Source organism: Castellaniella sp. (genome assembly GCF_049673105.1).
Lineage (GTDB): Bacteria > Pseudomonadota > Gammaproteobacteria > Burkholderiales > Burkholderiaceae_B > Castellaniella.
Genome location: NZ_JBATXG010000001.1, coordinates 1 through 96,349 on the forward strand (window position 1 = coordinate 1; position 96,349 = coordinate 96,349).

The window sequence follows — 96,349 nt, forward strand, 5'->3', positions numbered from 1 at the left end:
TTTCCTAACTGGAGATATGCATGGAAAGCATCGAACAGCGCGTCAAGAAGATCGTCGCTGAACAGCTCGGCGTCAACGAAGCCGAGATCAAAAACGAATCTTCCTTCCTTGACGACCTCGGTGCCGATTCGCTCGATATGGTCGAGCTCGTGATGGCGCTCGAAGACGAATTCGAAACGGAAATCCCTGACGAGGAAGCCGAGAAGATCACGACGGTGCAGCAGGCGGTCGATTACATCACCTCGCATAGCAAACAGTAATCTCATCTCGACCCGACGCGGGCGTGATTCGCCGCGTCCGGGCCACGGCAGTTCGTGACGGGTGATCATCGGGCAGGCAGGTCTGCATGTCCGACCTGATGATCTGCCATGAACTGCCTTTTTCATTTTCAGGAGCCATATGTGAAACGACGAGTCGTCATAACCGGATTGGGCATCGTGTCGCCTGTGGGAAATGATGTCGAGACCGCCTGGGACAACCTCATCCATGGCCGCTCCGGTATCGGGCGGGTGACGCGATTCGACGCCTCGGTGCTCAACAGCCAGATTGCGGGCGAGGTCAAAGATTTCCAGGTGACCGACTACATCGGCGTCAAAGAAGCCAAACAAATGGATGCCTTCATCCATTATGGAGTGGCTGCCGGTATCCAGGCCTGGCGCGATTCCGGCCTGGACATTGACACAGAAGACGCGGATCGTATCGGCACGATCATCGGATCGGGCATCGGCGGCTTGCCGCGCATCGAAGAAACCCAGATCGAATACCTGCAGCGCGGCGCCCGGCGAATTTCGCCGTTTTTTGTGCCTGCCTCGCTGATCAACCTGATTTCCGGCCAGCTGTCCATCATGCTGGGCCTGAAAGGCCCCAGCTACGCGGTGGTCTCGGCCTGCACCACCGGCCTGCATTCCATCGGCGATGCCGCCCGCTTGATCGAATACGGCGATGCCGACGTGATGGTCGCCGGCGGCGCTGAAAGCTCGGTCTCGCCATTGGGCATGGGCGGCTTTGCCGCCATGCGGGCGCTGTCCACGCGCAACGACGATCCCGCCACGGCCTCGCGCCCCTGGGATCGCGATCGCGACGGTTTCGTCCTGGGCGAAGGCGCCGGGGTGCTGGTGCTCGAAGAATACGAACACGCCAAACGCCGGGGCGCCCGCATCTATGGCGAATTCATGGGTTTCGGCATGAGTTCCGATGCCCATCACATCACCAGTCCCGACCAGGACGGTCCGCGTCGGGGCATCCTGCATGCTCTGCGCAACAGCGGCGTGAATGCGGACGAAATCAGCTATGTGAACGCGCATGGCACGTCCACTCCGCTGGGCGATAAAAATGAAACCGAAGCCCTGAAACTGGCTTTCGGGGATCATGCGCGCAAACTGGTCGTCAATTCCACCAAATCCATGACCGGCCATTTGCTGGGCGCGGCGGGCGGAATCGAGGCGGTCTTCACGACCCTGGCGGTATATCGCCAGATTTCTCCGCCGACCATCAATCTGTTCAACCAGGACCCGGAATGCGACCTGGACTATTGCGCCAATCAGGCCCGCGATCTGAAGATCGATGTGGCCCTGTCCAATTCCTTCGGTTTTGGCGGCACCAACGGTTCGATGATCGTGAGGCGGTTCTGATCGGGGATCGGGCATGAGCGAGCGCGAGGTAGACCTCGCGCTGGTCGAACGCGTACGGCGCGGCGACCGGCATGCCTTTGACCTGCTGGTCATCAAATACCAGCGCAAGATCATGCGCCTGCTGTCGCGCATGATCCATGATCCCGCCGAGGTCGAGGACGTCGCCCAGGAAGCCTTTATCAAGGCTTACCGGGCCTTGCCCCAGTTCCGGGGGGACAGCGCCTTTTATACCTGGCTGTATCGCATTGCCGTCAATACCGCCCGCAACTGGCAGTCGGCCAGTTTCCGCCGGCCATCGACCGTCTCTGTGACGGAAAACGACGAGGGTGAAACTTTTGACCAGATTGATGGCCTAACTGATCAAAGCACGCCCGAATCCGTGATGGCCAGCCGCCAGATCGCCCAGGCCGTCAACGAGGCGATCGATGCATTGCCCGAAGACTTGCGGACGGCCATTGTGTTGCGAGAGATCGAAGGGATGAGTTATGAAGACATCGCCAGTACCATGCAGTGCCCCATCGGCACGGTTCGGTCACGGATCTTCCGGGCGCGGGAAGCCATTGCCAGTCACTTGCGACCGGTCATGGAACAGGATGCGGGACGCCGCTGGTAAGGAACCCTCATGAATATCACACGCGAACCGGCTGCAGCAGATCACGACTGGGAAGCCTCCGTCTCCTCTTGGGTGGATGGCGAAGCCGATTTGCGAGCCGAAGAGCTCGACAGCCCCTATGGGCGGCAAGTCTGGGATACCTATCATCTGATCGGCGACGTCATGCGCAGTGCGGATCTGGCCATTCAGCCGTCCGAACGCTTTTACGCCAGGGTGTCGGCTGCCCTGGACGCCGAACCCGCTATCGTGGCGCCCGCGCCGCTGGTGCGGCACCACGCCTGGCGCCTGGGCCTGTCCGGTTTGGCGGTGGCGGCAGCGGTGGCCTCGGTGGTCTGGATGGTGCGGCCGTTCCTGGCGTCATCCGATGTCACCCCCGCCGCCACGCCGGTGCTGGCGCAGGCGTCCGAACTGGATGCGAGCGACCCCAGCCTGGCCGACTATATGGCGGCCCATCAGGACATGGCCGGCGCGGGGCCGGTGCGCCAGGCATCCTATGACGGCATGGGGCCACGCTGATGATGGCGCGGCAGGGGGCTGTGCGTTTTAGCCGGCAGGCCTGCGGTTTGCTGGCCGGCCTGATGCTGGGCGCGGCTGCTCAGGCGGCCCAGCCGACTGAGTCTGCAGGCCCCGCTGGCGACGTCCAGGCTTTTTTGCAGCAGATCCAGAAGGCCGCCCGGTCGCTGGATTACTCAGGCGTCTATGTCTACCAACAAGGCCATACCCTGCAGTCCTCGCGGCTGGTACATCTGGTGGACGGCACGGGCGAACGTGAACGCCAGGAAGTCCTGGACGGCGCACCGCGGGAATGCCTGCGTCAGGACAACGTCGAGCAATGCCTGCTGCCGGACCGCAAGCTGGTCGTCATCCGACCGGCGCGCAGCGATCATTTCCCCGGTCTGTTGCTGGGCAATGCTCAGGCCATCGCGGCCCACTACGAGTGGCACACGTCGCCTGGCACCTACCGGGTCGCCGGGCGGGAATGCTCGGTCTCGGAACTCAAAGCCCGCGACCGCCTGCGCTACAGCTACCGCATCTGCACGGATAAGGAAACGCACCTGCTGCTGAAATCCCAGACCCTGGATCCCGACGGGCATCTGGTAGACCAGACCGCGTTCAGCAGCATTCGGGTGGGGGCTGCGGTCCAGTCCTCGGCGCTGACCACGCATTGGGATACGCGCAGCTGGCAGCTGGTGACGGAATCCAGCGCTCCCACGGACCTGCAGTCCCAGGGCTGGCGCTTTACGCTGCCGCCAGGGTTTCAGTCGGTCGCCGAACTGTCGCGTCAGATCGGGCCGGCCCATGCGGTCAAGCAGTTGGTGGTGGCGGACGGTCTGGCGGCAATTTCGATTTTTATTGAAACCTTTGACCCGAAACGTGATCAAACCATCAGACAGGGCGACCTGCGGCAGGGAGCAGTCAGCATCCATCGGATGCGTCTGGCTTCCTACTGGTTGACTGCCGTTGGCGAGGCGCCGGCTCAGACGGTCCGCGATCTGGCCCGCGCCGTGCAATATGTCCCGCAGGCGGCCCGCTAACATATTCCTCCAAGGAGAATTCCATGGCTTTCAATTTGCCCGGCGCACCAGCCGCTAAACGGGCGTTTGCCGGCGCTGCAGCCAGTCTGTTGCTGATTTCCGCTGCGCCCATCAGCGCAGCCCAGGCGCAAGCCGCCGTGTCGACCGCAGCGGCCTTGCCTGATTTCACGCAGGTCGTCTCTGAAACCGAAGTATCGGTCGTCAACATTCGCACCACCGAAGCCGTGCCGGTGCGCCGCTCTGCGATGGGGCCGGGCGGCGATCCCTCGGACCTGTTCCGCTGGTTCTTCGGGCCGGATTTCATGCCGCCGGGCATGGGGCCGCAGGCGCAGCCGAAACGGCCCCACGCGCAGCCTGATCAGCCTGCCCCCAAAGAACGCACCGTACCGCGCGGGATCGGCTCCGGCTTCATCCTGTCCGGCGACGGCTACGTCCTGACGAACAATCACGTCGTGGATAATTCCAACGGCATTTTCGTCACCATGACCAATGGCAAGGAATACAAGGCCAAGGTCATCGGCACGGATGCCCGCACCGATATTGCCTTGCTGAAGATCGACGCCACCGGACTCAAGCCCCTGCCGATCGGGGATTCCGACAAGCTGAAGAAAGGCCAATGGGTGCTGGCGATCGGCTCGCCCTTCGGGCTGGATTCGACCGTGACGGCCGGGATCGTCAGCGCCATCAATCGGGATACCGGGGACTATCTGCCCTTCATCCAGACCGACGTGGCGGTGAACCCCGGCAATTCCGGGGGTCCGCTGATCAATCTGCAGGGTCAGGTGGTCGGGATCAATTCCCAGATCGTCTCGCGTAGCGGCGGCTTCATGGGCATTTCCCTGGCCATCCCCATCGACGAGGTCATGCGGGTGGTGGATCAACTGAAGGCGCATGGCAAGGTCACGCGAGGACGCATCGGTGTGCAGATCACCGAAGTCCAGGATGATGTCGCCAAGGCGCTGGGGCTGGATACGGCGCAAGGCGCGCTGGTCAGCAGCGTGGAGCCGGATGGCCCAGCCGCCAAGGCGGGGGTGCATGCGGGCGACGTGATCACGGCGTTTAATGGCCAGGCCATCAAGCACATGACGGATCTGCCGCGTCTGGTCGGGGCGACGCAACCTGGTTCTACGGCGTCCATCCAGGTGTGGCGCAAAGGTAAGTCGCTGGAATTGAAGACCAAGGTCGGCGAACTGGATCAAAAGGCGGCGGGCGATGAGAATGGTCAGGCCCATGCTGAAGCCGGCACCGACCGTCTGGGGCTGAGCGTCAAGGCGCTGCCGGCGGATTCCGGAATGGATCAGGGCGTTCTGGTCAGCCAGTCCGACAGTCCGGCGGCGGATTCCGGGATCGAGGCCGGCGACATCATCCTGCGGGTGAACAATACCGACATCACCAGCCCGGAACAGTATGAAAAGGTCGTCAAGGGCCTGGATAAATCCAGCCCGGTCGTGCTGCTGGTCAGCCGGGATCAACAGTCCCAATGGGTGATCGTCAAGCTGCCGTGATCCCCTTGGCGGGAAAAAGCTAAAATACGGTCTGTACCGAGGGGGCGCCTTGCGGCGCCCCCTTTTTTAGAGCGCCCCGACGCTCTCCTCCCCTGTCTTCCGACTCTCCCGGTTTTTGCTTGCTGTCTATGGACCATATTCGCAACTTCTCCATCATCGCGCACATCGATCATGGCAAATCGACCCTGGCCGACCGCCTGATCCAACGCTGCGGCGGCCTGCAAGACCGCGAAATGGCGGCGCAGGTGCTGGATTCGATGGATATCGAACGCGAGCGCGGGATCACCATCAAGGCGCAGACGGCGGCGCTGCGCTACACTGCTGCCGACGGCAAGGTCTATGCCCTGAATCTGATCGACACGCCGGGTCACGTGGACTTTTCCTACGAAGTCAGCCGTTCTCTGTCGGCCTGCGAAGGGGCCTTGCTGGTGGTCGATTCCACCCAGGGGGTCGAGGCGCAGACGGTGGCCAATTGCTATACCGCCATCGAACTGGGCGTCGAAGTGCTGCCCGTTCTGAACAAAATGGATCTGCCGTCCGCCGATCCGGATGCCGCCGCGGCTGAAATCGAGGATGTCATCGGCATCGATTCCACCGACGCGATTCAGGCCAGCGCCAAGACCGGCCTGGGCATCGACGAAATTCTGGAAGCCGTGGTGGCCCGTGTGCCGCCCCCGAAAGGCAATCCGGATGCGCCGCTGCAGGCCTTGATCATCGATTCCTGGTTCGACAACTACGTCGGCGTGGTGATGCTGGTGCGCATCGTCAACGGCGCCCTGCGCCCGAAAGACAAGATCCTGCTGATGGCCACCGGCGCCACCCATCTGTGCGAACAGCTGGGGGTGTTCACGCCCAAATCCCAGGCCCGCGACGTGCTGTCGGCGGGCGAGGTCGGTTTCATCATCGCCGGCATCAAGGAACTGGAACACGCCAAAGTCGGTGACACCATCACGCTGGCGGGCAAACCCGCCTCCAAGCCGCTGCCTGGCTTCAAGGAAGTCAAACCCCAGGTCTTTGCCGGCGTCTATCCGGTTGAATCCAGCGAATACGATCAGTTGCGCGATTCCCTGGAAAAACTGAAGCTGAACGACTCTTCCCTGATGTTCGAGCCGGAAGTCTCTCAGGCGCTGGGTTTCGGGTTTCGCTGCGGTTTCCTGGGTTTGCTGCACATGGACATCGTGCAGGAACGCCTGGAACGCGAATTCGACATGGACATCATCACCACCGCGCCCTCGGTGGTCTACGAAGTCCTGAATCGCGACGGCGAATTGCTGATGGTCGACAGCCCCGCGCGCATGCCGGAAGTCGGCCACATCCAGGAAATCCGCGAACCCATCATGACGGTGACGCTGTTCATGCCGCAGGAATACGTCGGGCCGGTGATGTCGCTGTGCACGACCAAACGCGGTGTGCAGCTGAACATGAGTTACCACGGTCGCCAGGTGCACCTCAGCTACGAAATCCCCTTGGCGGAAATCGTGCTGGACTTCTTCGACCGCCTGAAATCCGTGTCGCGCGGCTATGCGTCCATGGATTATGAATTCAAGGAATACCGGGTGGCCGATGTGGTGCGCGTGGACCTGCTGATCAATGGCGATCGGGTCGATGCCCTGTCCATGATCGTGCACCGCGCCAATGCACGGCACCGGGGCCGGGACGTCGTCACCCGCATGCGCGGCCTGATTCCGCGTCAGATGTTTGATATCGCGATCCAGGCGGCCATTGGCGCGGAAGTCGTGGCGCGCGAAAACGTCAAGGCCTTGCGCAAGAACGTGCTGGCCAAATGCTATGGCGGCGATATTTCGCGTAAAAAGAAGCTGCTGGAAAAACAGAAGGCAGGCAAAAAACGCATGAAACAGGTCGGCAATGTGGAAATTCCTCAGGAAGCCTTCCTGGCCGTCCTGCAGGTCGAGGACAAGTAAGGATCGTCGATGAGCTGGGATTTTGCATTACTGCTGTTTATCGCCCTGGTGGTGACCGGCGCGGTCTGGCTGCTGGATCGTGTGCGCCTGCGCGGGCGCCGTCGGGCACGCGCCGAGGCCGCCGCCCAGGCTTGTCGCAACAATGCCGCTGGCTTGGATCCGGACGCCCTGCAGGCCGAATGCGCACAGATATACGATCGCGCCTTTCAAGCCCCCTGGTGGGTGGAATACTGCGTCAGCTTTTTTCCGGTGATCCTGTTTGTGTTTGTGCTGCGGTCTTTCGTGGTCGAACCCTTTCGCATTCCGTCCGGTTCCATGCTGCCGACGCTGGAAAACGGCGATCTGATCCTGGTGAACAAGTTCCAGTACGGTATCCGCCTGCCGGTCATCGACCGCAAAATCCTGGACCTCGGTGCGCCGAAGCGCGGCGATGTGGTGGTGTTCCGCTATCCGGTGGACCCTTCCGTGGACTACATCAAGCGCGTGGTCGGTCTGCCGGGCGATGTGATCGACTATCGCGATAAAACACTGTCCGTCAATGGCCAGCCCGTGCCGCGCGAACGCGATGGCGACTATTTCGAACCGGATCGTTCCGCCTATGTGGGCCAGTATCTGGAACAGCTGGGCCAGGTGTCGCACCGTATTTTGCTGAATGCCAATGCGCCTCAGGATTTCATGCCGATCACGCGCTTTCCCGATTTTCAGGACTGCCGTTATCTGGATGGCGGGGTGCGCTGCACCGTGCCGGCAGGCCACTACTTCATGATGGGCGACAACCGCGACAACAGCCTGGATAGTCGCTATTGGGGCTTTGTGCCGGATCGCAACCTGGTCGGGCGGGCATTCTTCGTCTGGATGAATTTCAGTTCGCCCAGCCGGATCGGCGGGTTCCACTGATGGTCAGCCTGGATATCCTGCAGACGGCCCTGGATTACCGCTATCGGGATCAGGCCTTGCTGGAACAAGCGCTGACGCACCGCAGCCACGGCATGCCGCACAACGAGCGCCTGGAGTTCCTGGGGGATTCGGTGCTGAATTTCGTCGTGTCGGCCTTGCTGTTCACCGAACATGCCGAAATGAACGAAGGCGATCTGTCGCGCGTGCGGGCCAATCTGGTCAAGCAGGCGGCGTTGGCCGACATCGCCCAGAAACTTTCTTTGTCCAACTACCTGCGCCTGGGCGAAGGCGAGCTGAAAAGCGGCGGCTTCCGGCGCCCGTCCATTTTGGCCGATGCTCTGGAAGCGATTTTCGGCGCTCTGTACCTGGATGGCGGGTATCCGGAGGTCAGCCGGGTGATTGAACGGCTGTACCGGCCCGTCCTGGCGAACATCGACGTGCGCACCGTCGGCAAGGACCCGAAAACCCTGCTGCAGGAAATCATGCAGGGGCGCGGTCTGGATCTGCCGCACTACGAGGTCGTGTCCACCCGGGGCGCAGCCCATAACCAGACCTTCGACGTCATCTGCTCGGTGGCGCAACTCGATATCCGGGTTCAGGCATCGGGCAGCAGCCGGCGCGCCGCCGAACAGGCTGCTGCCGGGCAGGTCATCGCGGCGGTAGAGGCCTTGGGGCCGCCCCATCGGTCGGGGCGGCGCCATCGCAAGTCCGCCCAGCTATCCCTGCCGGTGGCGGTTTCCCAGGAAAAGAAATGAGCGACGATACCCAGAATTCCTCTTCCGCCGCTGCTGGCAAAACCGCCAGCCGCTGCGGTTTCGTGGCCCTGGTGGGGCGCCCCAACGTCGGTAAATCCACGCTGAGCAACGCCCTGATCGGCGCCAAACTCTCTATCGTGTCGCGCAAGGCGCAGACTACCCGGCACCGCATCCACGGCGTGCTGACCCAGGGACCCGACCAGTTCGTGTTCGTCGACACGCCGGGGTTTCAGACTCGTCATGGCGGGACCATGAACCGCATGATGAATCGGGTCGTCACTCAGGCGCTGGCGGAAGTCGACGTCGTGGTGCACGTGGTCGAGGCCGGTAAATGGTCTGCCGGCGATGCCGCCGTGGTGCCTCTGCTGCCTCGGCAGCGCCCGGTGATCCTGGTCGTCAACAAGATCGACACCCTGAAGGACAAGAATGCGCTGTTTGCCTATGTGACGCGCCTGACCCAGGAATTTCCCTATGCGGCGGTCGTGCCGGTCAGCGCGGCGCGAACCGTGCAGCTGGACGTATTGGTCAGCGAGATCGCGAAACACCTGCCGGAAGGCGAGCATCAGTTCGACGCCGACGCTTTCACCGACAGGCCGGTGCGCTTCCTGGCCGCCGAGCTGATCCGGGAAAAGATCTTCCGTCTGGTGGGCGATGAATTGCCCTATGGCTGCACGGTGGTGATCGAACAGTGGGAAGAAGACGACACCGGCGTGCGTATCGCCGCCTGCGTCGTCATCGAACGCGACAGCCATCGCCCCATCCTGCTGGGAGCGGGTGGGCAGCACATGAAGCGCATCGCGACCGAGGCGCGTCAGGACATGGTGAAACTGCTCGACAAACCGGTGTTCCTCGACATCTACGTCAAGACCCGCAAGGGCTGGTCCGGACGCGAGGCCACCTTGCGGGAACTGGGCTATGACTAGACGGGGCTTGCGCATCCAGGATGCGCAAGGCTATGTGCTGCATACCAGCCCGTGGCGCGAAACCTCGCTGATCGTTCAATGCTTTACGCGCGCCCACGGCTGTGTGGCGCTGGTGGCCAAAGGCGCCAAGCGCCCCTATTCGGCGCTGCGGCCTGTGCTGGTGGCCTTTCAGCCGCTATGGTTGTCGTGGTCGGGATCCGGCGAAATCCATACGCTGGTGCGGGCGGAATCCGGTCCTGTGCGGCTGCTGAATGGCCGGGCGATGATGTCCGCCTGGTATCTGAACGAACTCATCCTGCGCCTGCTGGCCCGCGAGGACCCGCACCCCGGTGTCTATGACGCCTACGAAGCGGCCTTGAGCGCGCTGACGGGGGGCCGTCCCCACGCGGCGGTGCTGCGGCGCTTCGAATGGCTGTTGCTGGAACAGGCGGGTTATGGGCTGGATGCGCCCATGCCGGATTTCGACGATGCCGCTGCCGAGCCGGTCCTGAGGCAGGCGCTGCGGGAACGGCTCGATGAGCTGCTGGACACCCCTTTGCGTACCCGTCAGGTCCTGATGGATCTGCAGCGTTATTAATTTTTTCTAAGCAGGTTTCATGAAGCAAGGCATTATTCTGTCGGTCGCTTCCTCGGCCCTGTTTGCCGGCATGTACTTCTATGCGACGCTGATGCAGCCATTTGACGGCGACATCGTCTTTGCATGGCGCATTCTGATGGGCTTGCCGATGATGGCCCTGGTCGTGCATCGGGCGCGGGGCTGGGGTCCGCTGCGCGCCACGGCGCATCGTTTTTCACAGGGCCGTTTTCTGGTGGCGATGCTGTTGTGCTCGGCCCTGCTGGGGGTGCAGCTCTGGCTGTTCGTCTGGGCGCCGCTGCACGGCTATGCTCTGGATGTGTCCATGGGGTATTTCCTGCTGCCGCTGGTGATGGTGCTGGCCGGCAGGCTGGTGTACCGCGAGCAGCTCAGCCGCTGGCAGCTCTGGGCGGTGGGCTTCGCCATCTTGGGCGTGGCGCATGAATGGTGGCGGCTGGGTTCGGTCTCCTGGGCCACCGCCTTGGTGGCGCTGGGCTATCCGCCGTATTTCATGCTGCGCCGGCGCCTGCGGGTCGATGCCTTGAGCAGCCTGTGGTTCGACATGCTGTTTCTGCTGCCGGTGGCGATCCTGATCCTGCAATCCCAGGCTTCCGAGGCCGCCCGTATTTTTGCGGATCACCCGCGCCTGCTGCTGCAGGTACCTCTGTTGGGGCTGCTCAGCGTGGTGTCGTTGTCCATGTACCTGGCGGCCAGCCGCATGCTGCCTCTGGGCCTGTTCGGCTTGCTCAGCTACGTCGAGCCGGTGCTGCTGTTCTGGGTGGCATTCCTGCTGATGCGCGAACCCGTCGCCCCGGCCCAGTGGCTGACCTACGGGCCGATCTGGCTGGCGATAGGGCTGATCGCCGCCGAGGGTGTGAAGAACTTGCCCCCACGCCGCGCAGGCTGACGCCTGCTTGCTGCCCCCCGAGGGGGCCCTTTTGCCTTGGGACGGCCCGGCGGCGAAAGCTGCCCCCACGCCGCGCAGGCTGAAAGCAAAAAAATGGCGGGCCGAAGCCCGCCATGTGTCGCCGAGGGAAGGGAAGCGCGATCAGTCGCGGTTGCCGCCCAGTACGCCCAGCAGCATCAGCAGATTGCTGAAGATGTTGTACAGGTCCAGATAGACCGCCAGAGTGGCCGAGATGTAGTTGGTTTCGCCGCCCTGGATGATCCGCTGCAGGTCGACCAGCAGAAAGGCGGAAAAGATGCCGATGGCCAGTACCGACAGGGTCAGCATCAGGGCCGGGATCTGCAGGAAGATGTTGGCCACCATGGCGACGATCAGCAGCATCACGCCCACGAACAGGAATTTCTGCAGGTGGGTGAAGTCGCGTTTCGTGGTGGTGGCCACCGTGGCCATGGCGCCAAAAACCGCCGCCGTGCCGCCGAAGGCCAGCATGATCAGTTGGGCGCCATTGCCCATGCCCAGGACGAAGCTGAGCAGATTGGACAGCATCAGCCCCATGAAGAACGTGAAGCCCAGCAGCAGGACCACGCCCAGCGAGGAATTCTTATTGCGTTCGACCAGGAACATCAGGCCGAAGGCCCCGACCAGGAAGGCGATGGTGCTGGTGCCGGGATTGGCGGCCATGATCTGGCCCATGCCGAACTGCAGGCCGACGGCGGCGCCCAGCACGGTGGGGATCAGGGACAGGGCCAGCAGCCAGTAGGTATTGCGCAGCACGCGGTTGCGCGCGGTGACCGAGGCGTCGTAGGCGCCGGCGCGAGGTAGGGTGTGGCGGAAGTCAGACATGGTATTTTCCTGTCGTACGTCAGATGATCCTGACGGTTATAGCATAGCGGATAGATCAATCTTACATTGAGCTGAACGTCATCGTCCAGGTTTCTGTCAGTTTGACCCTGTCAGGGTTCCCAAGTTCCCTGGGACAGCTGATGGCCCCGGACGTCGTGACCGGCATCCCGGTAGTGCATCCAGCGGCTGCGGGCCGCCTGCAGGTCGGCTTCGTGCCCGGAGACGATTTCCAGGATGCGGTCGAAGCGTTCCGCGCCGGGTGGGCAGGACAGGTCCAGGTTCAGCAGCCAGCCGATGGCCGGGGCGGCGTCCAGGGCCGCCGCATCGGCCGCCAGCAGGACGTCCGCCTGATCGGCCAAGGGGTCGTCCAGGTGCGCGTGGGGGATGAAGCTGACGGGATCGAAATCCCAGAGCAGGCTGTCAAAGCGCCGCAAGCGTCGGGGGTCGGTGCAATAGACCAGCAGGCGGTGGCCGGCCTGCACGTGGCGGGCCGTGGTGCGGCAGGCCGCCCGCAAGCGGTGGGCGGCCCCATAGGCGAAATCTACTCGGCTCATGCCGAGCATTGCCCCAGCAGGAACTGCGTCAGCAGCGGCACCGGGCGACCGGTCGCGCCTTTCTGTTTGCCTTCCAGCCAGGCGGTGCCGGCAACGTCCAGGTGCGCCCAGCGGTATTTGCCGGTGAAGCGAGACAGGAAGCAGGCCGCCGAGATCGAGCCCGCCGGGCGACCGCCGATATTGGCCATATCGGCGAAATTCGACTTCAGCAGATCCTGGTAGGCGTCTTCCAGGGGCATGCGCCAGGCGGGATCCTGGGCCTGGCGACCGGCGGCCAGCAGTTCGTCGGCCAGGGTGTCGTCCTGCGAGAACAGCCCGCTGTTGACGTGACCCAGGGCGATGACGCAGGCGCCCGTCAGGGTGGCCACATCGATGACGGCAGCCGGTTTGAAGCGCTCGGCGTAGGTCAGGGCGTCGCACAAGATCAGCCGGCCTTCGGCATCGGTGTTCAGGATCTCGATGGTCTGGCCGGACATGCTGGTGACGATGTCGCCGGGTTTGAGCGCCGTGCCGCTGGGCAGGTTTTCGCAGCTCGGCACGATGGCGATGATTTCACGCTGCAGGTCGAGTTCGGCGACCGTGCGCATGGTGCCCAGCACGCTGGCGGCGCCGCACATATCGTATTTCATCTCGTCCATGCCGGGACCGGGCTTCAGGGAAATGCCCCCGGCGTCGAAGGTGATGCCTTTACCGACCAGAACAATGGGCGCAGCCTTGCGGGCGGCGGGGGCGCTGGGGGTGTGGCGCAGCACGATGAAGGCCGGGGGTTCGACCGAACCCTGCGCTACCGACAGGAAAGAACCCATCTTCAGGGCTTCGATTTTTTTCCGGTCCAGCACTTCGGCTTTCAGGGTCTTGAACTGCTTGGCCAGGTCGCGCGCCGTCTGACCAAGATAGGTGGGGGTGCAGAGGTTGGGGGGCAGGTCGCCCAGCAGGCGGGCCAGGTTGACCCCGGCGCCGATGGCTGCGCCTTGCGCCAGCGCGGTCTTGGCCTGGGCGGCCTGGGCGCGGGACAGATGCAGGACGAAGCTGCGCAGTTTGACGGCGGGCTTGGCCTGGCTGAAGGTCCGGTCATAGCGATAGACTGCCGCGCTGACCAGACGTGCCGTGGTGCGGGCGCAGTCGGCCAGGTTTGCGTCGTGCACGTTGAGCGCGCACAGAGCGGATGCCGCCGTGCCGACGCCGGCGCGGACGCAATAGGCGGCAAAGGCCTGATGCGCCTTGGCCAGCGTCGCCGCCGTCAGGCTGTCCTGGCGGCCCAGGCCGAGTAAAATGATCCGATCAGCCGTGACGCCCGCAGGGTTGTGCAGGGTCAGGATCGCGCCGGGCACCGCATCGAATTCGGACTGGACGACGGCGCGGATGGCGCCGCCGGACGCCTGATCCAGAACGTCGGCGGCGGGGCTGAGGATGCCGTCCTGAAAGATCCCGACGGCCAGCGCCTGGGTTTTCAGGGTCTGCAGAGTCGTGGTGGTGCTTGTGCTAAATTCCATTGGTTTTCCTTTGATCCGGCAGCTTGCGTGATGCATTCGACAAATCAGTCAGATGCCACGGTTGCTCAAGATTGACGGCCCATTATTCCGCATTTTCCCATGTCATTGTTCAAGCGCGCCGTCTTTTCAGAAATCACCAGCCACGCCGGCATCGTGTTTTCCACTTTATTGGTGGTCTGGCTGAGCGTGCTGGTGGTGCGTTTGCTGGGGGATGCCGCAAACGGCGACATCGGCGCCAACGTCGTGCTGGGGCTGGCCGCTTTTTCCAGCATCACGGCCCTGCCGATCATCCTGTCGGTGGCGCTGTTCGTCGCCGTGCTGACGACGGTCACGCGCAGCTACCGCGAATCGGAAATGCCGGTCTGGTTTGCCAGCGGCCTGTCGCTGGCCGATTGGCTGCGACCGGTGATGGTGTTTGCCTTGCCGGTGGCCGCCCTGGTCGCCGTGCTGACCTTGTCGGCCTCGCCTTGGGCGTATGGCCAGATCGCGGAATATCGCCAGCGCTTTCAGCAGCGTTCGGATCTGTCCAAGGTCACGGCGGGTCAGTTTATTGAAACCGATGGCGGACAGCGGGTGTTTTTCGCCGAATCGCCGTCGCGCCCGGACGATGAGCTGGGCAAAGTCGTGGCTCGCATCGTCGAACCGGAATGGCTCAGCATCGTGACCGCCGACAGCGCGGCGATCCGCACGGAAGCCAATGGCGATCGTTTTCTAGTGCTGGGACCCGGTCATCGCTATGACCTGAAGCCCGGCACGCCGGAACTGCGCCTGCTGGATTTTGATCGCTATGGCGTTCGCATCGAAAGCCGCACAGATCCTGGGGCGCTGGACTCTGCCCGCCAGAAAGCGCTGCAGGAAATCAAGGCCCGCCCAACCCTGGATTTATTGCAGCGTGGAGACACGGAATCCTTGTCTCAGCTGATGTGGCGTTTGGCCCTGCCGATTGCCGTCCTGAACCTGGCGCTGATCGCCTTGCCGATGGGGGCGGTGAATCCGCGCCTGGGGCGCTCGGGCGATCTGCTGCTGGCGGGGCTGCTGGCCCTGCTTTACATGAATCTGATCAATCTGTCGCGTGGCTGGATTAGCACCGGGGTGCTGCCCTTCGGCATCGGCGTCTGGTTGGTGCATGCCTTGTTCCTGGCGCTTGGGCTGGGGCTGCTGTGGCGGCGCATCCGCATGCCCAAACCGCGCCGTCAGGCGTCCGGTGCCCCGCTGGCATAGGACGGAACCCAGCTCTCTGGCGGGGTGCGCAAGGCGCGTTCGTCGCCTTGCAGCAGGCCGTGATTCAGTTCGACGGCCTGCTTCAGATAATTCCACAGCGCCATGACGCGCCGGGTCTGGCGCAGATCTTCATGGCAGTACATCCAGAAACTGCGGCTGACGCGAATATCCTGTTCCAGCACCGGCGTCAGCCGGGAATCCTGGGCCGCCAGAAAGCAGGGCAGGATGGCCAGCGCCTGTCCGCCCAGGACCGCCTGGTATTGCGCCAGCACGCTGGTGCTGCGAAACACGACATTGGCCGCGGGTTTCAGATCATCCAGATAGCGCAGCCGGTCGCTGAACAGCAGTTCGTCCACGTAGCCGATGAAGCGGTGTTGCGTCAGATCGTGAGGCCGGCGGATACGCGGCTGGCTGTCCAGGTAGGACTGGGTGCCGTAGAGCTTCAGGGAATAATCCGCCAGCTTGGTGCAGACGTAGGGGCCGCGCTGAGGGCGTTCCAGGGCAATGGCGATATCGGCCTCGCGCTTGGACAGGCTGATGTAGCGCGGCACGGGCATGATATCCAGTGTCATGCCGGGGTGGCGGCGCTGGAAATCCACCATCAACGGCGTCAGGATGGTGCTGCCGAAGCCTTCGGTGGATCCAATCCTCAGGTGGCCGGTCGGCCCCTGGGATGAGCCGGACAGCGCTTCGCGGGCGGCCAGCAGGGCGCTTTCGACCTGCTCGGCATACGTGAAGAAGTGCAGGCCTTCTTCGGTCATGGAAAACCCGCTGGAGCGCGATTTTTCAAACAAGGTGACGCCCAGGTCGAGTTCCAGGCTGCGGATGCGTCGCGTGACGGTGCTGTGCCGCACCCCCAGCCGCTGGGCGGCGGCGCTGGCTCGCTGTGTGCGGGCGACTTCCAGAAAATAACGGATGCTGTCCCAGTCACTCATGTCTTGTGCAAATATCGTCAACCAATGTGCAAATATTTTCATAGTAATAAGTTTTTTACACAACTACACTGGGAAACGACAGTGGGCGGCGTGTTGGTCTGGCAGCCCGCCTTGCAGCATTCATCCGATTTCACCGAGGAGACTTGCATGAGCGATATTCCACGCGTCCCGCTATTGATAGACGGGAAACTGGTCCAGTCCGAGACCCAGGAATGGCGGGACGTCATCAACCCGGCCACCCAGGAAGTGGTGGCGCGGGTCCCCTTCGCCACGCCGGCCGAGGTCGAGCGGGCGATTGCCAACTCGAAAGAAGCCTTCAAGACCTGGCGCCTGGTCAGCCAGGCCAAACGCCGCCAGATCATGACGGATCTGGCCCATCTGCTGCGGGAAAATACTGGCAAGATCGCCGAGGTCCTGTCGCGCGAGCACGGCAAGACGCTGCCGGACGCCGAAGGCGAAGTGGCGCGCGGCCTGGAAGGCGTGGAACACGCCGTGTCGGCCAATGTGTTGCAACTGGGCGATTACGCCGAAAATGCCGCCACCGGCATCGACGTCTATAACGTGCTGCAGCCTCTGGGGGTGTGCGCCGGGATCACCGCCTTCAATTTCCCGGTCATGCTGCCCTGCTGGATGTTCCCCATCGCTGTCACGATGGGCAATACCTTCGTCTACAAACCGTCCGAGCAAGACCCGACCGCGTCGCTGATGGTGGCGGAGCTGGCCCTGCAGGCGGGCCTGCCGCCCGGCGTGCTGAACGTCGTGCATGGCGGCCCCGAGGTCGCCAGCGCCTTGTGCGATCACCCGGACATCAAGGCCGTGTCCTTCATTGGTTCGACGCGGGTGGGGACGGAAATCTACCACCGCTCGTCCAACGCCGGCAAGCGTTGCCAGGCCATGATGGGGGCGAAAAATCACAGCGTCATCATGCCGGATGCCGATCGCGAGGCCGCTCTGAATTCCATGCTGGGCGCCGCCTTTGGCGCCGCCGGCGAACGCTGCATGGCGATCTCCGTGCTGGTGCTGGTGGGCGAGGCCCAGAAATGGCTGCCTGATTTTGTCGAGCGCGCCCGCAAACTCAAGGTCAATGTCGGCACCGACCGCAAGGCCGATCTGGGGCCCTTGATTTCACCGGCCGCCAAAAAACGGGTCGAAGGCCTGATCCAGAAAGGCGTGGACGAAGGCGCCGACCTGCTGCTGGATGGTCGCGGCATCACCGTCTCCGGCTACGAGCAGGGTAATTTTGTCGGCCCCACCGTGTTCAGCAAAGTCAAGGCGGGCATGACGATCTACGAAGAAGAAATCTTCGGGCCGGTGCTGTCCGTGGTGCTGGTCGACACACTGGAAGAAGCCGTCGAATTCATCAACGCCAACCCCAACGGCAACGGCACGTCCATCTTTACCCAGGATGGCGGACATGCCCGCTATTTCCAGAACCACGTCGATGTCGGCCAGGTGGGGATCAACATCCCCATCCCGGTGCCGGTGGCCTGGTTCAGCTTCACCGGGTCGCGGGCGTCGAAACTGGGCGATCTGGGTCCCAACGGGCGTCAGTCCATTTATTTCTGGACGCAGACCAAGACCATCACGGCGCGTTGGCAGGCGCATCCTACGGATGTGAACACGACCATCTCCATGAAATAAGGTTCAGCTGATCCTGTCCCGACGACCGGGCGCCGCCGCTGTGATCCAACAGCCCGGCGCCCGGTCGTATTGGTGGGGGTGGGGCAGTGCGAACCGGCTCGTGCTGGCGATGCTTCCGCTGCTAAGCAAATAACAAAAAATAATATAAACAGCGTTTCATATTCCATATAATGGCTTTTCTTATAGGGCCGTGGCGTATGAACCTCCAGCAATTCCGTTTTGTTCGCGAAACCATCCGGCGCGGCTTCAATCTGACTGAAGCCGCCAAGGCGCTGTATACCTCGCAGCCGGGGGTTTCCAAGGCCATCATCGAGTTCGAGGACGAACTGGGCGTGAAGATCTTCGAGCGCCACGGCAAGCGCTTGAAAGGTCTGACCAAGCCGGGGCAGGCCGTGTCCGCCGTGATTGATCGCATCATGCGCGAAGTGGACAACCTGAAAAAAGTCAGTGATGAATTCGCCCAGCGTGACGAGGGCGCCCTGGTCATCGCCTGCACCCACACCCAGGCGCGTTATTTGCTGCCGCGGGTGATTCCGGCCTTCCGGGCGCGTTTTCCGAAAGTCCACGTGTCGCTGGCCGAGGGCAATCCCGAACACCTGGCCCGCCTGGTGCTGCACGAGCAGGCCGACCTGGCCATCGCCACCGAAACCCTGGCCGAGACGCCGGGCCTGGTGGCTTTGCCGGTGTATTCCTGGGAACACACGCTGGTGGTGCCGGAAGATCACCCCCTGACCAGTCTGACGTCCAGCGCGGCCCGCAACCTGTCGCTCGCGCATCTGGCCCAATATCCCATCGTTACGTATGACCGGGCTTTTTCGGGGCGCCGCGCCATCGATGCCGCGTTCGAGCGGGCGGACATCACGCCCGACATCGTGCTGGAAGCCATCGATGCGGACGTGGTCAAAACCTATGCCGACATCGGTTTGGGCATCGGCATCATCGCCGGGGTGGCCTTCGACCCTCGCCGAGACAAGGGCCTGGTGGGATTGCCTGCCGGCCATCTGTTTGGCAAGCACACCACCAGTGTCGCCATCAAGCGCGGCGTGTTTCTGCGTGATTTCGTGTACGTGCTGATGGAAATGCTGGCCCCCGAACTGACCCGCGACCGCGTTTCCGAAGCCGTCGCACAGCCGGCCCCGGTCGTGCGCGAAGTCGCCTGATCGCTGGACAGCACACTAGACGCCCAGATAGGCCCGTTTCAGTTCCGGGTCCTCGATCAGTTCGCGGGCCGGGCCTTCCTGAACGATACGACCGGTTTCCAGCACGTAGGCGCGGTCGGCTGCCGCCAGGGCCAGATGGATGTCCTGTTCGACCAGCAGCACGGTCACGCCTTGATCGCGGATGGCCGCCAGGCTTTCCATCAACTGATCGACGACGATGGGCGCTAGGCCCAGGCTCATTTCATCCACCATCAGCAGGCGCGGGCGCGCCATCAGGGCGCGTGCCATGGCGCACATCTGCTGCTCGCCGCCCGACATGCTGCCGGCCAGTTGCCGGCGGCGCTCGGCCATGCGCGGGAACTGGGCATATACCTGCTCCAGGTCGGTGCGGATCGCCGCCGCATCCGTGCGCCGGTAGGCGCCCATCAGCAGATTGTCCTGCACCGACATGCGGGGAAAGAGCTGACGGCCTTCGGGAACCTGGACGATGCCCTGCCGGAAAATCTGATCGGGTGTGCCGCCCTGGATCTCGGTCCCGGCCCAGATGATGCGGCCTGATTGACTGGGGAGCAGGCCGGACAGGACCCGCAGCAAGGTGGTCTTGCCCGCGCCGTTGCTGCCGACCAGAGCCAGGAATTCAGCCTCGCGCACGTCCAGCGTGATGTCGTGCAACACCTGCACCAGCCCGTAGCCGGCGGACAGGGTGTGGATCTGCAGCAGCGGCGCGTGTGTCGAAGGGGTGGTGCTCATGTGCGTTTTTTTCCCAGGTAGGCTTCGACCACGCCCGGATCGCTCAGTACGCTGTCGGGCGGGCCGTCGGCGATCTTTTCGCCGTGGTGCAGCACCATGATGCGGTCCGACAGATTGCGGATGGCCTTGATCACGTGCTCGATGACGATGATGCTGATGCCGGTGTCGCGCACTTTGCGGATGATGTCGATGACTTCGTCGATTTCCACCAGGTTCAGGCCGGCCATGACTTCGTCGCACAGCAGCACGCGTGGCTGCATAGCCAGGGCTTTGGCCAGTTCCAGGCGTTTACGGTCCGGCCCGCCCAGGTCCTCGGCGCGGTGGTCGACGTGCTTGCCCAGACCGACGAATTCCAGGCATTCGCGGGCGCTGTCGCGAGCCTTGGATAGTTTTGCTTCTCCCTGGCCGCGTCCGAACAGGGCGCCGACGGCGACGTTGTCCAGCACCGACAGGCCGGGAAAGGGCTGCATGATCTGGAAGGTGCGCCCGATACCCAGGCGCGCGCGGCGAAAGGCGGCCATGCGGTCGATGCGCCGCCCATCGAACCAGACCTCGCCTTCGGTGGGTTCCAGCGTGCCGCTGAGCAGGCTGATCAGCGTGGTCTTGCCGGCTCCATTGGGGCCGATGAAGCCCAGGATTTCACCGGTCGCCAGGGAAAAGCTGACGTCATGGACCGCCAACAACCCCGAGAAACGGCGCGTGAGCTGTCGGGCTTCGAGGATCGGGCTCATATGCGGTTGGTCCGGATGTTGTCGATGAAATAGCGCCATCCCAGACGATGGAAGCGCTGCACCACGTCGGCCAGACCGCGCGGCATCAGCACGACGGCGACGACGATGACGATGCCGAAGAACAGGCCCGCGATGCTGGTGACCTCGCTGGACAGCAGTTCGGAAATGGCCGACAGGATGAAGGACCCGACGATCGGTCCCATGATCGTGCCGGGGCCGCCGAACACCGCCATGATGATCATCTTGACGTTCAGGGTGATGTCAAAGGCGCTGCCGGGATCCAGGAAGGTGATCCAGTAGGCCTGGATGCCGCCGGCCAGGGCGCTGAACACCCCGGCCAGGGCGAAGGCCAGCACCTTGTAGCGGGTGGTGTCCACCCCCATGACGACGGCGCCTTCCTCGTTTTCGCGGATGGCGATCAGGCCGAAGCCGAAGCGGCTGCGGGTCAGCCACCAGACGGTCAGAGTGGCCGCGGCCAGCAGGATCAACGACAGTTCGTAGAACATGCGGTCATCGTTCAACGGCGGCAGCACCAGGCCGATGTTCTGTCCGGCCAGCGGCACATTGGAGATGATGGCCGCCATGATCTGCGCCAGGGCCAGGGTGGCGATGGCGAAATAGTGGCCCTTCAGGCGCAGCACCGGGATGCCCAGCAACAGGGCGAAGACCACGGCCAGCGCGGCGCCGAAGGCCATGCCCACGGCAAAGGGCAGGTGCCACTGCACCATGGCAATGCCCACGCCATAGGCGCCCAGGCCGTAGAACGCGGAATTGCCGAAGGACGGATAGCCGGTATAGCCGCCGATGATGTTCCAGCCCTGCGCCAGCACGGCCAGCAGCAGCGTGCTGATGCCGAACTGGATCAGGGTGTCGGACCCGTACCAGGGCAGCAGCGCCAGCGCGATCACTGCCGCGACGATCAGGAAGGGGCGCCAGCGTGTCATGCGGTTCTCCCCAGCAGACCGGTGGGCCGCACGATCAGCACCAGCACCAGCACGCCGAAACTGGCGACGTCCGCGTAGGTAGGACCGATATACAGCGTGGTCAGGGACTCGATCAGACCCAGGATCAGGCCGCCGGCGATCACGCCCAGCGGTGTGTCCAGGCCGCCGATGATGGCGATGGCGAAGGACTTGGCCGTCAGCGTGGCGCCGATATAGGGGTTGATCTGCGAGACGGTGCCGTACAGGCCCCCGGCGGCGCCGGCCAGCGCCAGGCCCAGGCCGAAGGTGACCGCGTACAGGTGGCGCGGTTCGACGCCATACAAGCGCGCTGCGGACAGATTCTGCGCCGTGGCCCGGATGGCCCGGCCCAGGCGGGTCCGCAGCAGGAAATACCACATGATCAGCGTCAGGGCGATGGCCATGAGGCAGGCCGCCAGTCGCACCAGGGGGATGGTGAGGCCCCCCAGCGTGACGTTCTGGCCGGAGTAATCGGGGTTGATGGTGCGGAAGTCAGCAGAGAACACCAGTTGGGCGAGATAGGTCAGCACGACTTCCATCCCGAAGGTGATCAGCAGCGTGTTGAACATGGGCGAGCGCACGATCAGATTCAGGATGCCGCGCTGGATGGCGTAGCCCACGCAGAACATCAGGACTGCCGTCAGCGGCAGCCCAAGGAAGGGGTCCAGGTGCAGCCACTGAAAGCTGTACCAGGAAATGTAGGCGCCCAGCATGATGAAGGCGCCATGCGCAAGATTGACGATATTGAGCACCCCCCAGACCAGGGCCAAGCCGAGCGCCACGATGGCGTACAGTCCGCCCTGCAGGATGCCGTTGATGAGGACTTGCAGCAGAAGATCCACGGCGTGCTCCGGGGGATGGGTGGATTAGCGCTTGGACCAGTCCGGCATGGGGTATTTCGGTTGGGTCACGAATTTGTCCCCGTCGAACACGGCCACCGGCTTGCCGTTCTGCACTTGGATCACGGTCTGGTCCAGATGGATCTGGCCGTTGTCGGCGAACTTGATGTGGCCGTACAGGCTGTGGAAGTCACTGGCGGCCAGCGCATCGCGGACGGCCTTGGGATCCAGCGTGCCGGCCTTTTCGATGGCTTTGACCAGTGCTTCGACATCGGACACTCCGGAAGCAGCGTGATAGTCCGGTTCGTAGCGGTATTGCGCGCCCCAGGTTTTGGCGAACTGGGCCGCGTCGCCGAACCAGTCGTCTTTCAAGGTTTCGCTGGGCAGCCAGGCCGTCATGCCGAAGGCGTAGTCAGCGTCATTGCCCAGGGCCTTGCGGAAGTCCTCGCTGGGCACGCCCACGGTGAAGGAATAGAACTTCGGCGAAACGTCCAGGCTTTTGGACTGGCGGATGAAGTTCAGGATCTCGGTCTCGTGGCCGGCGACCAGCACGGCGTCTGCTTGCTTGGACTTGATTTGCGACAGCAGCGTGTTGAAGTCGCTGGCATTGGAGCTGTAGCGCTCATCCAGGACGGTGTTGACGCCCGCCGCTTTCAGCAGCGGTCGGGTGCCTTCGGCGACCGATACGTCAAAGGCGTCATCCGCATACAGCAGGGCGACCTTGGCGGGTTCGGGCTTCAGTTGCTTGAACATTTTGATCGTGCTGCCGAAATAGTCGCTGGCCGGCGCCAGGGTGCCGAAGATGTACTTGAATCCCCGCGAGAAAATCTGATCCGATGCGCCGCCGCCCTGGACCATGGGGATCTGATATTTTTCCGAGACGGCGGAATCGGCCAGGGCGAAGTTGCTGGCGAACGGTCCCAAGAGGAAATTGGCCTTGTCCTGGGACACCAGTTGCGTGTATTGGCGCACGCTCAGGTTGACGTCGGACTGGTTGTCGTAGATTTTCAGGGCCAGCGTGTATTTTTTGCCGCCGACCGTGACACCGCCTTTGCGGTTGATCTGATCAACGGCCAGCTTGTAGGCATCGTTGTAGTACCGACCGGTATTGGCGACTGGGCCCGTCAACTGGACGGATGCGCCGAGCAGAATCTGATCGTCTGCCGCCCGGCTGGGACTACTGGCCAAGCTCAAAGCCAGCGCGACGGCGGCGCAAGGCAGGCCGTGCCGAAATAGCGTGTGCATGGAACAGTCTCCTAAGGATTATCTTGCTTTTCATTCTGCGCTTTGCAACGTACAAAAGTCTGAATAATCCCTGACCGTCGCCTGACAGTCACCGTCAGCTGTTATTCAATTTTCCGGGGCGGCAAGCACGGCTGAGACAGTTTGTGGCAGGTGGAAATTGCATTCCTGAATAAGAATGATTATTATTTATGTTCATGGAGGAAGTTGCTTTCTTCCTGTTCCCTTACAGGAGCCAGTCTCATGGCGCAGTCTCAAGTCAGTGCGTTGGTCGTCGGTGCGGACCGTCTGGGCAATATCCCCGATCTGCTGCGCGACCACAATATTGCCATCCGGCACCACATCAGCGGTCGAGAGCCTTCTCATCAGAAAAAGGCGCCAGCCTTGCCATCGGGGACGGACCTGGTGATCTTGTTGACGGATTTCCTGGGGCACAACGTCATGAAGACGTTCCGGGCTGCCGCCCAGCGGGCCGGGGTGCGGGTGCTGACCTGCCGGCGGTCCGTATGCAGCATGCAGCAGGCCTTGGACCAATGCGGCTACTGCAAGGCGTGTCCCTTGAAGCAGAATGCCGATATCGCGGTATCGGCCAGGGTGCGTCTGAACTGAGCGTGCGAGACTGAAGGGAACCGTAGACCCCCAGCCTGCACGGAGAAGCGCGCGTTAGCGCTGCGCTGTGTCGGGTTGGGCTTTCAGGCGTCGTGCGCCGTTGTAGCGCTTGCGCCAGTAGGCGATGTCCATGCTCTCGACACGGATGGCCGCGCCGGTGCGCGGCGCATGCACGAACTGGTGGTTGCCCAGGTAGATGCCGACATGAGAAAAGCGGCGGCCTCGGGTATTGAAGAACACCAGATCACCCCGGCGCAGTTCGCCGCGATCAATCGAAATGCCTTCCTGAGCCTGGCTGCTGGCGGTGCGCGGCAGTTTGAGCCCCAGGGATTTTTCTGCCGCATAGGCGACCAGGCCGCTGCAGTCGAAGCCTTCGCCGGGCGCATCCCCGCCATACCGATATTTGACCCCCAGGAACTTCATCGCCGTGGCGGCCATGGTCTTGGGGATTTGGCTGGAGGGGTTATCGGACTGCGGATAGTTGATATCCAGCTGGTCTTTGCTGTCCAGCCAGGCGCCAAGGGGGTCGGATTGGGTGCTGAGCAGGTAGCTGTCGCGCAGCAGATGATTGGAACTGGCATCCGCCGTCTGGCGGGACTGGGTAGCGGCGCATCCCGCCAGTGCCACGACGCTGGCGCACAAAGCCAGTTTGAACAGACGAGCCACGAACGGCGTGGACAGGAAAGGATATGTGCGGGCGGAATGTGGCGGTGGCATGGGTCTGGTGTAATGTCTTCGGCGTGCGGCCAGAGAAGGCCGGCGAGCGCCTGAGGATTAAAAAAATCTTGCCCACCCTGCAGGGCAACCGTTGGATTCTATCGGATCATGGGCGTGGGGTAAAGCTGTGCATGCCTTCAGCCTGTGTTTCCGTCCAGTGTCTGGCGTCCCGGACCAGTTGCGCATCCAGCCAGCCGCGCAGTGCATTGGACACCCGGAGGGCGGGTGCGGTGCATAGATCGTCCAGGCTCAGGTCCGCTTCCCGTGCCAGACCCTGATCCAGCAGCCACTGACGCTGCACGCCGGGCAGCACGCCGCCGTTTGCGGGGGGCGTCAGCCAGCGGCCCTGGGGGTCGCGGACATACACATTGCAGCGGCTACCCTCGGACAAGCGTTCCGATGCGTCACTGAATACCAGATCGAAGCAGTCCGTATGCGCCTGCAGCCATGCATGGGCGGCGGTGAACCAGGGGCGATGGCTGGTCTTGTGCCGCCGCCAGAAACTATCCGGGAGCTGGGGGTGGGAGGGCGGTGGTGGGCAGGGTTCGATCCTGTCGCCCAGAATGTCCGCGGCGATGGCCAGGCGGACCGGCACGGGAGTCGGCGGCAGCGGCGCGGCGGTCAGAGAGATCTGGCCATCGGCTGCCAGCAGCAGGCGCAGGCGCCAAGCCGTCTTCGGGTCGACCGTGGACGAGTCGCTGCTGGCATCCTGGGTGGCGGCGTGGAGGCTGGCCGACACCTGAGCATCCAGTGCGGTGAGATCCAGGGGGTAGCCTAGGGCGGCGGCAGAGGCCCGCAGCCGCATCCGATGGCCGGGCCAGAGCGCGATCCGGCCCTGTTCCAGGCGCATGGTCTCAATCAGGGCGGGCGGCGTCGTCATACGGGGTCCAGCGGTCCAGGATTCTGGCCTTCCAGAGGCATTCCTGCCATTCCTCATCGGCCTGGGAATCGAAAACGATACCACCGCCGACGCCGAACTGGGCCTCGCCGTCGCGGATCTCGATGGTCCGGATGGCGACGTTCAGGGAAAAATCCCCGTTGGGCGCCAGCCAGCCCACGCTGCCGCAATAGATGCCCCGCCGCCGTTTTTCCAGCGCCTGGATGGCCTGCATGGCGGCGATCTTGGGGGCGCCTGTTACCGACCCGCAGGGAAACAGGGCATGCAGCACTTGGGAAAACGGGACACCGGGCGCTTCGGCCTGCACGGACGATGTCAGGGTCCAGACGGAAGGGTAGCCTTCCAGGCTGAAGAGGGCCGGCACGCGCACGGTGCCCGGTGTGGCCAGACGTCCCAGGTCGTTGCGCAGCAGATCGACGATCATCAGGTTTTCGGCACGATTTTTGTCGCTGCGCAGCAGGGCTTCGCCCGCCTGACGGTCATGGATGGGATCGGGGTGTCGCGGGGCCGTGCCCTTCATGGGGCGGGTCAGCAGGCGGCTGCCCTGGCGGGCGACGAACAATTCGGGCGAGAGCGACAGCACCCAGCGATCCCCATCGTGCAGGCAGGCCGCCTGGGACACCGGGTGACGAGCGATCAGGTCCTGGTAAACCTGCGCGGGCGCCAGCGTGGCAGGCCAGCTCAGGTGGAGGGGAATCGTGTAATTCACCTGATAGAAGTCGCCGCGTGCGATGCCGTGGCGGATCGACGCGATGGCTTGGGCATGGTCGGCCCGCGATCGGTCGCTGCGCAGCCGCAGCTTCGGCGCGTCGGGCGTCTGGGGCGCGGCGACCGGTGTGTCGCCGGCGGGTGGCGCGGGGAACTGGGCTGGCTGTCCGCCTGGGTCCCAGCGGCCCTGTTCTTGCGCCTGGGCGTACACCAGCGCGGTCAGCCGGGGCAGAGGGTCTCGGGTGTACGGGTCAGATCCGCCGGGGCCTGCGTCCAACCACGCGCCCAGCTCGTAATCCAGCAGCAGGGCCACCCAATGCCCGGCCTGGCGGGCGGCGTCGATGGCGTCCCAGGCCGCTGGCAGGTCGGCCTGGCGGTGGACGGCGATCCGGTCGATCAACTCGTCCAGGCGCAGCGACCAGCCGTTCAGGCGGTTTTCAAACAGGCACACAGATGCGGTATTCATGCAGAAGCGTGCGTCCTCTGCAGGAATTCCGCCAGGATGCGGCCCGTGTGGGTGTGGGTGTGCGTTGCGCATAGCTGTTCGGGGCTGCCTTGGGCGACGACCTGGCCGCCCTGGTCGCCGCCTTCCGGCCCCAGATCGATGATCCAGTCGGCTTCCGCCATGACGTCCAGATTGTGTTCGATGACCACCACCGTATGGCCGGCAGCAACCAGCCGATGCAGTACGCCAAGCAGCTTTTCCACGTCGGCAGTGGACAGGCCCACGGTGGGTTCGTCCAGCACATAGAGCGTGTGCGGCGCGCGCGACGCCCGACCGGTGCGCAGCACGCCTTCGTCCAGATGGGCCTTGGTCAGTTCCGTGACCAGCTTGATGCGCTGGGCCTCGCCGCCCGACAAGGTGGGGGAAGGCTGACCCAAGGTCAGATAACCCAGACCCACATCCTGCATGAGTTGCAGGGCGCGGGCGATCTTGCGGTGCGCGGCGAAATGGCCGACGGCGTCGTCGACTTCCATGCGCAGCACGTCACCGGCGCTGCGACCGTTCCATTGCACGCCCAGGGTTTCCTGGTTGAAACGCGCTCCGCGGCAGGCCTCGCAAGGCACTTTGACGTCCGGCAGAAAGCTCATTTCGATGGTGCGCATGCCCTGGCCTTCGCATTCGGGGCAGCGGCCGTCGCCGGTATTGAAGGAGAAACGTGATCCCGTCCAGCCGCGCAGCCGCGATTCACGGGTGCTGGCGTACAGTTTGCGGATGTCGTCCCAGAAGCCGACATAGGTGGCCGGGCAGGACCGGGGGGTCTTGCCGATCGGCGTCTGGTCGACTTCCAGCACCCGGTCGATGGCTTCCCAGCCGCGGATGTCCCGGCAGCCTTGCCAGGGAACGGACAGGCGGCTGTTGACCCGGCGGCTGAGATTGTCCAGCAGCACCTCGCGGGCCAGCGTGGATTTGCCGGAGCCCGACACGCCGGTGACCACCGTGAGGCGGCCCAGCGGCACCCGCGCCCGCGCCTGGCGCAGATTGTGCAGCGCGGCGTCGATGATCTCGATGGCCGGGGTCTGGGCATCCACTGCGCGCCTGCCGTTCATGGGGTGGATAAGCGGTTCGCGCAGGTAGCGGCCCGTCAGGGATGCGGGGTTGTTGGCGATGTCGGCGACCGTGCCTTGGGCTACCACCATGCCGCCGCGCGTCCCGGCGCCGGGTCCGATGTCGATGACGTGTTCGGCGCGGCGGATGGTGTCCTCGTCGTGCTCGACGACGACCAGCGTGTTGCCATTGCCTTCCAGGCGGCTCAGGGCGTCCAGCAGGATACGATTGTCACGCGGATGCAGGCCGATGGTGGGTTCGTCCAGCACATAGCAGACGCCTTGCAGGTTCGAACCCAGCTGAGCGGCCAAACGGATGCGCTGGGCCTCGCCGCCCGACAGCGTGGGGGCGGCTCGGTCCAGGGCCAGGTAGCCCAGCCCCACATCCATCATGAAGTTCAGACGACCGCGGATTTCCGCCAGGATATCGCGGGCGATCTCGGCCTCTCGCCCCTGGGTGCCCAGCCCCAGGAAGAAGCGCTGGGCGTCGCTGACAGGCAATGAGGCCAATTCGGCGATGGACCGCTCGTGCCAGCGGAAAGCCAGCGCCACGCGATTCAGACGCTGGCCGTGGCATTGCGGGCAGACCGATAGGGCGTCGTCCGGGCTGCTTTCCAGCCAGCCGGCTTCTTCGCCCGTCTGTTCTTCCGTGAATCCCGCCAAGGACTGCCCGGTGCCGAAACAGCTGGTGCACCAGCCGTGGCGCGAGTTATAGGAAAACAGGCGCGGATCGGGTTCGGGAAAGCTGGTGCCGCAGTTCGGGCAGGCGCGCTTGATCGAAAAAGTCAGCAGCAGCGGATCGGGGGCCAGTCCCCCGGCACGGCGGGCTTCAAGCGTGGCGGGGCCCGCGGCGGTCAAGCCGGTCAGGACGCGGAAGCTGCCGTGGCCCAGCGCCAGCGCGGCCCGCACTGCGTCGCGCAGCCCGGCTTCATCCCGCGCATCGACGATCAGGTCGCGCACCGGCAGTTCGATGGTGTGTTCCTGGTAGCGGTCCAGGCGCGGCCAGGGTGCGACCGGAATGAATTCGCCATCCACCCGCAGATGGGTATGGCCATGCGAGGCCGCCCATTTGGCCAGATCCGTGTAATAGCCTTTGCGGGCTACGACCAGCGGAGCCAGCAGCCCGATGTGGTCGCCGGTATGGTCGCGCAGCAGTTGGGCGACGATCTGTTCCGGCGTCTGGGGGGCCACCGGCACCTGGCAGTCCGGACACATCTGCGTGCCCAGGCGCACGTACAGCAGACGCAGGAAGTGGTGGATTTCCGTCATGGTCGCCACGGTGGACTTGCGTCCCCCCCGGCTGGTGCGCTGTTCGATGGCCACGGTCGGCGGAATGCCATAGATGGCGTCGACGTCGGGTTTGCCGGCGGGCTGCACGATGGCGCGCGCGTAGGCGTTCAGGGATTCCAGATAGCGGCGCTGCCCTTCGTTGAACAGGATGTCGAAGGCCAGCGTGGATTTGCCCGAGCCGGACACGCCAGTGACGACGGTGAAGGTATCGCGCGGAATATGGACCTCGATGCCCTTCAGATTGTGTTCGCGGGCATTGACGATGTGGATGTCGGCGCTGGCGGATGCCGAAGGCGACCGTGGCGTGGGTTCTTGCAGCATCAGCGCGGGGCTGTCGAGCTGGCGGGCATAGTTGGCCAGGGCCTGGCCGGTGTGGGATGCGGGGTGTTGCATCAGCTGGTCGGGCGAGCCCTGCGCCATGATGCGGCCCCCCTGGTCGCCGCCTTCCGGCCCCAGGTCGATGATCCAGTCGGCGGCGCGGATCACGTCCAGATTGTGTTCGATGATCAGCAGGGAATGGCCGGCTGCCAGCAGTTTGCGAAACGCCCGCATCAGCCGGGCGATGTCGTCGTAATGCAGGCCGGTGGTGGGCTCGTCGAACAGCAGCAGGCTGCCTTTCAGCATGCCTTGGGGCGCGCGGGATTTGGCCGCCGTCGCCAGATGGCCGGCCAATTTCAGGCGCTGGGCTTCGCCGCCCGACAGGGTGGGCACGGGTTGTCCCAGGCGCACGTATTCCAGGCCCACGTCGGCCAGCGGCGCTAGGCCCCATTGCACGTCGCGCAGGCCCTTGAAGAATTCCAGAGCCTCGCTGACCGTCATGTCCAGGACTTCGTCGATGGACGCCGTGCGGCCCAGATGTTCGATACGGGCTTCCAGGATCTGTGGGCGGAAGCGTTTGCCGTTGCAGTCCGGACAGCGCAGGTAGACGTCCGACAGGAACTGCATTTCAACGTGTTCGAAGCCGGTGCCGCCGCAGCCGGGGCAGCGTCCGTCGCCGGTGTTGAAGCTGAACGTGCCGGCCGTGTAGCCGCGTTCCTGAGCCAGATCCGTGGCGGCGAACAGTTTGCGGATGGCGTCAAAGGCGCCGACATAGCTGGCCGGGTTGGACCGCGCCGTCTTGCCGATGGGGGTCTGATCCACCAGCACCACGTCGGCGATCTGCTCGGCGCCCAGCAGGGCGTCGAATTCGCCGGGAGCTTCGGTGGGGCGCCCCAGGCGTTTGAGCAGGGCGGGATACAGCACGTCCTGCACCAGCGTGGATTTGCCCGATCCCGACACGCCGGTCAGGCAGGTCAGCCGGCCCAGGGGCAGGGAGAAATCGATGTTCTGCAGATTGTTGGCCCGCACGCCTTGCAGCAGCAGGCGCGGTGTTTTATCGGCTACCGGCATGGGGCGCGGGGCTTCGATCCGTTCGCGTCCGCCGAAATAGCGGCCGGTCAGCGTATCGGCTGCAGCCAGTTCGGCGGGGGTGCCGTCGAAGACGATATTCCCACCGCGTTCGCCCGGGCCGGGGCCGATGTCCAGGATGCGGTCAGCCGCCACCATGACCTGCGGGTCGTGTTCCACCACCACCAGGGTGTTGCCGTGGTTGCGCAGGCGTTGCATGACTTGCACGATGCGATGGATGTCGCGGGGGTGCAGGCCGATGGAAGGCTCATCCAGCACGAACAGGGTATTGACCAGCGACGTACCCAGGGCCGTTGTCAGGTTGATGCGCTGGACTTCGCCGCCCGACAGGGTGCGGCTCTGGCGGTCCAGCGACAGATAGCCCAGGCCCACATCGCATAAAAAGCGCAGCCGGGTGCGGACCTCGTCCAGCAACTCGGTCAAGGCGCCGTCCAGCGCCTGGCCCAGTTCGATATGCTCGAACCAGTCGCGTACGCGTTCGATGGGCAGGCGCATCAGGTCGTGCAGGCCCAGACCCGGCAGGCCGGCCAGTTGGGCGGCGGTCCAGCGCGCGTGCGCCGGCTTGAAGCGCGGGTAGCCGGGGATGTCTTCCGTGCTGCGCCCCAGGCGCCACAAGGTGGCGTCGGCCTTCAGCCGGGCGCCCAGGCAGACCGGGCAGGGCGTGTAGCTGCGGTATTTGGACAAGAGCACGCGCACGTGCATGCGATAGGCTTTGGTTTCCAGCCAGTCGAAGAAACGCTGGATGCCGTACCACTGGTGTTTCCAGGCCGACGGCCCGCCCTTCCAGTCGGGCGCGCCGTGGATCACCCAGGTTTTTTCCGCCGCCGTCAGATCGCGCCAGGGAGTATCCAGGCGGATGCCGATCTTGCCGGCGTAGTGCTCCATTTCCTGCTGGCATTCCTTATAGCTGGCGGTCTGCCAGGGCTTGACCGCGCCCTCGCGCAGGCTGCGCGTTTCGTCTGGTACGACCAGCCCGTAGTCGATGCCCATGACCCGCCCGAAGCCTTTGCAGGCCTCGCAGGCGCCCAGGGGGGAATTGAACGAGAAGGTGCTGGGCAGCGGAGTGCTGTATTCGATGTCGCACTGCGCGCAGTGCAGGCCGGCGCTGAAACGCCAGGCTTCTTCGTGGTCGTCGAACAGAGCGTAGACCGTCAGCCGGCCATTGCCCTGGTGCAGGGCGGTTTCCAGCGCCTCGTCGATCCGGGCGGCTTCGGCATTGCCCAGCCGGAAGCGGTCCTGGATGACGTGCAGGCGGCGCGAGGGGGCGGCCGCCTTGCCTTTGGCCGCACGGGCGGTTTTTTTGGCTGGAGCCGCGTCGGATGCGGTGGCTTCCGTCTGACTGTCAACCGTCGGTCCGGGCGCGCCGTCCGCCGGTTCGTGCACGCGCGTGTAGCCCTGTTGTTCGAGAAAACCGCGGACCTCGTCCTCGGTGAAATTGCCCGGCACGGTGATGGGGAAGGTGACCACCAGTCGCGGGTCGGCGGCGGCGCACAGCGCGTCCAGCTGTCGCCGGATGCTGGACGGGTTGTCGCGCAGCACTGGACGGGCGCAGCCGGCGCAATGTAGATGGCCGGCGCGTGCGTACAGCAGCTTCAGGTGGTCGTTCAGTTCCGTCATGGTGCCCACCGTGCTGCGCGAATTGCGCACCGGGTTCACCTGGTCAATGGCGATGGCGGGCAGAATGCCTTCGATGCGATCCACCTGGGGCTTGTCCATGCGGTCCAGGAACTGGCGGGCATAGGGCGAAAATGTCTCGACATAGCGGCGTTGGCCCTCGGCATACAAGGTGTCGAAAGCCAGCGATGATTTGCCCGAACCGGACACGCCCGTGATCACCAGCAGTTCGCCGGTGCGGATCGTGACATCCAGGTTCTTCAGGTTGTTCTGGCGGGCGCCGAAAATGCGGATGGGTGCGTTCATGGCGCCATCATAATCCCCGCTTGGCCCGGATGGTGGCAGTGGGCCGGCGAGCGCTCAGGCGATCGGCGGCCCTGCAGCGGCGGGTTCTTTTTTGCCTGCTTTGGCAACAAGGCGGATGCATGTGTTACCAGACCGGGCTGCGTGTCGGGATGGTAGATGGGGATATTTGCTAAAATGGCGTGTTTTGCATACCAAGCCCGCCTTACACCCAGGAGATTCTCATGGCAGAAATCAAACGCACGCGCCGCAACACGCTCGAACGTCGTTGCCTTGGCAAAGCGTTCAAGCGTCTTTTCGTGCGCGCCCCCAAGGGCGTCTTCAAGATGCTGGAAAAGGTCAAGCGCGTCTAATTCGCGCCAAGCCCGCCGTATTGTTTGCATACAATTCGGTATCGGGGAAACCACGGACACCATCGTCCGTGGTTTTTTTTTGCCGCTATCATGGGGCCGAGAAAACAAGAGGAGTCCACCGGCATGGTTTGCTGGCGTCATTTGTTTTCCGTCATTACCCCCACGTTCAATCGGGCTCATACGCTGGAACGCGTCTATCGATCGTTGCAGGAACAGTCGTTCCAGGATTTTGAATGGGTGGTGGTGGATGACGGGTCTACCGACGATACCCACACCTTGGTGCAGGGGTGGCAACAGGAAGCCAGTTTCCCGATCCGTTACGTCTGGCAACCCAATCAACATAAAAAAACAGCTTTCAATCACGGTGTGCGCGAGGCGCGGGGCGAATGGCTGGTGGCGATCGACAGCGACGACGAACTCGACCCCAACGCGCTGTACCAGATGGCGCAGGTCTGGGATCAGGTGCCGCCGGCGCTTCGCGGTCGGTATGTGGCGATCACCGGGCTGTGCGCCCGGCCCGATGGCAAGGTCGTGGGCGATATGTATCCCCAGGATGTCATGGACATCACCTCGCTGGACATGACGTTCCGCTATCACGTGCGCGGCGAGAAATTCGGCTGTTTGCGCACTGACGTTTTGCGTCAGTTCCCCTTTCCTGAAGACATTCCGGGTTTCGTGCCCGAAAGCCTGGTGTGGCGGGCCATCGCCCGCGCGGGCTACCTGACGCGCTTCGTCAATCAGGTGTTCCGGGTGTACCACGACAGCGAGGATGGCCTGTCACATCAGCGGCGGGCCGCCGACAGCAGCCGCCATGCCCTGGGCCTGTGGCTGTTGTCCTACGATACGGTGGAATGCTGTCTGCCCTGGCTGCGTTATCAGCCGGCGTTCTTTCTGGCGGCGGCGGTGCGATATACGCGGTTTGCCCTGCATCTGCGCGCCCGCCGCGTGGCGCGCCCGCAAGGGCGGCGCCTGACGCGCCCGCTGGCGCGGCTGCTGGTGATCGCCATGTGGCCGGTCGGCGTGGCGCTGTATGCGCGCGACCGGGTGCGCGAAGCCTCCGCTCGCAGCAAGCATTCCGTGGCAGCCTGACCTGCGGGTCAGGCGCCAAGACATCGATTGCAGCGTGCCGCGTCAGTGCAGGGTGCGCCCCGCGTCGGGCATGTCGTCTGCATCGTCGCCGGCATCGGATTCGTCGATGTTGGCGGCGTCGTCCTCGTCGTCGGGCAGCTCGGTTTCCGACAGTTCAAAGGGCAGCAGTTCGGACAGTTCGTCCGACCAGCCGGCTTCTTCGCCTTGGGCGTCGACTTTGATGTAGCGGCAGCCTTCCAGTTCGGACAGCTGGATGGCCCACAGGAATTCGCAGTCGACGGGCTGACCGTCGCTAAGGTCCAGCCCGCCGCCATTGCCCAGGAACCGGGCGCCGGGGCCGCCCACCTGGACGTGCTGCCGGTCCTGGGCATCGTCGTCGGGACTCAAGGGCAGGGCGAACAGCGCCCATTCGAAGCCTTCGTCGGGTTCGGCGATGATTTCCGCGATGACGGGCTTGCCCATGTAGGCGCACAGGGCGTCGGCCGTGCGGCCCAGGAGATCGGCCTCGGCGGCGGTGAAGGTCAGCATGGTGGTGGTCCGGGAATTCGAGAAGTCGGTCTTTTGGCATTGTACGGTTTAGCAGTGATACTTTTGTGGGGGGCTTGCAGGGAGCCTGCTGGAGCAGCCAGCAGGCGAGTACCTCTTGCCGCATCACCCGGCGTCCGGCCTACAATCGACCCTTTATGAGGCCGAATTCCTCGGCCCGAGCTTTGACGGTGACGCCATGGCACAGTACGTGTATTCCATGAACCGGGTGGGCAAAATCGTGCCCCCCAAACGCCAGATCCTGCGCGATATTTCCTTGTCCTTCTTCCCGGGCGCCAAGATCGGCGTGCTGGGCCTGAACGGGTCCGGCAAATCCACCCTGCTGAAGATCATGGCCGGGGTGGACAAGGACATCGAGGGCGAAGCCATCCCGATGGCGGGCTTGCGCATCGGCTATCTGCCCCAGGAACCGCAGCTGGATCCTGAACATACGGTGCGCCAGTCCGTCGAAGCCGGCCTGGGCGAGGTGTTCGAGGCTCGCAAGCGACTGGATGAGGTCTATGCCGCCTATGCCGAACCGGATGCCGATTTCGATGCTCTGGCCGCCGAGCAGGCCGAACTGGAAGCGGTCATCGCGGCTGCCGCCACCAGCGGTAGCGACGACATCGAAACGCAGATGGAAATTGCCGCGGATGCGCTGCGCCTGCCGCCTTGGGACGCGGCGGTCGGCAAGCTGTCCGGCGGTGAAAAACGCCGGGTGGCGCTGTGCCGTCTGCTGCTGTCCAAACCCGACATGCTGCTGCTGGACGAACCCACCAACCACCTGGACGCCGAATCGGTCGAATGGCTGGAAGTCTTTTTGCGCCAGTTTCCGGGCACGGTCGTGGCCGTGACCCACGACCGCTACTTCCTGGACAACGCCGCGGAATGGATCCTGGAACTGGACCGCGGGCACGGCATTCCCTGGAAGGGCAATTACAGTTCCTGGCTGGAACAAAAAGAAGACCGTCTGAAGCACGAGGAATCCGCCGAATCCGCCCGCCAGCGCACCATCAAGAAAGAGCTGGAATGGGTGCGGCAGAATCCCAAGGGCCGCCAGGCCAAGGCCAAGGCCCGTCTGGCGCGTTTCGAGGAACTGTCCTCGCACGAATATCAGAAACGCAACGAGACCCAGGAAATCTTCATTCCCGTGGCCGAGCGCCTGGGCAACGAGGTCATCGAATTCCGCAATGTCTCGAAATCGTTCGGCGACCGTCTGCTGATCGACGACCTCAGCTTCAAGATTCCCGCCGGGGCCATCGTCGGCATCATCGGTCCCAACGGCGCCGGGAAATCCACGCTGTTTCGCATGATCGCCGGGCAGGAAGCCCCGGATGCCGGCGAAGTCGTGCTGGGCCAGACCGTCAAGCTGGCCTACGTGGACCAGTCGCGTGAATCCCTGCCCGACGACAAGACGGTGTTCGACGCCATTTCCGACGGCGCCGACCTGCTGACTGTCGGGCGCTTCGAAATGCCTGCCCGTGCGTATCTGGGCCGCTTCAACTTCAAGGGCGCGGATCAGGGCAAGCAGGTCGGCAAGCTGTCGGGCGGCGAACGCGGTCGTCTGCATCTGGCCAAGACCCTGATCGCGGGCGGCAACGTGCTGCTGCTGGACGAGCCGTCCAACGACCTGGACGTGGAAACCTTGCGCGCCCTGGAAGACGCCTTGCTGGAATTCGCCGGCAGCGTGCTCGTCATCAGCCATGACCGCTGGTTTCTGGACCGGATTGCGACGCATATTCTGGCCTTCGAAGGCGATTCCCAGGTGGTGTTCTTCGACGGCAACTATCAGGAATACGAGGCTGACAAGCGCCAGCGCCTGGGCGAAGAGGCCGCCCGCCCGCGCCGGATTCGCTACAAGGCCTTGAAATAAGGACAGGGGCCGCTTGCCCTCGGTCGGGCGGCTTCGATCACAGGAGCGCATCATGAGAACCGCAGATCCCAGTCAGGCACTGATGACAGCCGGCGCCAGCCTGCTATTGATCGTGGATATGCAGGAGAAGTTGTTGCCCGCCATCCAGGAGGCCGATGCGCTGCGCAGCCGGGTGGCCCGTTTGGCCCAGGCGGCCTGTTTGCTGGCGGTGCCGGTATGGGCCACGGAACACTGGCCGCAGAAGATCGGCCCCACCCATGCCGATCTGCTTCCCCACCTCGATCACACGGTCGCCAAAACGCATTTCAACGCCTGCCGCGAACCTGCATTTCTGCGAAATTGGCCCGCGGGTCGTCCCCGAGTGTTGTTGACAGGCACAGAAGCCCACATCTGCGTGTTACAAACTGGCCTGGGTCTGGCGCAGGCCGGCTATGAGCCGGTGTTGGTGGCGGATGGTATCGGATCCCGCCGTGCGTCCGATCGGGTGGCGGCCTGCGAGCGCTGGCGTCGCTATGGCCTGGAAACCGTCACCGCCGAAATGGCCATTTATGAATGGTTGGAAACGCCCGAACATCACGCTTTCCGCAACGTGTTGGCCTTGGTCAAATAGGCTGTTTCGGGTCTTTCCGGATGCGCTGATCGAAACAACTGTAGCCTCGGCTCACAGTTTTCGGTTGGGCAGTAGGTTATAAAGAAACCAAGGTATTCAAAGAAGGAGAACCTCCTATGTCTATTCGCGCCCTTGGGAAATTCAGTGCAGTGCTGGTGCTGGCGACTGCCATGGCAGGCTGCTCATCCTGGGACAACATGAGCCATCGTCAAAAATCTGCCGTGACCGGCGCCGGTCTCGGCGGCGTGGCGGGGGCTGTGATCTCGGGTGGCGGCATCCTGGGAACGGTTGGCGGCGCAGCCATCGGCGGTGTGATCGGTGATCAGGTCGGCAAGAACCGCTGATCTGCCGGACGTCTGATCCCCTCGTGGAGGTCTGCTTCCTCCTCGTGCGTAAAAGGCTCCTTCGGGAGCCTTTTACGTTTTTCCGGCGTAGGATGGATCTTGACTTTCCACTCAATCCCGGCTTAAATTCAAACGATCGTTTGAATTATATGAGACTTGGCTGTTTGGCTCTGGCACTGCGCCGGCTGGACAGTCATCCACCCGGAGACCTGGAGATGCCCGACTATAAAGCCCCCCTGCGCGAAATCCGTTTCGTGCGCGACGAGGTTCTGAATTATCCCGACCATTACCAGTCCCTGCCGGGCTGTCAGGACGCCACGCCGGACATGGTGGACGCCATTCTGGAGGAAGGCGCGAAATTCTGCCAGGAAATCCTGGCGCCGCTGAATCAGGTCGGTGACCGCGAGGGCTGTACCTGGTCGCCTGACGGCGTCACTACTCCCAAAGGCTTCAAGGAAGCCTATGCGCAGTATGTGGAAGGCGGTTGGCCGGCGCTGTCGCACGACCCGGCGCATGGCGGCCAAGGTCTGCCCGAATCTCTGGGCATGGCCATCAGCGAACTGATGGGCGAGGCCAATTGGGCCTGGGGCATGTACCCCGGCTTGTCGCATGGCGCCATGAACACCTTGCAGGCGCATGGCACGCAGGAACAGCAGAAAACCTATCTGGAACCGCTGGTGTCCGGGAAATGGACCGGCACCATGTGCCTGACCGAGGCCCATTGCGGGACCGACCTGGGCATGCTGCGTACCAAGGCCGAACCCCAGGCCGATGGCAGCTACCGCATCAGCGGCACCAAGATCTTCATTTCCGCCGGCGAACACGATATGGCGGAAAACATCGTGCACATCGTGCTGGCCCGCCTGCCGGATGCGCCGGCGGGCACGAAAGGGATTTCCCTGTTCATCGTGCCGAAATTCCTGCCGGACGGGCAGGGCGGCCTGGGCGCGCGCAATGCCGTCAATTGCGGGTCGATCGAGCACAAGATGGGCATCCACGGCAATGCTACCTGCGTCATGAACTTCGATGAAGCCACCGGCTTTCTGATCGGTGCGGCCAACAAAGGCCTGAACTGCATGTTCACCTTCATGAACACGGCGCGGCTGGGCACGGCCATTCAGGGCCTGGCGCATGCCGAGGTCGCCTTCCAGGGGGCGAACCAGTATGCGCATGACCGCCTGCAGATGCGCGCGCTCAGCGGCCCGAAGTTCCCCGATCAGCCGGCGGATCCCATCATCGTGCACCCCGACGTGCGCCGCATGCTGCTGACCATCAAGGCCTTCGCCGAAGGCAACCGGGCGCTGCTGTACTATGCCGCGCAGCAGGTGGACATCGCCCACTACAGCCAGGATGCGGAACAGCGCGAACTGGCGGACAAGCTGCTCAGCTTCCTGACGCCGATCGCCAAGGCCTTCATGACCGAAACCGGCTTTGAAGCGGCCAACCTGGGTGTTCAGGTGTTCGGCGGTCACGGTTATATTGCCGAACACGGCATGGAACAGAACGTGCGCGACAGCCGCATTTCCATGCTGTACGAGGGCACCACCGGCGTTCAGGCCCTGGATCTGCTGGGCCGCAAGGTGCTGATGACCCAGGGCGAGACCCTGCGGGCCTTCACCAAGGTCGTGCACAAGTTCTGCAAGGCGCAAAGCGGCAACCGGGCGATTTCCGAATTCGTGAAGCCGCTGGCCGAGCTGAACAAGGAATGGGGCAGCCTGACCATGAAAATCGGCATGTCGGCCATGACCAACCGCGAAGCGGTGGGCGCGGCCTCCGTCGATTACCTGATGTATTCCGGCTATGTGACCCTGGCGTATTTCTGGGCCGACATGGCGCGGGTTGCCGCTGAAAAGCTGAAATCCGGCGAAGGCGACAAGGCTTTCTATCAGGCCAAGCTGCATACGGCGCGTTTCTACTTCACACGTATCCTGCCGCGCACCCTGGCGCATGCGGAAGCCATGAAGGCAGGGCCTGCCGTGCTGCTGGATATGCCGGCCGAGGACTTCGCACTGGGATATTGATTTGCCGGGTATCGGCGGCTGACGCCGCCGACCACGCAAAAAGGGGTTGCAGGCTGCAGCCCCTTTTTGCTGTGCGCCAGATGTCGCTCCATCGCGGGGACTTTGGCAGCCTTGTCCTGCGCCCGCTGTACACTGGGCGCTTTGCTCCATCCGCGATTCCGACATGCTGTTGACCCTGCTGAACATCGTCCTGCCCGTGTTTGCCGTGGCCGCCCTGGGCTACGTCTTTGGGCGGCGTCAGGGGCGGACGCCGGACATGAGCTTCATCAACCATGCCAACGTCATGGTGTTCTGCCCGGCCCTGGTGTTTTCAGCTTTGTTGGACAACCCGGTCGATCTGATGCGGGGCTGGCCTTTGATGGCGGCGGGGGTGCTGATCATCATCGTGCCGGGGCTGTTGCTGGCCTGTGTGCGCTGTCCTGGCGTATCGCGCCCGGCCTTTCTGGTGCCGGGCATGTTCCGCAACACCGGCAATATCGGCATTCCCCTGATGATGCTGGCCTATGGCAAGGATCTGCTGGGCGATATCGTCGTGCTGTTCGTGCTGTCGAATCTGCTGCATTTTTCCCTGGGTCTGTTCCTGCTGACGCGCGGCGGCGATCGCTGGATGTGGCTGCGCAATCCGAATGTCTGGGCGGCGTTTCTGGGGGTGTGGCTGGCTCCGCACCGGGACTGGATCCCCGGGTTCGTCACGACGTCGATCGACTTGACCGGCCAGATCGCCATTCCCCTGATGCTGTTCGGGCTGGGGGTGCGTCTGTCACAGGACCGGATTGAACAGATGGGCCTGGCCCTGCGCATCAATATCCTGTATCTGCTGGCCGGTCTGCTGACCTTGCCCATCGTCTTGTGGGCGTTGCCCCTGACGCCGGAATGGTCGCGGCTGGTGGCGCTGTCGGTGATGCTGCCCCCCGCGGTCCTGAATTATCTGTTGTGTGAACAATACCGGGTCGAACCGCGGACGGTCGCCAGCGTGGTGTTGCTGGGCAATGTGCTGTCGGTGGGGATTATTCCGCTGGTGGTCTGGGCGACGCTGACTTGGATTTGAAGTGGCGTTGGTTCCGATTTGACGCAGCGGCGCCGGTTCCGGGCTGGGCAGCGAGGCAGCTGAGAGTGAACTTCGAGCCCGCCAAGAGAACCGGTCTCAGCGGGGAGGCAAGCGAGCCACCGTTCAATCGGGACGCTTGTGCTCAGTCCGGGGGACTGAGCACCCCGCGCGTTTGGCGAGCGCCCCGATGAGACCGGTTTTCTTGGGCAGTCCCGGCTGTGCCGGGACCGGGCGAGGTGAACGGCTCAGCTGCCTCGCTGCCCAGCCCGGAACCGGTCCCTATCGAAGCCATGATCGCTTCCTGGGGAGCAACCCGCAGGGGCGGGCTTGCGTCAGGCCTCGTCCGCCTGCGGCATCTCGATTTTGACTTCCAGGACTTCCAGGGAATCCTGGCGGTCCAGATTGACCTTGATGTCGTCCGGATTGATTTTGACGTATTTCGAGATGACGGCAATCAGTTCCTGCTGCATCTGCTGCAGGAAATCCGGGCTGCGACCGCTGCTGCGTTCATTGATCAGAATGAGCTGCAGGCGGTCTTTGGCAATATTGGCGGAATTCTTCTTTTGTCCGCGGAAAAAATCCATGAACGCCATGCTTATTTACCCCCGAAAAGCCGCTTGAGCAGGCCCGGTTTTTCGTAGTCGACAAAACGCAGCGGCTTTTCTTCGCCCAGGTAGCGGGCGACCACGTCTTGGTAGGCCAGGGCCACATCGGATTCGCCTTTGTGGATGGCAGGGACGCCCTCGTTGGAGGCCTGCAGGACGATTTCCGATTCGGGAATCACGCCGATCAGGCGGATGCGCAGAATGTCTTCGATGTCGCCCAGCGACAGCATCTCGCCGTCGGCGACCCGTTTTGCGTTGTAGCGGGTCAGCAGCAGGTGTTCCTTGACGGGTTCTTCGCCCTTTTCGGCGCGGCGCGATTTGGCTGACAGGATCCCCAGGATGCGGTCCGAGTCGCGGACCGAGGAGACCTCGGGGTTGGTGACGACCAGCGCGTCGTCGGCGAAATACGAGGCCATGATGGCGCCGGTTTCGATACCGGCGGGCGAGTCGCAGACGATGTAGTCGAAATCCATCGCGTGCAGGCCGTCCAGGACCTTTTCCACGCCTTCGCGGGTCAGGGCGTCTTTGTCTCGCGTCTGGGAGGCCGGCAGGATATACAGATTATCCAGTTGTTTATCGCGGATCAGCGCCTGGTTCAGAGAGGCTTCACCCTGGATGACATTGACGAAGTCGTACACGACCCGGCGTTCGCAGCCCATGATCAGATCCAGATTGCGCAGGCCGACGTCGAAGTCGATGACCACGGTCTTGTGGCCGCGCATGGCCAGGCCGGCGGAAAAGCTGGCACTGGTGGTGGTCTTGCCCACGCCACCCTTGCCGGAAGTGACTACAACGATGCGCGCCATGGTATCGGTATTCCCCTGTTTTCAAAATTCATGACATCGTAAAGCAAAACGCGGTCATATATTGGAATGGTCGTCGCTGAACGTATCCGCGTTTGACGATTTTTATAGCGCCTGGATGCGCAGCGTGTCGCCGTCCAGCGTGATCCGGGCCGCCTGATTATGCAGGGTTTTGGGCAACTGCGTTTCGACAACGCGGTAAACCCCGGCGATGGCGAGCAGTTCCGGATCCAGCTGGGTGGTCAGGATCATCGCGTCGGTGCGCCCTTGGGCGCCGGCCATGGCCTTGCCGCGCAAGGGGCCGTAGACGTGGATGTGGCCGTCGGCGATGACTTCGGCCCCCTGGCTGACCTGGGCCATGACGATCAGGTCGCCGCCCTTGGCGTAGATCCGTTGGCCGGATCGCAAGGGGTGGCGGATGACCAGGGTCTGGCTGGCGGAGAGCGCAAGCGGCGATTCCTGGGACGCTGGCGCGGGATCGTCGGCAGCCGGCGGCGGAGCCGGCAGATCGCGCGGTGCGCCCGCCGGGCCGGCGCTGCGGCTGGCGGATGCGTCCAACGGCGGCAGACCGGCTTTCAGGGCGGACGTCTGCAGGGCCGGGTCGGTCTGCACGCCGATGGGGTGCAGGTGATGTTTGCGCATCGCGGCGACCAGAGCCTTCCAGTCGGGAGCCTGGTCCAGCCCCTGGGCATCCAGGATGACAGGTTCGTTTTCGTAGAAGGCGCCCGCTTCGCGGATGCGATCATCCAGCGTCTGCAGCAGGGCAGGCGTGTCGGACGTATACAGCACGATGCGCAGCGCATAGAGCGTGGCGCTTTTGAATTCCAGGATATCGGATCGGGTGCCCATCGTGTATCAGGCCCAGGTATCGCGCAGGGTCACGGTGCGATTGAGCACCGGACGGTCGGGCTGGGAGTCGTGGCGGTCGGCGACGAAATAGCCCAGCCGTTCGAACTGCCAGCAGGCGCCGGGTTCCGCCACGGTACCGGGTTCCAGCCAGGCCTGTACGACGCGGCAGGAATCCGGGTTGATGGCCTGCAGGAAATCCTGGTCGCCCCGGTCCGGATGAGCCTCGCGAAACAGCCGATCGTACAGGCGGATTTCGGCGGCGACGGCATGCGCGGCGCTGACCCAGGTGATGGCGCCCTTGACCTTGACGGCATCCGCGCCGGGGGTGCCGCTGCGCGTGTCGGGCAGGTATTCGCAATGGACTTCGACGACGTCGCCCTGTTCGTTTTTCACGCAACCGGTGCAGCGCACCACGTAGCCGTATTTCAGGCGCACCAGGTTGCCGGGGAACAGGCGGAAGTACTTTTTGGGAGGGTCTTCGCGGAAGTCGTCGCGTTCGATCCAGAGCTCGCGGGTCAGCGGGAATTCGCGCCGCGCGCCGTCGGGATCGTGGGGATTGACGGGGGCGGAGCAGGGTTCCGTGTGGTCGGCGGGGAAGTTCGTGATGACGAGCTTGATCGGATCGAGCACGGCGACGGCGCGGGCGGCTGTCGGGTCCAGATCGTCGCGCAGGGCTTGTTCCAGCACACTGTAATCGATGCGGGAATCGGCCTTGGAGACGCCGATCCGGTCGCAGAACAGGCGGATGGCGCTGGGTGTATAGCCGCGGCGGCGCAGGCCTGCCAAAGTGGGCAGACGCGGATCGTCCCAGCCGTGCACGTGGCCGTCGACCACCAACTGGCGCAGCTTGCGCTTGCTGGTCACGACATAGCTGAGATTCAGACGAGCGAATTCGTACTGGTGCGGCAGCGGCGCGGCCAGCTGGCCCAGTTCGGTCAGGCGTTCCAGGATCCAGTCGTAGAACGGGCGCTGGTCTTCGAATTCCAGGGTACAGATGCTGTGTGTGATGCCTTCCAGGGCGTCTTCCACCGGATGCGCCCAGGAATACATGGGGTAGATGCACCAGGCATCGCCCGTGCGGTGGTGGCTGGCGTGGCGGATGCGATAGAGCACCGGGTCGCGCAGATTGATGTTGGGCGAGGCCATATCGATGCGCGCCCTCAGCGCCATGGCGCCATCCGGGTATTTGCCGGCTCGCATCTCGCGCAGCAGGTTCAGGGATTCTGCCGCCGGGCGTGCGCGCCAGGGGGAATCCGTGCCCGGTTCGGTCAGGGTTCCCCGGGTGGCCCGCATCTGGTCGGCGGATTGCTCGTCGACGTAGGCGTATCCGGCCTGGACCAGCGCTTCGGCGAATTGGTAGAACGTTTCGAAATAGTCGCTGGCGAAATACTGGTGTTCCGTGCCGTCGACCGTCCATTCGAAGCCCAGCCAGCGCACCATGTCGATGATGGCGTGGACGTATTCGTCTTCCTCTTTTTCAGGATTGGTGTCGTCGAAACGCAGGTGGCAGATGCCCTGGTAGTCGCGCGCCAGTCCGAAATTCAGGCAGATGCTCTTGGCGTGGCCGAGGTGCAGGTAGCCGTTGGGTTCAGGCGGAAAGCGGGTGCGGATGCGGGCGGGGTCGACTGCCCCGGCCAGACGGGCGGCGGCGTGGCTGGGCGGAGGCGCCCATAGCCGGTCCTGGTAGCGGCCTGCTTTCAGGTCGTTATCGATGATGGTGCGCAGAAAATTGGAAACAGGCGCGGCGTCGGTGGTCATACTGTCCGGTGCATAATAAACTAGCGCACATTATGACTCAAACCGCATGGGTTCTGTCGCTGACCCAGTTCTACCTGGGCCTGGGCTTCCTGTTGTTCTTCCTGGCGCTGGAACTTGGCCTGGCGTGGGTGCTGTTCGTCCTGCGCTTGCGGGCGAGCCGGGGGGCGGCTGCTTTGCTGGCGTATCGCTTCTGGGTGCGCATCTACGCCTTGGCCTTGATCATCGGTTTTGCGGCCAGTCTGCCGCTGTTGTTGCAGATGGGTACGCTCTGGCCGGAATTCATGGACAGGGCGGGGGAAGTCGTCGGGCCGCTGCTCGGTATGGCCGTCCTGACCGCCTTCGTTTTCAAATCCTGTTTCCTGGGGGCCATGCTGTATGGCCAGCGCACGCTGTCCGACCGGGCACATACGACGGTGGTGGGCATGGTGGCGCTGGGCACCTCGCTGACTGCCTGGTGGATCGTCGTGCTGCTGGCTTGGCTGCAATGGCCGGTGGGCGCCAGCCTGACGGAAGACCATTATCAGATCGTCAGTTGGACGGCGTTGTTGGGTGGCGCGGCCCCGGCTTTATTCGGGGTGCTGGTGTCGGGCGGCTTGATGCTGGCGGCGACCTTGATGCTGTCGATCACGGCGCAGCGCACACGCTCGCGGCCCAGTGACGAGGGCGATCGGGCTGTGTTCGCGGGGGGCGCCTGGCTGGTGCTGGCGGCGCTGGTATTGCAGGTCGGTTTGGCGGCGTGGCTGGGCAGCCAGTTGTTGCCCGTCCAACCGGCGCGGGTCGCAGCCGTCGTGCCTCAGTGGCATAGCGGGCCGCCCGAACCGCTATCCTTGCTGGCCTGGCTGGACGTGCAGGCCAGCCGCAATGCCTGGGTGCTGACTGGTCCGGCCCTGCCATCCGGCTGGCTGCCGACCGGCGCGGCAGGCGACGTCGCTGCCGTCACCCTGCATGGCTTGGACGATCTCAGAGGCATGCGTCCCCCCGTCTGGCTGACCTACGCCAGTTCGCGCCTGGTCGTGTTGCTGACGGGGGTGCTGGCCGTGATGGCGCTGGCGGCCTGGTGGCGTGGTCGCCGCCTGGGGTTCGAACCGGACAGCCTGACGCCCGCGAACCGGATCGGTTTGCAGGTCATGGCGTGGCTGGCCTTGGGGGTGCAAGCGGTCGGGTGGGGCCATTTGATGGTGGGCAGCCTGCCCTATGCCATTTACGGCACCGTGACATTGCGCGAGATCGGCACGGTCCAGTCGCCCGACAGTTTGTGGCTGATCCTGGGGGTGCAGGTACTGGTCTATGGCGCCCTGGCGCTGGGGTTCCGCCAGCTGCTGGGCCATACGTTGCGCTACGGCGTGGTGCCGGTGGCTCGTCATCGGGGGCGTGCATGATTGATTCTCTCGCCGCTCTGGTGGGTTTGGGGGCCCAAGATCCTGCATTCTGGATGCCCCTGGCCTTGATGGGCGTGTTTTTCGCCACGCTGGTGGCCGGCGTGTTGCTGGACGGTTTCGATATTGGCGTGGGCTGCGTGTCGCTGGTGGCGCCGGCGGCCTTGCGACCGCGCATGCTGTCCCTGCTGGGACCGTGGCGCGATGCCAACGAATTCTGGTTGTTCCTGGGCATTGGGCTACTGGCGGCAGCGTTCCCCTATGCCTGGTCGCAGACGCTGGGGCGCTTGTATTTGCCGCTGTCCTTGCTGGGCCTGGGCACTTTGCTGCGTTCGGTCTGTTTCGAATGGCGTTTGCGGGTGCCGGTAGAACGGCAGGGACCCTGGCGGTTTGGCTTTGGCGTCGGGGCGGTGCTGGTGGCATTTTCCCACGGCTATCTGTTGGCCCGGGTGGCCGTCGCCTACGAGACCGGTGCGGGGTATACCGGGTTTGCCGTGCTGATGGGGGTGTGTTCCGTGGCGGTGTACAGCCTGCTGGGCGCCGCCTGGCTGATGATGCGCGAAGCGGGCGAGCTTCGGGTCCGGGCGGTCGGCTGGGCGCGGCGCACCCTGCGCTGGAGCGCCGTCGGGGCGATCGGCGTGTCGGTGGTGCTGGATTTTTCCAACGCCGGCGTTTTCCTGAAATGGGGAGATGGCGATCACTGGTATGCGGTGGCGCTGGTCTGGGGCGGGCTGCTGCTGTGCTTCGTGCTGACGGAGATGACCTTGCAGCGCATGATCGCGCACAGCTACCGGGCCTCGGCGCTGCCCTACGCCCTGGTGCTGGTGATTCTGTTGCTGTTGCTGGGCGGCCTGGGCTACAGCTTCTTCCCGTATATCGTGCTGGACGAAGTCACTTTGTGGGATGCCGCTGCGCCGGTGGCGACCTTGAGTCTGGCCCTGTCGGCGACGGTGATTGCGTTCCCCGTCGCGCTGATCTTCAACCTCTGGGTGTACTGGCGCATGCTGGGGCGTTCGCGTCCCCCCAGTCCCCCGGACTTTCGCGGCTGATCCATGCAAAGACCCGATCTGCGCGCGCAAGCGAACGGCGTAGTGGCCATGTTGTGCTGGGCGGCCTTGGCCGGGGTGGGCGGGGCGCTGGTCACCATCGCTTTTCATGCCGGCATTCACGCCATCCAGCGTTTGTTTGCGGAACAACCCGGCTTGATCACGCAGGTCATGGGCAGCCTGTCCTGGCCCTTGCGCCTGCTGGTGCCTGCCGTGGGCGGGCTGTGCGCTGGGTTCCTGCTGGTGGCGGCCCGTCGGGTCTCGCACGACAGGCATTCCAGCTATATGGAAGCCGTGGCCATCGGCGATGGCCGCATGTCTCTGGGGCAGGGGGTGTTGCGTTCCCTGTCGTCGCTGTGCACGGTGGCGTCGGGCGGTTCGATCGGGCGCGAAGGCGCGATGGTGCACCTGGCGGCGCTCTGGTCATCGGGCCTGGGGCGGTTGTTGCGGGTCGATAGCGCGCATCTGCGCCTGTTGGCGGCGTGCGGGGCAGCGGCGGGGGTCTCGGCTGCTTACGGTGCGCCGCTGGCCGGCGCTGTGTTTGTGGGCGAGATCATCCTGGGGTCGATGTCGTTTCAGAATTTCGGCCCCCTGTTGGTGGCGGCGGCGGTGTCCAGCCTGATCATGTACCTGACCGGCAACTATGAACCCCGTTACCCCATGCCGGAGCTGCAGGCGATTCCGCCCGAATTGTTGTTGCCCTGCTTGGCTTTGGGCGTGCTGGCCGGCGTGGGGGCGGCCCAATTTTTGCGCTGCATTCATGGGGTCAAGACGCTGTTCGTCCGCACCGGCCTGGGCCTGCCGCTGCGTTTGGCGCTGGGGGGCCTGCTGCTGGGCGCTTTGCTGACCCAGTTGCCCGAGATGGCCGGCAATGGCAACCGGGTGGTGCTGTCTTTGCTGCATAACGATTGGGCGTGGCAGACCGTGCTGCTGATGCTGTTGTGCAAAGTCCTGGCCACCGCGCTGACGGCAGGCTCGGGCGCCGTGGGCGGCGTGTTCACCCCCACCTTGTTCGTGGGCGGCGCTTTGGGCGTGCTGTTCGGTCAGGTGCTGGGCGACGCCTGGCCGGTGCTGGCCGGACATGGCGCCGTGTTCGCGCTGGTGGGCATGGGGGCGTTCCTGGCGGCGGCCACCAGCGCGCCTTTCATGGCGATCCTGATGATTTTCGAAATGACGCTCAGCTACCAGATCGTGCTGCCGCTGGTGCTGGCCTGCGTCATCGCTTATTTCGTGTCGCGCGGGCTGGCCCAGGCCGTCATGTACGAAGTCACCCTGCATCACGAGGACAACCAGGCCTTGCGTCAGCGCCTGCGCCAGGCCCGGTTGGACAGCTTGTTGCGACCGGCGGAAACCGTGGTGCGCACGTCCATGCCGGTGCGTCAGGCTCAGGAAATGTTCCTGGACTACCCGGTCAAATACCTGTACGTGGTGGACGAGGAAAACGGCTGGCAGGGCGTGATCGCCCAGCAGGACCTGACGCGCATGATGCTGGGAGAGATCGACGTGGCGGCCAAGACCTGCGGCGATGTGCTGCGCCTGGATTTCGTCACGCCGCTCTACCTGGACATGAGCCTGGACGAAGCCCAAACCCATTTCAGCGCTTTCCAGGGCGAACGCCTGCCCGTGGTCAGCCGCGACCGGCCTGCGCAGCTGCTGGGGGTGGTCTACAAGTCGGATCTGCTGGAACGCTATTCCCAGCTGAAGCGGGCCGTCGATAGCGAAGACGCCTTTGTTTTGTCGCCCCGACGGCGCTGAGGCCTCATGCCCTGGTGACGGAACGCGGTGGTCATTACGATATACTGTGATTTTGCACAGCGTATATTCTGTTCAACGCAGTTTTTGGTAGCACGGCACTTTATGGCGATACAACCCGATTCTCTGTCTTCCGGGACCCTCGAACCCCGGCTGGTGGCCCCCGACATCGTGTCGCACGCCGAAGACTCCATCGAACGCGCCCTGCGGCCCAAATCGCTGGGGGACTACGTCGGCCAGCAGCGGGTGCGCGAACAGCTGGATATTTTCATTGCCGCCGCCCGCCAGCGCGGCGAATCCCTGGATCACGTGCTGCTTTTCGGCCCGCCCGGTCTGGGCAAGACCACCCTGGCGCACATCGTGGCCCATGAAATGGGGGTGCAGCTGCGCCAGACTTCCGGTCCGGTACTGGAACGCCCAGGCGATCTGGCCGCCATGCTCACCAATCTGGAACGCAACGACGTCCTGTTCATCGACGAAATCCATCGCCTGTCGCCTGTGGTCGAGGAAATCCTTTACCCGGCGCTGGAAGACTTCCAGATCGACATCATGATCGGCGAAGGCCCTGCCGCCCGCAGCGTCAAAATCGATCTGCAGCCCTTCACCCTGGTGGGGGCGACCACTCGCGCCGGCATGTTGACCAATCCGCTGCGTGACCGTTTCGGCATCGTGTCGCGGCTGGAATTCTATTCCGCCGATGATCTGGCCCATATCGTGCGGCGCAGCGCCGGATTGCTGGGGGCCGACACCACGCCCGACGGCGCTGCGGAAATCGCCTGCCGTTCACGGGGCACGCCGCGCATCGCCAATCGTCTGTTGCGCCGTGTGCGCGACTATGCCGAGGTCCGCGCCAGCGGGCGCATCGACCAGACGACTGCGCAGGCCGCGCTGGCCATGCTGGAAGTCGATCCCCAGGGCCTGGACCTGATGGATCGCAAACTGCTGGAAGCCATCGTGCATAAATTCGATGGCGGCCCCGTGGGGGTGGACAGCCTGGCCGCCGCCATCGGCGAAGAGCGCGACACCATCGAAGACGTCATCGAACCCTATCTGATTCAGCACGGCTATCTGCAGCGCACCCCCCGGGGGCGCATGGCCACGCGCCGTTGCTGGGAACATCTGGGCCTGAAGGCCCCCGCCGCCAGCGGGGGGGCATTGTTCTAGGCCCCCTACGTACGCCGACGCCGGCACGTTAGGCGCGAATTTCCTGCACGCAGGCCACCACGTCGGCGCCGTAGGTTTCAAGTTTGCGGGCGCCCACGCCGCTGATGCCGGCCAGAGCGTCCAGGCTGTCGGGGCATTGCAGGGCGATCTCGCGCAGAGTGGCATCGTGAAAGATCACATAAGCGGGCACGCTGTGCTCTTTGGCCACCCGCGCGCGCCAGGCCCGCAGGTGTTCAAATCTGGCCAGCGCGTCGGGCGGTAGAGCATCCAGTTGCGCCGCCGTGGTGGTGCGCTGGCGGCTGGTCTTGGCGCGTTTGACGGCCACCGGGCGCAGCATCAGGGTGCGTTCGCCTTTGAGCACGGCACGGCTGGCTTCTGTCAGCGCCAGTGTGCCATAGCCTTCCAGATCCACGGTTACCAGGCCCAGGGCCAGGGCTTGGCGCAGAATGCTGCGCCAGGCGTCCACCGACAGATTTTCCCCGACTCCGAACACGCTCAGGGTGTCGTGTCCGTGCTGTGTCACGCGTTCCGTCACCTGGCCGCGCAGGATGTCGATCAGATGGCCGCCGCCGAAGCGTTGGCCGCGCTCGCGCCACAGGCGGTAGATGGCGGACAGCAGTTTCTGCACGGCGACGGTGCCGTCCCAGGCAGCGGGCGGTTCCAGGCAGGTATCGCAGTTGCCGCAGGGGGCGAGGGTCTGGCCGAAATAGGCCAGCAGGTCCTGGCGCCGGCAGGTGACGGTTTCGCACAGGGCCAGCATGGCGTCCAGTTGGCGCATCTGGCGGCGCTGATGCAGGGAATCGCCGTCCGAGTCGTCGATCATGCGCCGCTGCTGCACCACATCCTGCAGTCCGTACGCCAGCCAAGCGTCCGCCGGCAGGCCATCGCGACCGGCGCGACCGGTTTCCTGGTAATAGCCTTCGATGGACTTGGGCAGATCGATATGGGCTACGAAGCGCACATCGGGCTTGTTCACCCCCATGCCGAAGGCAATGGTGGCCACCATGACGATCCCGTCTTCCCGTAAAAAACGGGCTTGGTGAGCGGCGCGGGTACGCGCGTCCAGTCCGGCGTGATAGGGCAGGGCCGGGATGCCGTTGCGCGTCAGGAATTCCGCTGTCTGTTCCACGCGGTTGCGTGACAAAGCATAGACGATGCCGCATTCCCCGGTGTGTTCCGCGCGGATGAAATCCAGCAGCTGGCGGCGGACTTCCTGTTTTTCGACGATGCGATAACACAGGTTGGGGCGGTCGAAGCTGGCGACGAACTGCGGGGCGTCCTGCAGGGCCAGACAGGCGACGATGTCGTTGCGGGTGGCGGCGGTGGCGGTGGCCGTCAGCGCGACTCTGGGAATGTCGGGCCAGCGTTCCGCCAGCAGGGTCAGGCCCTGGTATTCGGGGCGAAAATCATGCCCCCATTGCGAGACGCAATGCGCCTCGTCGATGGCGAACAGGGCGATGCGGCCTTGATCCAGAAAATCCAGGCAACGGGGTGTGAGCAGCCGTTCGGGGGCCACGTACAGCAGGTCCAGCGCGCCGCTGAGAAAGGCGCGCTCCACCTCGCGGGCCTGGCCCGGCGTCTGGGTGGAATTCAGGAAGGCGGCCCGCACGCCCAGTTCTTGCAGGGCGTCGACCTGATCCTGCATCAGGGCGATCAGGGGGGAAATCACGATACCGGTGCCGGGCCGCACCAGGGACGGGATCTGGTAGCACAAGGACTTGCCGCCGCCGGTCGGCATCAGCACCAGCGCGTCGCCACCGGCAATGATGTGCTCGATGATGGCCTGTTGTTCGCCCCGGAAGGTCTCGTAGCCAAAGACTTCGCCCAGGGCTTCCAGGGCCGAGTCGTAGCGGGCCGGGGGCGGTTCGGCGACCTGATGCGCGGTGTGCACCGGTTCGCCGTCCATGTTCCACAGCGGGAAGTCGTCGTCGTGCATGCTGTCGTCAGGCGCGGGAAAGCGACTTCAGGGCTTGGCGGATGCTGTCGGATACCGTCAGGCCTTCGGGCAGGGCGTCGATGGTGCGCCGCGCCTCGGTGCTGGAATAGCCCAGCGCCTGCAGCGCATTCAGGACGTCATTGCCGTTCGAGCCGGCGCAAGCGCCATCGGCGCGCGGCGCGCCTGCCAGCGGGGCGAGCTTGTCGCGCAGTTCCAGCAGCAGGCGTTCGGCTGTCTTTTTGCCGATGCCGGGGACTTTGATCAGACGCCCGGATTCCTGGCGGTCTACGGCGTCGGCCAGGTCCTCGACACTGAGGCCGGACAGCACGGCCAGGGCCGTTCGCGCGCCGATGCCTGTGACTTTGATCAGGGCCCGAAAGGCGCTGCGCTCAGCGGCGCTCGCAAAGCCGTACAGGACGTGCGCGTCTTCGCGGATCGCCAGGTGCGTGTGCAGGCTGACGGTCTGGCCCACCGGGGGCAGGTTGTAGAGGGTGCTCATGGGCACGTCGATTTCATAGCCCAGTCCGCCGGTCTGGATGCAGACGGTCGGGGGGCTGAGTTCGATCAGGGTGCCGGTGATGCGGCCAATCATGGTGATGGATTCCTGAAATGCGGGTGATGCGGAAACAGGCGTAAGGGTGGTCTTCAGGATACCAGACGACCCGTGCGCAGGCGCCGCCCGCGGGACGATAAGGCGTCAGGAGCCAAGGCCTGCAGCCGGCCCGCCAGCGGCGCGCAATGCGCATGGCAGATCGCGCAGGCCAGTGCGTCGGCGGCGTCAGGCGCGGGTTCGCCGTCCAGCGTCAGCAAGTGGCGCACCATGATCTGGATCTGCTCCTTGCTGGCGCGGCCCGTGCCGACCACGGCTTTTTTGATCTGCAGGGCCGTGTATTCCTGCACCGCCAGGCCACTGTCGGCCAAGGCGCACAGGGCGGCCCCGCGCGCCTGGCCCAGCAGCAGGGTGGATGCCGGGTTGGCGTTCAGGAATACCTTTTCCAGGGCCGCCTGATCAGCGCGGGCGTCGCGGGCGACTTCGCGCAGATTGTCCAGAATGACTTTCAGCCGTTCGGACAGCGGCAGGGTCGACGGCACGACGATGGTGCCGCTGGCCACATAGCGCAGCGTTGCGCCCTGGACGTCGATGACGCCGAAGCCTGTGCGGCGCAAGCCCGGATCGACCCCCAGAATGCGCATCAGTGGCGGAAATGCCGGGTGCCGGTGAAGACCATGGCGATGCCGCGCTCGTCAGCGGCGGCGATGACTTCATCGTCGCGGATGCTGCCGCCGGGTTGGATCACGCAGGTCGCGCCCGCATCGGCCACCACATCCAGGCCATCGCGGAACGGGAAGAAGGCGTCTGATGCCACCGCCGAACCCTGCAGCGACAAACCGGCCTTTTCTGCTTTGATCGAGGCGATGCGGGCCGAGTCGATGCGGCTCATCTGGCCGGCGCCCACGCCCAGGGTCATGCTCTGACCGCAGAAGACGATGGCATTGGATTTCACATACTGGGCGACATTCCAGGCAAACAGCAGATCCTGCATCTGGGCGGCGGTGGGCGCCAGGCGGGTCACGACCTTGACGTCGGATTCGCTGGCGGGATGGCCGTCGGGATCCTGTGCCAACCAGCCGCCGCCGACGCGCTTGACGTCAAAGGCGTTGCGCGCAGAGCCCATCGGCACGGTCAGCACGCGCACGTTCTTTTTGGCGGCCAGCACGGCCAGCGCGCCTTCGGTATAGGACGGAGCGATCAGGACTTCCAGGAACTGGGCGCTGACGGCCTGGGCGGCGGCTTCGTTCACCGGCGTATTGAAGGCGATGATGCCGCCGAAGGCCGAGGTCGGGTCGGTCTTGAAGGCCTGCTGGTAGGCTGCCAGCGCATCCGCGCCCAGGGCTACGCCGCAGGGGTTGGCATGCTTGACGATGACGCAGGCGCCGGTGGCGAAGCTGCGCACGCATTCCCAGGCGGCATCGGCATCGGCGATGTTGTTGTAGGACAGTTCCTTGCCCTGGACCTGGCGGTAGCCGGCCAGCAGGCCTTGGCCCACGGATTTGTCGTGATAGAAAGCCGCGCCCTGGTGCGGGTTTTCGCCGTAGCGCAGGGTTTGCTGGCGTTCCATTTGCACGGTCAGCACGCGAGGCCAGGTGTCGCGGGCCGGGACTTGCGCCGGGGCCGGTTCGCGCTCGGCCAGACTGCTGAGATAGGCCGCGATGGCGCCGTCATAGGCCGCCGTGTGGGCGTAGACCTTGGCGGCCAGTTCCAGGCGCAGACCGTAGGATGGCTGATGCGCCGGGCCGTCCATATCGGCCAGCACGCGCGGGTAGTCGGCGGGGTCGATCACCACGGTGACGCCGCCCTGATCCGAGCCGTGGTTTTTCGCGGCGGAGCGCAGCATGGCGGGGCCGCCGATGTCGATGTTTTCGATGGCATCGGCCAGGATGCAGTCGGGCTTGTTGATCGTCTGCTGGAAGGGGTACAGATTCACCACCAGCAGATCGATGGTCGGGATGTCCTGCTCTTTCAGGGTCTGCATGTGTCGCGGGTCGTCGCGGCGGGCCAGCAGGCCGCCGTGGATGCGCGGATGCAGGGTCTTGACCCGGCCATCCAGAATTTCCGGCGACCCGGTGTGGGTGGCGACTTCGGTGACCGTCAGGCCGGCCTCGTGCAGCAGGCGGGCGGTGCCGCCGGTGGACAGCAGGGCGACGCCGCGCTGGGCCAGCGCTTGGGCGAATTCGACGACGCCCGATTTATCGGACACGGAGATCAAAGCAGTCTGTATGGTCATGGCAGGAAGGAGTGGACGGAATGGAAATCAGGCGGTCAGTTGGTGGACCTGGAGTTTCTTGCGCAGCGTGCCGCGAGTAATGCCCAGCATGTCGGCGGCGCGGGTCTGGTTGCCTTCAGTGCGTTCCAGCGCGACCTGCAGCACGGCGCGCTCGACGCAGGAGTTCACCATGGCCAGCATGTCGTTGGGCGCGCAATCCCCGAGGTCTTCGAAGTAGCGATCCAACTGGTCGCGGACGGCTTGTTCCAGGGGCGTCTTGGTAGGCATGGGGCAGAAAGTCAGAAAAGGTCTCGGGTAAAAGGGTCAGTGCGATCCGGCAGCAACGGGAATGGCAAGCGCGTCGGCTGGCTGTTCGTCCAGCCAGCGCTGCAGTGTCAGAGACTGTTGCGCCGTGCTGTCGATCGCCATGATGGCGGGCAGCAGGGTGTCGGATCCTGGCAGGTCCGCCAGATACCAGCCAATGTGCTTTCGAGCCGTCCGCACTCCGGTGTGCTCACCGTAAAACGTGTAGTGGTCTTCAAGGTGACTCAGCAGATGTTCGCGCAGTTCGCCGTACGTGGGGGGCGGCAGATGGCTGCCGTGGGCCAGGTAGTGGGCGATTTCGCGAAAGATCCAGGGGCGGCCCTGAGCAGCGCGTCCGACCATGATCGCATCGGCACCAGTGTAGTCCAGAACGGCGCGGGCTTTTTCGGGACTGTCGATATCGCCGTTGGCAATCAGGGGGATGCGGATGGCTTGGCGGACGTCGCGGATGGTGTCGTATTCGGCGTGGCCGGTGTACAGGTCGCAGCGGGTGCGGCCATGCAGGGTCAGCGCGGTGATACCGCAGTCTTCCGCCAGGCGGGCGATGCGCACGGCATTGCGGCTGTCGCGGTCCCAGCCGGTGCGGGTCTTCAGGGTGACGGGGATGCCCAGGGGCGCACAGGCTGTGACGACGCGCTGCAGGATGCGGGCCACCAGGGCTTCGTCGCGCAGCAGGGCCGAACCCGAGGCGACGTTGCAGACCTTTTTCACCGGACAGCCCATGTTGATGTCGATGATGCCGGCGCCTTTGCGGATGTTGAACAGGGCGGCCTCGGCCAGCATGTCGGGGTCGGCGCCGGCGATCTGGACGGCGATGGGACCCGGTTCGCCCTCGTGATTCAGGCGGCGGGAAGTCTTGACGCTATCCCATAGGCGCGGATTGCTGGCGGCCATTTCCGAGACGGCGTAGGCCGCCCCCAGCGCCTTGCACAGGCGACGGTAGGGGCGGTCCGTGACCCCTGCCATCGGGGCCGCGCAGACCGGGTGGGGCAGGGTCCAGGTTCCGATGCGCATGGCCGGTATTGTAGAAGCAGACACTGCGGCTACAGGCGCTGGCCTTGCAGCAGATGGCGGGCCAACGGAGTGCGTAAGGCGGGCAGCAGGTCCAGGGCGGCCAGACCCAGCCCGCAGGCGTGGCGCAGCAGCGGATTATCGGTGGCGAAGAGGCGCGGCAGCATATCCGTGATGCCGAGCGTCAGACCGCGATCCAGACGGCGACGCCGGGCGTAGTGTTCCAGCAGGGGCTGCAGCGGCTGATCGGGGGATGCCAGCCAGGGTTGCAGCATGTGCGCCAGCTGCGCGGCGTCGCGCAATCCCAGGTTCAGGCCTTGGCCGGCCACCGGGTGCAGGGTCTGGGCGGCATTGCCCACGGCCAGGGTCCCCAGGCCCTGCAGGCTGGGGCCCGCATGCAGAGACAGAGGGAAGGTATGCGCGCTGCCCAGGCGCCGCAAGGCGCCCAAGCGCTGGCCGAAAGCGTTTTGCAGCGCCTGGTTGAAGGCGGCGTCCGGCAGGCCGGCCAGCACTGTCGCCTGCGGCGGTCGCACGCACCAGACCAGGCTGTACAGGTCTTGGCCGGCGGGATGGGGCAGCAGAGCCAGCGGCCCGGTGCGGGTGAAGCGTTCGAATGCCCGCCCCGGTGCCGGCTGGCCGGCCCGGATGGTGGCCAGCACGGCGGCCTGATCGTATTCGCGATGCAGGCCCTGGGGGCGCGCGCCATCGGACACCAGCGCCAGGCGGCTGCTGACCGTGCCGTGGCCAAGGCGCAGTGTGACGGGGCGACCCGCCGCCGGACGGGGAGGGCGTTCGGTGATCCGTTGTACGCCGCTGCGCTGCACGGCGGCATGCAGGGACTCCAGCAGTTCGTCGTACGAGACGACGCAGCCCAAACGGGGGACGCCCAATTCCGCCTGATCGATCACGGTGCGGCCCAGATGGCCGGCTTGAGACACGTGGACAGTCAGGACCTCGGCGGCGCGTGCCGGCCAGGCATTCAGGTGCTGCAGGAACTGGCGGCTGCCGTGATTGAGGGCCAGGGCGCGGGGGTCGATCGCCTGATCCGGGGCGCGGGGCGCCGGATCGGGCCCCATCAGGGCGATGCGCTCCGGGTGTACGGCGTTGCGTGCCAGGCTCAGGGCCAGCACGCAGCCTACCGGGCCGGAACCGAGAATCACGACGTCGTAGCTTGGGTCAGACATGAAGAGGCAGGTGTTCAGGGGAAACGCCCATTTTAGAATGCTTTACACTAGGCGGATCACGTTTTCCGACCCATTCGTCTATCTCATGGACCTGCTTGCCTGGTTGCGGCCCTGGGAATTTTCCCCCACCCTGGTAGTGGCCTTTCTGGCCTCGGCGTGGTTGTTCCTGCGCGGTTTGCGTGTGCATCGGGTGGGCCGGGTGCGTCAGACTTTGTTCTGGGTCGGCATGGTGTTGCTCTATCTGTCCCTGCACACCGGGGTGGACTATTACGCGGAACGCATGTTCTTCATCCATCGGCTGCAGCACCTGGTCTTGCATCATCTGGGGCCTTTGCTGATCATGGGGGCGTATCCCGGCCAGGTCCTGCGAGCCGGCCTGCCCCTGCGCTGGCGGACATGGCTGGCGGCGGCGCGGCGGCACGGTCCGGTGCGCCAGTTGGAAGCCCTGGCGACCCATCGCATTCTGATTCCTTTCCTGTTCGTCCTGCTGGTGCTGATCTGGCTGGAACCGACGGTGCAGTTCTATTCCATGCTGGACTGGCGCATCTATCGCTTCATGAACTGGTCGGTGGTGATCAGCGGCTTGCTCTACTGGAATCTGATCCTGGACCGGCGTCCCCATCCCCCGGCTGCCTTGACCCCCGGCGGGCGGATTTTTTCTCCGGTGTTCACCATGGTGCCGCAGATGGTGGCCGGTGCAGTGATCGCGTTTACCAGCCATGATCTGTATCCGATTTTCGATCTGTGCGGGCGGGCTCTGCCGGGATTCAGCGCCGTGGACGATCAGGTGATCGGCGGCCTGATCATGTGGGTGCCGGCGGGTTTGATCGAGACTTTCGGTTTGCTGTATGCCCTGGGCACGTTGATGCGCCTGTCTTCGCGCGGGCGGCTGCCTGCGCCCAAGCGCCGGGTCCGGCCCTCGGCGCGTACGGTTTCCTAGGGATCCCATGAATCGTCGCCTTTCCCGGATCGGGCAAACGCTTTTCCTGACGGGCGCTCTGGCGGGCGCCCTGCCGGCCTGGGGGCAGCCCATGGGGCTGCCGTCCATGGGGGCGGTGTCCTCGGCGGAATTGTCGCCGCTGGTCGAGCGCACGCTGGGCCAGGCCATCATGGAACAAGGCCGCCATGATCCGACCTATGTGGCGGATCTGGATATCAATCAATACCTGACCGATCTGGGGCGCAAGCTCGCCGCGCATGCCCCCCAGTCGCTGGAGCAGACCATCACCGTGTTTGCGGTGCGCGATCCCGCCATCAATGCCTTTGCCTTGCCGGGGGGGTATATCGGGATCAATAGCGGTCTGGTCGTCGGCGCCCAGAGCGAATCTGAATTGGCCGGCGTGTTGGCGCACGAAATCGGCCACGTCATGCAGCGCCATATCGCCAGGGGTATTGCGCAGCAGTCCCAGGGCACCGGCCTGATGGTCGCCAGTCTCATTGGCGCCTTGCTGGCGGCGCTGGCGGGTCAGGGGGATCTGGCGATGGGGGTGGCGACTTTCGGGCAGGCGGCCACGATCGACCGTCAGCTGGGCTTTTCCCGCAGCGCCGAACAAGAAGCCGATCGCGCCGGTTTCCAGATGATGCGCCAGGCCGGCTTCGATCCCAGAGGCATGCTGGACATGTTCCGGCGGCTGATGAACGCCTCGCGCCTGAACGAGGGAACGGGGGGTGGATACGCCTCGACGCACCCCTTGTCCATCCAGCGTCTGTCCGACGTGGAAAACCGGATCGCCGAACTGCCGCCCCCCGCTGCATCGGACGACTCGGAATTCTGGTTCGTGCGGGCGCGTCTGGCGCTGATTCAGGGGCGCGGCGACGAAGACCGCGTGCGTCAGACATTCAAAAGCGATGCCGGCAAACAGCAAGGCAGCCGGAAGGCCGCCGCGCTCTACGGCCTGGCCTGGCTGGATTGGAAAGCCGGCCAGAACGCCGCTGCCCGGCAGCAACTGGATGCCGTGCGGGCGCTGCAGTCGGCGCCGCAGGTGGATATGCTCGATATTCGGCTGGCGCGGGCGCAAAGCCCCGCCGCGGCAGTGGCCGCCGCGGCGCAGGCCTGGCAGCGCTGGCCGCGCAGCCAAGGGGTGGCCGATGAACGTGCGCGTGCCTTGCAAGCCGCCGGCCAGGACAGGGCCGCCGTGGATTTTCTGCAGGCAGTGATCCGGCAGTGGCCCGATACCCCGGAATTTCAGCAACTGCTGGCCGGCAGTCTGGAACGTCTAGGCAACAAGGTCGAAGCGCACGAGGCGATGGCGTCTTATTTCGAACAGACCGGGGCCTTGCCCACCGCCATGGAACACCTGCAGCAGGCGCGTCGCCTGTCCCAGGATTTCTACGAGCAGTCGCGTTTGGATATGCGTATCCGCGCCTTGCGGGATCACCTGGAAAACCAGCGGGCGCTGCTGGAACCCTATAGAAAAAAATAGCGCGCCGATCCGCTGCCGGCTTGCCGGGGCTGTGGGGCTATTGTCCGGTCTCGAAGAATTGCTGTAGCCGCTTGGGCAGCCAGTTCAGGTGACCTGGGAAAATACCGGTGACGAAGCTGGCATGGCCGCCCTGGTACGGCTGATGCAGCAGCACATCGGCGGATGCATCCCGGCTGCCCGGCAAGGATGCCTCGGGGATGAACGGGTCGTTGCGGGCATTCAGGATCAGGGTGGGGACGCGGATGTCCGGCAGCAAAGGCAGGCTGGCCGCGCGTGTCCAGTAGTCCAGGGCGTTCCGGTAGCCATGCATGGGCGCGGTATACAGATCGTCGAATTCACGCAGGCTGCGCATGCGTTGTGTGCGCGTCACGTCCACGGAGCCGGGGAATTCCTGGGCTTTGCCGTAGATCTTGTGGCGGATGCTGCGCAGGAAATAACGCGAATATAACTGCCGCCCCCAAAACGTATCGGACAGCCGCCGCCCGCCGGCGGCCAGATTCATGGGGACGGACACGGCAGCTGCCGCCCGCAGCCCCTGCATGGCATGGCCGGATTCCCCCAGGTGCTTCAGCAGCGCGTTGCCTCCCAGCGAGATGCCTGCCGCATGCCAGGCGGCCTGCGGCAGTCGGGATCTGACGTGGTCCAGCATGAAGGCGATCTCGGCCGAGTCGCCGCTGTAATAGGCCCGCGCCATACGGTTGGGCACGCCGGAACAACTACGGAAATGCGCGGCCACCACCACCCAGCCCTGACGCCGGAATGCGTGCGCAATCGCCTGCATATAGGGGCTCAGGCTGCTGCCTTCCAGGCCGTGGAACAGAATCAGGGCGCGGGCATCCGCGGGGAGTTGCGGCCAGTCGGCGGGCTCCATCCAGCGGCAGGCGGCGGTACCCACCAGGCTGGAATCGTGCGGGGTGGTTTCGCCGTTTGGCCGGGTGTGCGCATCCAGACCGGGGCCGCACCAGTCCAGATCCACGAAATCCCCATCGGGGGTGTCGACCCGTTCGCGGATGAAGGGGATGGTAGGGTGCTGCGCGCAGAAGGCGCCGTACAGTGTTTGCACGTGCCCGCCCGGCAACCAGGCCGGCACGGGGCAGCGGCTGGTGTCGAGACGGGCAGGTGAATCAGAGACGGATGCCGGCCTGTTCGTGGCCATGCGGGTGGTCGCCGTCGCGCAGAATGTATTCAGTGCCGCAATACTGACATTTGGCGACCCCGTTTTTCACGACTTCGATGTAGGTGCGAGGGTGCATGGACCAGAGCGGAGATTTCGGGCCGGGGCAATAGACAGGCAGGTCGGCGGCGCCGACGATCACGGGTTCCAGTTTCTGGGGGGTGGCGGGTGTGCTGCTCATGGTGTTTCCTGTCAGACTTTCGAGAGCCAATGGTGGTATTTCGGGGTTTTGCCCGATACCGCATCAAAGAAGGCTTTTTGCAGTTGGGCGGTGACGGGGCCGCGTTCTCCGGCGCCGATCTGGCGACCGTCGATCTCGCGGATCGGCGTGACTTCGGCTGCCGTGCCGGTGAAGAAGGCCTCGTCGGCGATGTACAGGTCATCGCGCGTCAAGCGGCGGGATTCGACCCGCAGATCCAGGTCGGTGGCGATCTGATGGATCGAGGCGCGGGTGATGCCGGTCAGGGCGCAGGCGATGTCCGGTTCGTAGATCACGCCATCGCGCACGATGAACAGGTTTTCGCCGGAGCCTTCGGCCACGAAGCCATTGGTGTCGAGCAGGATGGCTTCGTCGTAGCCGTGTTCGAGGGCTTCGGTATTGGCCAGGATCGAATTGGCGTAGGTGCTGGCGATCTTGGCGCGCGGCATGGTGACGTTCACATGCTGGCGGGCATAGGACGATATTTTGACGCGGATGCCTTGTTTGAGGGCTTCTTCGCCCAGATAGGCGCCCCAGGGCCAGGCGGCGATGGCCACATGCACCTGCGCGCCTTTGGGCGACACGCCCATTTTTTCGGAACCGTAGAACACGATCGGGCGGATATAGCAGGATTCCAGCTCGTTGCGGCGCACGACTTCGATGTGGGCATTGGAGATCGCCTCGCGCGTGTAGGGGATCTTCATCTGGTAGATGTGCGCCGAATTGAACAGGCGTTTGGTGTGGTCTTCGAGACGGAAGATGGCGGTGCCGTGATCGGTCTTGTAGGCGCGCACGCCTTCGAAGACGGACAGGCCGTAGTGCAGTGAATGCGTCAGGACGTGGGTGGTGGCGTCGCGCCAGGGTACGAGTTTGCCGTCGTACCAGATCACCCCATCACGGTCAGCCATAGACATCGCCGTCTCCCAGAATAATAGGAGCTTATTGTACCAATTGCCCGCCCTGAGGCGATGCACGGTAAAATACGCTGTTCATGAACACACAGGGCCGCTTCTGGCGCCTGTGTTCCTTTAGCTGCGAATGACCGAATCCACCCCAACTGATCCCATTGCTGAACAAGACGTCTCGTTCAGCCAATTTGGCCTGCACCCAGGCATCATGCAAGCCATCGAGGCCACAGGCTACACCTCTGCCACGCCGATTCAGGCCAAGGCCATCCCCATTGCCTTGGCCGGGCACGATGTCATGGGGGCGGCCCAGACAGGCACCGGCAAGACCGCTGCATTTTCCCTGCCGATCCTGCATCGCCTGATGCCGTTTGCCAGCACCAGCGCATCGCCCGCTCGCCATCCGGTGCGGGCGCTGATCCTGACCCCCACGCGCGAGCTGGCCGACCAGATCCACGAAAACGTGCAGCGCTACAGCCAGTTTGTGCCCCTGCGCGCTGCCGTGGTCTTCGGCGGCGTGGATATTCGCCCGCAAAAAGAACAGCTGCGCCGGGGTTGCGAAATCCTGATCGCCACGCCGGGACGGCTGCTGGATCACGTGGAACAGCGCAACGTGAATCTCAGCCAGGTGGGCATTCTGGTGTTGGACGAAGCCGACCGCATGCTGGATATGGGCTTTCTGCCCGATCTGGACCGCATCATGCGCCTGCTGCCCCCCGGGCGCCAGGGGCTGCTGTTTTCCGCCACCTTCAGCCCGGAAATCCGCAAACTGGGCCGCAGCTTTCTGCGCACTCCCGTGGAAGTCGAAGTGGCCCGTCCCAACGCCACGGCCGACACCGTCACGCAGATCGCCTATCCCCTCGAAGGCGAGGCCAAGCGCCGCGCCGTGGTGCATTTGGTGAAATCCCGCCAGCTCAGCCAGGTCATTGTGTTTTCCAACACCAAGATCGGCTGCAGCCGCCTGGCGCGGCAGCTGGAACAGGACGGCATCCGGGCCGAATCCATACACGGCAATAAATCCCAGATCGAACGCATGAAGGCTCTGGACGCCTTCAAGGCCGGCACGCTCGAAGTCCTGGTCGCCACCGACGTCGCCGCGCGCGGCTTGGACGTGGCCGGCATTCCTTGCGTGATTAATTACGATCTGCCGCGCAATCCCGAAGACTACGTGCACCGCATCGGTCGTACGGGTCGCGCCGGCGCGGAAGGCGAGGCCATCGCGCTGTTTGCGCCCGACGAAGAACGCTATCTGCTGGACATCGAAAAGCTGATCAGGACGAAAATCCCGCGCGGCGAACTCGAACTGCCGCGTCCGTCCCGGCGCCGCCCGGTTGGGACGGGGCATCGCACCGGGACTGGCTGGCATGCGTCCGAAGCCCCGGTGGATGAGTTTTTTTCCAAGCCGTATGTGCCTGCCTCCGCTAGCGATCAGGCAACCGTGACTCCGTTGCGGCCCGCCGTCACCCCGGCGCGCCGCCCGGTCGGGGTGTTGCTGGGCGGCGGTCGCAAACCTGCCTGATCGTTGTCTTAGGCCGCTAGCTGGCTGACTGCTCCGGGGCCGTCATCCAGCACCGGCAGGCTGTCTGCGCCGTCCAGCAGGCGCTGCAGGTGTTCGACATAGGGCAGTTGAACCCCCCAGAACCGTGTGCCGGCGCGGTCTTGCACCAGGATGGTCGGAAAATTCTCGACGTCCTCGTCGCCCAGCCAGTCGGGGCTGTCTTCTATGTCTACCCAGATGAACGTCCAGCCGGGCAACTGGCCGGCCAGGGTTTCCAGGGCGGGCCGGTAGTCGTCGCAGGTGCGGCACCAGGCAGCGCAATAGCAGACGATGCGACGACCGTCATCCTGGCTGAGTCGATCCCGCAGAGCGGGCAGGTCGGTGTGGGGGTTGAATACTTTCATCAGAGCAATATAGTATGAAAACTTCCTCCTCTTTTCACACCACGTAGCACGTATGACGCATCAGAATCTTGCACTGCGCGGGTCGCATGCTTCCCAAGGTCTCTCTCGGGTCGGGCAGGCGTTTCGCCGCGCCTTGCTCAGCCAGATGCATCCGCGCATGCTGGCAGCGCTGTTTTTGCCTTTTGTCATCGCCGCGCTGGGGGCTATTGTGCTGCTCTGGTTCTTCTGGACGCCTTTGACCGGATGGCTGGACCAGGAGGCCTCATCCTGGGGCATGTTCAACACCGTGGACGGCTGGCTGGTGGCGACGGGGCTGTTTTCCCTGAAGCTCTGGCTGGTGCCCTTGATGGCCGTCGGCCTGTTGCTGCCGATGGCGGGCATCCTGGGCCTGGGTATCGCCGCCGTCTTCGTCATGCCCCTGGTGCTGCAGCACCTGGAAAAGCGGGATTATGTCGGGCTGAGCCGCCAGGGGCAGCACGCGACCGTCCTGGGCGTCTGGAATGCCGTCTGGGTGGGATTTCTGTTCTGTCTGGGGTGGTTGGTGACCATGCCGCTGTGGCTGATTCCTCCGTTGGCGCTGATCCTGCCGGTGTTCTGGTGGGCCTTTGCCCTGAACCGCATGCTGCGGGTGGATGCGATGATCGAACACGCCAGTCCCGCCGAGCGGCGCTTGTTGTGGCGTCGACACAACCGCCAGTTGTGGCTGATCGCCACCATTCTGGCCCTGATCAATCTGGTGCCGCTGTTTTGGCTGGTGATGCCGGTGTTCTCGGCCTTGGTCTATGCGCATTTCTGCCTGGATGCCATCGGGCGGCTGCGGGCCGAGACCGTGATCGACATGCCGTGATGCCAGGTGGGGGCGCCAGCGCCCCGATGCCTGATTCCTTCGAGTGCTACGCGGAAACTGCTTGATGACATCCCTTCAGAACACCCCCCAGGCCGCCACGGCGGCGGCTGGCTCGCAGACGCCGCGTGTGCGTCTGATCGCCATTGGCGACGAGATCCTGTCGGGTCGACGCCAGGACAAACATTTCGCCACCCTGATCGATCTGCTGCAGGCGCGTGGCATGCGCTTGCAGGCGGCGGAATTCATCTCCGACGACGAGGACGACATCACGGCCTGCCTGCGGCGCAGCTTTGCGACCGAAGACATCGTTTTCTGCTGTGGCGGCATTGGCGCAACGCCCGATGACCGCACGCGCCAGGCTGCCGCCCGCGCCCTGGGCGTGAAACTGGTCCTGCATCCCGAAGCCGCCCGCCTGATCGGCGAACGTTGTGCGGACATGGCCGCCAAAGGACAAGGCAGCGCCGATATGTCCACGCCGGAAAATCAGCAGCGGCTGCAGATGGGGGTATTCCCCGTCGGGGCCGAGATCATCCCCAACAGCTACAACCGCATCCCTGGGTTCTACATCCGCAATCACAGCTTCATGCCGGGCTTTCCCGTGATGGCGCATCCCATGATGACCTGGACGCTGGATACGCGCTACGCGCAATGGCATCACCGGGAATCCCGAGTCGAACATTCCTTTCTGGTGTTCGGTTTGCCGGAATCCCGCATCACGCCGGCGCTGGAATGGCTGGAACAACGCTGGCCAGGCATCCGGGCCTTCAGCCTGCCCAACGTCGGGGACAGCGGCGGCCATCCGCATATCGAATTGGGCGTCAAAGGCGAACCCGATGCCGCTGCCCAGGCCGTGGTCTGGTTAAGATCCGAGGTGCAATCTCTGGGCGGCAGCCTGATGCCGCCGGTATGATTTTTGGTGGCCCGTCCGGCAGGGGGTAGCTCAGCCAGGGCTTGCCAGACGGGATGATTTTTCATAGTATGGAATTGTGGCGTTGCAACATATTCCTTTTATGGCCCGTACCTCGAGTCCCTCCTCCTCCTTTCTGTCCTCTTCTCAGCCGCCGCTGCGCGACGCGGTTGCTGCCGAGCAAAGTACGGTCACGATCCAGGTGCTGGATCGCGCGATGCGCATCCTGGATGTGCTGGCAGGGCAGCGCGACCCCATGGCGCTAAAGGACCTGTCCGCCAAAACCGGCCTGCATGCCTCGACGACGCACCGCATCCTGGCTGACCTGGCGGTCGGGCGTTATGTCGAACGGGTGGACAGCGGCCTGTACCGTCTTGGTATGCGGCTGCTGGAACTGGGGTCCTTGGTCAAGGGGCGTCTGGACGTACGCACCGCCTCGATCGGGCCGATGCGCGAACTGCATCGCCAGACCGGACAGACCGTCAATCTGTCCCTGGCCCAGGGAGACGAAATCGTCTACATCGAACGCGCCTGGAGCGAGCGCTCCGGCATGCAGGTCGTGCGGGCCATCGGGGGCAGGGCGCCCTTGCACCTGACGTCCACCGGCAAGCTGTTCCTGGCGACCTGGGATGCCCGCAGCATCCGCAGTTACGCCATGCGCACCGGCCTGGCCGGCAATACGCGCAACAGCATCACGCAACTGGATCAGCTGGACCGGGAACTGGCGCTGGTGCGGCGGCACGGGTATTCGCGCGACAACGAGGAACTGGAATTGGGCGTGCGCTGCATTGCGGCGGGTGTCTATGACGATACCGGCACCTTGCTGGCGGGTTTGTCTCTGTCCGCTCCCGCCGAGCGCATGCGCGACGACTGGATCCCGCTGTTGCTGTCCGCCACCGCCAGCATTTCCGAGGCTCTGGGCTACGAAGCCCAGCACTGACGGACCGGGCGTTCAGCCGGCGACGTGAATTTGTTGCGCCGCAACAAAAATATCTTGACTTCCTTGTTCATTGCTTTAAAATTTCATTTGTGCACTGCAGCATTTTGCTTGCAGTCGAGAAGGTGCCGGGCATCATGCCTCTGAGGAAGCCTTCTACTTATTGACAAGGAGTCATCATGAGCGCAAATCCCCAAGCCCTGCTAGCCACGCAGAAAGCCGTCATCGACAATGTCCTGGCCGTCCAGGGTACTTTTTTCAGCGGCTTCGAAAAGCTGGTCGACCTGAACCTGAAGGCCGCCAAGGCCGCGCTGGAAGACGTTGCCCAGAAATCCCAGGAAGCAGCTGACCTGAAGGACAGCCAGGAACTGCTGGCCTTTACCTCGGCGCTGGTGCGTCCCGACCAGGCCGTGGCCTACGGCAAGGACGTCTACGAGATCCTGGCCAATGTACAAGGCGAGCTGAGCAAGCTGGCCGAAGCCCAACTCAGCCAGAACCAGGAACGCGTCGCCGACGCCGTCGAGCAATTCGCCCGCAACGCCCCCACCGGCTCCGAAGGCGCCGTGGCGCTGCTGAAGTCCTCGCTCGCCACCGCGACGAACGCCTACGAATCCGCCGCCAAGGCTGCCCGCCAGGCCGCCAGCGCTGCCGAATCGAATTTCTCGGCGGCGACCAACGCCACCCTGAAGGCTGCGTCCGACGTGACGAAGGCGTCCAAGCCCGCACGCGCGCGCCGCTCGGCCAACTAAGCGGATAGCAGCAGCGACCGGTTCCGTAGCCGGTCAGCTGAGTCTTGAAAGCCAGGCATTTGCCTGGCTTTTTTTTATTCAAAATTCCTTCATCTTTTTGCGCAGGCTTGCTCGTATACTCGCACAGGGCGCCTGACAGCGTCTGTTCCATTCCGTCACATTTTGCCCAGGATCCCCCAGCATGTCCGGTGTGCGTCGTTCCTTATTGTTGATTGGCTTGCCCGTTCTCGTGATGCTGGGCGCCGCCATCTGGTGGCTGAGTCGCCCGACCGCAGCGGTGGCGCCCTCATCGGCAACCGGCGCGCCAACTTTGGTGCGGACAGTCCTGGTGCGTCAGCAGGACGTACCCATCCGCTTGCCAGGGCTGGGCGCCGTCCAGGCTTGGGAAAGCGTCACGGTGCGCTCGCGCATCGATGGTCAACTGGAATCTGTGGGCTTCCAGGAAGGCGATGCAGTGCGGCAGGGGCAGCTCATTGCACAACTGGATGACCGGGTGCAAAAGGCGCAGCTGGCGCAGGCGGTGGCGCAGCTGGATCGCGATCAGGCTCAACTGGGCAATGCCCGCCAAGACCTGAAACGCTATACCGAACTGGTCCGCCATGCGGCCATTGATCGTCAAACGCTGGATACTCAGCGAGCCCAGGTGGCGGCGCTGCAGGCCACGGTGCAAGCTGACGAGGCCATGGTCCAGGCGGCTCGTGTGCAGCTGGCCTATACCCGGATCGAAGCGCCGTTTGACGGCCTCACCGGTGCGCGTCTGGTCGATCCAGGCAATCTGGTGCGGGCAAGCGACGCGCAGGGTTTGGTGGTCATCAATCAGATTGATCCCATTGCCGTCAGCTTCACGGTCCCGGATATCGCGTATGCGCAGATCCGGATGGCGCTGGATGCGCTCAAGGCCGATCCGGCCGCCTCACGGGCTGGCGAAGGCAATCCCTTGCGCGCCTTCCAGGTTCAGGTGCTGTCCCAGGGCCAGGCGCAGATGCTGGGAGAAGGCCACTTGGTCCTGATGGACAATCAGATCGATGCCGCCAGCGGCACTTTGCGGCTGAAGGCCAGGCTGGATAATGCCGCCCACCGTCTATGGCCGGGGCAGACGGTGGACGTGCGCCTGATTCTGGGGGTGCGGCAGGGGGCCTTGGTCGTGCCCGATCCTGCCGTGCAGCGCGGGGCGCAGGGCCTGTTTGTCTACGTCGTGGGCCAGGACGATGCGGTGCAGACACACCCCGTCCAGGTGCTGGTGTCTCAGGACGGTTTCAGTGTCATCGCCCAGGGCCTGGCGGCAGGCGATCGTGTCGTGGTGGATGGGCAGTATCGCTTGCGACCCGGCATGCGGGTCGCCGAGGTCCAGGACAGTCATGCCGGCGCCCCGCCGGGTCCGCAGTCCGCGGGCGGCAAGCCTGCGGGTTCCTGAGCATCGGTCATGGTGAATATTTCCACGCCTTTCATCCAGCGGCCCATCGGCACTTCGCTGCTGGCGCTGGCCTTGTTTCTGGTGGGGCTGGCCGTGTTTTCGCTGCTGCCGGTGGCACCTTTGCCGCAGGTCGATTTTCCGACCATCCAGGTCACGGCCAAACTGCCCGGCGGCAGCCCGGAAACCATGGCGACCAGCGTGGCCCAGCCCTTGGAGCGGCAGTTTTCCACGATTCCGGGCCTGACCCAGATGAGTTCGGAAAATACGCTGGGGGCATCGCGCATTACGCTGCAATTCGATCTGGATCGGGACATCGATGGCGCCGCCTTGGATGTGCAGACGTCCATTGCCGCGGCGGCCCGTCAGCTGCCGTCCAACATGCCGAATCCGCCGACCTTTCGCAAGGTCAATCCGGCGGATTTTTCCATTTTGCTGTTATCGGTGCAATCCGATGTGCTGCCGGTCACGGTAGTGAATGACTATGCCGATAACATCCTGGCGCAGCAATTGTCGCGGGTGGAAGGGGTCGGGCAGGTCAATATCTTCGGCCAGCAAAAGCCTGCCATCCGCGTCCAGGTCGATCCGCGCAAGATCGCCGCATTGGGGCTGGATCTGGAGTCGATCCGGGGGGTGATCGCCACCACGACGGTCAGCCAGCCGACGGGTACGGTCGATAGCGCCCGACAAAGCTATACCATCTACACCAATGACCAGTTGGTGGATGTGGACGAGTGGAACGACGCGATCGTTGCCTGGCGCCAAGGCGCGCCCGTGCGGGTGCGCGATATCGGGCAGGCCGTTCACGGGCCGGAGGACACCAAGCAGGCCGCCTGGGCGTTTGCCGGTCTCGGGGCGGGACCGGACGATGTGGCGGCGGATGGCCGTTCGCTGGTGGTGGGGGTGACCAAGCAGCCGGGGGCGAACGTGATCGACACGGTGGCCCGCATCCGCGCCGAACTGCCGAAGCTGATGGCGGCCATGCCGGCCAGCGTTCGCGTCAGCACCTTGCTGGACCGCACGCAGAACATCCAGGCCTCGGTGCACGAGGTCGAGTTCACGCTGATCCTGTCGATCGTGCTGGTGGTGCTGGTCATTTTCATGTTCCTGCGTAATCTGGCCGGCACCCTGATCGCCAGTGTGACCGTGCCGCTGGTGTTGATGGGAACCTTTGCCCTGATGTATCTGGCGGGCTACAGCCTGGATAATCTGTCGCTCATGGCCCTGACGATCTCGGTCGGCTTCATCGTCGACGATGCCGTCGTCATGCTGGAAAACATCTGGCGTCACGTCGAAGAAGGCATGCGGCCCATGGAGGCCGCTATTCGCGGGGCGCGGGAAATCGGCTTTACCATCGTGTCGATTTCCGTGTCGCTGGTCGCCGTGTTCATCCCGCTGTTGCTGATGGGCGGCATCGTGGGGCGACTGTTTCGGGAATTCGCCGTGACCGTGGTCATGACCATCGGGATTTCGGTGTTGGTGACGCTCACGCTGACGCCCATGCTCTGTTCACGCTTTCTGCGCGATCTGCAGCATGCCCGGCACGGACGCGTCTACCATGCCTTTGAACGCGGTTTCGAGGCGCTGTTGGGCGTCTATCGGCGCAGCCTGGACGTGGTGTTGAATCATCCCTTTCTGACGCTGTGCGCGTTTCTGGCTACTTTGGTCGCCTCGGTGGCGCTGTTGGTGACCATCCCCAAAGGCTTCTTTCCGCAGCAGGACACCGGGGCCCTCTTCGGGCTGGCGGAATCCTCGCAGGATAGCTCTTTCGAGGCCATGAACGTCCATATGATGGCCTTGGCCGATGTGCTGCGCCAGGACCCGGACATTGCTTCCTTTGGCATGACCAGCAATGCGCCGACCTTCAATACCGGGCGTTTTTTCATCAGCCTGAAGCCGCGCAGCGCGGGGCGCACGGATTCCGCCGATGCCGTCATCCGGCGCTTGAACCCGAAACTGGCGAAAGTGCCCGGTGTGCGCCTGTTCCTGCAGGCCGGGCAGGACATCAATGTGGGCGGACGGATGTCGCGCACGCAGTATCAGTACACGCTGACTAGCGCCGATCTGAACGAACTCAATGATTGGGCCCCCCGTCTGCTGGACCGTTTCCGCACCTTGGCGCCGCTGACTGATTTGGCGACCGATCAGCAAAACAGCGCCAATACCGCCGTGGTGACCATCGACCGGGCGCGCGCCGCCATGTTCGGCATCACGCCATCGCTGATCGATCACACGATTTACGATGCCCTGGGCCAGCGTCAGGTGGCGCAGTTCTTCACCCAGATCAACAGCTACAACGTGGTGCTGGAAATCACGCCCGAATGGCAACGCGACCCGGATGTGTTTTCTCATCTGTACATCACGTCGCCGCTGACGGGTCAGCAGGTGCCTTTGTCCAGCCTGGTCAAGGTAGACACCTCGCAGACCGGTTATCTGTCCATCAGTCACCAGGGGCAATTCCCGGCGGTGACCATTTCCTTCAATCTGGCGAGTGGCTATTCCCTGGGGCAGGCGGTGGACGCCATTGCGCAGGCTCAGGCCCAGATGGCGGTGCCGATCTCGTTGCAGGGGTCGTTCCAGGGAACGGCGCAGGCTTTTCAGGAATCGTTGGCCACGCAGCCCTATCTGATCGTGGCTGCTCTGGTCGCGGTGTATATCGTGCTGGGCCTGCTGTACGAAAGCTACATCCATCCTTTGACGATTCTGTCCACGCTACCCGCAGCCGGGGTGGGCGCTTTGCTGATCCTGATGATCAACGGCATGGATTTCAACGTGATCGCTCTGATCGGCATTTTGCTGCTGATCGGCATCGTGAAGAAAAACGGCATCTTGCTGATCGATTTCGCGATCGTGGCCGAGCGCGAACAGGGGCTGTCATCACGTGAAGCCATCTATCAGGCCTGTCTGCTGCGTTTCCGGCCCATTCTGATGACGACGCTGTGCGCCCTGTTTGCGGGCTTGCCGCTGATGTTGGGCAGCGGGGCGGGGTCGGAATTGCGCCAGCCACTGGGCTACACCATGGTGGGTGGCCTGATCCTGTCCCAGGTGCTGACGCTGTACACGACGCCGGTCATCTATCTGTATCTGGATCGCCTCCATCACCATTATGTGCGGGGGCGGGCGTTGAAGCAGGCTCGGCGGCTGCGCAGTCGTCGGGTGGCCGCTCGTGTGGCAGGGCCGGCGGGCCGGTGACCGCTCCCTGCGCATCCCGCCCGTATGACCGGATCCATCATGGACCCGGCCCGGCGGTGTAACCCTGAATCAAAGGCCGTCGAGCGCCTGGACGCATTCCCGAATCAGGGCTGGTCCTTGGTAGATCAGGCCGGTGTAAAGCTGCACCGCATCGGCGCCGGCCTGGATTTTTTCCAGGGCCTGCCGACCGGATTCGATGCCGCCGACGCCGATGATGGCGGTCTCGCGGCCCAGATGTTCGCGCAGACGGCGGATCACGGCCAGCGACAAGGCATGCACGGGGGGGCCGGACAGGCCGCCGGCCTCGTCTTCGTGGGGCAGGCCGCGCACCGCATCCCGGGACAGTGTGGTGTTGGTGGCGATGATGCCGTCGATGCCGTGGCGCGGGATCAGGTCGGCCACGGCGTCGATTTCCTGAGGCTGCAGGTCGGGGGCGATCTTGACCACCAGCGGCGTGCGGCGCCCGTACTGATCGGCCAGCGCCAGACGGCGGGCCTGCAGGGCGGCCAGCAGCGCATCCAGCGCGTCGTGGCTTTGCAGGCTGCGCAGATTTTGCGTATTGGGCGAGGAAATATTCACCGTGATGTAGTCGGCGTGCGGATAGACTCCGTCCAGGCAGCGCAGGTAGTCGTCCACGGCGTGTTCGATGGGGGTCGCGGCGTTCTTGCCGATATTCAGCCCCAGGATGCCGCCCTGGCGGCGCCATTGGCTGCGCTGCACGTTGGCGATGAAGGTGTCCAGGCCGTCGTTGTTGAAACCCATGCGGTTGATCAGGCAGCGGGCGCGGGGCAGGCGAAACATGCGCGGTTTCGGATTGCCGGGCTGGGCGCGGGGCGTGACGGTGCCGACTTCGATGAAGCCGAATCCCAGCGCGGCCAGGGCATCGATGTGGGCGCCATTTTTATCCAGCCCCGCCGCCAGGCCCACCGGATTGCGCAGCGGCAGGCCCATGACGGTGCGTGGCAGCGTGGGCTGGTGCGATGCCGTCAGCAGCCGCGTGACGGTGCAGTCGTGGCTGCGCTGCAAGGCCCGCAGCGTCTGTTCGTGCGCCTGTTCCGGGTCCATGGAAAACAGGGCGGCGCGGGCCAGGGGATAGGCGTTGAACAGAAGGGACATGGGCGCTTTGGGAAAGGAAGGAATCAGTGCGCGGCCGGTTCGATCCAGACGCCGCCTCGAAGAATTTGATGCGGATAGAACCGCGACTTGTAAGCCATTTTACGGCTTTCGGCAATCCAGTAGCCCAGGTACAGCCAGGGCAGCCCCAGGCGCCGGCAGTAGTCCAGTTGCCACAGGATCCCGTAGGTGCCCAGGCTGCCGCGCCAATCCGGGTCGTAGAAAGTGTAGACCGCCGAAATGCCGTGATCGATGCGGTCCATGATGGACACCATGCGCAGGGTGCCTTGCGCATCGTGGAATTCGGCCATTTCAGTCTGCACGCGGCTGGTCAGCAGGAATTGGGTGTACTGGGCCTGGTCGTCCTGGTCCATGCCGGCGCCGGGGTGGCGCTGCTGTTGGTAACGCAGGTACAGATCAAAATGCCGGGCATCCCAGTGCAAGGGCGCCAACTGCACGGACAGCGCCGTCTGCATGCGCTGCCAGAGTTTGCGCTGGGTGCGGTCGCGTCGAAAGCGGTGCACGTCGACCCGTAGCGGAATGCAGGCTTGGCAGCCGCTGCAGGCGGGGCGGTAGGTGAACAGGCCGCTACGGCGGAAACCCTGTTCGATCAGGCGTGAATACGCGGTGTCGTCCACCAGATGCGCGGGGGCGGCGACTTCGGACCGCGCCATGCGTCCGGGCAGGTAGCTGCAGGGGTAGGCCGCTGTGGTGTAGAACTGCAGGCGGCGGAAAATCGATTCGCTGGGTTTGCTCATGGCATGGGCCGGAATTCCTGTCGACTCATTGTGACACCGGCCGTTGGCGCTGACCAGTCTCTGCGGTGTGTCTGATTCCGGGGTTCAGCCCGATGGCGGGGTGTGATCCGCGATCAGGCGGCCATCGGCCAACAGGCGACCGCGTCCCCAGATGGGCGCAGGCGCGTCGCGGCCATCGGCCAGCAGGTCCAGGAACTGCGCCCGCGGGATGGGGCGCGCGCCCAAGCTGGCCAGATGCGGCGTTTCCTGCTGACAGTCGATCCAGGGAACCCCCTGGGTCTGCAGATAGCGCACCAGGTAGGCCAGAGCGACCTTGCTGGCGTCCGTGGCCAGACTGAACATGGATTCCCCGAAGAAGCAGCGCCCCAGACTGACGCCGTACAGGCCGCCGGCCAGCCGACCGTCGATCCAGGTTTCGACGCTGTGGACTCGCCCCATTCGATGCCAGGCGGCATAGACCTGCATGATGTCCGGCGTGATCCAGGTGGCGTCGTGCATGTCTGTGGGAACTGCCTCGTATTGGCCCAGGCGCGCCGCTCCCAGACTGATCCGGGGGGCGCCCCGATGCGCGCAGTGGGCGATGACATCGGAGAAAGCCTGATTCAACGTGACGCACAGCGATCCGGCTGCCGTATGCGACGGCGTGTCGTCTGCCGGGTCGCGCCCGAACTGGCGGATGCGTTTGTTCAGGGAACGGCTGATGCGCAGATCCTGGCAGCGCAGGATCATGCGTGGGTCGGGGCTCCACCAGAGCACCGGCTCGCCTGGGCTGTACCAGGGGAACAGGCTTTTGCGGTAGGCTTCCTGCAGCCGTGCGGGCGACAGATCCCGCCCCGCAGCCACCAGGCCATCGGGGGACGTCCGGCTGATGTCGGGCAGGGGCGTATCCGGTTCAACCCAGGCAATCGGCATGGTGCGGACTCGTTGGCAGGAGAGCGATCCGGCGGGTTAGTCGGGAAATTTCAGGTCGATCGCATAATGGCGGATCGGAAAACTGCCCCGCTGATGATCCTGCAGATAGTGTTTCAGCGTCGTGCTGACCGTACGAAACGCCATGTCGTGCCAGGGAATGGCGTCCAGATCGAAGAACGCGGCTTCCAGGGTTTCCGGGCCGGGCGCCAATTGCGGGTCCAGGACCTCGGCCAGATAGAACAGATGGACCTGATTGACCGACGGCACGTCGATCACCGTATACAGGGATTGAACCTGGATCCGCACGCCGGATTCTTCCTGGTTTTCCCTGGCGGCGCCCTGTGCCGTGGTTTCGCCCAGTTCCATGAAGCCGGCAGGCAGGGTCCATTTGCCGTAGCGCGGTTCGATGGCGCGGCGACACAGCAGAACCTGATCGCCCAGGATCGGCACGACGCCGACCACATTGCGCGGGTTCTGGTAGTGCACCGCCCCGCAGTGGGTGCACAGATCCCGGATGCGGGTGTCGTCCGGCGGAATCTCGTGGACCAGCGCGTGCCCGCATTGTGAGCAGTATTGTTGCGAGCGGGGCGCGGGGTGATAGAAAGCAGGGTCGGACGAGTTCATGCGCTGATTTTAGCGTGCCGCCCAAGGCGTGGGGGCGCGGATGTCAGGCGTCGCCGGGGGATGGGGCTGTCGGGCGGTGGACGAAACCCAGCACGGATGCCGCAGTGCCCGCCCGCAGCCGGCCCAGCGGCGCTGCCGGACAGGAATCGCCCAGGCGGATGCTGAGCCTCGCAGCATCCAGGGCCTGGGGTGGATCGTTGTCTTCCAGCCAGGCGCTGAGCGTTTGACCGTCGTCGGTGCGCAGCGCATCGATCACCTGGATCAGATCCCGGTCGGTGATCAGCCCGGCGCCCTGATCGGACTGCGCATACAGATGGCCGCCGTCGTCCAGCCACCAGCGGATGATGGGACCATAGGGCTGATCCGTGTGGGTCAGCAAAGCGAGTGCAGTAGAGGTATCCGACGACGTGCGCAGGATCCACGGGGCGCCGTCCAGGCGCACGTAGACGCGCTGCGGGCCGTTCTGGAAGAACCAGCGGCCCTGATCGTCGGACTGATAGTTGCGTTTGATGAAGGCGAGGATTTGCGGGTTGGTAATGGGTTCGCCGGGTTCTTCGTCCGGCACGCCCCAGGCCTGGCCATGCGGATGCAGCAGCCATTGCCCCCGGCGAGACAGGGACAGCCAGCCGTAGGCCGCCGGCACGTTGGGCCAGCGGGCCAGGGCGGCCAGTACCTGTTCGTCCATTATTTCCAGTAGCCGTTGGCGGCGGCGATCGTCTGGAAATTGGTCGCCACGACCTGGGAGGAGGCGATCAGGGCGTTGGCGTCCTCGCCGTAGACGGGGCGCAGTTTGTCGCGGACCTCGGCCGAGGGTTGCGTGTATTTGACACCCATGCGCGCCAATTTAAGGGCCAGTTCGAACCCTGCTTGCGGGGTGGGGGTGATGAGCGTCGTGAGCCAGGTATCAGCCATGTGTGTGTCCTCCTGTTGTGATGGTCTCGCAAGGATGGCATGAAAACAATCGGTTTGCAGGGATCCGGCAGAGATCCGTAGGGGCATTTTGCCGAAGGAGCGGGCGTAGAATGGAGGTTTATCTGGATCATCGGGAAGCCGTCATGGATACCGCCATTGGCACCGGCCTGAACGCCGCCGTCTTGCAGGATTTCGTCGATACGCAGTGGGACCGGGAAATCGTTCCCGCCCTGAAACATTACATCGCGATTCCTGCCAAAAGTCCGGGCTTTGACCCTGACTGGGCGCAGCACGGCCATATCGACCAGGTCGTGCGCGATGCTGCGCAGTGGCTGGAATCCCGGCCTGTCGCGGGGCTGAAGGTCGAAATCCTGCGCCTGCCGGGCCGCACACCGGTGCTGTTTTTCGAGGCCCCGGCCACGCGTCCGGATCAGGGCGATGCCGTGTTGATGTACGGTCACCTGGACAAGCAGCCCGAATTTTCCGGTTGGCGCGCGGGCTTGGGTCCCTGGCAGCCGGTCATGCGCGATGGAAAACTCTATGGGCGCGGCGGTGCGGATGACGGCTATGCCGTGTACGCCTCATTGACGGCAATCGAGGCCCTGGACCGCCAGGGCGTACCCCGCCCGCGCTGCGTGGGGCTGATCGAAACCTGCGAGGAATCCGGCAGTTACGATCTACTGCCCTATGTCGATGCCTTGCGGGACCGCTTGGGCCGCGTGGCGCTGGTCGTCTGCCTGGATTCCGGGGCTGGCAACTACGACCAGCTCTGGATGACGACGTCTTTGCGCGGACTGGTGTCGGGGACGCTGGAAGTCCAGGTGCTGGACGAGGGCGTGCATTCGGGTGACGCCAGCGGCGTGGTGCCGTCCAGCTTCCGGATCTTGCGTCATCTGCTCGATCGCCTGGAAGACAGCGGCACGGGCCGTGTGCTGCCCGGCAGCTTTCACTGCGATATTCCGGTCGAACGCCAGGATCAGGCCCGCGAGGCGGCCCGTATCCTGGGCGACGAGGTCTGGCGGCGCTTTCCCTGGGCCTGCGGCGCCGATCAGGCGTTGGTCCTGCCCATGACTCGCGATCCCCAGCAGGCCATGTTGAACCGCACCTGGCGGCCTGCTTTGTCAGTGACCGGGGCCGAGGGCTTGCCGCCCTTGTCCGACGCCGGGAATGTCCTGCGACCGCGCACGGCGTTCAAGCTGTCCTTGCGCCTGCCGCCCCTGGTGGATGCCGTGGCGGCGGCGCAGACGCTGAAATCGCTGCTGGAACAGGATGCGCCCTATCAGGCGCGGGTGTTGTTTCAGCCGGATGTTGGGGCGGCCAGCGGCTGGAATGCCCCGGCATCCCCGCCCTGGTTGCTGAGTGCGCTGGATGCCGCGTCCCGGCAGTATTTCGGGGCGCCCTGCGGCTACATCGGACAGGGCGGCACGATTCCGCTGATGAATCTGCTGCTGCAGGGTTTCCCGGCGGCGCAATTCATGGTCTGCGGGGTGCTGGGGCCGCAATCCAACGCCCACGGCCCGAATGAATTCCTGCATGTGCCCTATGCCAAACGGCTGACGGCGGCGATTGCGCAGGCGATGGCGGCGTTGCCTGCCTGATCCGTAGGGTGCTCCTGCGCTCGGCCAATCACAGCGCCAGCTGCCCCGCCGTCATCTGCTGGGCCTGATCCAGCTTCATGTTCCGCAGCATGCTGGCCAGTTTCTGAGTGGTCTGTATCAGGGCGCCGTTCACGGACGATATTTGGGCCTGCAGCTGCAGCAGCCGCGTCCGTTTTGCTTCCGCCGGCATCTGTTTGTCGGCCTGAATCTGCTGCAGTTCCCGCATCAGCCGGTTCAGCGTTTCCCGTAAATCCCGGATGGCCCGCAACAGATTCTTGACCCCATCGGGCAGGTCGCTGTCTTCGATGTCCTGGTAGCGGCTTTTCGCCCCGTGGGTCTTGGACAGCAGCTGTCCCAGGCCCGAGATGGAACTCTGGGCCGATAAGGGCGGGGGCAACAGGTGCGCGCCGCCCGAGGCGACCGGGCTGTCTGCAGCGGCACGGTCAACCACAGGGCGCAAGGCGGAAGAGAGCGCTTCAAGCGGAATCATGGCAAAGCCCGGTTGGACATCCTGATGGATCGGCGGGACTCGGCGAGTCCGTAACAGATCTACGGCGGGAGACTGGGGATCTTTACCTGGGGGATGAAAAGCAAAGCCCGCCGCAGACGTGCCGGGAGGGCTTGGGTAGCTGGAAAGCCGCTTGAATGCTGGAGGCGCAAGCCGGAATCGAACCGACGTATACGGATTTGCAGTCCGCTGCATCACCACTCTGCCATTGCGCCGGTGATGGGCTGGATTGCTCCAGCCAAGTCGAGCATTATACGATAAATTCCATCAACGCATTTCGAACGCCTCCCGGTGGACGGTGACGTTTTTCAGACCCAGGGATTGCAGGCCGGATTCCAGCTGGCGGGCCAGTCCGGCGGGACCGCAGAACCAGATGTCCATGGCTTCGCCGGCCTGCCCCTGGCTGGCGCGTTGCAGGGTGTCGGCATCCAGGCGCTGGCCGGCGCTGGCATCGTGCACGTGCAGGGTGATGTTCGGCAGCGGGGCGCACAGTTCACGCAGGCGGTCGATGAAGGGATCGCGCGCGGCGTCGCGCACGCAGTAGTGCAACTGCGCGTGCGGGCTGGCTTCGGGACGGGTTTGCAGCGATTCCAGCCAGGCCAGAAACGGCGTGATGCCGATGCCGCCGGCCACCCAGGCCTGCCGGGCTTCACCTTGCCGGTGGTCAAAGCGGCCATAGGGGCCTTCGATTTGAACAGCTTGGCCTGCTTGCAGACGTTGCGCCAGGGTGCGGGTGTAGTCGCCCAGGGCCTTGATCTGGAAATGCAGATGTCCCGTGTCCGCAGCACTGGCGATGGTGTAGGGGTGAGCTCCTTCCCGCTCATCAAAGGTCACGAAGGCGAACTGTCCTGCCTGATGACCGGGCCAGCCGGCGTCCATGGCGCACACGACTTCGGTGATGCCGCCGTCCAGTTGGCGCACGGATTCGATACGGCCGGCGTGGCGGCGGCGCAGGCCGATTCGCTGGCGCAAGGCGACGATTGCCGACAGACTGCCGCCCAGCATCAGCGCACCCATGATCATCCCCAGCGGCTGCAGCCACCAGGCGGCCGGCGTCAGGACGACGGTGTGAAAGACCAGCGCCAGGTAGAGCAGCGGCATGACCCGGTGCAGCATGCGCCAGGATTTATAGGGAAACGCTTTCCACAAGGTGATCAGCAAGGAGACGATCAAGGCGTAGATGACCCATTCTCCCACGTCCTCGGCGAATCCGCGGCTGGAGGCCAGCATGTCCAATACGGCGATCTTGGGTGGCCTGACGACGGGGGCGCCGACCAGGCTGCGCAGAATGTCGCCGCCGATCTCTTCCAGCAACCAATGGACGATGGCCAGGTTGATGGCCAGGATGCCCGCCCATTTGTGCAGGCGGTAGATGCGGTCCATACCGCCCAGCGCGGGTTCCAGCCAGGCGGGGCGGGTCGCCAGCACCATGATCAGCGACATCAGGCCCATCGCCAGAATGCCGCTCAGGTAGATCCCCTGTTTGCGGACCACCCAGGCCGTGTCGCCGGCCATCGGGTGAAGGACCAGGGCGTCCCAGGCCCATGCCAGGGTCAGTATCCCCAGAAAGATGGATAAAACGGTGCGGGTCTTCATATTGGCTTTTCTCTCTGCAGACCGATGGAGATCGGTGATGTGGGCAGTATGAAAGCCGGTGCCTGAATGGCCGGTGAAGTGTCGGTTCAGGAACGGTTCATGTCGGCGGCTTGCCTGGCTTGCTTGCCGGGGATGGGGCGGGGGGCGGTCCTCTCCTTGTTAAGATGCTTACCTTCTCTGTGTACTTCAGCGACCCCGGTCGCGATTGGACTGTTGTATGGGTACTGTCTTACCCCTCGTGACCGGCCTCATCTGGCTGTATGTACTGTGGCGCTTTGTCTGGCCCTTGCCCTGGGGGGCGGCCAGTCGCGTGGCACTGGCCGTGGTGCTGTTGATGGCCATCCAGTATCACCAGATCACCGGACGGTTCTTCGGATCCCTGGGGTCGCCGGAATTACCCCAATGGGTATTGATCGGTCTGGCATGGGCCTTTGGTTCGGTGTTGCTGCTGGCCTTGCTCTTGTTGGTGCGCGATATCGTGGGCGTGCTGGTCTGGTTGCCGGCGCGCGGGGCGGGGCGTCTGATTCTGCAGGGGCAGGGCGTGAGGCTGACGGTGGGCGGGCTGGCGCTGGTCTTGTCGGCCATCGGCGTCTGGCAAGCCGTCAAAATTCCCACGGTTCGAACCGTGGCAATCACGATTCCAGGCCTGCCTGCCGCGTTTGAGGGATATCGCATCGCGCAGCTGACGGATCTGCATGCCAGCCGTTTGCTGCCCCAGTATTGGCAGGCCGCGGTGGTGGCTCGCGCCAATCAGCTGAAGCCGGATCTGATCGTCATGACGGGGGATCTGGCCGATGGATCGCCCGAGGCCAGGGCTGCGGATGTCCGGCCTTTTCAGGACCTGCGGGCACGTGATGGCGTGCTGGCGATTCCGGGCAATCACGAGTACTACGCCGACTATGTCCGCTGGATGGCGGCCTATCGGGCGCTGGGCCTGACCATGCTGGAAAACAGCCATGTGCTGTTGCATCGAGACGGTGCTGAATTGGCGGTGGCGGGGCTGACGGATCGACAGGCAGGCGCCTTCGGCCTGCCGCGTCCAGATCTGCATGCCGCCCTGCAGGGGATTCCTGCCGGGGTGCGGGTCATTTTGCTGGACCACCGGCCAGGGGCTGCCCCGACCAATGCTCAGGCCGGGGTGGTGTTGCAGCTGTCCGGGCATACGCATGGCGGACAGATTCTGGGACCGCATCTGCTGACCCGGTGGGCCAATAACGGTTTCGTATCGGGGTTGTATCGGGTGGGCGACATGACGTTGTATGTCAGCAATGGCACCGGCTTGTGGAACGGGCTGGCGATCCGTCTGGGGCGGCCTTCGGAAATCACGCAGATCGTGCTGCGGGCCGGGTGACGGGCAATGGACCCTTTACTGTTGGTCGCAGGCGCCGGCGCCCTGGCGGGCGCCATGAACGCCTTGGCGGGTGGCGGTTCCTTTGTCAGCCTGCCGGCGCTGATTGTAGCGGGCGTGCCGCCGGTCCTGGCGAACACGTCCAGCACGGTCGCGCTGTATCCCGGCAGCGCGGCCAGCGCCTGGGCGTATCGCGACAGCCTGGGTGGCGTGGGAGATGTGCCCTTGCGCAAGTTGTTCCTGGTCACGCTGTTGGGCGGCAGCGCCGGGGCGCTATTGCTGCTGCTGACCCCGTCGCGCGCTTTTGACGTCATCCTGCCCTGGTTGTTGTTGGCCGCGACCGTGGCCCTGGGCTTTGGGCGCCGCATCGGGGAATGGGTGCGGATGCGCTGCAGGGTGCATCCGGCTGTCGTGATTTCCCTGCAGTTCTTCCTGGGGATTTATGGCGGCTATTTTGGCGGCGCGGTCGGCATCATGATGGTGGCCGTCTGGGGGCTGCTGGGTTCGCATGACCTGAAACGCATGAGCGGGCCGCGCGTGCTGATGGTGATGGTGGCCAACACCATGGCCGTCATGATTTTCATCAGTGCGGGCGCTGTCCAATGGCGGGAAACCTTGGTGATGCTGGTGACCGCCAGTCTGGGCGGTTATCTGGGGGCGGAACTGGGCAAGCGGATTCCGGGGCCGATCATCCGCGTCGGTACTCTGACCCTGACCGTTTTCATTACCGTGACCTTCTTTATCCGGGCGTACGGCTGACGGCGCCGCGCGCCATCCACTGTTGATGGCCCTGCGCCCGCAGGACGCAGGCGGGGCAGTGGCCGCAGCCATAGCCCCAGGCATGCAGGGTGTCGCGCCGGTTCAGATAGCAGGTGTGGGTTTCCGTGCGCACCAGTTCCACCAGGGCCGGACCACCCAGTTGCTGCGCCAGTTCCCAGGTATCCGCCTTGTCCAGCCACATCAGCGGGGTTTCCAGGGTCAGGGGGCGATCCACCCCCAGGCTGAGCGCCACCTGCAGCGCCTTGAGGGTATTATCGCGGCAGTCCGGGTAGCCGGAATAATCGGTTTGCGACATGCCGCCCACCAAGACATCCAGCCCGCGCCGGTAGGCCAGCGCGGAGGCCAGGGTGAAGAACAGCAGATTGCGGCCCGGCACGAACGTAGTGGGCAGCCCGTCGGATTGCATGGTGATGGCCACATCATCCGTCATGGCCGAGGCTCCCAGCTGTTTGAGCACCGTCATGTCCAGCAGATGATCCTCGCCCAGGCGGGGCGACCAGGCGGGGCGCAGCATCGTGAGGCGGCTGCGCAGTGCGGCCCGGCAATCCAGTTCCGCGCGGTGGCGTTGGCCGTAATCGAAGCCCAGCGTTTCGACGTGGGCGAACTGGGTCAGCGCCCAGGCCAGGCAGGTGGTGGAATCCTGTCCCCCTGAAAACAGGACCAGCGCCCGGCGTTGTCCCGAGGCGGTCATGCCAGGGATATCTGCGCGGCGGTGCGCCGTTTCATGGCGCGGATGATGGCATTCAGGGCGACGCCGTACAGCGGCACGAACAGCAACAGGCTGACGGTCAGTTTGATGGCGTAGTCCACCAGGGCGATTTCCACCCAGTTGTCCGCCATGAAAACATTGCTGCTGCGCCAGAAAGCGATGCCGAAGAAGGCGATGGTGTCCAGCGCCTGGCCGAGCACGGCGGAAGCCGAGGGCGCCACCCACCACGGCATGTTGCTGCGGCGGATGCGGTCGAATACCTGCACGTCCAGCAACTGCCCCAGGACGTAGGCGGCAAAGCTGGCAAAGGCGATGCGAAAGACAAAGACGTCGAACGCGCCCAACGCGCCCAGCCCGTTGAAGCGGCCTTCGTGAAACAGGACCGACACGATGTACGAGGCGATCAGCGCGGGCACCATGACGCGGGCGATGACTTGCCGCGCCTGGGCCTTGCCGATCAGGCGGACGGTCAGATCTGTGGCCAGGAAAATGAAGGGAAAGCTGAAGGCGCCCCAGGTGCTGTGAAAGCCCAGCAGGGTGATGGGCAACTGCACCAGGTAGTTGCTGGCGATGATGATGGCGACGTGAAAGGCGACCAGCAGGGCCAGGCAGGCGGGGACCCGCGATGGCGGGACGAGCGAGGGTGTCATGACAGACCTTTTTGGTGGATGGGGTGAGGGAACCCATGAACGAAATGCAGGCGGGATTATACCCTGTGCGCAGGCGGCGCCCCGTCTTTCAGCCACATCAGGTAGGCCGACCGGGTGACGGCTGATACCGCGTCCAGGGCTTGCTGGCGTTGGACTTTGTGCCGCACCATCAGTCGCGCATCGGCGACGGCGCGGGATTTGCAGAACCAGTGGCAGCTGTGCTGCAGCAGATACAGTTCCGCAGACAGGTGGTAGGCGCGGTCCTTGGGCCCCCAGTGATCCAGATTGTCCACGACATGGCGTAAGCCGGCGGCGTGGATGTGCAGCAATCGGCGAAAATCCCGCGTCGATGCCGGCAGGAATTGTTCGATGTAGGGCACGCAAAATGACAGCACGCCCATGCGGGTAGCCTGTTCGCTTTCCTGCTGCATGCTGTCGGCCAGCGCCTGGATCTGCAAGGCGACCGCGCGTTCCGTCTGGGCAAAGGTATCCAGCACCTGAAGCTGTCGCGCCTCGTCTTTTTCGTGGATGGCGCGGGTGTAGCCCTGGGTCAGCGTTTCCATGTGACGTTCCAGCTGCAGGCTGGCCAGGTGACGCCCCAGCAAGGCAATGTGGGTGCGCTGGTAACGCAGGCACAGCAATCGCCACGTGGCGATCACGGCCAGCAGGATCAGGAAAAAATCCATGGTTTGCATTCTCGTTTCGTTCGGATCAGTCGGCTGGCGCGGCATCAGGCCGATGGCTGGCGTGTGCCTGCCGTACGCCTGCGACAGGCGAAGATCATAACGAATTTGCGAGTGTGCGGTCCGGTGCGCGGTCCAGGTCCAGCAGCGGACCCAGCGGCACGATGCCGTTGGGATTGATGCTGGGGTGGCTGCGGTAATAGTGCTGCTTGATGTGATTCATATTGACCGTGCCGGCGATGCCGGGCCACTGATAGAGCTCGCGCGTGTAGCTCCACAGGTTTTTGTAGTCTGACAAGCGCTTCAGATTGCACTTGAAATGGCCGTGGTACACCGCGTCGAAACGGATCAGAGTGGTGAACAGGCGCCAGTCGGCCTCGGTCATCCGGTCGCCCAGCAGATAGCGCCGACGTCCCAGTGCGACGTCCAGCTGGTCCAGATAGGCGAACAGCTTGCTGACTTCCTGCTCGTACACATTCTGGCTAGTGGCGAATCCGGCTTTGTACACGCCATTGTTGACGGCGTCGTAGATTTTGGCATTCAGGGCATCGATCTGCGGCAATAGATCCGCGGGCGCGTAATCGTCGGCTTTGGCGCCGATCCCGTCGAATGCGCTATTGAGCATGCGGATGATCTCGGCGGATTCGTTGTTGACGATGGTGTTGCGCTGTAGGTCCCAGAGCACCGGCACCGTGACTCGCCCGCTGTAGTCGGCTTGCGCGCGCAGATAGACTTCGTACAGGTAGCGGGCTTGGCCGACCGGATCGGCCACCACGCCGGGGCCGGGTTCGAAAGTCCAGCCGCGTTGCCCCATATAGGGGTTGACCACGGAGACGCCGATCATGGATTCCAGCCCTTTCAGGGCGCGCAGGATCAAGACGCGATTCGCCCAGGGGCAGGCCAGCGACACATACAGATGGTAGCGTCCGGCTTCAGCCCGGAAACCGTCGCTGCCGCTGGGGCCGGCGCTGCCGTCGGGGGTGATCCAGTGACGAAACTGCGCGTCGCTGCGCACGAAGCGTCCCTGCGTACTGTGCGTGTCATACCACTGGTCGTGCCATTTTCCCTGGATGAGAAGTCCCATGTCGATTCCTTGTACAGGCCGGCGTCCCGGGGTGGGGATGCCGGCCCGCAGATACCGCCGGTTTACTGCGCGATGGCTTCCAGCGCGATGTCCAGCGTGACCTCGTCGCCTACGCCGGGGGCGTATTTGCCGGCATTGAATTCACTGCGTTTGATGACGGCAGTGGCATTGGCGCCGATGGCGTCCTTCTTCAGCATGGGGTGCGCGCCGTTGAAAAACGAGGTCACCGTCAGCGTGATGGGCTTGGTGATGCCCTTGATCGTCAGGTTGCCGTCGATGCTGACCGGGGTGTCACCGTCGAAATTGACTTTGGTGGATTTGAAGGTGGCGGTGGGATAGGTGGCGGTGTCCAGGAAGTCGGCGCCCTGGATGTGCTTGTCGAATTCGCTGAAGCCCGTGCTGATCGACGCCATGTCGATGGTGATGTCGACGTGCGCTTGCTTGGCGGCTTTGTCCAGCACCACGGAACCCGAGGTCTTGTGGAAATTCAGGATCTGTTTGGACAGACCCATGTGGTTGTAGGAAAAGCGCGGGAAGGTGTGGGTCGTATCCAGTGCGTAGGTTTGCGGGGCGGCCAGGGCCTGGCCCGCAAAAAACGTGAGGAATGCGGCGGCGATGAGGGTCTTTTTCATGATGAATCCTGTGTTGTGGGTTGCTGTAAAAAGGGGAATAGGGTCAGGGCTGGGCGACGAGATGGAACTTGATCTGGATGTCGTTGGCCACGATACCGAAGTCCTTCCATTGGCCTTCGCCGATGGCGAAGTCGCCGCGCTGAAAGGTAAAGGCGCCGTCAAAGACACCGGTATCACCGTCCTGGGTGAAGGTAAAGGGCGCGGTGATGTCCTGGGTTTTGCCCTTGATCGACAGGGCGCCGGTGACCTGATAGCGGTTGTCGCCCACGGCTTCGACCTTGCTGGATTGAAAGGTGGCCAGGGGGTGCGCCGCCGGGTTCAGCCATTCGTCCTTTGCCAGTTCCGCATTGGCCTCGGCGTAACCGGCATCGATGCTGGCCAGGGTAATGTCGAGTGTGACTGTGGCCGCGGCGGGGTTGGCCGGATCAAAGCGCAGTGCGGCGGCCTTCACGTCGCCGAAGCTGCCGTCCATGCTGACGCCCATCTGACTGTAGCCAAACGAGACGCGGCTGGCATTGGCGTCGAGCGAGGTGTATTCGGCAGCGCCGGCGCTGCCCAGCGTGCCGACACTCAGGGCGGCTGCCAGGACAAGGGGGCGCAGTGCGAAAATGTTCATGAGGTTTTCCTGATTTTTAGTGTTCGTGGGGTGTGGCCGCGTTCACGCTTTGTTGGCAAAGGGCAGCATGTGGGACAGCACGGCATCTTTCTGGATGAAATGGTGTTGCAGCGCCGCCCCGATATGTCCGATGACGGCGACGAGCAGGGTGTAATTGAGCGTCACGTGCACGTCCTTCAGCAACGCGCCCAGCGCCGCATCCTTGGCCAGCAGATCAGGCAGGGGCAGGATGCCGAACCACACGACCTGGAATCCTTGGGCTGAACTCATCAGCCAGCCGCTGAGCGGGATCGCCACCATCAGGGCATACAACAGCCAGTGGCCCGCGTGCGCCGCCATTCTGGCCAGCGGTCTCATCGTCGGCGGCAGTTCCGGCGCCCGGTGGCTGAGACGCCAGGCCAGACGGATCACGATCAGAACCAGCAGGGTCACGCCCGCCCATTTATGCCAGGAAAAGAGCTTCAGCTTGTTGGGCGACAGCGGCAGATCCTGCATGTAGAGACCCAGCGCGAAAGCGCCGATCAGGCCCAGGGCGACCAGCCAGTGCAGAAATATCGCGGTACGGGTATAGCGTTGCGTCATGCTTGGTGTCCAAAAATGATCGGGGCGAGGCGATCGATGGGATAGCCTGCCGTTCAGTCAGGTAGCCATTCTATTGGATTGGAATTAATTGAAAAATAGACGCTTTGAGTTAAGATATTTCCATATTTGGAACAATAGAGGATCAGGATGACGGCGATCGCGCTGCATGCCAACGACTTGATACTGTTCGCTCATATCGTCGAAGCTGGCAGCTTCACGCATGCATCTGATCAGACGGGCCTGCCCAAATCGACCTTGTCGCGTCGCCTGAGCAGCCTGGAAAACGCATTCGGCGAGCGGCTGTTGCAGCGCAGTACGCGCCGGCTGGTGCTGACGGAATTCGGCGAAAGAATCCTGGAACACGCCCGCCGGCTGATGGAGGAATCCGAGGCCGCCGCCGCTCTGGCGCAGCACCGGCAGGCGACGCCGCATGGCACGCTGCGGGTATCTTTGCCGCCCGAATTCCACGAACTGTTCATGATCCGCGTCCTGACGGAATTCTCGCGGCAGTATCCCCATGTGCGCCTGGACATCGACCTGTCGGCACGGCGGGTGGATCTGATCGCTGAACGTTTCGACCTGGCCGTGCGCATCGCCGCCCAGCTGCCTGACGACAGTTCTCTGGTGGCGCGCCGCATCACTACCTTGCACAATGGTCTGTACGCGAATCCTGAATACCTGGCGTGCCGCGGCATGCCCCGGACGCCCGAGGACCTGCTCGATCATGTCGGACTGATTCTGGTGACCAGTGGGGGAGAGTCGTCGCCGTGGCGTTTGTCGCGTGGAACCGAGGATGCATGGGAAGGGCTGCCGCTGCACAGCCTGCGCGCCAATTCCGTCGGTTTGCAGCAGGCCCTGGCGGCGCAGGGCTTGGGTATTGTCGGCTTGACGGACAGCTTTGCAGCGCCCTTGGTCGAACAGGGGATTCTGCAGCGCATCCTGCCGGAATGGCATTTGCCGTCCATGATCGTCTGGTGCGTCACGCCGGGCCGGCGCCTGCTGCCTCAGCGGACGATTGCCTTCATCGAGTCGCTGAAGGCGGTGCTGGGGGATGGCATGCCTGCCTCGTCGGCGTCTTAGCGCCAGCGCCTGATCTGCCAGAGAAAATACGAGCCGCCCGCCAGCGAGGCCATCAGTCCCGCCGGAATTTCCTGAGGGAACAGGACCTGGCGTCCCAGCCAGTCGGCCAGGATCATCACGATGGCGCCGAGCAGGGCGGCGGCTGCCAGTTGCGCCTTCGCCCGCCTGAAACCCAGCATGCGCGCCATGTGCGGAGCGATCAGGCCGACGAACGAGAGGGGGCCGATCACCAGCGTCGCCAGGGCGCTGAAGGCGGCGGCGAGCAGCAGCATGACGAAGCGGGCCTTGCGCACCGGCACGCCCAGAGCATGGGCGGTGGGCTGCCCCAGAGGGAACAGATCCTGCCAGCGGCTGGTCGCGCCCGCCAGCGGCACGGCGGCTAATGTCAGGGCCAGCAGCGTCCAGCTCATCGACGCCGAAGCGTAGTAGGTCGAACCGGATAGCCAGGCCGTCAGTTGTTGGCCGCGCGGATCGCCGTCGGCCAGCAGCAGGCTGCGCAGGGCCTCGTAGAGCGCGCCCAGAGCGATGCCGGTGAGCAGTATCCCCTGCGAAGAATAGTGATTCCGCCGGTTCGATACCAATATCAGCAGCAGCGCGACGCCAGCGCCCAGCAGCGCCGTGCCGGAGAGCATGAGGTAGCTGGGCTGTGGCAGCAGAAAGACGCCCAGCGATAGCGCGATGGCGCTGCCACTGCTGACCCCGAGCAGTTCCGGGCTGGCCAGCGGGTTGCCGGTCAGCCGCTGAAGAATGACGCCGGCCAGCGCCAGCAGGATGCCGCCGCAACCCGCCGCGATCACGCGCGGCAGCCGCCACTGCAGGCTGTCGACGCTGAATGGCGCTTGCCAGTGCCAGCCGTGCAATAGTTGTCCGAATGACAGCGCCAGCATGAGCGACAGCGGAAGCAGGAGACCAAGCCATGCCAGGGTGTGCCCAGCGTTCTGCCGAGAGGGCATATAGGCATCACCGGCAGCGCCTGGCGCCGTCGGCAGACGCAGACGGATCAGGAGCCATAGCAGCAGCGGCACGCCGAGTGCCGCAGTGACCGCGCCAGTAGGCACGAAGGCGCTGATTCCCGATGCGTAGGTCTGCACCAGCAAGTCGGCGCTGGCCAGCAGCAGCGCGCCGAACAGCATGGAGAGCGGCAGGCGCGAGGCCAGCCGGGAAGCGCCCGCGAGTTTCATGATGTTCGGCGCGACCAGCCCCACGAAGCCGATCACGCCAGTGCTGCTGACGAGACTGCCAACCAGGAATACTGCGAGACCCAGTCCGGCCACCCGGAGGTGGCGCATCGGCAGCCCGAGGCTGCGCAGTGTGACGTCGTCCAGCGGTGCCAGCCGCAACAGGCGCAGCAGCGGCAGCAGGCACAGCACGCAGGCCAGCAGGCGCGGAGCCAGGAAGCGCACGCCATCCCAGCCCTGTTGCGCGAGCGAACCCGCGCCCCATATCAGCAGCCCCGAGAGCGCTTCATGGTTGAATATCAGCAGCACGATGGACAATCCGCCCAGCAGCAGATTCAACGTCATGCCGACCACGATCAGCACCAAAGGATCCAGGCCGTGGCGCCAGCTGAGCTGGAAGACCAGCGCCAGCGTCAGACCGGCGCCCAGCATCGCCACCCATTCCTGCCCCTGCGCCAGCAGGCTGGGCGCGAACAGCGTGGTCAGCATCAGGGCTACGCTGGCGCCGCTGGAAATACCCAGCGTCGTCGCCGATGCGAGCGGGTTGCGCAGCAGCAATTGCAGCAGTTCTCCCGCCAGGGCCAATCCGCTGCCTGCGAGCAGCGCAAGCACCAGGCGCGGCCACCAGCTTTGCGACAGAAGCAATTCCGCAACGCTGGCGTGTTCAAGGGTTGTGGCCCGTAAGGCGTCCAGCGCGGCGGACGCGCCGCCCAGCGGCTGCAGGCTGGCGGCGGCCAGCGTCACCAGCAAGAGCGCCAGGCTTGTGCAGATGAGGACGGCGGTGCGCGGCATTGCGGTCATGGCGCGTCCAATCCTTGTTCCAGCAATTGCGCGAAACGCTGCGCGGACGGCAGGCCGCCCAGGCTCCAGACCGCAGGCAGCACGATGGGCGGCCTGCGGTTGGCGATCGGCAGTTGCCGCCACAGGGAATTTTTCTGGATGCGCTCCAGTGCGCCCAGCGGCGCGGGCTGGATGATGACCATGCGACCGTCGATGCCGGCCAGTTCATGCCAGCCGGCCAGATGGTAGCCCCAATCGTTTACTGGGCCGGACCAGGCGTTGCGCAGGCCCAGCCTGTCCAGCACCGCCTGATACAGACTGGCGCCGCCATAGATCCGGACGTGCCGTTCGTCCGCAATCTGGAGGATCAGCAGGGGTTCGCTGTTCGCGAACCCTGGTCTGGCATCGTGCAACATCGTCCGCGTGTCCTTGATCAGGCGCTCCGCGGCTTGCGTGCGTCGAGTCAGGCTGCCCAAAGCACGGGTCATGGCTTCGATGGAGCGCCAGGTGTCGGCGGCGGGGTCGTACAGCGGCAGGCTGCGGATCGGGCTGATGGTGGAGAGACGGTCTTCCATCCCGGCGAACATGGGGGTAGTCAGAATCAGGTCCGGCTTCAGCGCGGCCATGAGTTCCATGGACGGCTGGCTGCGCAGGCCGAGATCGATCGTGTCCGCTGGCAGCCTGGGCGCGCCGACCCAGCTGTGGTAATCGTCGATCTGGGCAACGCCGTCCGGCGCACGGCCCAGTGCGGTGAGCGTTTCGGCCAGTGTCCAGTCCAGGGTGAGGATCCGTTGCGCGTCGGCGGGCGGTGGCGCTGACAAGGACGCGAGCAGGCAGAGCATCAGCAGCAGCGTGCGCATGCTAGTTCGCCAGCGCCACCGGGATGCCCAGGCGCGGATGGCTGACGATGCTCATGTCCGTGCCGTAGATGTGCTGTAGTTGGGCGGATGTCATGATCTCCGCTGGCGCGCCGCTGGCGATGATGCGACCGCCGCCCAGCGCGACGAGCTGGTCGCAGTAGCGCGCCGCCTGGTTGATGTCGTGCAGGACCAGCATGATGCCCAGGCCGAGTTCGCGGCTCAGGCGGTGAATCAGCGCCAGAACTTCCGTCTGATGTGCGATGTCCAGCGGGGCCAGCGGTTCGTCCAGCAGCAGGAATCGGCTGTTTTGCGCTAGCAGCATAGCCAGCCACACGCGCTGGCGCTCGCCGCCCGACAAGGTATCGACGCGTTGGTGGCGGTAGGCCTGGGTTTGCGTCAGTTCGATGGCGCGATCGACTGCGGCCTTGTCCTGTGCGCTTGCGCGGCCCAGCAAGCCTTGCCAGGGGTAGCGACCGAACTGGATCAATTCGAGCGCCGTCAGATGTTCCGATGGCGGCAGATGCTGGGGCAGGTAGGCGATTTCACGGGCGAAGCGGCGCTGCGGCCAGCGGGCGACGGCTTGGCCGTCGAAATCCACGCGACCGGACGTCGCCTTCAGGTGTCCGGCCAGCAGTTTCAGCAGCGTGGACTTGCCCGAGCCATTATGGCCGATCAATCCGTAGATGCCGGCGGCGTGGAATTCGACGCTGGTGGGGTGCAGCAGAACTTTTTCGGGAAGGCTGTAGCCCGCTTGGTCAAGTTGGAACATGGCAATGTGTGCGATGGGGGTGCAGGCGGGGACAATCGCTGCACAGCTCGGTGTCCCGCAACAGGTAGTTCAGGCAGCACAGTCGGCGCACGCGTATCGTGCCGGCCTGCGGGTCCGGCTGATAACGGACCGGTCTGCAGACGGGGTTCGGGCTGCCATCAAGCAATGCAGGCGCGTCCAGCATGGCGTCCAGCGTCTGCTGCGCGGACGCATCCGCGTGCGGGTGCGGGCGCGTCCGGCACGCCAGGTATTCCAGCAGATTGCCCAGATTGCTCCAGAACACCCTGGGGGCGGTGCCGGATGCTTGCGACAGAGCCTGGATGACAGGCTGAGCCAGCCGGATCGGGTATTCGCCGGCTGTGAGTTCTTCCTGGGCGCAAATGATCCGCGCCTCTTGCGCCCACTGCAGGCCGACGCCGTGGCCAGCCGTCACGCGAACCGAGCGTGGGGTAGGACAGGCGCGCTGCAGCACCAGAGCGGCGATCAGCGGCGTCATGACCGTATGGAAATACCAGCGCGACCAGAGCGATGCGATGGCGCGCCGATCACCGTCGGGGTGGCCGGCGTCCAGGGCAAAGGCATCTAGCAGCGGGGCAAGCAGGTCGGGCTGGCTCAGCGTCGCGCAGCTTGTCCACCCGTCGCCCTGGGGATGCGTCTCCAGGGCGGGTAGCAGCGGGGCGAAAGTCGCATCGCCTTGCAGTGTCCGGATCAGCTCGCTGGATAGCATCAGAAGCGGTAGCTCGCGGTCAGGTTGATGCTGCGTTCGGCGCCGTAGTAGCAGAACTCCAGCGAGTTGCAGGCGGCGACGTATTTCTTGTCGAGCAGGTTCAGGACGTTCAGCCGGGCGCTGAGGCCCTTGGCGCCCAGTGCGGAGAAATCGTAGCCGATGGCCACGTCAAGCAGCGTGTAGGACGGCAGAGTGTGCGTATTGGCGCGGTCGGACTGGACGCCTGCGATGTGGCGCACGCCCAGTGCGGTGTTCAGGCCGCGCAGGCTGCCGTCGTAGCGGTAGTCGGCCCAGAGATTGGCCATGTGCCTGGGCGCGTATACCGCCTGATTGCCTTCGTTACCGTCGTCGCTGCGGGCGTAGCGGATGTCGTTGAAGCTATAGTTTGCCTGGACGCTCAACTGGTCCGTCAGCCAGGTGTTGGCTTCCAGCTCGACGCCTCGCGAGCGGATCTTGCCGACGGCGCGGTAGGGGTCGGTGGGTTGTTCCTTGGTAGCGACGTTCGTCTGGTCGATCTGGAACAGCGAGATCGTGTACAGGTCCCGGCTGCCGGGGGCCTGGAACTTGAGGCCGGCTTCCCATTGCTCGCCTTCCATGGGCTTGAGCAGTTTGCCCTGGGCGTCGACGAAGTTGGTCGGCGTGAAGGCGGTGGAATAGCTGACGTACGGGGCGAACCCCTGTTCAAAGACATACATCAGTCCAGCCCGGCCGCTGAATTGATCGTCCTTGATCGTGCTGGCGCGGCCCGTATCGAGATTGGTGCTGGAAATATCAACCTGATCGTGGCGGGCGCCCAGGGTCAGACGCCATTGTCTCCAGGACATCAGGTCCTGCAGGTAGACACCGGTCTGCTTCAGATCGTGCCGCTCGCGTTGCGGGTCGTACAGGGCGGTGGGCGAGGCTCCGTAGACCGGGTCGAAAGCGTCGATATTGGGGAATGCGCCGGATGGCCAGCTGACGTCGTTTTTGCGCTGCTGGTAGTCCAGGCCGGTGAGCAGACGGTGTTCCAGCGCGCCGGTCCGAAAATTGAATTCGAGCTGGTTGTCGATGGCAAAGGCGTGCAGATCTTCCTTGCTGCCGGAATAGTATCGGTACAGTTCGGTCGGCGAGGCCCAGCCGTAGGCATAGACCTGGTTCAGGGTGACGCTGGATTTCAGGTATTGCGCGTTCTGGCGGAAGGTCGCCGTGTCGTTGACGTTGTGTTCCAGCGCATAGCTCAGCAGGGTCTGGTTGCGGCGGTATTTGTCGTAGTCGCGCTCGCCTTCGAAGAACGAACGCGAGATGGTTCTGCCTTCATGAGGAACGACGGTGCCCTCATACGGCAGGCCCGAGTGGTAACCGCCCTCCGGTTCCCGCTGCACGTAGGCGCTCAGATCCAGCGTGGTGTCCGGCGTGATGCGCCAGCTCAGCGATGGCATCAGGGTGTAGCGTTCTTCTTTGACCTGATCAACCTGGGTGTCGGTGCGGCGTGTTTTGCCGGTCAAGCGCCAGGCGACTGCTCCGTCGGCTGCCGTGTCGTTGAGGTCGAAGGCGGCATGGGCCTGCTTGCGGCTGCCTGCGCCGAGTTCCACTTCGCCGAAGGAATCGAACTGCGGTTTGCGTGTTTGCAGCGCGACGATGCCGCCAGGCGACGATTGGCCGTAGAGCACCGAGGCCGGGCCGCGCACCACTTCCATGCTGTCCAGGAACCAGGGGTCGATCACCAGTGAGCTATGCGAGTTCGTGTCGCCCAGTATCTTCAGCCCGTTCAGGTACGTATTGCCCAGGCTGCCATCGGAAAAACCGCGCAGCACCAGGTAGTCGAAGCGGTTCGAGGCGCCCACCTGATTGCTGAACACGCCGGCGGTGTACGAAGCCGCGCGTTGCACGCTGGTGGCGCCTTGTTCCTGCATCTGCTGCCGGGAGATGACGGAAACCGACTGCGGTGTTTCCAGAATGGGCGTCAGCAGCTTGGTGGCGCTTTGCTGCGCGCCTACCGTGATGGCATCCAAAGTCTGCGGCGGGGCGTTGGCATCGGATGGTTGGCCCGGAGACACGTTTTCCTGCGCCTGAACCGTGCCGCCCAAGCCGGTCGCCAGCAGCGCGACGGCCAGCGAGGGCCGGAGCAGCAGGAACAGGGGCTTGGGGTCTTGCGTCCAGGTGAACATGATAGGCTGCATCCATATAAACATGATTAAGAATTATTATCATTCATGGTCTGGAGCAGGTATGCACAACGACGGTTTGCGTATGCATGCTGATGAGATAGGTAGGCATGACGGTCGACGTGCTTAGCTCAGGCTGCTGGGCGCAGTACCGTAATGCTTGCGGAAAGCGGTGGCGAAGTTGGTGGCGTGGCGATAGCCGCTGAGGTGCGCGGCCTGCTGTACTGAATAGCCCTGCTGCAGATACTGACGGGCAAGTGCAAGGCGCTTGTCGCGCAGGTAGTCAAAGACGGGTCTGCCGAACATCTGGCGGAATTTGCTGCGAAAGCTGCTGGGGCTCATTGCGGCCAGTTCCGCGAGCTGGTCTATGGCGTAGTCCAGGCTGGGTTCGTGGTCGATCCTCTGGCGGATTTTCTCCAGACGATCGCGTTCGCCGGGCGAGAGCGTCGTGGTTGGCGCTGGTTCTCCGTGGCCGATACCGTGAGCGAGCAGTTGCAGCGCCAGCCCTTCGAGCAGCAGGCGTTGCTGCAGGACGTTCATATGCTGCCATGTGTGCAGCTGTTCCAGCGACTGTTGCAGGTATGGCGGAATGCGCCAGAGATGGGTAGCTGGCTGGGCGGAATGGGGAAAGCTTTCTGACAGCCATGCGGGCGCCGCATTGTCTGATACCTGCATGGCATCCAGTGCCAGCGTCAACGTCTTCAGACGCTGGTTGCGGTGGTGCGCAGCGTGCAGCGTGTCGTGTGCGCTCAGGTGAGTCGTCAGCGCCGTGCCCGCCGGCACGGTGTGTTGTTGATCCGCGATGCGGATTCTGACGCTGCCTTCCAGGATCACCAGCAAAAAGAACGAGGTATTGCGCGTGGACAGCGATTCGTAGGGCTGCAGAATGTCCAGGCTGGAGTGCGTGAGGCGCAGGCCGGACGCCAGCGTCAGTTCATCCACGCGCCCGCGCGAGACGACCGCGTTCGCCGATCTGGTGCGGGCAGCCAGTCCGGGGAATTGAAAATCGATGCCGAAGCGTTCGCCGAAACCTTGCAGGTCTGTGACGGACAGCGAACGGTCGGGAGAGGAGGAGTGGGCGGACGTGATCAGCGTGAAAGGCGGTCAATTGGTGGAATGATATTGAGAATTATAATCATTTTACGATTGGCCGAAACTGTGCACTCTACTCGTCTTGGGCGGGGCGTTTCAGGGGCGCAGCCAGCGCCGGATGATCGCCACGCTGTAGCGCGATTCCACCTCGGTGATGAAGCGGGGGAAGTCCACATTGGCGGAGTCATCCGCCCGGTCGGACATGATCCGCACTGCCGCGAACGGGATGCCCCATTCGTGGCAGACCTGGGCTACCGCCGCGCCTTCCATTTCCACGGCCAGCGCATCCGGCAGGGCGTTGCGCAGTGCCTGGCTTTCTGCGGACGTCGATACGAATCGGTCGCCGCTGATGATCAGGCCTGTATGGACGCATGGCGCCGTCAGGCCGAATGACTGCATGACTGCGTCGTCTACCAGGGCAGCGGGGTCCGCCAGCACCTCGCGCGCACTGCGGCTCAGTCCTGCGCTCAACGCGGCGTCCGCCTGGAAGCGGGCGATGCCCGACAGCGGAATTTCCCAGCGGGGAAACAGGGGAGACGCATCCATATCGTGCTGCAGAAATTCGGACGAGACGACCACGTCGCCCAGCGCAACCTGCGGCGCCAGCGCGCCCGCCACCCCGGTGAAGATCATGGCGCGAACGCCAAACTGCGTCGCCAGCACGGCAGCCGTCGCCGCCGCTGCGACTTTGCCGACGCGCGACAGCACCAACACGACATTGCGGCCATCCAGTTCACCGACCCAGAACTCGCGGCTGCCGACAGGGACGCATTGCCCGTCTTGCATGAGCGCCAGCAGACCGCTC

General features: G+C 64.1%; 91 protein-coding genes and 1 tRNA gene. 40 read left to right on the forward strand and 52 right to left on the reverse strand.

What is annotated here, in order from left to right:
• Positions 1-20 precede the first annotated feature (20 nt).
• The 12 genes from acpP (at position 21) to rarD (ending at position 11,262) form a co-directional block, all read left to right on the forward strand.
• Positions 21-260: an acyl carrier protein gene (gene acpP / locus WBF69_RS00005; protein WP_043680887.1), complete on the forward strand. Its 240-nt coding sequence runs from the start codon at positions 21-23 to the stop codon at positions 258-260.
• 141 nt (positions 261-401) lie between these two features.
• Positions 402-1,631: a beta-ketoacyl-ACP synthase II gene (gene fabF, locus WBF69_RS00010; protein ID WP_424259940.1), complete on the forward strand. Its 1,230-nt coding sequence runs from the start codon at positions 402-404 to the stop codon at positions 1,629-1,631.
• Positions 1,632-1,644: 13 nt separating this feature from the next.
• Positions 1,645-2,244, forward strand: coding sequence for an RNA polymerase sigma factor RpoE (gene rpoE / locus WBF69_RS00015; protein WP_424259942.1), 600 nt, complete (start codon positions 1,645-1,647; stop codon positions 2,242-2,244).
• Between the two features lie 9 nt (positions 2,245-2,253).
• Positions 2,254-2,760 carry a sigma-E factor negative regulatory protein gene (locus WBF69_RS00020; RefSeq protein WP_424259944.1) on the forward strand — a complete coding sequence of 169 codons (507 nt, stop codon included), beginning with the start codon at positions 2,254-2,256 and terminating at the stop codon, positions 2,758-2,760.
• The gene (locus WBF69_RS00025; RefSeq protein WP_424259946.1) at positions 2,760-3,779 is read left to right on the forward strand and encodes a MucB/RseB C-terminal domain-containing protein; all 1,020 of its coding nucleotides are present in this window, start codon (positions 2,760-2,762) and stop codon (positions 3,777-3,779) included. The genes WBF69_RS00020 and WBF69_RS00025 overlap by 1 nt, the downstream gene beginning before the upstream one ends.
• Positions 3,780-3,802: 23 nt before the next feature.
• Positions 3,803-5,284, forward strand: a complete 1,482-nt coding sequence (locus WBF69_RS00030) for a DegQ family serine endoprotease (RefSeq protein WP_424259947.1) — start codon at positions 3,803-3,805, stop codon at positions 5,282-5,284.
• Between the two features lie 128 nt (positions 5,285-5,412).
• Positions 5,413-7,206 carry a translation elongation factor 4 gene (gene lepA / locus WBF69_RS00035; RefSeq protein WP_424259949.1) on the forward strand — a complete coding sequence of 598 codons (1,794 nt, stop codon included), beginning with the start codon at positions 5,413-5,415 and terminating at the stop codon, positions 7,204-7,206.
• Between the two features lie 9 nt (positions 7,207-7,215).
• The gene (gene lepB, locus WBF69_RS00040; protein WP_424259951.1) at positions 7,216-8,103 is read left to right on the forward strand and encodes a signal peptidase I; all 888 of its coding nucleotides are present in this window, start codon (positions 7,216-7,218) and stop codon (positions 8,101-8,103) included.
• On the forward strand, positions 8,103-8,858 hold the full coding sequence (gene rnc / locus WBF69_RS00045; protein ID WP_424259953.1) for a ribonuclease III: 756 nt from the start codon (positions 8,103-8,105) through the stop codon (positions 8,856-8,858). The genes lepB and rnc overlap by 1 nt, the downstream gene beginning before the upstream one ends.
• Positions 8,855-9,781: a GTPase Era gene (gene era / locus WBF69_RS00050; protein WP_424259955.1), complete on the forward strand. Its 927-nt coding sequence runs from the start codon at positions 8,855-8,857 to the stop codon at positions 9,779-9,781. Before rnc ends, era begins: the two co-directional genes overlap by 4 nt.
• Positions 9,774-10,358 carry a DNA repair protein RecO gene (recO, locus tag WBF69_RS00055; RefSeq protein ID WP_424259957.1) on the forward strand — a complete coding sequence of 195 codons (585 nt, stop codon included), beginning with the start codon at positions 9,774-9,776 and terminating at the stop codon, positions 10,356-10,358. Before era ends, recO begins: the two co-directional genes overlap by 8 nt.
• Positions 10,359-10,377: 19 nt before the next feature.
• Entirely contained in the window at positions 10,378-11,262 is an 885-nt protein-coding gene (gene rarD, locus WBF69_RS00060; protein ID WP_424259959.1) for an EamA family transporter RarD, read from the forward strand.
• Positions 11,263-11,403: 141 nt separating this feature from the next.
• Here rarD and WBF69_RS00065 read toward each other — a convergent pair whose 3' ends face one another.
• The 3 genes from WBF69_RS00065 to WBF69_RS00075 all read right to left on the reverse strand — a co-directional run bounded on the left by WBF69_RS00065 (position 11,404) and on the right by WBF69_RS00075 (position 14,152).
• Positions 11,404-12,105, reverse strand: a complete 702-nt coding sequence (locus WBF69_RS00065; RefSeq protein WP_424259961.1) for a Bax inhibitor-1/YccA family protein — start codon at positions 12,103-12,105, stop codon at positions 11,404-11,406.
• A gap of 110 nt (positions 12,106-12,215) precedes the next feature.
• Positions 12,216-12,659: a DNA polymerase III subunit chi gene (locus WBF69_RS00070; RefSeq protein WP_424259963.1), complete on the reverse strand. Its 444-nt coding sequence runs from the start codon at positions 12,657-12,659 to the stop codon at positions 12,216-12,218.
• Positions 12,656-14,152, reverse strand: a complete 1,497-nt coding sequence (locus WBF69_RS00075) for a leucyl aminopeptidase (protein WP_424259965.1) — start codon at positions 14,150-14,152, stop codon at positions 12,656-12,658. The genes WBF69_RS00070 and WBF69_RS00075 overlap by 4 nt, the downstream gene beginning before the upstream one ends.
• A 99-nt stretch (positions 14,153-14,251) precedes the next feature.
• On the opposite strand from WBF69_RS00075, the gene lptF reads away from it, so the two are divergent.
• Positions 14,252-15,373, forward strand: a complete 1,122-nt coding sequence (gene lptF, locus WBF69_RS00080) for an LPS export ABC transporter permease LptF (RefSeq protein ID WP_424259967.1) — start codon at positions 14,252-14,254, stop codon at positions 15,371-15,373.
• Here the strand turns inward: lptF and WBF69_RS00085 are convergent.
• Positions 15,346-16,308 carry a LysR family transcriptional regulator gene (locus WBF69_RS00085; protein ID WP_424259968.1) on the reverse strand — a complete coding sequence of 321 codons (963 nt, stop codon included), beginning with the start codon at positions 16,306-16,308 and terminating at the stop codon, positions 15,346-15,348. The genes lptF and WBF69_RS00085 overlap by 28 nt on opposite strands.
• 147 nt (positions 16,309-16,455) lie before the next feature.
• On the opposite strand from WBF69_RS00085, the gene WBF69_RS00090 reads away from it, so the two are divergent.
• Entirely contained in the window at positions 16,456-17,949 is a 1,494-nt protein-coding gene (locus tag WBF69_RS00090) for a CoA-acylating methylmalonate-semialdehyde dehydrogenase (protein ID WP_424259970.1), read from the forward strand.
• A 197-nt stretch (positions 17,950-18,146) separates the two neighbouring features.
• A complete protein-coding gene (locus tag WBF69_RS00095) occupies positions 18,147-19,109 on the forward strand; it encodes a CysB family HTH-type transcriptional regulator (protein WP_424259972.1) in 963 nt (320 codons plus the stop codon).
• A 15-nt stretch (positions 19,110-19,124) separates the two neighbouring features.
• Here the strand turns inward: WBF69_RS00095 and WBF69_RS00100 are convergent, their stop codons facing one another.
• From WBF69_RS00100 to WBF69_RS00120, 5 genes are read right to left on the reverse strand one after another with little or no spacing between them, the layout of a single operon-like run.
• Complete coding sequence (locus tag WBF69_RS00100) at positions 19,125-19,859, reverse strand: ABC transporter ATP-binding protein (protein WP_424259974.1); 735 nt, start codon at positions 19,857-19,859, stop codon at positions 19,125-19,127.
• A complete protein-coding gene (locus tag WBF69_RS00105; RefSeq protein ID WP_424259976.1) occupies positions 19,856-20,590 on the reverse strand; it encodes an ABC transporter ATP-binding protein in 735 nt (244 codons plus the stop codon). Before WBF69_RS00105 ends, WBF69_RS00100 begins: the two co-directional genes overlap by 4 nt.
• Positions 20,587-21,534 carry a branched-chain amino acid ABC transporter permease gene (locus WBF69_RS00110; RefSeq protein ID WP_424259978.1) on the reverse strand — a complete coding sequence of 316 codons (948 nt, stop codon included), beginning with the start codon at positions 21,532-21,534 and terminating at the stop codon, positions 20,587-20,589. The genes WBF69_RS00105 and WBF69_RS00110 overlap by 4 nt, the downstream gene beginning before the upstream one ends.
• Positions 21,531-22,394 (reverse strand): branched-chain amino acid ABC transporter permease, encoded by an 864-nt coding sequence (locus WBF69_RS00115; RefSeq protein WP_424259980.1) that lies wholly within the window; start codon positions 22,392-22,394, stop codon positions 21,531-21,533. Before WBF69_RS00115 ends, WBF69_RS00110 begins: the two co-directional genes overlap by 4 nt.
• A 24-nt stretch (positions 22,395-22,418) precedes the next feature.
• On the reverse strand, positions 22,419-23,636 hold the full coding sequence (locus tag WBF69_RS00120) for an amino acid ABC transporter substrate-binding protein (RefSeq protein ID WP_424259982.1): 1,218 nt from the start codon (positions 23,634-23,636) through the stop codon (positions 22,419-22,421).
• A gap of 240 nt (positions 23,637-23,876) precedes the next feature.
• On the opposite strand from WBF69_RS00120, the gene WBF69_RS00125 reads away from it, so the two are divergent.
• On the forward strand, positions 23,877-24,242 hold the full coding sequence (locus tag WBF69_RS00125) for a DUF2325 domain-containing protein (protein ID WP_424259984.1): 366 nt from the start codon (positions 23,877-23,879) through the stop codon (positions 24,240-24,242).
• Between the two features lie 54 nt (positions 24,243-24,296).
• Here the strand turns inward: WBF69_RS00125 and WBF69_RS00130 are convergent, their stop codons facing one another.
• From WBF69_RS00130 to uvrA, 4 genes are all read right to left on the reverse strand, one after another.
• Complete coding sequence (locus WBF69_RS00130) at positions 24,297-24,959, reverse strand: C40 family peptidase (RefSeq protein WP_424259986.1); 663 nt, start codon at positions 24,957-24,959, stop codon at positions 24,297-24,299.
• Between the two features lie 106 nt (positions 24,960-25,065).
• Positions 25,066-25,839 carry an aminotransferase class IV gene (locus WBF69_RS00135; protein WP_424259988.1) on the reverse strand — a complete coding sequence of 258 codons (774 nt, stop codon included), beginning with the start codon at positions 25,837-25,839 and terminating at the stop codon, positions 25,066-25,068.
• Positions 25,814-27,031, reverse strand: coding sequence for an aminodeoxychorismate synthase component I (gene pabB / locus WBF69_RS00140; protein ID WP_424259989.1), 1,218 nt, complete (start codon positions 27,029-27,031; stop codon positions 25,814-25,816). Before pabB ends, WBF69_RS00135 begins: the two co-directional genes overlap by 26 nt.
• Positions 27,028-32,730 carry an excinuclease ABC subunit UvrA gene (gene uvrA / locus WBF69_RS00145; protein WP_424259991.1) on the reverse strand — a complete coding sequence of 1,901 codons (5,703 nt, stop codon included), beginning with the start codon at positions 32,728-32,730 and terminating at the stop codon, positions 27,028-27,030. Before uvrA ends, pabB begins: the two co-directional genes overlap by 4 nt.
• 221 nt (positions 32,731-32,951) lie before the next feature.
• Here uvrA and WBF69_RS00150 point away from each other — a divergent pair, with 221 nt between their 5' ends.
• Positions 32,952-33,080, forward strand: coding sequence for a hypothetical protein (locus WBF69_RS00150; RefSeq protein WP_003803595.1), 129 nt, complete (start codon positions 32,952-32,954; stop codon positions 33,078-33,080).
• Positions 33,081-33,203: 123 nt separating this feature from the next.
• The gene (locus WBF69_RS00155) at positions 33,204-34,169 is read left to right on the forward strand and encodes a glycosyltransferase family 2 protein (RefSeq protein ID WP_424259993.1); all 966 of its coding nucleotides are present in this window, start codon (positions 33,204-33,206) and stop codon (positions 34,167-34,169) included.
• 42 nt (positions 34,170-34,211) lie between these two features.
• On the opposite strand, the gene WBF69_RS00160 is transcribed toward WBF69_RS00155, so the two are convergent.
• Complete coding sequence (locus tag WBF69_RS00160; RefSeq protein WP_424259995.1) at positions 34,212-34,697, reverse strand: hypothetical protein; 486 nt, start codon at positions 34,695-34,697, stop codon at positions 34,212-34,214.
• Between the two features lie 196 nt (positions 34,698-34,893).
• On the opposite strand from WBF69_RS00160, the gene ettA reads away from it, so the two are divergent.
• The 5 genes from ettA to WBF69_RS00185 all read left to right on the forward strand — a co-directional run bounded on the left by ettA (position 34,894) and on the right by WBF69_RS00185 (position 40,590).
• On the forward strand, positions 34,894-36,567 hold the full coding sequence (gene ettA / locus WBF69_RS00165; RefSeq protein ID WP_424259997.1) for an energy-dependent translational throttle protein EttA: 1,674 nt from the start codon (positions 34,894-34,896) through the stop codon (positions 36,565-36,567).
• A gap of 52 nt (positions 36,568-36,619) precedes the next feature.
• Positions 36,620-37,177 (forward strand): isochorismatase family protein, encoded by a 558-nt coding sequence (locus WBF69_RS00170; RefSeq protein ID WP_424259999.1) that lies wholly within the window; start codon positions 36,620-36,622, stop codon positions 37,175-37,177.
• Positions 37,178-37,293: 116 nt separating this feature from the next.
• A complete protein-coding gene (locus WBF69_RS00175; RefSeq protein ID WP_424260001.1) occupies positions 37,294-37,521 on the forward strand; it encodes a glycine zipper 2TM domain-containing protein in 228 nt (75 codons plus the stop codon).
• Between the two features lie 215 nt (positions 37,522-37,736).
• Positions 37,737-39,542: an acyl-CoA dehydrogenase C-terminal domain-containing protein gene (locus WBF69_RS00180; RefSeq protein ID WP_424260003.1), complete on the forward strand. Its 1,806-nt coding sequence runs from the start codon at positions 37,737-37,739 to the stop codon at positions 39,540-39,542.
• Between the two features lie 163 nt (positions 39,543-39,705).
• Positions 39,706-40,590: an AEC family transporter gene (locus WBF69_RS00185; protein WP_424260005.1), complete on the forward strand. Its 885-nt coding sequence runs from the start codon at positions 39,706-39,708 to the stop codon at positions 40,588-40,590.
• Positions 40,591-40,922: 332 nt separating this feature from the next.
• Here WBF69_RS00185 and minE read toward each other — a convergent pair whose 3' ends face one another.
• The 4 genes from minE to WBF69_RS00205 form a co-directional block, all read right to left on the reverse strand.
• Positions 40,923-41,183: a cell division topological specificity factor MinE gene (minE, locus tag WBF69_RS00190; protein ID WP_424260007.1), complete on the reverse strand. Its 261-nt coding sequence runs from the start codon at positions 41,181-41,183 to the stop codon at positions 40,923-40,925.
• A gap of 2 nt (positions 41,184-41,185) precedes the next feature.
• Positions 41,186-42,001: a septum site-determining protein MinD gene (gene minD / locus WBF69_RS00195; protein ID WP_424260009.1), complete on the reverse strand. Its 816-nt coding sequence runs from the start codon at positions 41,999-42,001 to the stop codon at positions 41,186-41,188.
• Between the two features lie 102 nt (positions 42,002-42,103).
• On the reverse strand, positions 42,104-42,847 hold the full coding sequence (gene minC / locus WBF69_RS00200; protein WP_424260011.1) for a septum site-determining protein MinC: 744 nt from the start codon (positions 42,845-42,847) through the stop codon (positions 42,104-42,106).
• A 6-nt stretch (positions 42,848-42,853) separates the two neighbouring features.
• Positions 42,854-44,605, reverse strand: a complete 1,752-nt coding sequence (locus WBF69_RS00205) for a glutamine--tRNA ligase/YqeY domain fusion protein (RefSeq protein WP_424260013.1) — start codon at positions 44,603-44,605, stop codon at positions 42,854-42,856.
• Positions 44,606-44,637: 32 nt separating this feature from the next.
• Between WBF69_RS00205 and WBF69_RS00210 the strand changes: the two genes are divergently transcribed.
• The 4 genes from WBF69_RS00210 to ruvB all read left to right on the forward strand — a co-directional run bounded on the left by WBF69_RS00210 (position 44,638) and on the right by ruvB (position 49,943).
• Positions 44,638-45,984, forward strand: a complete 1,347-nt coding sequence (locus WBF69_RS00210; protein ID WP_424260015.1) for a cytochrome ubiquinol oxidase subunit I — start codon at positions 44,638-44,640, stop codon at positions 45,982-45,984.
• Positions 45,981-47,030 carry a cytochrome d ubiquinol oxidase subunit II gene (locus WBF69_RS00215; protein WP_424260017.1) on the forward strand — a complete coding sequence of 350 codons (1,050 nt, stop codon included), beginning with the start codon at positions 45,981-45,983 and terminating at the stop codon, positions 47,028-47,030. Before WBF69_RS00210 ends, WBF69_RS00215 begins: the two co-directional genes overlap by 4 nt.
• A 3-nt stretch (positions 47,031-47,033) precedes the next feature.
• A complete protein-coding gene (locus WBF69_RS00220) occupies positions 47,034-48,782 on the forward strand; it encodes a ClcB-like voltage-gated chloride channel protein (protein ID WP_424260018.1) in 1,749 nt (582 codons plus the stop codon).
• 102 nt (positions 48,783-48,884) lie between these two features.
• Positions 48,885-49,943, forward strand: coding sequence for a Holliday junction branch migration DNA helicase RuvB (gene ruvB, locus WBF69_RS00225; RefSeq protein ID WP_424260020.1), 1,059 nt, complete (start codon positions 48,885-48,887; stop codon positions 49,941-49,943).
• Positions 49,944-49,971: 28 nt separating this feature from the next.
• On the opposite strand, the gene recQ is transcribed toward ruvB, so the two are convergent.
• The 7 genes from recQ to WBF69_RS00260 are packed head-to-tail and all read right to left on the reverse strand — an operon-like array spanning position 49,972 to position 57,163.
• Positions 49,972-51,879, reverse strand: a complete 1,908-nt coding sequence (gene recQ, locus WBF69_RS00230) for a DNA helicase RecQ (RefSeq protein ID WP_424260022.1) — start codon at positions 51,877-51,879, stop codon at positions 49,972-49,974.
• A gap of 7 nt (positions 51,880-51,886) precedes the next feature.
• Entirely contained in the window at positions 51,887-52,471 is a 585-nt protein-coding gene (ruvA, locus tag WBF69_RS00235; RefSeq protein ID WP_424260024.1) for a Holliday junction branch migration protein RuvA, read from the reverse strand.
• 53 nt (positions 52,472-52,524) lie between these two features.
• Entirely contained in the window at positions 52,525-53,073 is a 549-nt protein-coding gene (gene ruvC, locus WBF69_RS00240; protein WP_424260026.1) for a crossover junction endodeoxyribonuclease RuvC, read from the reverse strand.
• Entirely contained in the window at positions 53,073-54,665 is a 1,593-nt protein-coding gene (gene purH, locus WBF69_RS00245) for a bifunctional phosphoribosylaminoimidazolecarboxamide formyltransferase/IMP cyclohydrolase (RefSeq protein WP_424260028.1), read from the reverse strand. Before purH ends, ruvC begins: the two co-directional genes overlap by 1 nt.
• Positions 54,666-54,692: 27 nt before the next feature.
• Complete coding sequence (locus tag WBF69_RS00250; protein ID WP_424260030.1) at positions 54,693-54,932, reverse strand: helix-turn-helix domain-containing protein; 240 nt, start codon at positions 54,930-54,932, stop codon at positions 54,693-54,695.
• Positions 54,933-54,968: 36 nt separating this feature from the next.
• A complete protein-coding gene (dusB, locus tag WBF69_RS00255; protein WP_424260032.1) occupies positions 54,969-55,982 on the reverse strand; it encodes a tRNA dihydrouridine synthase DusB in 1,014 nt (337 codons plus the stop codon).
• A gap of 29 nt (positions 55,983-56,011) precedes the next feature.
• A complete protein-coding gene (locus WBF69_RS00260; protein ID WP_424260034.1) occupies positions 56,012-57,163 on the reverse strand; it encodes an FAD-dependent monooxygenase in 1,152 nt (383 codons plus the stop codon).
• A gap of 85 nt (positions 57,164-57,248) precedes the next feature.
• Between WBF69_RS00260 and WBF69_RS00265 the strand changes: the two genes are divergently transcribed.
• Positions 57,249-58,103 carry a cytochrome c oxidase assembly protein gene (locus WBF69_RS00265; protein ID WP_424260036.1) on the forward strand — a complete coding sequence of 285 codons (855 nt, stop codon included), beginning with the start codon at positions 57,249-57,251 and terminating at the stop codon, positions 58,101-58,103.
• 7 nt (positions 58,104-58,110) lie between these two features.
• Positions 58,111-59,586 carry a M48 family metalloprotease gene (locus tag WBF69_RS00270; RefSeq protein ID WP_424260038.1) on the forward strand — a complete coding sequence of 492 codons (1,476 nt, stop codon included), beginning with the start codon at positions 58,111-58,113 and terminating at the stop codon, positions 59,584-59,586.
• A gap of 37 nt (positions 59,587-59,623) precedes the next feature.
• On the opposite strand, the gene WBF69_RS00275 is transcribed toward WBF69_RS00270, so the two are convergent.
• The 3 genes from WBF69_RS00275 to WBF69_RS00285 are packed head-to-tail and all read right to left on the reverse strand — an operon-like array spanning position 59,624 to position 61,873.
• Positions 59,624-60,742 carry a YheT family hydrolase gene (locus tag WBF69_RS00275; protein WP_424260040.1) on the reverse strand — a complete coding sequence of 373 codons (1,119 nt, stop codon included), beginning with the start codon at positions 60,740-60,742 and terminating at the stop codon, positions 59,624-59,626.
• Positions 60,711-60,941: a zinc-finger domain-containing protein gene (locus WBF69_RS00280; protein WP_424260042.1), complete on the reverse strand. Its 231-nt coding sequence runs from the start codon at positions 60,939-60,941 to the stop codon at positions 60,711-60,713. The genes WBF69_RS00275 and WBF69_RS00280 overlap by 32 nt, the downstream gene beginning before the upstream one ends.
• Before the next feature lie 11 nt (positions 60,942-60,952).
• Positions 60,953-61,873 carry a branched-chain amino acid transaminase gene (locus tag WBF69_RS00285; protein WP_424260044.1) on the reverse strand — a complete coding sequence of 307 codons (921 nt, stop codon included), beginning with the start codon at positions 61,871-61,873 and terminating at the stop codon, positions 60,953-60,955.
• Between the two features lie 124 nt (positions 61,874-61,997).
• Here WBF69_RS00285 and WBF69_RS00290 point away from each other — a divergent pair, with 124 nt between their 5' ends.
• Complete coding sequence (locus tag WBF69_RS00290) at positions 61,998-63,383, forward strand: DEAD/DEAH box helicase (protein ID WP_424260046.1); 1,386 nt, start codon at positions 61,998-62,000, stop codon at positions 63,381-63,383.
• A gap of 8 nt (positions 63,384-63,391) precedes the next feature.
• Here the strand turns inward: WBF69_RS00290 and WBF69_RS00295 are convergent, their stop codons facing one another.
• Positions 63,392-63,766: a thioredoxin family protein gene (locus WBF69_RS00295; protein WP_424260048.1), complete on the reverse strand. Its 375-nt coding sequence runs from the start codon at positions 63,764-63,766 to the stop codon at positions 63,392-63,394.
• A gap of 52 nt (positions 63,767-63,818) precedes the next feature.
• On the opposite strand from WBF69_RS00295, the gene WBF69_RS00300 reads away from it, so the two are divergent.
• From WBF69_RS00300 to WBF69_RS00325, 6 genes are all read left to right on the forward strand, one after another.
• A complete protein-coding gene (locus WBF69_RS00300; protein WP_424260050.1) occupies positions 63,819-64,613 on the forward strand; it encodes an EI24 domain-containing protein in 795 nt (264 codons plus the stop codon).
• A gap of 64 nt (positions 64,614-64,677) precedes the next feature.
• On the forward strand, positions 64,678-65,523 hold the full coding sequence (locus tag WBF69_RS00305; protein ID WP_424260052.1) for a competence/damage-inducible protein A: 846 nt from the start codon (positions 64,678-64,680) through the stop codon (positions 65,521-65,523).
• Positions 65,524-65,737: 214 nt separating this feature from the next.
• Positions 65,738-66,460 (forward strand): IclR family transcriptional regulator, encoded by a 723-nt coding sequence (locus WBF69_RS00310; protein ID WP_424260109.1) that lies wholly within the window; start codon positions 65,738-65,740, stop codon positions 66,458-66,460.
• Positions 66,461-66,636: 176 nt separating this feature from the next.
• Entirely contained in the window at positions 66,637-67,206 is a 570-nt protein-coding gene (locus WBF69_RS00315; protein WP_424260054.1) for a phasin family protein, read from the forward strand.
• A 181-nt stretch (positions 67,207-67,387) separates the two neighbouring features.
• Positions 67,388-68,620, forward strand: coding sequence for an efflux RND transporter periplasmic adaptor subunit (locus WBF69_RS00320; RefSeq protein WP_424260056.1), 1,233 nt, complete (start codon positions 67,388-67,390; stop codon positions 68,618-68,620).
• Between the two features lie 9 nt (positions 68,621-68,629).
• Positions 68,630-71,809 (forward strand): efflux RND transporter permease subunit, encoded by a 3,180-nt coding sequence (locus WBF69_RS00325; protein WP_424260058.1) that lies wholly within the window; start codon positions 68,630-68,632, stop codon positions 71,807-71,809.
• A 69-nt stretch (positions 71,810-71,878) separates the two neighbouring features.
• On the opposite strand, the gene WBF69_RS00330 is transcribed toward WBF69_RS00325, so the two are convergent.
• The 6 genes from WBF69_RS00330 to WBF69_RS00355 all read right to left on the reverse strand — a co-directional run bounded on the left by WBF69_RS00330 (position 71,879) and on the right by WBF69_RS00355 (position 76,128).
• On the reverse strand, positions 71,879-72,925 hold the full coding sequence (locus WBF69_RS00330) for a quinone-dependent dihydroorotate dehydrogenase (RefSeq protein ID WP_424260060.1): 1,047 nt from the start codon (positions 72,923-72,925) through the stop codon (positions 71,879-71,881).
• 23 nt (positions 72,926-72,948) lie between these two features.
• Positions 72,949-73,680 carry an arginyltransferase gene (locus WBF69_RS00335; RefSeq protein ID WP_424260062.1) on the reverse strand — a complete coding sequence of 244 codons (732 nt, stop codon included), beginning with the start codon at positions 73,678-73,680 and terminating at the stop codon, positions 72,949-72,951.
• Between the two features lie 84 nt (positions 73,681-73,764).
• Positions 73,765-74,592, reverse strand: a complete 828-nt coding sequence (gene aat / locus WBF69_RS00340) for a leucyl/phenylalanyl-tRNA--protein transferase (protein ID WP_424260064.1) — start codon at positions 74,590-74,592, stop codon at positions 73,765-73,767.
• Positions 74,593-74,628: 36 nt separating this feature from the next.
• Positions 74,629-75,216 carry an NUDIX hydrolase gene (locus WBF69_RS00345; protein ID WP_424260066.1) on the reverse strand — a complete coding sequence of 196 codons (588 nt, stop codon included), beginning with the start codon at positions 75,214-75,216 and terminating at the stop codon, positions 74,629-74,631.
• A 43-nt stretch (positions 75,217-75,259) separates the two neighbouring features.
• Positions 75,260-75,901 (reverse strand): DUF2946 family protein, encoded by a 642-nt coding sequence (locus WBF69_RS00350; protein WP_424260068.1) that lies wholly within the window; start codon positions 75,899-75,901, stop codon positions 75,260-75,262.
• Complete coding sequence (locus tag WBF69_RS00355) at positions 75,901-76,128, reverse strand: hexameric tyrosine-coordinated heme protein (RefSeq protein WP_322997896.1); 228 nt, start codon at positions 76,126-76,128, stop codon at positions 75,901-75,903. Before WBF69_RS00355 ends, WBF69_RS00350 begins: the two co-directional genes overlap by 1 nt.
• Positions 76,129-76,271: 143 nt before the next feature.
• Here WBF69_RS00355 and WBF69_RS00360 point away from each other — a divergent pair, with 143 nt between their 5' ends.
• Entirely contained in the window at positions 76,272-77,726 is a 1,455-nt protein-coding gene (locus WBF69_RS00360) for a M20 family metallopeptidase (RefSeq protein WP_424260111.1), read from the forward strand.
• 28 nt (positions 77,727-77,754) lie between these two features.
• Here WBF69_RS00360 and WBF69_RS00365 read toward each other — a convergent pair whose 3' ends face one another.
• The 3 genes from WBF69_RS00365 to WBF69_RS00375 all read right to left on the reverse strand — a co-directional run bounded on the left by WBF69_RS00365 (position 77,755) and on the right by WBF69_RS00375 (position 79,830).
• Entirely contained in the window at positions 77,755-78,216 is a 462-nt protein-coding gene (locus WBF69_RS00365) for a hypothetical protein (protein ID WP_424260070.1), read from the reverse strand.
• A 159-nt stretch (positions 78,217-78,375) separates the two neighbouring features.
• Positions 78,376-78,449, reverse strand: a tRNA-Cys gene (locus WBF69_RS00370).
• Positions 78,450-78,501: 52 nt separating this feature from the next.
• Positions 78,502-79,830 (reverse strand): ferredoxin reductase family protein, encoded by a 1,329-nt coding sequence (locus WBF69_RS00375; RefSeq protein ID WP_424260072.1) that lies wholly within the window; start codon positions 79,828-79,830, stop codon positions 78,502-78,504.
• Between the two features lie 217 nt (positions 79,831-80,047).
• Between WBF69_RS00375 and WBF69_RS00380 the strand changes: the two genes are divergently transcribed.
• A complete protein-coding gene (locus WBF69_RS00380) occupies positions 80,048-81,181 on the forward strand; it encodes a metallophosphoesterase (protein WP_424260074.1) in 1,134 nt (377 codons plus the stop codon).
• 6 nt (positions 81,182-81,187) lie between these two features.
• A complete protein-coding gene (locus WBF69_RS00385; protein ID WP_424260076.1) occupies positions 81,188-81,937 on the forward strand; it encodes a sulfite exporter TauE/SafE family protein in 750 nt (249 codons plus the stop codon).
• Here the strand turns inward: WBF69_RS00385 and queC are convergent.
• The 7 genes from queC to WBF69_RS00420 form a co-directional block, all read right to left on the reverse strand.
• Positions 81,918-82,649, reverse strand: a complete 732-nt coding sequence (queC, locus tag WBF69_RS00390; RefSeq protein WP_424260078.1) for a 7-cyano-7-deazaguanine synthase QueC — start codon at positions 82,647-82,649, stop codon at positions 81,918-81,920. The genes WBF69_RS00385 and queC overlap by 20 nt on opposite strands.
• Entirely contained in the window at positions 82,646-83,317 is a 672-nt protein-coding gene (locus tag WBF69_RS00395) for a 7-cyano-7-deazaguanine/7-aminomethyl-7-deazaguanine transporter (protein ID WP_424260080.1), read from the reverse strand. Before WBF69_RS00395 ends, queC begins: the two co-directional genes overlap by 4 nt.
• Positions 83,318-83,373: 56 nt before the next feature.
• Entirely contained in the window at positions 83,374-84,012 is a 639-nt protein-coding gene (locus tag WBF69_RS00400) for a hypothetical protein (protein ID WP_424260082.1), read from the reverse strand.
• Between the two features lie 85 nt (positions 84,013-84,097).
• Entirely contained in the window at positions 84,098-85,084 is a 987-nt protein-coding gene (locus WBF69_RS00405) for a glutathione S-transferase family protein (protein ID WP_424260084.1), read from the reverse strand.
• Between the two features lie 62 nt (positions 85,085-85,146).
• Positions 85,147-85,716, reverse strand: a complete 570-nt coding sequence (locus WBF69_RS00410; protein WP_424260086.1) for a YceI family protein — start codon at positions 85,714-85,716, stop codon at positions 85,147-85,149.
• A gap of 43 nt (positions 85,717-85,759) precedes the next feature.
• Entirely contained in the window at positions 85,760-86,332 is a 573-nt protein-coding gene (locus tag WBF69_RS00415) for a YceI family protein (protein ID WP_424260089.1), read from the reverse strand.
• Between the two features lie 42 nt (positions 86,333-86,374).
• Positions 86,375-86,914 carry a cytochrome b gene (locus tag WBF69_RS00420; protein ID WP_424260091.1) on the reverse strand — a complete coding sequence of 180 codons (540 nt, stop codon included), beginning with the start codon at positions 86,912-86,914 and terminating at the stop codon, positions 86,375-86,377.
• A gap of 147 nt (positions 86,915-87,061) precedes the next feature.
• Here WBF69_RS00420 and WBF69_RS00425 point away from each other — a divergent pair, with 147 nt between their 5' ends.
• Positions 87,062-87,994, forward strand: coding sequence for a LysR substrate-binding domain-containing protein (locus WBF69_RS00425; RefSeq protein ID WP_424260093.1), 933 nt, complete (start codon positions 87,062-87,064; stop codon positions 87,992-87,994).
• Here WBF69_RS00425 and fhuB read toward each other — a convergent pair.
• The 7 genes from fhuB to WBF69_RS00460 form a co-directional block, all read right to left on the reverse strand.
• Entirely contained in the window at positions 87,991-89,973 is a 1,983-nt protein-coding gene (fhuB, locus tag WBF69_RS00430) for a Fe(3+)-hydroxamate ABC transporter permease FhuB (protein WP_424260095.1), read from the reverse strand. The genes WBF69_RS00425 and fhuB overlap by 4 nt on opposite strands.
• Positions 89,970-90,812, reverse strand: a complete 843-nt coding sequence (locus tag WBF69_RS00435) for an ABC transporter substrate-binding protein (RefSeq protein WP_424260097.1) — start codon at positions 90,810-90,812, stop codon at positions 89,970-89,972. Before WBF69_RS00435 ends, fhuB begins: the two co-directional genes overlap by 4 nt.
• A 1-nt stretch (position 90,813) precedes the next feature.
• A complete protein-coding gene (locus WBF69_RS00440; protein ID WP_424260099.1) occupies positions 90,814-91,581 on the reverse strand; it encodes an ABC transporter ATP-binding protein in 768 nt (255 codons plus the stop codon).
• Positions 91,568-92,308, reverse strand: coding sequence for a siderophore-iron reductase FhuF (fhuF, locus tag WBF69_RS00445; protein ID WP_424260101.1), 741 nt, complete (start codon positions 92,306-92,308; stop codon positions 91,568-91,570). Before fhuF ends, WBF69_RS00440 begins: the two co-directional genes overlap by 14 nt.
• Positions 92,308-94,455: a TonB-dependent siderophore receptor gene (locus tag WBF69_RS00450; protein WP_424260103.1), complete on the reverse strand. Its 2,148-nt coding sequence runs from the start codon at positions 94,453-94,455 to the stop codon at positions 92,308-92,310. The genes fhuF and WBF69_RS00450 overlap by 1 nt, the downstream gene beginning before the upstream one ends.
• Positions 94,456-94,578: 123 nt before the next feature.
• The gene (locus tag WBF69_RS00455; RefSeq protein ID WP_424260105.1) at positions 94,579-95,394 is read right to left on the reverse strand and encodes a helix-turn-helix transcriptional regulator; all 816 of its coding nucleotides are present in this window, start codon (positions 95,392-95,394) and stop codon (positions 94,579-94,581) included.
• Positions 95,395-95,640: 246 nt separating this feature from the next.
• Positions 95,641-96,349 (reverse strand): 5'-methylthioadenosine/adenosylhomocysteine nucleosidase (locus WBF69_RS00460; protein ID WP_424260107.1); only part of this gene is annotated, 709 nt, incomplete at its 5' end.

Bases quoted from the DNA above. Each gene is read 5' to 3' on its own strand.
- acpP (WP_043680887.1), top strand. From the start codon at position 21: ATGGAAAGCATCGAACAGCGCGTCAAGAAGATCGTCGCTGAACAGCTC.
- rpoE (WP_424259942.1), top strand. From the start codon at position 1,645: ATGAGCGAGCGCGAGGTAGACCTCGCGCTGGTCGAACGCGTACGGCGC.
- WBF69_RS00020 (WP_424259944.1), top strand. From the start codon at position 2,254: ATGAATATCACACGCGAACCGGCTGCAGCAGATCACGACTGGGAAGCC.
- WBF69_RS00025 (WP_424259946.1), top strand. From the start codon at position 2,760: ATGATGGCGCGGCAGGGGGCTGTGCGTTTTAGCCGGCAGGCCTGCGGT.
- WBF69_RS00030 (WP_424259947.1), top strand. From the start codon at position 3,803: ATGGCTTTCAATTTGCCCGGCGCACCAGCCGCTAAACGGGCGTTTGCC.
- lepA (WP_424259949.1), top strand. From the start codon at position 5,413: ATGGACCATATTCGCAACTTCTCCATCATCGCGCACATCGATCATGGC.
- lepB (WP_424259951.1), top strand. From the start codon at position 7,216: ATGAGCTGGGATTTTGCATTACTGCTGTTTATCGCCCTGGTGGTGACC.
- rnc (WP_424259953.1), top strand. From the start codon at position 8,103: ATGGTCAGCCTGGATATCCTGCAGACGGCCCTGGATTACCGCTATCGG.
- era (WP_424259955.1), top strand. From the start codon at position 8,855: ATGAGCGACGATACCCAGAATTCCTCTTCCGCCGCTGCTGGCAAAACC.
- recO (WP_424259957.1), top strand. From the start codon at position 9,774: ATGACTAGACGGGGCTTGCGCATCCAGGATGCGCAAGGCTATGTGCTG.
- rarD (WP_424259959.1), top strand. From the start codon at position 10,378: ATGAAGCAAGGCATTATTCTGTCGGTCGCTTCCTCGGCCCTGTTTGCC.
- WBF69_RS00065 (WP_424259961.1), bottom strand. From the start codon at position 12,105: ATGTCTGACTTCCGCCACACCCTACCTCGCGCCGGCGCCTACGACGCC.
- WBF69_RS00070 (WP_424259963.1), bottom strand. From the start codon at position 12,659: ATGAGCCGAGTAGATTTCGCCTATGGGGCCGCCCACCGCTTGCGGGCG.
- WBF69_RS00075 (WP_424259965.1), bottom strand. From the start codon at position 14,152: ATGGAATTTAGCACAAGCACCACCACGACTCTGCAGACCCTGAAAACC.
- lptF (WP_424259967.1), top strand. From the start codon at position 14,252: ATGTCATTGTTCAAGCGCGCCGTCTTTTCAGAAATCACCAGCCACGCC.
- WBF69_RS00085 (WP_424259968.1), bottom strand. From the start codon at position 16,308: ATGAGTGACTGGGACAGCATCCGTTATTTTCTGGAAGTCGCCCGCACA.
- WBF69_RS00090 (WP_424259970.1), top strand. From the start codon at position 16,456: ATGAGCGATATTCCACGCGTCCCGCTATTGATAGACGGGAAACTGGTC.
- WBF69_RS00095 (WP_424259972.1), top strand. From the start codon at position 18,147: ATGAACCTCCAGCAATTCCGTTTTGTTCGCGAAACCATCCGGCGCGGC.
- WBF69_RS00100 (WP_424259974.1), bottom strand. From the start codon at position 19,859: ATGAGCACCACCCCTTCGACACACGCGCCGCTGCTGCAGATCCACACC.
- WBF69_RS00105 (WP_424259976.1), bottom strand. From the start codon at position 20,590: ATGAGCCCGATCCTCGAAGCCCGACAGCTCACGCGCCGTTTCTCGGGG.
- WBF69_RS00110 (WP_424259978.1), bottom strand. From the start codon at position 21,534: ATGACACGCTGGCGCCCCTTCCTGATCGTCGCGGCAGTGATCGCGCTG.
- WBF69_RS00120 (WP_424259982.1), bottom strand. From the start codon at position 23,636: ATGCACACGCTATTTCGGCACGGCCTGCCTTGCGCCGCCGTCGCGCTG.
- WBF69_RS00125 (WP_424259984.1), top strand. From the start codon at position 23,877: ATGGCGCAGTCTCAAGTCAGTGCGTTGGTCGTCGGTGCGGACCGTCTG.
- WBF69_RS00130 (WP_424259986.1), bottom strand. From the start codon at position 24,959: ATGCCACCGCCACATTCCGCCCGCACATATCCTTTCCTGTCCACGCCG.
- WBF69_RS00135 (WP_424259988.1), bottom strand. From the start codon at position 25,839: ATGACGACGCCGCCCGCCCTGATTGAGACCATGCGCCTGGAACAGGGC.
- pabB (WP_424259989.1), bottom strand. From the start codon at position 27,031: ATGAATACCGCATCTGTGTGCCTGTTTGAAAACCGCCTGAACGGCTGG.
- uvrA (WP_424259991.1), bottom strand. From the start codon at position 32,730: ATGAACGCACCCATCCGCATTTTCGGCGCCCGCCAGAACAACCTGAAG.
- WBF69_RS00150 (WP_003803595.1), top strand. From the start codon at position 32,952: ATGGCAGAAATCAAACGCACGCGCCGCAACACGCTCGAACGTCGTTGC.
- WBF69_RS00155 (WP_424259993.1), top strand. From the start codon at position 33,204: ATGGTTTGCTGGCGTCATTTGTTTTCCGTCATTACCCCCACGTTCAAT.
- WBF69_RS00160 (WP_424259995.1), bottom strand. From the start codon at position 34,697: ATGCTGACCTTCACCGCCGCCGAGGCCGATCTCCTGGGCCGCACGGCC.
- ettA (WP_424259997.1), top strand. From the start codon at position 34,894: ATGGCACAGTACGTGTATTCCATGAACCGGGTGGGCAAAATCGTGCCC.
- WBF69_RS00170 (WP_424259999.1), top strand. From the start codon at position 36,620: ATGAGAACCGCAGATCCCAGTCAGGCACTGATGACAGCCGGCGCCAGC.
- WBF69_RS00175 (WP_424260001.1), top strand. From the start codon at position 37,294: ATGTCTATTCGCGCCCTTGGGAAATTCAGTGCAGTGCTGGTGCTGGCG.
- WBF69_RS00180 (WP_424260003.1), top strand. From the start codon at position 37,737: ATGCCCGACTATAAAGCCCCCCTGCGCGAAATCCGTTTCGTGCGCGAC.
- WBF69_RS00185 (WP_424260005.1), top strand. From the start codon at position 39,706: ATGCTGTTGACCCTGCTGAACATCGTCCTGCCCGTGTTTGCCGTGGCC.
- minE (WP_424260007.1), bottom strand. From the start codon at position 41,183: ATGGCGTTCATGGATTTTTTCCGCGGACAAAAGAAGAATTCCGCCAAT.
- minD (WP_424260009.1), bottom strand. From the start codon at position 42,001: ATGGCGCGCATCGTTGTAGTCACTTCCGGCAAGGGTGGCGTGGGCAAG.
- minC (WP_424260011.1), bottom strand. From the start codon at position 42,847: ATGGGCACCCGATCCGATATCCTGGAATTCAAAAGCGCCACGCTCTAT.
- WBF69_RS00205 (WP_424260013.1), bottom strand. From the start codon at position 44,605: ATGACCACCGACGCCGCGCCTGTTTCCAATTTTCTGCGCACCATCATC.
- WBF69_RS00210 (WP_424260015.1), top strand. From the start codon at position 44,638: ATGACTCAAACCGCATGGGTTCTGTCGCTGACCCAGTTCTACCTGGGC.
- WBF69_RS00215 (WP_424260017.1), top strand. From the start codon at position 45,981: ATGATTGATTCTCTCGCCGCTCTGGTGGGTTTGGGGGCCCAAGATCCT.
- WBF69_RS00220 (WP_424260018.1), top strand. From the start codon at position 47,034: ATGCAAAGACCCGATCTGCGCGCGCAAGCGAACGGCGTAGTGGCCATG.
- ruvB (WP_424260020.1), top strand. From the start codon at position 48,885: ATGGCGATACAACCCGATTCTCTGTCTTCCGGGACCCTCGAACCCCGG.
- recQ (WP_424260022.1), bottom strand. From the start codon at position 51,879: ATGCACGACGACGACTTCCCGCTGTGGAACATGGACGGCGAACCGGTG.
- ruvA (WP_424260024.1), bottom strand. From the start codon at position 52,471: ATGATTGGCCGCATCACCGGCACCCTGATCGAACTCAGCCCCCCGACC.
- ruvC (WP_424260026.1), bottom strand. From the start codon at position 53,073: ATGCGCATTCTGGGGGTCGATCCGGGCTTGCGCCGCACAGGCTTCGGC.
- purH (WP_424260028.1), bottom strand. From the start codon at position 54,665: ATGACCATACAGACTGCTTTGATCTCCGTGTCCGATAAATCGGGCGTC.
- WBF69_RS00250 (WP_424260030.1), bottom strand. From the start codon at position 54,932: ATGCCTACCAAGACGCCCCTGGAACAAGCCGTCCGCGACCAGTTGGAT.
- dusB (WP_424260032.1), bottom strand. From the start codon at position 55,982: ATGCGCATCGGAACCTGGACCCTGCCCCACCCGGTCTGCGCGGCCCCG.
- WBF69_RS00260 (WP_424260034.1), bottom strand. From the start codon at position 57,163: ATGTCTGACCCAAGCTACGACGTCGTGATTCTCGGTTCCGGCCCGGTA.
- WBF69_RS00265 (WP_424260036.1), top strand. From the start codon at position 57,249: ATGGACCTGCTTGCCTGGTTGCGGCCCTGGGAATTTTCCCCCACCCTG.
- WBF69_RS00270 (WP_424260038.1), top strand. From the start codon at position 58,111: ATGAATCGTCGCCTTTCCCGGATCGGGCAAACGCTTTTCCTGACGGGC.
- WBF69_RS00275 (WP_424260040.1), bottom strand. From the start codon at position 60,742: ATGGCCACGAACAGGCCGGCATCCGTCTCTGATTCACCTGCCCGTCTC.
- WBF69_RS00280 (WP_424260042.1), bottom strand. From the start codon at position 60,941: ATGAGCAGCACACCCGCCACCCCCCAGAAACTGGAACCCGTGATCGTC.
- WBF69_RS00285 (WP_424260044.1), bottom strand. From the start codon at position 61,873: ATGTCTATGGCTGACCGTGATGGGGTGATCTGGTACGACGGCAAACTC.
- WBF69_RS00290 (WP_424260046.1), top strand. From the start codon at position 61,998: ATGACCGAATCCACCCCAACTGATCCCATTGCTGAACAAGACGTCTCG.
- WBF69_RS00295 (WP_424260048.1), bottom strand. From the start codon at position 63,766: ATGAAAGTATTCAACCCCCACACCGACCTGCCCGCTCTGCGGGATCGA.
- WBF69_RS00300 (WP_424260050.1), top strand. From the start codon at position 63,819: ATGACGCATCAGAATCTTGCACTGCGCGGGTCGCATGCTTCCCAAGGT.
- WBF69_RS00305 (WP_424260052.1), top strand. From the start codon at position 64,678: ATGACATCCCTTCAGAACACCCCCCAGGCCGCCACGGCGGCGGCTGGC.
- WBF69_RS00310 (WP_424260109.1), top strand. From the start codon at position 65,738: ATGCGCATCCTGGATGTGCTGGCAGGGCAGCGCGACCCCATGGCGCTA.
- WBF69_RS00315 (WP_424260054.1), top strand. From the start codon at position 66,637: ATGAGCGCAAATCCCCAAGCCCTGCTAGCCACGCAGAAAGCCGTCATC.
- WBF69_RS00320 (WP_424260056.1), top strand. From the start codon at position 67,388: ATGTCCGGTGTGCGTCGTTCCTTATTGTTGATTGGCTTGCCCGTTCTC.
- WBF69_RS00325 (WP_424260058.1), top strand. From the start codon at position 68,630: ATGGTGAATATTTCCACGCCTTTCATCCAGCGGCCCATCGGCACTTCG.
- WBF69_RS00330 (WP_424260060.1), bottom strand. From the start codon at position 72,925: ATGTCCCTTCTGTTCAACGCCTATCCCCTGGCCCGCGCCGCCCTGTTT.
- WBF69_RS00335 (WP_424260062.1), bottom strand. From the start codon at position 73,680: ATGAGCAAACCCAGCGAATCGATTTTCCGCCGCCTGCAGTTCTACACC.
- aat (WP_424260064.1), bottom strand. From the start codon at position 74,592: ATGCCGATTGCCTGGGTTGAACCGGATACGCCCCTGCCCGACATCAGC.
- WBF69_RS00345 (WP_424260066.1), bottom strand. From the start codon at position 75,216: ATGAACTCGTCCGACCCTGCTTTCTATCACCCCGCGCCCCGCTCGCAA.
- WBF69_RS00350 (WP_424260068.1), bottom strand. From the start codon at position 75,901: ATGGACGAACAGGTACTGGCCGCCCTGGCCCGCTGGCCCAACGTGCCG.
- WBF69_RS00355 (WP_322997896.1), bottom strand. From the start codon at position 76,128: ATGGCTGATACCTGGCTCACGACGCTCATCACCCCCACCCCGCAAGCA.
- WBF69_RS00360 (WP_424260111.1), top strand. From the start codon at position 76,272: ATGGATACCGCCATTGGCACCGGCCTGAACGCCGCCGTCTTGCAGGAT.
- WBF69_RS00365 (WP_424260070.1), bottom strand. From the start codon at position 78,216: ATGATTCCGCTTGAAGCGCTCTCTTCCGCCTTGCGCCCTGTGGTTGAC.
- WBF69_RS00375 (WP_424260072.1), bottom strand. From the start codon at position 79,830: ATGAAGACCCGCACCGTTTTATCCATCTTTCTGGGGATACTGACCCTG.
- WBF69_RS00380 (WP_424260074.1), top strand. From the start codon at position 80,048: ATGGGTACTGTCTTACCCCTCGTGACCGGCCTCATCTGGCTGTATGTA.
- WBF69_RS00385 (WP_424260076.1), top strand. From the start codon at position 81,188: ATGGACCCTTTACTGTTGGTCGCAGGCGCCGGCGCCCTGGCGGGCGCC.
- queC (WP_424260078.1), bottom strand. From the start codon at position 82,649: ATGACCGCCTCGGGACAACGCCGGGCGCTGGTCCTGTTTTCAGGGGGA.
- WBF69_RS00395 (WP_424260080.1), bottom strand. From the start codon at position 83,317: ATGACACCCTCGCTCGTCCCGCCATCGCGGGTCCCCGCCTGCCTGGCC.
- WBF69_RS00400 (WP_424260082.1), bottom strand. From the start codon at position 84,012: ATGCAAACCATGGATTTTTTCCTGATCCTGCTGGCCGTGATCGCCACG.
- WBF69_RS00405 (WP_424260084.1), bottom strand. From the start codon at position 85,084: ATGGGACTTCTCATCCAGGGAAAATGGCACGACCAGTGGTATGACACG.
- WBF69_RS00410 (WP_424260086.1), bottom strand. From the start codon at position 85,716: ATGAAAAAGACCCTCATCGCCGCCGCATTCCTCACGTTTTTTGCGGGC.
- WBF69_RS00415 (WP_424260089.1), bottom strand. From the start codon at position 86,332: ATGAACATTTTCGCACTGCGCCCCCTTGTCCTGGCAGCCGCCCTGAGT.
- WBF69_RS00420 (WP_424260091.1), bottom strand. From the start codon at position 86,914: ATGACGCAACGCTATACCCGTACCGCGATATTTCTGCACTGGCTGGTC.
- WBF69_RS00425 (WP_424260093.1), top strand. From the start codon at position 87,062: ATGACGGCGATCGCGCTGCATGCCAACGACTTGATACTGTTCGCTCAT.
- fhuB (WP_424260095.1), bottom strand. From the start codon at position 89,973: ATGACCGCAATGCCGCGCACCGCCGTCCTCATCTGCACAAGCCTGGCG.
- WBF69_RS00435 (WP_424260097.1), bottom strand. From the start codon at position 90,812: ATGCGCACGCTGCTGCTGATGCTCTGCCTGCTCGCGTCCTTGTCAGCG.
- WBF69_RS00440 (WP_424260099.1), bottom strand. From the start codon at position 91,581: ATGTTCCAACTTGACCAAGCGGGCTACAGCCTTCCCGAAAAAGTTCTG.
- fhuF (WP_424260101.1), bottom strand. From the start codon at position 92,308: ATGCTATCCAGCGAGCTGATCCGGACACTGCAAGGCGATGCGACTTTC.
- WBF69_RS00450 (WP_424260103.1), bottom strand. From the start codon at position 94,455: ATGTTCACCTGGACGCAAGACCCCAAGCCCCTGTTCCTGCTGCTCCGG.